Genomic DNA, 114,053 nt, shown 5'->3' with positions numbered 1-114,053 from the left:
CTCGACCGGGGATTATTTGCCTCCAATGTGAAGCACTTCTTTCCAATAGTTGCCTATTGATTGAATTATCCCAACTACTGCCGGTAGTCTGTAACTCTGTCAAACTTCTGGATGAATGCGGGGTACCGTGGCTCAAGCTCAACAGGCCGGTTCGAAAGATCCGGTCCCGCTCTCCGCAACACTGAAACGGCTTGCTCCATTCGTCAAGCCGATCTTCCCCCGGCTCTTTTGCGGTTTCCTCTGCGCGCTCGGCGCCGGAATTGTCGCGCTGGCCATCCCCCAGGTGCTCGCCTGGCTGGTCAATGTCGTCCTGCATCGTGATGGGGCAGCCTCGGAGGTGTGGCTCTCTGTTGGCATCGTTGCCGCATTGGGCCTTGTCGAAGCCCTGCTGATCTTCCTGCGCCGCCAATTCGTGCTGAATCCCGCAGCAGGCCTTGAAGCGCAGATGCGCATCCGCTTCTACAAGCACCTGCAGCGCCTGCCCGTGGCGTTCCACGAACGCTGGGGCTCGGGGCAGCTTCTCTCCCGCTCCATGTCGGATCTCTCCTTGTTGCGCCGCTGGCTCGCGTTCGGCGCGATGATGCTGGTTGTTGAAACCGTCACCGTCATCACCGGGCTGGTGCTGATGTTCACCCATTCATGGATCCTGGGACTGCTCTACCTGCTGGGATCTATCCCGATTGCCATCAAGGCCTACCGTTTCCGCAACGACTACCGGGCCGCCAGCCGCCGCAGCCAGGACCAGGCTGGGGACCTGGCCACCGCGGTGGAAGAATCAGTGCACGGCATCCGCGTCATCAAGGCCTTCGGCCGCGGGCCGCATGTCTACGCGGGCTTCAGCGCCCAGGCAAAGTCCCTGCAGGAAACCGAAATAACCAAGGCCAAGACGCTGGCCAGCTTCCTGCTCACCGTCGTTGCGGTGCCTGAAACCATTCTGGGCATCGGCCTGCTGATCGGCATTGCCCAGGTCGCCAACGGCACGCTGAGCGTCGGCTCGCTGGTGGCCTACTTCGCCATCGCCGCGGTCATCGCCGGCCCCGTCGAGGGCATGGGAATGCTGCTGGGCATGACACTGAGCACCAAAACTGCGCTGGACCGCCACTTCGAGGTCATGGATTCAATCAATGACATCGATTCCCCCGCGCAGCCCCGGGTCCCTGCAGAACGCGATGGCAGCGTGAAGCTGGAGCATGTGCGCTTCGCCTACCCGGATACCGCCGGTACCCACCGGCCGATCCTGGCCGACATCAATCTGGAGATCCGTCCCGGGGAAACCATGGCCCTTGTCGGCATCACCGGTTCGGGCAAGTCCACCTTGCTGAACCTGGTTCCGCGCCTGCATGAAGCGACCTCCGGCGAGGTGCTCATCCACGGACAGGACGTCAAGGACTGGGACCTCCAGGAACTGCGAACCGAGATCGCCGTGGCTTTCGAGGACACCACCTTATTCTCCACCTCCATCCGCGGCAACGTGCTGCTCGGCGCCCCGGAAAACCTGGATGAGCAGCAGCGCGAAGCCCTGCTCGCCGAAGCCCTGGACGTCGCCCAGGCGCAGTTTGCCTACGCGTTGCCCGAAGGGGTAGACACCTTGATCGGCGAGGAAGGCCTGTCGCTATCGGGCGGGCAGCGCCAGCGCATCGCCTTGGCCCGCGCCATCGCAGCGCGCCCGAGCGTGCTGGTCCTCGACGATCCGCTGTCCGCCCTGGATGTGCGCACCGAGGAACTGGTCACCGAGAGGCTGCGCGAAGTCCTGGCCGGAACCACCACGCTGATCGTGGCCCACCGGCCCTCGACCGTGATGCTCGCCGACCGCGTGGCGCTGCTGCGCGATGGCCGCATCGACGCGGTGGGAAGCCACGCCCACCTGTTGAGCACCAATGAGCATTACCGATTCGTCATCGCCAGCCTGGATGACGAAGACCAGCCAGCCACCGTGGAGGTCTCCCGATGAGCAAGCCACTGGGCGTCGCCAATGAAGACGCCATCGAGCTCTCTGCCGCCGAACGCAAGGTCGTGCGGCAACGTTCCTTCCGGCTGCTGGCCTCGCTGGCCGTGCCGCAGAAGAAGCTTTTCGTCCTCACCGTGGTGCTGGTGCTGTTCTCCAACGCGGCACGCGTGCTGCTTCCGGTGCTGATCGCCTTCTCGATCGACTGGACCCTGCCGCAGGTGCGCGAAGGCAACTGGGGTGCCCTGGGGATGACCGGGGCCGGATACATCGTGTGCGCCGTGCTCAGCGGCGTGCTGCTCTCCTGGTACATCACCAGCGCGGCGAAGATCTCCCAGGCGATGCTCCTGGATCTGCGCCAGCAGGTCTTCCGCCATACCCAGCGGCTGAGCCTCGAATTCCACGAGAACTACACCTCCGGGCGGATCATTTCCCGGCAGACCTCCGATCTGGAAACGCTGCGCGAGCTGCTCGATCAAGGCGTCTCGGAACTGGCCTCCTCCTGCGTGTTCGTGGTCTTCACCCTGGTCTCGATTTTCTTCCTCGACTGGCGCAGCGGCCTGGTGGTCTGCGTGGCCGTCCTTCCGGTAGCGATCCTCTTCTTCTGGTACCAGCGCCGCTCCGAGCTGCTCTACCGCGAATCCCGCGTGGTCTCGGCCAAGGTCATCTCCACCTTCGTGGAAACCATGACCGGCATCCGCGCGGTCAAGGCCTTCCGCCGCGAGGAAGCCAACGACGCGAACTACTCGGATCTCGCGGAGCAGTACCGGGTGAACTCGGTGCGTTCCTTCAACCTCTTCGGCGTCCTGCAGCCGGGACTGGTCCTGATCGGCAACCTGACGGTGGCGGCATTGCTCGCCTACGGCGGATTCCGCATCATCGACGGCACCATGCAGGTCGGTGCGATGGTGGCCATCCTGCTGGCCTCCAAGCGCCTGTTCCAGCCAGTCGAGCAGATCGCCATGTTCTATTCCTCGCTGCAGTCGGCCACCGCCGCCCTGGAGAAGGTTTCGGGGCTGCTGGAGGAAGAACCGACGGTGCGCGAGCCTGCGGCCCCTCGCACCATCCGCAAGGTGGCCGGCGAGCTGGTCTTCAAGGATGCGGTCTTCGGCTACGGCGAGGGCCCGGTGATCATGGAGGAATTCGACCTGCGGATCCCGGCGGGCCAAACGGTGGCCGTGGTAGGCCAGACCGGTGCCGGCAAGTCCACGCTGGCCAAGCTCATTGCCCGCTTCTACGACCTGCGTTCGGGCACCTTGGAACTGGATTCGGTGCCGATCAACGAGCTGTCGAACAAGGAACTGCGCCAGCACGTGGTGATGGTCACCCAGGAGGCGTTCCTCTTCTCCGGATCGGTGGCCGAGAACATCGCGCTGGGCCGGCCGGGCGCCTCGCCGGAGGATATCGAGTACGCCGCCCGTGCGGTCGGCGCCCACGAGTTCATCTTGGATCTGCCTGAGGGCTACGGCACCGACGTGAACAAGCGAGGCGGACGGGTCTCGGCCGGCCAGCGCCAGCTGATTTCCTTTGCCCGCGCCTTCCTTGCCGATCCTGCGGTGCTGATCCTTGATGAGGCCACCAGCTCCCTGGATATCCCTTCGGAACGGGCAGTGCAGCGCGGACTGCAAACCCTGCTGGGCAACCGCACCGCGCTGATCATCGCGCACCGCCTGTCCACCGTGCAGATCGCGGACCGCGTGCTGGTGGTCCACGATGGCAAGATCACCGAGGACGGCACCCCAGCGCAGCTGATTGCCGATGAGGGGCGCTTCGCGGCCCTGCACAAGGCGTGGAAGGACTCGCTGGTCTGATCCCGTCCAGGACAGCGCAAAGCCCTCCGCAGATCACTTCGATCAGCGGAGGGCTTTGCCGTGCGTGGTTGTTCTTCGCCTGCGCCTAGGCGCTGAAGACCTGGCCGGTGAGCCGTTCGTAGGCCTCGATGTAGCGGGCACGGGTCTTCTCGATGATTCCGGCTGGCAGCTGAGGCGGTTCTTCGCCCGAGTTCTTGTCCCAACCCGATTCGGCGGAGGTCAGCCAGTCGCGGACGAACTGCTTGTCGAAGCTGGCCTGCGCCTGGCCCGGCTTGTAGGATTCGGCATCCCAGAAACGCGAGGAATCCGGGGTCAGCACCTCATCGCCCAGGGTGATCTCGCCGGTGGCCGGATCAGCTCCGAACTCCACCTTGGTATCGGCCAGGATGATGCCGCGCGCGCGGGCGATCTGCTCGGCCTGCTCGTACAGGGCCACGGTCTTCTCCCGCAGCGCCTCGGAAACTTCGGCGCCAACGCGTTCCACGGTCTGCTCGAAGGAGATGTTCTCGTCGTGCTCCCCCACCTCGGCCTTGGCCGATGGGGTGAACAGCGCCGGTTCCAGGCGCGAGCCATCCACCAGTCCTGCCGGCAGTGGCAGCTCGCACACGGTCTGCGAGGCCTTGTACTCGGCCAGGCCCGATCCGGTCAGGTATCCGCGGGCGATGCACTCGATCGGGTACATCTCCAGCTTCTTGCACACCATCGCGCGTCCGGCCACCTCGGCTGGAACATCGGTGGAGATGACATGGTTGGCGAAGTCGCCCAGCTGCTCGAACCACCAGAGGCTGAGCTGGGTCAGCACCTTGCCCTTGTCCGGGATTTCGCTGGCCAGCACGAAGTCGTAGGCGCTGATGCGGTCGGAGGCCACCACGAGGACACGGTCGGTGCCTTCGAAGCTGGCGCCCGCAGGCACGTACAGGTCGCGTACCTTGCCCGAGTAGTAATGGTCCCAACCTTCTAGGTCGAGCACTTCAGTCTGGAATCCTGCCATGAGTTCTGTAGTCCTCTACTTGCTTTCGTTGGCGATGGCGATTTCGCCGCGTTCGGCCTTCAACGCAATGTCGGTGCGCGACTGGGCACCGTCCCAGCTGATCTCGGCAACCCCGGCGTACGCTGCGGCGCGGGCCGCGGCGAGGCCATCGCCCAGGCCCACCACGGCCAGTACGCGGCCACCGGAAACAATGATGTTCCCTTCAGCATCCGCGGAAGTTCCGGCATGCATCACGTGCACGCCGTCAATTCCGTTGGCTGCCTCCAGCCCGGAGATCACCGCTCCCTTGACCGGGGTGTCCGGGTAGTTCTCGGCGGCGATGACCACATCAACTGCGGTCTGCGCGGACCAGGTCAGCTGCTCGGCATCATCGAGCCGGCCCTTGGCGGCAGCCAGCAGCACACCGCCCAGCGGAGTCTTCAGCCGGGCAAGGACAGCCTGGGTTTCCGGGTCGCCGAAGCGGGCATTGAACTCGATGACGCGGATGCCGCGCTTGGTGATCGCCAAGCCGCAGTACAGCACGCCGGTGAATGGGGTGCCGCGCTTTTCCATTTCGCGCAGGGTCGGGTAGGCGACGCGGTCCATGACCTCGTCGACGAAGCTCTCCGGCAGCCATTCCAGCGGCGAGTAGGCACCCATGCCACCGGTGTTCGGGCCTTCGTCGTTTTCGAAGATGCGCTTGAAGTCCTGTGCCGGGGCCAGCGGAACAGCATGCTTGCCATCGCAGATGACAAACAGGGAAACTTCTGGGCCATCGAGGAATTCTTCGATCACTACGGTTCCGCCGGCGGCAAAACAGGCTTCTGCGTGCGCCAGCGCTTCGTCGCGATCGCCGGTGACCACGACGCCCTTGCCGGCGGCCAGGCCATCGTCCTTGACCACGTACGGCGCACCGAAGTCATCCAGCGCGCTGGCGGCTTCCTCGCGGTTGGTGGCCACATGGGCCATGGCGGTGGGAACCTCAGCGGCAGCCATGACGTTCTTGGCAAAAGCCTTGGACGCTTCGAGCTGCGCGGCAGCCTGGGTCGGGCCGAAGACCGGGATCTGCGCTGCGATCAGCGCATCGGAAACACCGGAAGCCAGCGGCGCTTCGGGGCCGACGACCACCAGATCGCTGCCCAGTTCCCGGGCGAGCGCGACGACTGCGGCAGGATCCTGCGCATCGATCGCGTGGGTAGTGACGTCCTGTGCGATACCGGCGTTGCCGGGGGCGCAATGAACTTCGTTGACGTAGGGGTCTGCACTCAGTGCACGGACAATTGCATGCTCACGGCCGCCTGGGCCAATAACCAGTACCTTCACCCGGTCGAGTTTACCGGAGATCCAGCGGGTCAACCGCGTCTATGACGCGCAGGCATTAGCCGCAGGCCCCGTCCATCTGGCCGCCCGCCTGGCACCGGGCCGAGGGGCGAATTCGGCGCCAGCAAGCCCAAAGCGCCCCCTGGAAGTCTTCGGCACAGCATCATGCCGGCATCCAACCGGCGCTGCGTTGGCTGAACTAGAGTTGGCATGGCTGGATTTCTCGGTTTTCCAGATCCACAGTAGATGCCCAGCGCACGCAAATATGACGTTTCTCCGTCATTGAGAGAAAGTGGAATCGACCCATGGCAATCAAACGGCGCGTTGATGAAACCGCTGGCCGAGCGGCCCTGCGCGAATGGTCCGGAACCACGCAGGGACAAGGAAAAATAGCCCGCCCGGTGCTCGCCACCGCGGTGCGCTTTTCGCTGGAGGAGCTGGCCTCCCGCGCCGAGGGCAACTCGGTCGAGGTACGCGTTCCGCCCTTCGGTGTGACTCAGTGCATAGCGGGTCCCCGGCACACCCGCGGAACACCTCCGAATGTAGTCGAAATGCCTGCTGAGCTCTGGCTTTCCCTTGCTACTGGGCGTATCGGCTGGGCCGAGGCCTTGCAGACTGGGCAATTGCATGCTTCGGGACTTAGGGCAGACTTGTCAGCGCACCTACCACTTATTGAGTACCCTTAAGGGTATGGAGCAACACCCCGCTACCCCGTCTTCTGCCGATCAGAGTGTTGAAGTGCATATTCACTCGTCGCCCAAGTTCTGGCCGTTCATTTTGACTTTCGCGGTCCTTGGCGCGCTAGCCGGTCTCATCATTGGCCTGCTTGGCGAACCATCGCAGGATTACACCCGCACCTCGGCGTCCGGATTCTTCGCCATATTCGGTGCAGGCCTGGGCGTAGGCATCGGCGCATTGGCGTATGTGATTGTTGATCGCGTGACCTCACGCAAAACCACCAAGCATCTGGCAGTTCCTCTGGCCGAGGACACTGACTCCAGCGGACTACAAGGCTAGGCAGCTTTTCTCCTGAATTAGAAGAGCAGGCGGCCGCGCACCTGGCCGCCACCCACCACATTTTTGGTCGGTGTCGACCAACTGGAACATGAGAGAATAACCAACATGGCGCGTGGCGATGGATTCTTAAATCACGACCTGCTTCCAAACGAAAAGGGGCCGCAGGATGAATGCGGCGTTTTTGGCGTTTGGGCTCCTGGCGAAGAGGTCGCAAAACTCACCTATTACGGCCTGTATGCCCTGCAGCACCGCGGACAGGAATCCGCTGGTATTGCCACGAGCGACGGTGCGCGTATCAACGTCTACAAGGACATGGGCCTGGTCTCCCAGGTGTTCGACGAGAATACGCTGAACTCCATGGCCGGCCAGCTGGCTATCGGCCACTGCCGCTACTCGACCACCGGTGCCAGCCACTGGGCCAATGCGCAGCCGACCTTGGGCCCGACCCAGGCCGGTACCGTCGCCCTGGCCCACAACGGCAATCTGACCAACTCCGCTGATCTGGCCGATATGGTCTCCGCCAAGCAGCAGGCCGAAGGCGGCAAGGTCCGCGGCGAACTCGCCCAGGGCAACACCACCGACACCGCCTTGGTCACCGCCTTGCTGGCCGGTTCCGAAGGCCAGTCGCTGGAAGAAACCGCGCTGGAGCTGCTGCCGAAGATCGAAGGCGCCTTCTGCTTCGTCTTCATGAACGAGGACACCCTCTACGCAGCCCGCGACCCGCATGGTGTTCGCCCCCTGGTCCTGGGCCGGCTGGACCGAGGCTGGGTTGTTGCTTCGGAGCAGCCTGCACTGGCTACCGTTGGCGCCTCGTTCATCCGCGAAATCGAACCCGGCGAAATGATCGCCATCGACGAGAACGGCGTGCGTTCCACCCGCTTCGCCGAAGCCACCCCCAAGGGCTGCGTCTTCGAGTACGTCTACCTGGCTCGTCCCGATGCTGCCATTGCCGGCCGCTCGGTCTACGAATCCCGCGTGGAAATGGGCCGCCAGCTGGCCCGCGAGAACAGCGCGGACGCGGACATCGTGATCCCGGTTCCGGAGTCCGGCACCCCGGCCGCCATCGGCTACGCCGAGGAATCGGGCATTCCATTCACCCACGGCTTCGTGAAGAACGCCTACGTGGGCCGTACCTTCATCCAGCCATCGCAGACCCTGCGCCAGCTGGGCATCAAGCTCAAGCTCAATGCGCTGGAAACCGTGCTGCGCGGCAAGCGCGTCGTGGTGGTGGATGATTCGATCGTCCGCGGCAACACCCAGCGCGCGGTGGTGCGCATGCTGCGCGAGGCCGGTGCCGCCGAGGTGCATGTGAAGATCTCCTCGCCTCCGGTCAAGTGGCCTTGCTTCTACGGCATCGACTTCGCCTCGCGTGCCGAGCTGATCGCCAACGGCGCTGCCGTGGCTGAGATCGCGACCTCCATCGGCGCGGACTCCTTGGCCTACATTTCCGAAGACGGCATGATCGAAGCGACCCGCCAGCCGCGCGAGCGCCTGTGCACCGCGTGCTTCACCGGCGAGTACCCGATCGCCTTGCCGAACGAGGAGCGCCGCGGCAAGAACCTGCTGGAGCGCAGCAACCAGGGCGGCTGCGAGCCAGGTCCTGATGCCGAGTTCGAAACCAACAGCTAATCCCCTCCACGATCCCAACCATCTCGTTGCAAAGGGCGCCGGAAATGCGGCGCCCAGAACAGAAAAGGAACCGACTGCCATGAGCGGCAATGATCAGCAGCCAACTTCCATCACCTATGCCGGTGCCGGCGTTGACGTTGAGGCCGGTGACCGTGCCGTTGAGTTGATGAAGGGCGCGATCAAGGCAACCCACACCGCGGGCGTTGTCGGAGGGGTCGGCGGCTTCGCCGGGCTCTTCGATGTATCGTTCCTGACCGGTTACAAGAAGCCGTACTTGGCTACCTCCACCGACGGGGTAGGCACCAAGGTTGCCATCGCCCAGAAGCTGGACATCCACGACACCATCGGCCAGGACCTGGTCGGCATGGTGGTCGACGATATTGTCGTGGTGGGCGCCAAGCCTCTGTTCATGACCGACTACATCGCCACCGGCAAGGTCGTCCCGGAGCGCATCGCGGATATCGTGCGCGGCATCGCGGAAGGCTGCAAGCTGGCCGGCACCGCGCTGGTTGGCGGCGAAACCGCGGAGCACCCGGGCCTGCTGGCCGAGGACGAATACGATGTTGCCGGTGCTGCTACCGGTGTCATCGAAGCTGACCAGCTGCTGGGCCCGGAGCGCGTGCGGGCCGGCGACGTCGTCATCGGCATGGCGTCCTCGGGCATCCACTCCAACGGCTACTCGCTGGTGCGCCGCGTCATCGCCCACGCCAAGTGGGAGCTGGAACGCGAAGTTGCAGAGTTCGGCAAGACCCTGGGCGAGGAACTGCTGGTTCCGACCCGCATCTACACCACCGCTTGCCTGGATCTGGTGGGCGAGCTGAACGACGGCGAGAACTTCGGCGTGCACGGCTTCAGCCACGTCACCGGTGGCGGCCTGGCTGCCAACCTGGCTCGCGTGCTGCCCCAGGGCCTGATGGCCCGTGTGGACCGCTCGACCTGGTCCCTGCCAGCAGTCTTCTCCACCATCGCCCAGCTGGGCAACGTGCCGCAGCCTGACCTTGAGCGCACCCTGAACCTGGGTGTGGGCATGGTTGCTGTTGTTGATCCAGCTGTAGCTGATCGTGCCGTAGAGCTGCTGAACAAGGCTGGCATGGGAGCTTGGGTCATGGGCGGCGTCGAGAATATCGATCCAGCGGCAGTCGATGCCGGACTGGACTACGTCCAGGGAGCCAAGGGCGTTGACGGCGGCGCAGTGCTGCTGACCGGCAACTACGCCAAGTAGTACTCGCAGGATCCGCTTCCTTGCCGATGCGCCGCACTGATCCCAGTGCGGCGCATCGGTTCTTTAACGCCATCGCCATGCGAATGGGGATGCAGGGTTGACCGGAGCCCTCTTGCCCGGCTTCCAGGCGCCAGGCAATGCTGCCGGTGGTGCTGCACCAGTGCGAGCTTCCTGCCGGGCTGAGTGCCCAGAGCAGCATTTGGCACGCTTCATTGGTGTCCCTTGCGGGACGAAATACCGGCCTGCTAGTCCAGTTGCTTCAGGGCGTGCTCCAAAGGCACACGCCAGCGCCAGGTTGCTTTTTGTTCACCGCGGACGTGGCCGTTGGTAATCAGCGCCACCGGCAAATCCCGCTTGACGAAGTTCAACAGGATCTTGTACCCGCTCATCACTGCAAGGGAGGAGCCCAGCACCAAGAGCGATGTGGATTCCGCTTCCAGTGCCGCAATGCGTTCCTTGCGTTCAACCGGAACGTTCTCGCCGAAATACACCACATCAGGCTTCAGGGCCAGCGAGCCGCAGCTCAAGCAGGCCACCATGTTGAACCGGTCAACCAGATACTGGGGCAGCTCCACATCCCCATCGGGGTTCACCGCGCTGGGGTCGATTTCCACGGCTTCCAAATAGCCTTCGTTGGCCGCCTGCAGGCGCAGATCAAAGTCATTGCGGTTCTCGCTGTACCCGCAGTCCAGGCAGCGGACGATCGACAAGTCGCCATGGACCGGAATGACCCGTTTGGATCCGGCCTGCTGGTGCAGCCCGTCAACGTTCTGCGTAATGATTCCACTGATTTTCCCGTGCTCTTCCCACTGCACCAAGCGCTGGTGAATGTGGTTAGGCTCGGCTTTGTCCATATGGCGCCAGCCGACGTAGCCACGGGCCCAATAGCGCTGCCGGGCTTCAGGACGGAATCGGAATTCTTGATAGGTCATCGGCCGGTGGCGCTGCAATGAACCGTTGGGTCCCCGGTAGTCGGGGATTCCGGAATCGGTAGAAACACCGGCTCCGGTGACCACCAGGACCCCGCCAGCGGAAAGCATTTGGCGCACCCCGGCACGCGCTTCAGCTTCCGGGGATTCAGGTGCCTGCTGCTCGACAATGCGCTGCATCGACCGGATGGCCGAATGATGCGCCATCTGGATGGATAGCTCTTCTGGAGTGCTCACGTTCCACCTAACAATTACTGGGCACGACAAAGGCCGCAACGACTAAAAGCTAATTTAGCTTAGTCGCTGCGGCTTGTCGCAAAATGTACTGAAGAGCTGTACCACTCAATGCTTAAGGTGTGGCACTCTGAGCCAAGGACTCCCGGCATCAGAAGACGAGGCTACTCGTCTTCGTCATCTCCCGAGTACTTCTTAGTCAGCTCGTCGTATTCCGAATATTCTTCGTCATACGATGAATCATTACGCTCAGTGTTCTGAGCATGATGATCGGACTGAACGCCCAACTCGCGTTCAAGTGCCGAAAGGTCAGTGGACGGCGAGTAGTACTTGATATCTCGCGCCTGACGCTGTGCTTTAGCCTTTTGACGGCCGCGCCCCATGGCGTGACCCCCTCTTTTCAGTAGAGTCGGGAGGTGGTCCACCTTGAAAAGATGAAGGCCCCCGAATATGTGATCAGTTCTTTCGTAATTAAAGGTTAACACGATTCACCGGCGAGCGCTGAATGCAACACCCTCCGAAACCGCTAGACTGTCGATTAGTCCAACGACTATGTATTGAGCCGGCGAGCGATCGCCCGACCCAACCACGAAGGAGCTCAACAGGTGGTGGAAAACAATCTGCCCGAGCCGCAGGCGGCTTTGCCGCCATTGCAGCCAGAACCGGAGAAGCCCAAGCGTCAAAGTGCCCAATGGGCCTTGATGATTGTCGCCGTTCTCGCACTGGCCGCGGCAGTGGTTTTCGTGGTGTTGAGACTAGTGGATCCCCCTGCTTCGCCAACTGCGAACAACGTGGAGCGCAACGAGAATCCAGGCCTCGACGGCATTGTTGCCACCGAGATGCCTCCAACCCAGTTGGAGCAAGGCGACTGCCTGCGCGGATTCAATTCACCACTGGATCCGCAGACGGTCGTAACCTGTGATTCCTCCCACAATGCCCAACTGATCGGCATCTTCCAGGTCACTGGCGAGGAGTACCCGGGAGCCAACGTGCTGCTCACCCAATCCGAAGACCTGTGCAAATCGGTGTCACTGGATCCTCGTGCAGGGCTGGACTCCACCTGGACCTATCACTTCTCGCGTCCCTCGGAGAGCACCTGGGGCCAGGGCGACCGCACCGTTTCGTGCTTCCTGAGCCTGTCCGAGGGCGACGTCCGCAACTCGTTGCTGCCAGAGGGCGCTACGGATGGAGAATCGGAGAACTCCGAAGAGGAGCCGTCCAAGGCACAGGAGACCACCGACAGCTAAGTCTGCGTTCAGGAAAAATGGCGAGGGCATGAACGGGATTCCATCCGTTCACGCCCTCGCCATTGCCAGGCTCCTAGGCCTTCTTGGCAACTTTGAGCTTGTCGCCAACTTCGTCCAGGGTGACCCCTACAGTATCCCCGTCCTGCACCGTTCCAGCCAGGATCTCCTTGGCCAGCCGGTCTCCGATCTCGCGCTGCACCAGGCGGCGCAGCGGACGAGCGCCGTAGGCAGGATCGTAACCGGTCAGGGCCAGCCAATCGCTGGCGGCCTGATCCACCTCCAGGTTCAAGCGGCGGTCGGCCAAGCGCTGTGCGAGCAGGTCGATCTGCAGCTTGACGATGCTGCCCAGCTCTTCGATGCTCAATGGGTCGAAGAGGATGACCTCATCGAGACGGTTCAAGAACTCCGGCTTGAACGATGCATTGACCACGCTCATCACCGCTGACTTCTTGGCCTCGTCTTCCATGCTCTGGTCCACCAGGAACTGGGAACCCAGATTCGAGGTGAGGATCAGAATGGTATTCCTGAAGTCCACGGTGCGGCCCTGGCCATCGGTCAGCCGCCCGTCATCGAGCACCTGCAGCAGGATATCGAATACTTCCGGATGCGCCTTTTCCACCTCGTCCAGCAGAATCACCGAGTACGGGCGGCGGCGCACAGCTTCGGTCAGCTGCCCGCCCTCTTCATACCCTACGTAGCCCGGAGGGGCACCGACCAGGCGCGAAACCGCATGCTTCTCCGAGTATTCGGACATGTCGATCCGCACCATCGCCCGTGGATCATCGAAGAGGAAGTCAGCCAGGGACTTGGCCAGCTCGGTCTTGCCGACACCGGTAGGACCCAGGAACAGGAAGGATCCGGTAGGCCGGTTCGGGTCGGCAATGCCGGCGCGGGTACGGCGAACGGCGTCAGAGACAGCGGCAATAGCCTGCTTCTGCCCCATCAGGCGCTGCCCGATGATTTCTTCCATATCCAGCAACTTCTGGCTTTCGCCCTGCAGCATGCGCCCGGCCGGAATACCGGTCCACGCCGAGATGACTTCTGCAATGTCATCCGCGGTGACTTCCTCGGCAACCATGGTGTGCGTATCGGCCTTATCGGCTTCGGCAGCTGCCGCCGCATCCAGTTCCTGCTGCAGCGTTGGGATCTCCCCGTAGAGCAGGCGAGAGGCCTGCTCCAGGTCGCCCTCGCGCTGGGCCTTGTCGGCCTGGCTGCGTAATTCGTCGAGCCTGACCTTCAGGTCACCGACGCGGTTCAAGCCAGCCTTCTCGGCTTCCCACTGGGAGTTCAGCGCGTCCAGCTGTTCCTTCTTGTCGGCCATGTCCTTGCGCAGCGCATCCAGGCGTTCCACCGAAGCTGGATCCGTTTCATCGGACAGCGCCAGCTCCTCCATGGTCAGCCGGTCCACCTCGCGGCGCAGCTCATCGATTTCCTCCGGAGCCGAGTCGATCTCCATGCGCAGGCGGCTAGCGGCCTCATCAACCAGGTCGATGGCCTTGTCTGGCAGCTGGCGGCCGGAGATGTACCTGTTGGACAGCGTGGATGCTGCCACCAAGGCGGAGTCCGCAATGGAAACCTTGTGGTGCGCCTCGTAGCGCTCCTTCAACCCACGCAGGATGGCAATGGTGTCATCCACGCTGGGCTCACCGACATACACCTGTGCGAAGCGGCGTTCCAGGGCGGGATCCTTCTCGATGTTCTCGCGGTACTCGTCCAAGGTAGTAGCACCAATCAAGCGCAACTCGCCGCGGGCGAGCATTGGCTTGAGCATGTTCCCCGCGTCCATGGCGCCTTCGGAGGCTCCGGCGCCGACCACGGTGTGGATCTCGTCAATGAAGGTGACAATCTGGCCGTCCGAAGCCTTGATCTCTTCCAATACCGACTTCAGCCGCTCTTCGAATTCGCCACGGTACTTGGCGCCGGCGACCATGGCGCCCAGATCCAGCGAGATCAGGGTCTTGCCACGCAGGGATTCCGGCACGTCGCCCGCGATCATGCGCTGGGCAAGCCCCTCAACTACAGCGGTTTTGCCAACGCCTGGCTCGCCGATCAGCACGGGGTTGTTCTTGGTTCGGCGGGAGAGCACCTGGACCACGCGGCGGATCTCGCGGTCGCGGCCGATGACTGGATCCAGCTTGCCCGAGCGCGCCAGGGCGGTCATGTCGGTGCCGAACTTCTCCAGGGACTGGAAGGTGGCCTCCGGATCCGGATTATCGACCTTGCGGTCGCCGCGGATGGTGGGCAAGGTGCCCACCAGCAGTTCGCGGGTGGCCCCGAATTCGCGCAACGCGTCGCCGGCCTTGGTCTGGTCTGATGCCAAGGCGATAAGCAGGTGCTCGGTGGAGACGTAGGTGTCCCCCATTTCTGCGGAAGCCGCTTGGGCGTTGCTCACAACCTGCAGCAGCTGTCGGGAGTACTGGGCCTGGGCCACTGAACTGCCGGAGCTGGAAGGCAATGCGTTGATGACAGCGCTTGCCTTGATCGAAAGCGCGTCGACATCCAATCCGGCGGTCTTCAGGAGGGCGACTGCGACGGAGTCGCGCTGGTCCAGCAAGGCCTTCAGCAGGTGCGCAGGTTCAATCTGCGGATTGCCTGCGGTTGAAGCGTTCATCCCGGAAGCCGAGAGAGCTTCTTGGCTCTTAGTGGTGAGTTTGGTGTCCACGCGCATCCTTTCTCTAATTGGGTGAACCCATAAACTTGAGTGTACTTAACTCAACTCTACTCGCACTCTTCGTATTCCAGCTAGAGCAAGATTTTCGAAAGATTTTCTATTTCACTTGCCCCAGAGGCAAAATCCCTTGTCACTAACGATTTGCCGACTTAAGATAAGGCATGGTCAACCCGGATTCCAAAGACATTTTTTCACTGACCCACGATGATATGGTCCAAGTTTTCATCGATCAGCACCGGCAGATGCTGCTTTCCTGCACCGGCGGACTGAGTGAAGCCGAAGCCAGATTGAAGTTGGTTGAATCCAAGACCACGCTGCTCGGGCTGGTGAAACATGCGATCTTCGTGGAACGGGTCTGGTTCGGTGAAGCAGCCACCGGCCGGAGCCGTGCAGAGCTGGGCATTGCCTCTTCGCCCAGCAAATCATTCGACTTGGAGGCTTCCGACACCATCGATTCGATTCGGCACGAATATGCCCAAGCCATCGAACTGTCGCATCAAGCAGTCGAAGGCAAAACAGGAGATGACGTCTTCTCAGGCAACCGGCGTGGACCGCTGCCGCTGCGCTGGATCCAGCTGCATATGCTGCGTGAACTGGCACAGCATTGCGGACACGCAGATATCCTGCGTGAACAAATCCTGGCCGCGCGGAAATAGCGTGCCGCCCTCAACCGGTAGACTCCGGGCATGCCATTAGAACTCCACCCGCTTCCCGCTGAAGAATTCCATTCGTGGATGGCACGAAGTACCGCCGAGTACGTATCGGACCTTGTTGCCGCTGGCAGTTCCCAGCACAAGGCGCAGGAAGATGCAGACCGGGCCATGACCCGGGCCTTTCCCACCGGATTGCCAAGTTGCACCAATGCGGTATTCACCCTGGAGCATGGCATTTTCGGCGATGTGGGCTATGTCTGGATCGGCCACGACACCTCAGGCGATCCGGCTTCATGGTGGGTTTGGGACATAGTTGTCGACCCCGGGCACCGCGGCAAGGGGTTCGGACGCCAGGCCATGAATTTGGCCGAAGAATACGCCCGTGCCCACGGCGCACGTACCCTGGGGCTGAATGTGTTCGGATTCAACCAGAGCGCTCGCGGCCTCTATGAATCGCTTGGATATGAAACCACCAGCATCAAGATGCGCAAGTCGCTCTAGCAGCGCCTAGTTCCTGCCCCTAGCCCACGTTGCTCCAAGCGAAGTGCATTCTTCGAATTGCTATTGACGCCTACCCAACTGCACAAAGACAAAGTACATTACAGATCATCATGACATCCACGGACCAAGATTTTTCCAGAAGCACCGCATCGGGATAAGCTGGTAGAACGTAAGGGAGTATTCATAATCGTTGAATCCGTCAATACGCAGGACTTCATGGTCCTGCCGGGTTTTGCGGCCAGCCCCGGGGTCGGTGAAGAGACTTACTCAGATGCGTTCGCGCGCTACTTACGAAAGCAGGAATCCCTATGGGAGTTTCCCCTATGATTTGGGGCATCACGATTGTCGTGATTCTCGCCCTTCTGGCCTTCGACTATTTTTTCCACATCCGCAAGGCCCATGTTCCATCGCTGCGTGAAGCAGCGATCTGGTCCAGCATCTATGTTGGCTTGGCCCTCGTTTTCGGTGTGCTGGTGCTGGTCTTCGGCGGAATCGACATGGGTGCCGAGTACTTTGCCGGCTACATTACCGAGAAGGCCCTGTCGGTCGACAACCTGTTCGTCTTCCTGATTATCATCGCCAGCTTCCGCGTACCCCGCGAAGACCAGCAGAAAGTCCTGCTCTTCGGCATCGTCTTCTCGCTGATCGCACGTACCGCCTTCATCTTTGTCGGCGCGGCGCTGATCAACCAGTTCGCTTGGGTCTTCTACCTGTTCGGCCTGATCCTGCTGTTGACCGCAGGCAACCTGCTGAAGAAGGATGACGAATCCGATGAGGCCAACAACTTCATCATCCGGATCGCCAAGAAGCTATTCCACACTACCGACAACTATGACGGCGACAAGCTGTTCACCAAGATCGATGGCAAGAAGGTCCTGACTCCGATGCTGCTGGTCATGGTGGCCATCGGCGGTACCGATATTCTCTTCGCTCTGGATTCCATCCCTGCGATCTTCGGACTCACCCAGAACGTCTACATCGTGTTCACGGCTACCGCCTTCTCGCTCATGGGACTGCGCCAGCTCTACTTCCTGCTCGACGGATTGCTGGACCGCTTGATCTACCTGTCCTACGGGTTGGCAGCAATCCTGGCATTCATCGGCGTGAAGCTGATCCTGCATGCACTGCACGAGAACAACTTGCCATTCATCAATGATGGTGAGCACGTGATGGTCATTGAAATCAGCACCGGCCTGTCGCTGAGCGTCATTATCGGCGTCCTGGTGCTGACAATTCTCGCTTCGCTGTTCAGCAAGGCAGGCAAGGCCCAGACTGCCATCGGCAACCTGCGCCGCCATGCCAACAGCTACAACGACCTGAGCTACACCTCGGACGCGGTCGAACGCGAACGCATCTACCGCGCCTTGGTGGAGGAAGAAGCGTATGTGAAAACCATGGAAAAGAAGTACCGCGACAAGGCCAAGGACGTGGACAAGATCCGTGTCGAGGTCGCCGAAGCGCACCGCCAGCACGATGAGTACCTCAAGAGCTGATCAGGTTCGTACATAAAGCGAATGGCTGCCAACCCCATCAAGGGTTGGCAGCCATTCGCTGTCTTGGCGCAGCCTAGCGGCGAACACCGCCGATGAAATAGTCCGAAGGCACAATGACCTTGCCCAGAGGCATCAGGGAAACCGGGATCATCTTCAAGTTTGCGATCCCCAGCGGGATGCCGATAATCGAAATGAACATCGGGATCGCGGTTACCACGTGCCCAACGGCAATCCAGATACCAGCAAAAATGATCCAGATGATGTTGCCGAGGGTGGAGAACGCGCCTACCGGGCCGTTGTCGACCACGGTGCGGCCAAACGGCCACAGCGCATAGCCGGCAATGCGGAACGAGGCGATGCCGAATGGAATGGTCACGATCAGCACGCAGCAGATGATGCCTGCCAACACGTAGCCCAAGGCCAGCCACAGGCCGCCGAAAAGCAGCCAAATAATGTTGAGAATACCGCGCACTAAATCAGTCATGGTTATATTCTCTGTCTTTTGCCTGTTTTACTCCATCGGGGATCCCCCCGATTTTCTTCTAGGGGTGTCCAATCCCCTACCGTTCGGCAAGCATCGAAGCAGCTTGCTCGGATAGGATTAATCATCATGAGCGAATCGAGCGAGCAGCAGCGCCCAGCCCACGGCACTGCCCCTAGGAACCCAGACCTTTTCCGTGCCGAGCCGGTATCCTTCGTGCGCCGCGGCAACCGCCTGCAGGGCCGCCGTGCCAGCGCCTGGGAGCGCAATGCCGATCAGTACGTCATTGAGCCGCCCCGCAAGATCGCCGACACTTCGGTTGCCGATGACTTCCAGCTCGATCCTGCCGAGGCTTTCGGACGCACCGCACCGCTGATCGTGGAGATCGGCACCGGCCTGGGCGAATGCATCGCCAACGCCGCCAAGGATGATCCCGAGCGCAACTACCTCGCCGTTGAGGTCTACCGTCCGGGCCTGGCCCAGCTGATGCTGAAGGTCGAGTCTTTCGGCATCGCCAACGTCCGCGCAGTGCAGGCCAATGCCCCAGAGGTTCTGGATGTCATGCTGGACGAGAACAGCGCCGATGAGATCTGGATCTTCTTCTCAGATCCATGGCACAAGCCGCGCCACCATAAGCGTCGCCTGATCAAGGCCTCGTTCCTGGACAAGGTCTCCCGCGTGCTCAAGCCGGGAGGCACCCTGCGCTTGGCCACCGACTGGTCCAACTACGCCGAGCAAATGCGCGAAGTCCTCGAAGCCCATCCGGACTTCGAAAACCAGCATCATGGCAATCTGTCCGGCACTGAGAGCAACCTGACCAAGGTGCGCCGCGAGGGCATGGAAGGCTTCGACCCCGAGCCAGAATTCACCGATGCCCAGGGTGGCTGGGCCCCGCGTTTCGAGCGCCGGATCCTGACCAGCTTCGAAGGCAAGGCGCTCAAGGCTGGTCGTCTGGTCTTCGATCTGGCGTACACCCGCATCGGCTAGTCGCCGAAATAAAGCATTGAAGAGGCCATGGAATCCATAGGATGGATTCCATGGCCTCTTCTTCTGCGCAAAGTCTGCACTACGCCCAAGCTCCGAGAATGGACTATGCCGGGGTGCGGCTAGAACAATTGTCAATGGACCACGCCCCGGATCTGATCCAGCTCGCAGCCAACGGCCAGTTGGATGAAGCGTGGTTTGCCACCACTCCATCGGCCGAATCCATGCGCTTGGATATCCAGCGCCGCTTGGCATTGCAGGAAACTGGCGAGATGGCTCCCTTTGCGATCATCGACCTGTCCACCGGCAAAGCGGTGGGGGCCACGACTTACTTGAATATCGACGCGGCAAATCACCGCGTGGAAATCGGCTCAACGTTCCTGGCCATGCCAGCCCAAGGCACCGGGATCAATCCAGCTGCCAAGTTCATGCTGCTGCGCCGGGCTTTCGAGGAACTGGATTGCTATTCAGTGGCTTTCTGCACGCACTGGCACAATGCCGCTTCACGCGCCGCGATTGCACGGCTCGGCGCCAAGCAGGATGGCGTGCTGCGCAATCACAAATATGATCCAAAGAGCGGCACCCTGCGCGATACGGTGATGTTCTCAATACTCCCGCACGAATGGCCTGCCGTGCGCACCCAATTGGAAGCGCGCTTGGCCCGGCACGGACGGATCTAGCGTCCGATAGCGCGGCGCGCGGTAAACAGCGTCACGGTCGGTTCACGGCGTTCAGGGCGCATGCCCCTAGCCAACGAAACGATGTCGCCTCCAGCGGTGCCCGCAGCGAAGATGCGAGATTGGCCCTGGCGTACGGCGGAAAGTTCTTGGCGAAGCCCATTGACTTCGGTTTGCAGATAGGCGACTTGATCTTGCAGGTCCAGGATACGCTTGATGCCCTCGAGCGAGACGCCTTCCTTGCTCAGGGCCTGCACCTGGCGCAACAGTGATACGTCGCGCTGCGAGTAGCGGCGTTGCTTTCCGCTCTGGCGGCTGGGCGAAACCAAACCAATGCGGTCATACTGGCGCAGCGTCTGCGGATGCATGTCTGCAAGTTGCGCGGCGACGGAAATGACGAAGACAGGTCGCAGGTACTCCCCGTTCACGTTGCTTCTACCACCTTTCTGCAAGGACCTTGGATTCGGTCCCTATTGCCTTCGAGTCTATCTTCCCTGCCCAGCCAATTCGATGACGGGGCAGGGAAGACAGCCTATTGGGTTCAGAGCTTGGCTTTGGCAGCCAAATCCACTCGTGGATCCTCGCCCTCGGTGGCTGATGCGAAGTCCTCCACGGCCTTCTTTGCAGCATCCGAGAGGTTCTGCGGAATCGCGACATCCAGGACGATCAGCAGATCGCCGGTGGCCTTGGAGGTCTTCACGCCGCGGCCCTTCAGACGCAAGGTGCGCCCGGAGTTGGATCCAGCGGGAACCTTCACCGCAACGGAATCCCCGTCCAGGGTCGGTACGTGGATCTTTGCTCCAAGCACCGCTTCAGCGAAGGTCACCGGCACGTGGATGCGGATGTTGTTCTCTTCGCGCTTGAAGAACGGGTGCTCGCTGACCTTGACCTTGACCAGCAGGTCGCCGTTGCCGGCAGCACCAGGCTGGCCCTTGCCGCGCACGCGCACCGACTGGCCATCCTTGATGCCCGCCGGTATGCGCACGTCAATGACCTCGCCATTCTGCTCGCGCAGGCCAATGGTGGTGCCCTTAATTGATCCGGAGAAGGAAATCGTGGTGCTCGCCGTGCGGTCAGCACCCTTGCGCGGTGGTGCGCTCTGGCCGAAGCCGCCGCCACCGAAACCGCCGCCACCACCGAAGAGGTCGGAGAAGTCCGGCTGTCCGCCGCGGCCACGTGGGCCCGCTCCGCCGCCTCCGAAGAGGTTGGAGAAGATGTCCTCGAAGCCGGCTTGCCCGCCGGGGCCGCCCGGTCCGCCACCAGCAGAGAATCGCGCTCCGCCGCCCATGGCGCGGATCGCGTCGTACTGCTCGCGCTCTTCCTTGTCCGAAAGCACCGAGTTGGCTTCGGAGATGTCCTTGAATTTCTTTTCAGCGGCCGCATCACCCTGGTTGGTATCCGGGTGGTACTTGCGCGCAAGCTTGCGGTACGCCTTCTTGATGTCCGCCTCGCTGGCGTCCTTGGAGACGCCCAGAATGGCGTAAAAGTCTTTTTCGATCCAGTCCTGACTTGCCATCAGGGCCCCATCCTTTCAGTGCCAATTCGACACTGCCCACTGTCGAAGACTCGGCAGTGGGCAGTATCGATTGTGCTATTCGTGGCTATTCGCCGGTTGCTACCAGCACCTGAGCTGCACGCAGGATGATGGTTCCCTTGCGGTAACCGGTGCGCAGCACCTGTCCCACGTGGTCGGCTGGAATCTCGTCAACAGCCTGGCGAAGCAGGGCTTCGTGGATGTTCGGGTCGAACTCCACGCCGGCCTCGTTGATGCGCTCCAGGCCATGCTGAGCCAGAATTCCATCCAGCTTGTTGGCGATCGATGCGAACGGGCCGTCGGCGAGGTCGCCGTGGGCTCGTGCCGCATCGATGTCGTCAAGCACCGGAAGCAGGGTGTTGAGCACGGACTGCACGGCGTTTTCACGCGCTACGGCCCGGTCGCGTTCCACGCGCTTGCGGTAGTTGACGTATTCGGCCTGCAGGCGCAGCAGGTCGTTGCGCAGTTCGGTTTCCACCGCACCGGCCTCTTCCGGCTGCGCCGAATCGGCTTCAGCGCCAGCAGCAGCTTCGTTCAGGATCGCCTCGGCCTGACCCAGGGCGTCAGCGGTTGGCTGCTCGTTGGCGGCCTCTGGCTGGTTCTCCGGCTCCTGGCCGGAGTTCTCGTTCTGGTCCTTTGCCTCGGACATATTCCTAAACTCCTTACTTCTTGTCGGCTTCGTCTTCGTCGATGACCTCGGCGTCGACGATGTCTTCATCAGCGTTCGGTGCCTGCTCGCCCTCAGGAGCCTGGGCGCCCTCGGCCTGCGCGTTGGCGTAGATTGCCTCGCCCAGCTTGGTCTGCGATGCCTGCAGCTTCTCGAACGCGGCCTTGACCTCGTCGTCGTTGTCCTGCTTCTCCAGCGCAGCCTTCAGGGCGTCGACGTCAGCCTGGACCTCGGTCTTGACCTCTTCAGGCAGCTTGTCTTCGTTGTCCTTGATCAGCTTGTCTACGGAGTAGGCAGCCTGCTCAGCGGCGTTACGGGTCTCAGCGGCCTCGCGGCGTGCCTTGTCTTCTTCGGCGTGTGCTTCAGCTTCCTGGACCATGCGCTCGATGTCTTCCTTGGACAGCGAGGAACCACCGGTGATGGTCATCGACTGCTCGGTGCCGGTGCCCTTGTCCTTGGCGGATACGTGCACGATGCCGTTGGCGTCGATGTCGAAGGTGACCTCAACCTGCGGGATGCCGCGAGGAGCCGGTGCGATACCGGTCAGCTCGAATGTGCCCAGCGCCTTGTTGTCGCGGGTGAACTCGCGCTCGCCCTGGAAGACCTGGATGGATACCGAAGGCTGGTTGTCCTCGGCGGTGGTAAAGGTCTCCGAACGCTTGGTCGGGATCGCGGTGTTGCGCTCGATCAGCTTGGTCATCACGCCGCCCTTGGTCTCAATACCCAGGGACAGTGGGGTGACGTCGATGAGCAGAACGTCCTTGCGCTCGCCCTTCAGCACGCCTGCCTGCAGCGCTGCGCCCACGGCGACAACCTCATCTGGGTTCACGCCCTTGTTCGCTTCCTTGCCGGCCAGGTCCTTGACCAGTTCGGCAACGGCTGGCATGCGGGTGGAACCGCCAACCAGGATCACGTGGGCGATGTCCGAAACCTTGACGCCTGCCTCGGCGATGACGTCGTTGAATGGCTTGCGGGTGCGCTCCAGCAGGTCCTTGGTCAGGTCCTGGAACTTGGCACGCGAGAGGTGCTCGTCCAGGTGCACTGGGCCTTCCGGGGTCACCGAGAGGTACTGCAGCGAGATGTTGGTGCTGGTAGCCGAGGACAGTTCCTTCTTGGCCTGCTCAGCAGATTCCTTCAGGCGCTGCAGCGCGATCTTGTCCTTGGACAGGTCCGCGCCCTTGGCCTTGGCCTGGGCCAGCAGCCAATCCACGATGCGCTGATCCCAGTCGTCGCCGCCCAGGCGGTTATCGCCTGCGGTGGAGCGGACCTGGATGGTCGAGAAGCCGTCGTCGTCCTTGCCGACTTCCAGCAGGGAAACGTCGAAGGTGCCGCCACCGAGGTCGAAGACCAGGATGAGCTCGTCTTCCTGGCCCTTTTCCAGGCCGTAAGCCAGCGCAGCTGCGGTTGGCTCGTTGACGATGCGCAGGACGTTCAGGCCGGCGATCTCGCCAGCTTCCTTGGTGGCCTGGCGCTCTGCGTCGTTGAAGTATGCAGGAACGGTGATCACCGCGTCGGTGACCTTCTCGCCCAGGTACGACTCAGCGTCGTTCTTCAGCTTCATCAGGGTACGAGCCGAGATTTCCTGAGCAGTGTACTTCTTCTCGTCAACGTCAATGGTCCAGTCGGTACCCATGTGACGCTTGACCGATGCGATGGTGCGGTCGATGTTGTTGACGGCCTGGCGCTTGGCGATATCGCCAACCAGGACTTCGCCGCTCTTCGAGAAAGCAACGATCGACGGGGTAGTGCGGTTGCCTTCCGCGTTTGCGATAACGGTTGGCTCACCACCTTCGAGCACGGAAACTACGGAGTTGGTGGTTCCTAGGTCGATACCTACGGCACGCGACATAATGGCTCTCCTTTGCCTTGGTTGAAAGTACTAACGCTGAGGACATTTATCCTCATTGAGCGTTCTGCACTCAAGTTTACTCAGCCGCTTTCGACTGTCAAATCAACTTGAGCGAAGGCGACTCAACTTTGCGTTCTGCTCATTTCAACTGCCGTGGTGAGAGAATAATTCCCGTCCTGAAATAATTTTTCATTCATCCGCTTTCAACGCTTCCAGCGGGCGGGAAAAGCGGCAGCTAGGAGCCACCTCATGGAAACGAAGCGCAAGTTCCAGGATCTGCCACCGGGCGGAAAGATCGCGGTCGCCTCTGCGGCAATTGCCGAGCTGACCTTGATGGTTGCGGCACTGCGGGATTTGTACAAGCGCCCTGCAGAACAAGTCAAGGGTCCAAAGCCGGCATGGGCAGCGGCCAGCATGATCAATTTCCTTGGCCCCATCGCCTATTTTGCTTTTGGACGCCGCAAGTAATCCCTTGGCATTCCATAGCCACTGGAAAACAAGCCGTCCTCGGTCATTCGAGGACGGCTTGTTCGCTTTCAGCGAGTTCGGGTTAGCCCATCAGGCTAATTCCCCGGGCAGCCAGAACGCCAAACGCGGTGCCCCACAAGATAATCGAGATGATCTGCCAGATGATCACCTTCTGCTTATTGGCGCCGAAGGAGACCAAGGCAGCCGAGGTCACCTGCGAAGGCAGGATGGTCTGCCCCAGAAGGCTCACCCCGGCAATGCCGTATTTATCGAAAGCTCGGCGCAGCTTCTCGAACTTGCGTTCCTTCTTCTCCGAGTCCTTGCCCTTGCGAACCTTGTTCCGCACGGCGTGGGCGCTGTTGACGAACAACAGCATGGAAATCACGTTGCCGATCACGGCGGTGGCGATGGCAGCAACCACCGGAACACCGATGACCACGCCAATGGCCGAACCAAAGTAGGACTCGATCAGCGGAATGGCAGCTAGCAAGGCAACCGCCAAGAATTGCAGTGGCTCCGGGAAGGACGCGGCGAAATTCTGCAGGGATTCAATCATGGCTGGTGCTCCTGAAGCGGTGAAGGTTAATCGGCAGCTCGTTGCTTCAATCCTATGTATCGCCTAGTCGAAACGTGATCAATCAGCGGAGCTAAACTTTTGACGCGCAATTTCCCGGGTTTAACGCAAAACTCCCCCGCATCCATTGGGATGGATGCGAGGGAGTACTCCGCAAGGATTAGTGCCAGCGCCTAGTTGCCACGACCAGCTGGGCTCGATGCGCGACGCGGGCCACGCGAACGGCCACCGGTTGCACCGCCAGCGGCATTGCGGCCGCCGGTTCGCGGTGAGCGCGAAGGGCTCGACGGGCGTTCAGCGTTGGCACCTCGTGCGCCGCGGGCTGGACGGTCGGAGTTCGCACCGCGGGCGCTGCGCGCTGGACGCTCGCCCTGGCTAGCGCCGTCACGTTCCGTACGGCGGCGTTCGCCGCCACGGCCCTGGGCTTCGGCAGCTGGCTTGGCGCCACGCGCCGGGCGCTGGCCGCGGCCACCGCGGCCGGCACCTTCACCGGCAGGCTTGCTCTTGGCAGGATTGCGCTTCTGCTGAACCGGAGCAACGTAGGCAACCGGCTCGGCAACTTCGCCGACGACCTTGGCCACAACCGGAGAATTCAGGTTGACCTTTTCGAAAGGCACCTTCAGTCCGGCCTGCTTCAGCAAAGTCGAAACGTCGCCCTGCTGATCAGGGGTGCAGATGGTCACTACAGTTCCATCCGAACCCGCACGTGCGGTACGGCCGGAGCGGTGGGTGTAGGCCTTGTGCTCTGCTGGTGGATCAACGTGGACAACCAGCTCCACACCATCAACGTGCACGCCACGAGCGGCTACGTCGGTGGCGACAAGAACCTTCGCCTCGCCTGAAGCAAAAGCCGCAAGGTTGCGGTCACGGGCATTCTGCGAGAGGTTACCGTGCAGGTCTACCGCCGGAACGCCAGCCTTGGACAGGGTGAGCGCCATCTTCTTGGCGTGGTGCTTGGTGCGCATGAACATGATGCGACGGGCAGTGCCCTGGGCCAGAACGCGGATCAGGTCCTTCTTATCATCGTTGCCGATGACGAAGACGTGGTGCTCCATGGTGTTCACAGCGGCCTTGGGTGCATCCACCGAGTGAATGGTCGGGTTGCTCAGGTAGCGCTTGACCACCTTGTCCACACCGTTGTCCAAGGTAGCGGAGAACAGCATGTGCTGGATGCCGGTTGGCATGCGGTCCATGATGCGGCGAACTACAGGCAGGAAGCCCATGTCGGCCATGTGGTCGGCTTCATCCAGCACGGAGATTTCCAGCTGGGACAGGTCCACGACCTTCTGCTTGATCAGGTCATCCAGGCGGCCCGGGCAGGCGATGACAATGTCCACGCCCTCGTTCATGGCCTTTTCCTGGCGGCTCTGGGCCACGCCACCGTAGATCACGGTGGTACGCAGGCCTGCGGCCTTTGCCAGCGGGTCAACGGTCTTGGCAATCTGGGTCGCCAGTTCACGGGTTGGAGCCATGATCAGCGCGCGTGGGAAACGGGCCTTGCGACGCTGTGGGCGATCTGCCAGCCGAGCTACCAGGGGCAGCGAGAAGGCCAAAGTCTTGCCGGAGCCGGTCTGGCCGCGGCCCAGGACGTCGCCGCCGGCCAAGGTCGACGGCAAGGTGGCTTCCTGGATCGGGAAAGCGGCTTCGATCCCGCTGGCAACAAGGACTTTCGACAGGTATTCGGGCACGCCGAGGGCGCTAAAAGTTACGGACATATTCAAACTTTCTCTCTGATTCGCACGCCTGCTTCAGGCGTTGGGTTTCGCCGAGCCAGGAGGAAGTCCGCAACATGCAAGGCCAAGGAAGGCCTGCTGCCAAAAGTGGACCGGCGGAGGTTTTCCGGGCGATTCACAGGAGGGAAATCTAAACTGTCGACGCATGCGCCACAGAATTTTCCGGTGACGCACAAGTATCCATACTACAGTGCGAAAGCGGGGCCCGTCTGTGAGCGGCCCCGCTTTGCACTGCCGCCCCGGGAGACGTTCACCACTAGGGCTCCCGGGACAGGCCGCCGCGCTGCCTAGTTCAGCTCGAATTCCTTCTTCGCCAATTTCGAGGGCCACCAGACCTTTGGTCCGATTTCTTCGACCAGCGCCGGCACCAGCAGGCTTCGCACGACGAAGGTATCCAAGAGCACCCCGAAGGCCACGATGAAGCCCAACTGGCCCAGGAACATGATTGGCACCACACCCAGTGCGGCGAAGGTAGCGGCAAGCACCACGCCGGCGGAGGTAATCACGCCGCCGGTGACCTTCAAGCCCACCCGCATGCCCTCACGGGTTCCGCGCTTCAAGGATTCCTCGCGCACACGGGTCATCAAGAAGATGTTGTAGTCAACGCCCAGCGCCACCAGGAAGACAAAGCCGAACAGCGGTACGGATGGATCGGCACCCACGTAGCCGAAGACATTGTTGAAGACCAGCGCACTGACACCCATCGCCGTACCGTAGGACAGCACGGTGGTCAGGATCAGCAGCACCGGAGCCAGAATGGAACGCAGCAGCAGCATCAAGATCAGCAAGATGGCCAGGAGGGTAATCGGAATGATCTTGAACAGATCCGCGATGGCCGTCTCGTTGGTATCGAGCTGGGTCGCAGTGGTGCCGCCGACCAGCGCGTCGGCGTCGACCGCATGCAGCTGCTCGCGCAGCTCGACCACGGTCTGCTTGGCGGCATCCGAGTCGGCCGCATCGGCCAGCGTCACCGACATCAGGTTGCGGCCTTCGACGCTCATTGGCTCGGCCCCGCGGGCGGCCATGGCCGGTCCGCCGTCTTCAGCCTGCAAGTAGGCCGAATCCACGCCGGTGACATCAAGGGCCTTTTCCAGGGCCGTCTGCGCTTCGGCTTCATCGACAATCACCGTGGCCGGGGATCCCGAGCCGCCAGGGAAGTGCTCGCCCAGGGCGATCTGCCCGTCACGCGACTCCGAACCGCCTACCACCAGCTCGCTCTGCGGCACGCCATGGGCCTTGAGCTGGGTCATGCCCAGCGCTCCCACGGCGAGCACCAGAGCGGTGATGATCCAGATCGGGCGCGGATGGCTGGCAACGAACCGCGCAATGCGGCCCCACAGGCCTTCCTTCTCCTGGCCTTGGGCGTCCACGGCCACCGGCTTGGGCGGGAAGGGCCAGTAAGCGGCCCGTCCCAGCAAGCCGAGCACCGCCGGCAGGAACGTCAACGCGGCAACGATCGAGAAGATGATGCCCGAGGCGCCAATGGGTCCCAGTGCCTTATTGGAGTTCAGATCGGAGAACAGCAGGCACAGCAGGCCCACCGTCACGGTGCCGCCCGAAGCGACAATCGGTTCCAGCGAGCCTTTCCATGCGGAAGCCACGGCCTGCCACTTGTCCTGCCCGGCCATGAGCGCTTCCTTGTGCCTGGCCACGAACAGCAGCGAGTAGTCGGTAGCCGCGCCGATGACCAGGATGGACAAGATGCCCTGGGCCTGGCCGTCGAGCCGGATCCAGCCTTCGGATGCCATGAAGTACACCGCGACAATTGCCGCGCACAGCGCGACGACCGAGGTGAGCAGCACCGTGAAGGGAAGCAGGATCGAACGGTAGACCAGCAGCAGGATCACCAGCACAGCTGCCAGGGCCACGCCCAGCAGCACGCCGTCGATGCCGCCGAAGGCCTCGACCAGGTCGGCGCTGAAGCCTGCCGGCCCGGTGACGTAGGCGGTGGTGCCCTCGGGCTTCTCGGCGGCCAGGAGCGCCCGCAGCTCTTCGACTCCGGTATCGGCCTCCACCTCGCCGGAGACCGGAACGATGAATTCAGCGGCCTTGCCGTCCTCGGAGAGGAAGGGCCCGGTGATCTGCCCGTCCAGATGCGTGAAGTCCTTCAGCGCCTCGCCGACCCCTCCAGCAGTTTCCTTGCTGACCTCGCCATCGCTGGTGAGCAGGACCACCGCTGGGATTGCTTCGGTGGAGCGGAATTTGTTCTGCCATTCCAGGGCTTCGGTTGCTTCGGCGGTGGCCGGGAGGAAGGAGGTCTGGTCGTTGGTCTGGACCTCGGAAAGCTTGCCGAAGGTCGGGCCGCCGATTCCGGCTACACCCAGCCAGAGGATGATCAGCAGGGCGTAGATTCCTGCCCTGATGCCGATACCCTTCTTGTCCAATCGCTTCTTGCCCGATGGCTGGTCGGTTTTCGCTACATGCGCCACTGATCCGTCCTCACTCGTGATTGCTGGCGGTGGATCAAAGGGCGATCCGAATGCCATACTACAAGACTTACTTCCATCGTAGAAATACTTCCCAGGCTATTAAATGCTTTTCCGACTAGGATTGCGCCTATGAGCGCAAGAGAACAGCACAATTTGGTCATGCTCCTGCAGGAATTCGGCCAAGCCTCGGACCGCTACGTTGAGTCCACCGGAGCACTTTACGCAACGCACCGCACGGATATGAATGCGCTGTCAATCATCATGAAATACGAGCAGCGCAGCCTTCTGCCTTCCCCGCGCGACCTGAGCCGCGACCTGCAACTGAGTTCTCCGGCTACCACCGCCATGCTCGACCGCCTGGAAAAACTGGGAATGATCGAGCGCCAGCGCTCGGACCGGGATCGCCGTGTCATCCGCATCGCCATGACACCCAAAGCCCGCGGCAAGGGCATGGAAATGTTCATGCCGCTAGGTGCCAAAATGCGGGAAGTGATCAGCCACTACGACGAGCAGCAGCTGCAGGTCATAGCCCGCTTCATGGCAGAAGCCGTCGCCGGCGTGGACAGCGCGCGCGAAGAAGTCGTAACACAGCGAGCAACGAAACCAGCCAAGAGCGCGACGGACACTAGCCTTAAGCAGTGACCCTTTCACTCTGGATATCCCTTCTCAGCGCCTGCATCGTCATCAGCTTCACCCCCGGGGCCGGAGCCATCAATACGATGAGCAATTCGATGCGCCAAGGCTGGCGCGCTTCCATTTGGGGCGTGCTCGGGCAGCAGATCGCCTTGCTGATCCACGTGGTGATCGTTGCCGCCGGAGTCGGGCTGCTCGTGGCCAGCTCGCCGTTGCTATTCGCCATCATCCGCTACGCAGGCGCTGCCTATCTGGTGTACCTCGGTATCCGCATGCTGCTCTCCAAGCCGGAGGTCGCCTCCGACGGAACTAGCACCGGGCATCGCCTGACCCGCTGGTCCATGCTCAACCGGGGCATCCTGGTCAACCTGCTCAATCCGAAGGCCATCGTCTTCTTCCTGGCTTTCACCCCGCAGTTCATCCGCACTGATCAGCCGCTCCTGGCGCAATATGCCATCTTCATCGGCACGGTCATCGTGGTGGACATTGCGGTGATGTTCTTCTTCTTTGCCGGCACGGCCCGCACCTTCCAGCGCTTCACCGCTACTTACCGCGGCGCCAAGTTGCTGAACGTCCTCTTCGGCGTACTGTTCATCCTGGTCGCCGCGCTCCTGCTGCTCATGCACTAGCATTTTCGCCCCGCTCTTGCCGTAGAACTCCTAGCCGTGAACCGATTCCCGGGCCAATTTCCGAATCGTTGCCGATTTGTTGCCGGGAAACGGGCGCGTAGCTATCGATCGAATCGCCTTGTGCCCATAGACTGATGCCATGTTCCGGATAATGATCGTGTGCACGGGAAATATTTGCCGTTCGCCTATGGCCGAGTACATGCTCAAGAATGCGCTCAAGGATGCCGAGGTCTCGCAGGTCGAGGTCATATCGCGAGCCATCACCGACGGTGAAGTCGGGAAGCGCATCGATGAGCGTGCTGCCAGTACTCTGCGCAGCCATGGACTTGATGCATCCGAGCACATTGCTGCCCAGATCGACTCGGACGAAATCGCCAAGATGGATCTCGTACTGGCGATGGACACCGACCACTTCGAGGAACTCGTTCCCGAATTGGCCGAAATCGATCCGAGCGAACGTCCGCAACTGCGGATGTTCCGTTCCTTTGATCCGGGAACCGCGAGCTCCCCGCACGACCAGCAGGGCATCTATGACCCCTGGTACGGTGATGCCGGAGACTTCCGCGAGACCTGGAAACTCATTTCTGCTTCCCTGCCTGCCCTTGTAGATTACGTGCGGAGTAACATCGCCTCTCGTGGAAACCGCTAGACCAACGCTGATTGCCATTGACGGGCGTTCCGGATCCGGCAAAAGCACCTTTGCAACAGACCTAGCGAAATACCTGGAAGCCACCGCCTCCATAGCTATTTTGCGCCTCGAAGAGCTCTACCACGGTTGGGACGGGCTGCACCTGTCCTTCGATCTCTACCACCGGATCCTGCCTCAGCTCGCAGCAGGCAACACGATCACCTACCCCACCTGGGACTGGGCCGCGGGTGCCCTTGGCGCATCCAAGAACTTCACTCCGGCCGAGGTAGTGATCATCGAAGGCGTAGGAGCGATCCATTCCGACGCCCGAGAGTTCCTCGATATCGGGATCTGGCTGGAAGCACCCGAAAGCTTCCGCCGCGATCGGGCGCTGGCACGCGATGGACAGGCCTACCGTCCGTACTGGCAGATGTGGGCCGAACAAGAGGAACGGTACCTGCTGGCCCATCAGCCGCACGCCGCAGCAACCCTGCTCATTGATGCCGCTGGCGACCACGACCCCATCGATATCTGGGCGCGTTCCTGCCGCTACCTGCCGGCCATGATGCGCCAGCTTTGCCTCCGCTCCGACCAGTCCCCCATTGCCCCAGCCTTCCGCCAGAGCTACGAGGCGCCAGCCGATACGGCGTCACTCTTCGAGGAACTGGCCCGGTCCCTTCCGCATGCCGCACTACTGGAATCAACAAGCCATAAGCTCAGCGACCCGTTGGGACGCAACCGCTATTCGTTGATCGCGCTTTCGGCGGCAGAACAGCCCCCGGTACTGAGCGCCACCAGCCACGGCACCACCGTCAGCTTGCCCGGAGCGCAAGTACGGCTGGGCGAGGATTTCTTCTGCGCGCTGGCAGGCCTCTGGCCTGCCGGAACCACCGCTAAAGCCGGCTACCCGCTGCCGGCATGGGTGGGGTACCTCGGTTATGAGCTCAAGCGCGAGCTCGGCGCCGCGGATCTGCAGGCAGTGGTTGAACCCGGGCGGGTGCGCCCCGATGCCCAGTTCTTTGCGCCGGATACCGTGGTGGTCATTGACCATCAAGAAGGCCAGATGCATCTGCACAGCATTAGCGAACCGGCAGCAGCGCTGAGCATCCTGTTGGGCAATCCTCCAGAACTGCGCGCCCACCACCCGTTGCCTATCCCGCAGTTCAGCTGCGCGGATACCGAAGCCGGTTACAAGCAGAAGATACGCCAGGCCCAACGCGAGATCTATGAAGGCAACACCTACGAAGTTTGCCTGACTACCGAACTGACGGCCCATGCCGAACTGTTCGATCCGTTCGAGGCCTACTGCCGGATGCGCCGCTCCAGCCCTGCACCGTTTGCCCACTACCTGCGTTTCACTGATCTGCAAATCGCCAGCATTTCACCGGAACGGTTCCTCGCGCTGTCCAAGGACGGGCAGTTGCGGGCCGAGCCGATCAAGGGCACCCGGCCGCGTGGCGAAAATGAAGAATCAGATCTCGCGTTGAAGCATGATCTGGCCACCCATCCCAAGGACCGGGCCGAGAACATCATGATCGTTGACCTGTTGCGCAACGACCTGTCGCACCATGCGGTTCCCGGGTCGGTGAAGGTTGCCCGGCTGTGCGCGGTGGAAACCTACGCGACAGTGCACCAGATGGTCTCCACCATCGACGCCACGCTATCCTCCCCGCAGCTGGCCGCCGAAGCCCTGCGCGAAGCTTTCCCGCCGGGCTCCATGACCGGTGCACCGAAGCTGTCCACGATGAGCATCTTGGATGAGCTCGAAGAGCACCGTGCCCGCGGCCTGTACTCCGGGGCCGTGGGGTATCTGGGTGCTGATGGTGCCGCCGATTTCTCCGTGGTGATCCGAACCCTGGTGTGCGACCGGCTAGCTGACCAGTCATGGCGGTTGAGCCTGGGCCTTGGCGGGGCAATCACCGCTGATTCGGTGCCCGCTGAAGAGTGGGACGAGGTCATCACCAAATCCCGTGGCGTGCTTCAAGCGCTGGGCGCCAGCTTCCCGCAAGACACTCAAGCCAACTGAATTATTGCAAGGTGGCCGTCAAGCGAGCCACGTTGTCGATCCAGCGTTGCATGCGAGGACGGCGGCGCCACTGCGAGAGGGTGATTTCCGAGGAAATCCCGCGGTAGTGGTTCTGCACCTGATTAACCGCATCGACCATTTCCTTGCCCAGCAGCATCACGGAAATTTCCATGTTCAGGCTGAATGAGCGCATGTCCATATTCGAGGATCCCACCACGGCCACGTCGTTATCCACGGTGAAGCACTTGGTATGCAGCACCATCGGTGCCGGGTAGCGGTGAATGCGCACGCCGGCTTCCAGCAGCTGCTGGTAGTAGGACTGCTGCGCGTGGTGCACCAGGAACTGGTCGCCCTCTTCGCAAACATACAATTCCACTTCTACTCCGCGCTGGGCGGCAGTGGTGATGGCATAGAGCAGCGAATCGTCGGGAACGAAGTAGGGGCTGGTGATTTCCAGGCGTTCGGAGGCAGAATAGATCAGCGTATTGAACAGCCTGAGGTTGTTCTCGGTACCGTATCCGGGGCCGCTGGGCAGCAGCTGCGCCAGGGTGGAACCGGGACGTTCCTCATAGGCCAGCGGGTGGCGGGCCTCGGCCATGTCCATCAGCACTTCCTGGTCGTCGTCCTCCTGCCACCAGTCGGTAGCGAAAGTGACGTCGAGGCTGCGCACCAGCGGACCTTCGACCCGGAGCATCATTTCAACCCATTCGCGGCCCACCTTATGCGAGGACTCGCGCTTGTAGCCGGGTTCAATCAGGTTCTGGCTTCCGGTGAAGGCCACCTCGCCATCAACAACGAGGATCTTGCGGTGGTTGCGCAGATCCGGGCGGCGCCAACGACGGCCAATCAGGTCGATGGGCAGCATCGGGCGCCAGTTGATACCGGATTTCTTCAGCCGCTTCTTGAAATCCTTGTAGCCCTTGACGCGCAAGGTTCCCAGGTGGTCGAAGAGCAACCGGACGTGCACGCCGCGCTCCGCGGCCGCTTCCAGCGCATCGAGTACCGGTCCAACATAATCCGGGTCATCGCCCATGATGTAGAACTGGATGTGCACATAGCGGGTGGCGTTATCGATTTCCTTGCGCATGGCATCGAGCGAAGCCCGGTAATCGGAAATGACCTCTACCTGGTTGCCGCCTTCCAGCGGCATGGCACCAAGATTGCGGTTGAGCATGACTGCCGATTCGACCCATTCCTCCTGGGAATGGAATTCTTCGGGCAGCTGCATGTGGCTCGTGGCCTTCATGATTTCATCGTGCGCACGCCGCTGCTTTTCCAAGCGGCGGCGCGACAGGTGCGGATTGGCGAAAAGCCAGTATGCGACAAGTCCCACAACGGGCAGGAAGAAGATAGCCAATAGCCATGCCATGGCGGTGGTGGGGCGCCGGTTGCCCGGAACGATGCCGATCATGAAGTAGCGAACCGCTAGCTCTATTGCGACCAGCACGCTCCAGAGAACGCCGCCAATCTGCAAGAAGACTTCATTACTTGGCCACACTCGGGCACCCCCTTGGCTACACCCCGCGAATTCGGCATTATCGGCCTCTGATCTGCGATGTACAGGCCAAAATCCTTCGCTTAGCTTATCGAACATTGCCGGACTTGTCTGAATCTCCGCCTGCAGAAATCGCGCAGAAGACACTGGGGTTCGATAATCTGTCTTTATGAGCTCACTTGTATTCTTGGATCCGGCCTATCCGGCTGGTCGTCTTGCAGACATCACTGCACCGCAACTTCTGGTCACAGCACAGGGAGTCACGCGAGGTGATGGCATCTTTGAATCGATGCTCTACACCAACCAGGCCGTACGCAAATTCGAAGCGCACCTGGCACGCTTGGCGACCTCGGCTGAAGTTGCCGACTTGGCCATTCCCGATGCGCGCAGCTGGTTTGCCGCGGTAGATACCGCTGTGGCCGATTTCGATGCCACCGGCGGCGCTGAAGAAGCGGTGGTCAAGCTGGTCGCCGCGCGCGGCGAGCACGACAATGATCCTGCCATTTGCTGGGTCACCGTGACCCCTGCCCCGGCTTTGGGCAGGGAACAGCGTGAAACCGGTGTGGATGTCCTGATGCTGGATCGCGGCTACGACTCGAAGCTGGCCGAACGTGCGCCATGGCTCATGATGGGCGCCAAGACCCTTTCCTATTCGATCAACATGGCCGCCCTGCGCTACGCGCACAAGCACGGCGCCCATGATGTCATTTTCACCTCCGCCGACGGGATCATCCTGGAAGCTCCGACCTCGACCGTGCTGGTAGCCCAGCGCGATGGCGAGACCAAGCGGCTGCTGACCCCGATGCTTGAAACCGGCATCCTGCCAGGCACCACGCAAAGCGCCATTTTCGACGCTGCGGCCCAGGATGGCTGGGAGCTGGGCTACGGCCCGTTGCGCCCGGAAGACCTGTATCAGGCCGATGGCGTGTGGCTGGTTTCCTCCATCCGCCTGCTGACCCCGGTGCGCACCATCGATGCCAAGCCGTTGCGCCTGGACGCTGAGCTCCATGAAGAGCTCAGCGCCCTGAGCGAAGCAATCCGCTAGGACCACACCAAGTTGTAGGTCCCTGCCAGCACGGCCGCAGCCATTGCGGCCGTGCCAAACAGGATCCCCGTGGCCAGCACCATGCCATCACGCCAGGTGAAGGTGGCCGTGCGAATCCATGTGCGCTTGGCCGTGCCGAACCCCTTGGCCTCCATCGTGGTGGCCAACCGTCCGGCGCGGCGAATCGCTTGCACCAGCAAGGCCAGCACCTGACCCAGGGTTGCCTTGATGCGTTGGCCCACGGTGCCGAAGTTCCCGACACCGCGAGCGCGCCGGGCCAGCGTGAGCGTGGTGAATTCTTCCACCATCAACCCGAGCAATCGCATGCCGGCCAAGGCCCCGAGCACAAACCGGTGGGGTACCTTCAGCTGCTGAGACAGCGCCCCGCCCAAATCGCTTGGATTCGTGGTGGCCAGCAGCAAGATGCACGGGATGGCCAGCGCGAAAGCGCGCAGTCCGGTGGCAATGCCCCCGGCCACCGATCCCTCGGTGATGCTGAAGGCGCCGAATTGGGCGTAGACCATGCCGCTATCCTGGCCCACCAAGGCGATGCCCCACGCCGCAAGGATTCCGGCAATCAGCAGTGGCCACGCGCGCTTGAGGAATTTCAGCGGGCTCAGCCCTGCCAGGGGGAAGAACACCACGGTCGCCACGATCACCACCAGCGCCGAAACCCAATCCAAGGTGGTGATCAACGGCAGTGTTGCCGCAGCCACCGCACCGAGCTTGGCCAGCGGATTGATCTTCGCCAACCAGCTATGCCCTACCGGCGCATCAAGCACCGGCCCCTGTCGCGGGATACCAGCTTCCGGGGTGCCGGCAGTGAGCACCAGGTCCCTTGCTTTGAGCACCGAGGCAAAGTGATCGTCGTGGGTCACAGCAATGATCGCGGTGCCCTGCTGCAATTCCTCAACCAGCAGCCCGGCCAGTTCCCTCCACGTGTTCGCATCCTGCCCGAAGGTCGGTTCGTCGAGGATCAGCACCTGGGGGGATGCGGCCAGAACAGTGGCCACGGACAAGCGCCGCTTCTCGCCCCCGGAGAGGGTGAACGGGTTCGCGTCAGCCAAATGCGCCAGGCCCAAGCGTTCCAGCAACGCGTCCACGCGCGCTTGGACCTGGGCCGGCTCGTATTTCGGCGCATCGGCGCTGCTGGCCTGCGCGCGGCTGGGAGCGAAAGCCAGCTCTTCCCGAACGCTCTGGGTCACGAATTGGTGTTCGGGTTCCTGGAACACCGAACCGATCCGCCCAATCAATGCACCGGCCTTCCAGGCAAACGGGGAGTTGCCCAGACCGTCGGCCAGTTGCGCGGTGGCCGCCAAGCCGCCGTCGGCCGGGACGAGCAATCCGCCCAAGGTCAAGGCCAGCGTCGACTTTCCAGCGCCATTCTCGCCGCGAATCACCGTCGCGGTGCCCGCTTGCACATTCACGTCCACCGCTTGGGTGCGCGGTGCCGTGGCGGTGCGGGCGGATACCAGCTGCTGCGCTTCCAGCAGCGTGGCACCGGCACCGTTCGTTGCCCGGGCCACCTGCGGGAAGTAGCCTGGAATCCACAGCCCGGCAGTAGCCAGCTCCTCGCGCACCGTTTCATCGGTGTACAGCTGCTGCGGGTCCAGATCGTGCGCGACTCCCCCTCCGGGCTGCAGCACGATAACCCGGTCCACATGCTGCGCCCAGGCTTCAATCCGGTGTTCCACGACGACCAGCGTGGCACCGGAAAGCCGGGCGGCGTTCAGCACCGCATCGCGCAAGAGCTCAATGCTCTGCGGGTCCACATTGGCAGTCGGTTCATCGAGCAGCATGACGCTGGGTTCCATGGCCAGAATGCCGGCCAAGGCCAACCGCTGTTTCTGTCCGCCGGAAAGTTGCTGGGTGCGGTGCTCGAAGGACAGCGCACCCAGACCCACAGCGTCCAGCACTTCGGGGATCCGCTGGCGGATCAGTTCGGGATCCATTCCGAGGTTCTCGGCGCCAAAGGCCACGTCATCGGCGACCCTGCTTTGCACTACCTGGGTTTCCGGGTCTTGCTGCATCAAGCCCACCGGGTGGCTCCGGATGAAGGCATCGCTGCCATCTATGAGCAGCCGGCCAGCGACCTGATCGTCCTCATCCGCTTCCAGCAACCCGGCCATCGCGTGCAGCAAGGTTGACTTGCCGGCGCCCGATGGACCGACCAGCAGCACCTTCTCACCGGCGTGGATCACAAGGTCCAGTCCCGAGATGGCAGGATTCTTCCTCTCGGAGTGCTGCCAGCCGAACCCCGTTGCGGTGATGGCGGCACCGCGCTGTGTCAGCGAGGCTGCGCCGGAATTGGCAAAGGAACTCATTTTGCGCTTTCCAGGTGCGCACGCCGGCTCGGCAGGGCGCTCAATGCACCGGTCTTCGCCAGTCCACGCGTGGCCAACCAGGACAGCAGCCCTGCGACGACTACGCCGGAAATGCCGGTGGCGATCACGTGGAAGATCTTCATTCCGGCGGTGTACTCAACGTAGTAGGCCAGGATGTAGGCCTCGGAAATGCCGGCGAACAAGCCGGCGAACAAGCCTGCCAGCAGCGCCACGCCCAGGTTCCACTTGCGGTAGCGGAATGCTGCGAAGACCAGCTCTGCACCCAGGCCCTGGACCAGGCCGGAGATCAGTACGGTCAAGCCGTAGTGCGAGCCGAGCAGCGCTTCAACCACAGCGGCCAGCAGCTCGCAGTAGATTGCGGCGCCTGGCTTGCGGATGATCAGTGCGCCGAGCACCGCCGGGAAGAGCCACATGCCGGTGAGCAACGCGGTGGCTGGCGGGAAAGCCGCAAAGGCGAGCGAGAACAGGCCATAGCCGGCACTCCACGCCCAGAAAATGACCCCTGAAGCGACGGCGATCACCGAGGCGACGACGATATCAACTACACGCCAGCCGGTCCGCTGCTTCGAAACTGTTTCGTTCATTGCTGGTCCTCCTGTGGAAAGGAGGGGAGATGGACGGAATGAGGGCATACTGCCGCGCCTATCCGCATCCGAGATGCTCGACTTCCTTCGCCGGTACTAGCCGGGGCAGGTTCGAGGGTCTGCGATCTATCGCACTCTCAGCGTCTTGCGACTTTTTAAAAGTCTGACGCTCCCCTGTCGGAATAATTACTGCTCCCCCACCATACCGCAGGTATGCTGGGCAGAGGAACGATATGTCAAGAGCTTGATCGCGAGGAAAAAATGGATAAAGTGCAGAAACTTGCCACTACCGGTATCACCGTTGGCGCTGGCATGCTCGGCGGCAAGCTGGTTGATTTCCTTTGGTTGAAGGCAACCGGCAGCAAAGCACCACGCAAGGGCACTGAGGAAGCAGCGGAAGCTTCTTTCCGCCGTGCCTTAGGCTTCGCAGTCGTTTCGGCCCTGGTCGCAGCAATCCTGCAGACGGTGGCTGACCGCAGCGCCAACAAGGTTGTTGCCAAGTTCACCAAGTAAGCTTCGGCGTTGAGCCAAAAGCGGGAGCCGCCCAGAGGGGCGGCTCCCGCTTTTTCTCAATCTTGTTCGTCTGGCGATCCGGTCTTGGAAACCGGGGTGGTTCCGGTCGGCGGTGTTCCGTTGACCTTGTTGACCACGTGGCTCAGCTCATCGGAGAACAGGGTTTCCTTGGCAGCGTGCTTGGTCCGGTAGCCGGAACGGCCAATCATGTGGGCCGAAACCGGTGCGGTCAATAGCTGCATTCCCCAGGCCAGCACGAGTACCGGGACCACAGCCCAGCTGCGCAGGTAAATGGCCAGTCCAGCGAAAATCAGCAGGAAGCCGAGTACCTGCGGTTTGGTCGCTGCATGCATGCGGGTGAGCATGTCCGGGAAGGTCAGCAAGCCGATACCTGCGATCAATGACATCAGGCAGCCAAGGATCAGCAGGACGGCAACGAGGACATCGAGGAAGATTTCCATTAGGCGTTCCTCTGATCCGAAACGAAGCGCGAGACGGTCACCGAACCGATGAACCCGAGCATGCAGGCGGCCACGACGAACAGCAAGTAGTCGGTGTGCTTGTGCAGCACCATTTCCAGGCACAGCGCGGCGGAGATGATCAGCAGCATCACGTCCAGGGCCAGCACCCGGTCAAGGATTGACGGCCCCTTGGCAACACGGACCAGGCAGGCGACAGCACCGAGCCCGAGCATGATGCCGCAGATCCAAATGACGATATCCAGCATGTTACCCCTTCCTCGCATCAAAGTTCGGTCCGCATTCGCTCTTGATCGCTTCGTACTCGTCTCGGCTGCCAATAGCCATGATCAGCCGGCGTTCGATGTCCCGGATGCCGGCACGCGCCTTCTCCACGTCCGCAGGCGACTCGATGTCGATGTAGTGCAGGTACAGCGTCGACGAGCTGCGGTCCACGTCGATCACGAAGGAGCCCGGGATCAGCGTGAGCACGTGTCCCACAGTCATCACGATCAGGTCCGAGTCGGTGCGCAGCGGGACCGCAATGACCGCGCTGCGGGTGCGCTTCCCGCGGACCAGCGCCAGCCAGGCCACATGGACGCTGGCCGCGAAGACCTGTCCGAGGAACCAGATGAACAGCTTCAGGCAGTACCAGGCATTGATCCGGCCCGAAAGGACCACCGGCGGCAGCGGGAACAGGTTCACGATCAGCAGCGCGATGATCACGCCGAAGACCATGTTCCCCAGGGAGAAGTCCTGCCAGAGAGCACCCCAGACAAAGAGCAGCAGCAGAAGCAGCGGCCATTCCTGCTTGAGTGTCGCGCGGTGGCGCACACCGGAGGTATCCAGCGCATCGTCAATGCGCTGGTCACGCGGTTCAAAGTTCTTGTTCGGCATCATCCCTCCAATCAGAATGGCAAGATCGAGCTGATATACGGTTCGCGGGCGATCAGTTCCGCAGCCACCCGCTCGCAGAATTCGAAGATCGGCCCGGCAAAGACGGTCAGGGCGATGCCCGCAAGCACCAGCGAACCGGTGGCGTAGCGCATGCCCCACGGCAAGGAGTCGGCTTCCAGCTGCTTGGCCAGTTTCAACCCCAAGCGGGGGTTCTGCGCGCCGCCGGCCAACGTCTCGTCGGCGACCTGCGTCGCTTCGGCCACCAGATCCTGGTTGGGCACCTCGGCATCAGCAGCACGGCGCCAGAACACACGGGCCCACACGCGGATGATCGCCATCAAGGTCAGCAGGCTGGTCAGCAATCCGGCGCCGATCACGACCCAGGTCAGCGGATCGGCATCCTGCGCGGCCGCATGCAATAGCCCGAATTTGCCCAGGAATCCGGAGAACGGCGGGATGCCGCCCAGATTGATGGCCGGGATGAAGAAGAGCAGGGCCAATGCCGGGGAGAGCTTGGCCAGCGAGCCGAGCCGGGTGACATTCGAGCTACCGGCACGGCGTTCGATCAGTCCCGCCACCATGAACAGCGAAGTCTGCACGATGATGTGGTGGCCCACGTAGTAGATGGTCGCGGCGATGGCCAGCGGCCCGCCCACGGCCACGCCGAAGATAAGGTAGCCGATGTGGCTGGTGAGCGTGAAGGAAAGCATGCGCTTGAAGTCCGTCTGCGCCAGCGCACCGAGGATACCGATGACCATGGTCAGCGCGGCCACCACCAGCAGTCCGGCGTTGACCGAGCCGCCCGGGAAGAGCAGGGTTTCGGTGCGGACGATCGCGTAGACGCCCACCTTGGTCAGCAACCCGGCGAACACGGCGGTCACCGGGGCCGGTGCGGTCGGGTAGGAGTCCGGCAGCCACAGGGACAGCGGGAAGACCGCGGCCTTGATGCCGAAAGCGATCAGCAACAGCACATGCAAGATCAGCTGCGGGCCCTGGCCCAGCTCGGGCAGCTTCACCGCAAGGTCAGCCATGTTCACCGTGCCGGTGGCCGCATAGGTCATCGCGATGGCCATCAGGAAGATCACCGAGGAAACCACGGAAACCACCACATAGGTGGTACCGGCGCGGATGCGCTCGGCGGTACCGCCCAAGGTCAGCAGCACGTAGCTGGCGGTGAGCAGGATTTCGAATCCGACGTACAGGTTGAAAAGGTCAGCGGCCAGGAAGGCGTTGGACACTCCGGCTAGCAGGATCAGGTACGCCGGGTGGAATATCGACACCGGTCCGGGCTCGTCCCCGTCGGCCAGGCCCTGGCTGGTGGCGAAGAGCAGCACAGCCAGCGAGACGACGGTGGAGACCAGCAGCATGAAGGCGCTGAACCCGTCGACCATCAGGGCGATGCCGAAGGGCGACTCCCAGCCGCCAATATGGATGGCATAGCTTTCCCCGCCCCATACGGCGGCGAGCATTCCCGCTTCGAGCACCAGGGTCAGGCACAGGATGCCGATGGTGATCAGGCGCTGCAGGCGGACCTGGCGGCGGGCCAGGAAGGCTGCCCCGGCGCCGAAGATCGGCAGCACCACGGCCAAAGGGGCTAGATCCAGGAAATTCACTCTTCCCCCTCGCGCACTGGGCGTCCTTCTTCATCGACGAATTCGGTCGTATCCTCGGCCACTGGCGAGTCTTCTTCCTCGTCGTAGGCGGTCTTCTGGGACACCTTGATATCTTCGGTGTCATCGGTGAGCTCATCAGCGCTGGTCAGGGTCCAGGACCGGTAGATCATCGCCAGCAGGAAGGCGGTCACCGCGAAGGTGATCACAATGGCGGTGAGGATCAGGGCCTGCGGCAGCGGGTCCGAGTACGAGTCGGCCGCCGCATCCGGCTTGAACAACGGCGCCGCGCCCTTGCGCCCGCCGCTGGTGAGGATCAGCAGGTTGATGCCGTTGCCCAACAGCATGATGCCCAGCAGCACCCGGGTCAGGGTGCGTTCGAGCACCAGGTAGAAGCCGGCCGCCAGCAGCACGCCGGTGACTACGAGGAAAGTGATGTTCACGCTCATCGGCCAACTCCAGTCCGGGAGGCCTGGATCTCGTCGTGGCGCTCCACCGGGCTGCGGCCCTCGGAGAGCGAATCAATCTCACTGCCCAAAGAACGCAGCACGTCCTGCACGAGGCCAAGGACCACCAGATACACTCCAATGTCGAAAATCGTTGAGGAAACGAACTTGTGCTCGCCGAAGAACCAGAATTCCAGGGCATAGGTGGTGAAGATGCCATCACCCAGCAGCAGCGGCACGATGCCCGCCAATCCGGCCAGCGCTATGCCGCCGCCGATCAGCATGCCCGGAGCGATGCGCATCGACTCGGAAAGTTCCACGCGGCCGCCGGCCAGGTAGCGGATGGTCAGCGCCAAGCCGGCGATCAGCCCGCCAGCGAAGCCGCCGCCCGGGGTATTGTGCCCGGTCAGCAGCGTGTACACCGACATGATCAGCACCGTGTGGAAAATCAGCCGGGTGACCACTTCAAAGATGATCGAGCGGCGCTCGGCGACCAGGGTGCTGCCAGCCATCAACCAGTCCTGGTTGGAGCTGGAGGCAAAGCGGCGGGCAATGCGCAGCTCGGTTTCCTTGGAGTCCTTGCTGCCCATGGCTTCGGAACCCGCGTCGATGCTGCCCGGTGCCACCTGGTGGGCCCGCACCCGGTTGCCGAAGCTGCGCCCGGCGAAGATCAGCGAAGCCACACCGGTGGCAGCCGCTGCCAGCACGGTGATCTCGCCGAAGGTATCCCACACGCGCAGGTCCACCAGGGCCACGTTGACGATGTTCTTGCCGTAGCCCTCGTAATAGGCCAGATCCGGCCAAGCCAGGGAAATGCGGGCCTCGTTGCGGGCGGCCATCATCGCGATGGCAATGTAGACGACCATCACGGCCAAGGCGATCGACAGGATGGCCCGGCCCCACTTGATCCGGGTCAGGCCCACCCACAGTCGCTTGGGCAGGGCGCGCAAGGCGAGCACGAAGGAAACCAGCACGATGGTTTCCACCAGCAGCTGGGTCAGCGCCAGGTCCGGGGCACCTTGCAGGGCGAAGATCGCGACCATGCCGTAGCCGGTCACCGAAACCATCAGCACCGCCATGAAACGCTTCGGCGCGGTAATGGAGACCACCGCACCGGCGATGATCACCGCACCGATCAGCAGCTGGGCCGGGTGGTCGGCGATGATCCAGTTCGTTGGCCACGGCGTGTAGACGGTCAGCGCGATGGCCAGCGGAATCACCAGCACCACGACCAGGATGACGCCCAGGTAGAAGGAGAGCGAACCACGCTGGGTGCGACCGGTGATCCAGATGGCCACCTTGTCCAGCACGTTCACCGACATGCGGTAGATTTCCTCGGCCGAGGTGACCATGCGGCGCAGCGGTGCGCCGGTGTCGGTTCGGTGACGCAGCCAGAAGAAGCACAGGCCCAGGCCCACCGAAATGGCGCTCAGCCCCAGTGCCGCGTTGAAGCCGGCAAATGGCAGCAGGTGCATTTTGCCCGGTCCGCCCTGCGCGGCCGACCAGTGGATGGCCAGCGGCTCCACCAGCTGCGGGTACAGGCCCAGGAACAGCGTCGCCGCCGAAAGAACCAGCAAGGGCGCCAGGAAGATCAGTGTCGGGGCCTTGCACTGCAATGCAGGCAACTTCTTTTTCTTCACGCCGAAAGCCCCGAAGAAGAAGCGCAGCGAGTAGGCCATGGTCAGCGCCGCACCCATCAGGATGCCGACGAGCGCGGCCATCCCCCAGCCGGTTTCCAGGTGCAGGGCCGATTCGTAGACCGCTTCCTTGGCAACGAAGCCGAACAGCAGCGGCACGCCGGCCATGGACGCCGCGGCGATGCCGGTGGTCGTGGCCAGGATCGGCATGGCACGGCGCAAGCCGCTGAGCTTGCGGATATCGCGGGTACCGGTGTTGTGGTCGATGATGCCCACGCTCAGGAACAGCGTCGCCTTGAACAGGCCGTGGGCCAGCGTCATGGCCAGTGCGGCAAAAGCCGCTTCGGGGGTGCCGAAGCCGAAGACCGCGATGATGAAGCCCAGCTGGGAGACGGTGCCGAAGGCCAGGATCAGCTTCAGGTCGTATTGCTTGAGCGCCCGGTAGCCGCCGATGAGCATGGTGAGAATACCGATGCCTACGGTCATGGGGACCCACAGGGTGGTCTCGGCGAAGCCCGGGGCCAGTCGGGCGATCAGGTAGACGCCGGCCTTGACCATGGCTGCCGCGTGCAGGTACGCGGACACCGGAGTCGGAGCGGCCATCGCGCCGGGCAGCCAGAAGTGGAAAGGCACCAGAGCCGATTTGGAGATCGCCCCGACAATAATCAGCGCCACCGCAACATCGGTGAAGGCCCCCAAGGCCACCAGTTCATCGGCCGATGCCATGATCTCCGAGAGCTGGTAGCTGCCGGCCGCCGCGCCGAGCATCAAGATGCCGGCGAGCATCACCAGTCCGCCAAGGGTCGTGATGATCAGGGCGTTCATGGCTGAACGGCGCGCGGTGATCAGGGCCTGGCTGAAACCGATGAGCAGGTAGGAAAGCACGCTGGTGATTTCCCAGAAGATGAACATGATGATGATGTCATCGGCCGTGACCAAGCCGGTCATGGCTCCGGCGAAAGCGACCATCTTCGCCGCGAAGCTGCCGATCTGCGGATCATCATTCTTGAAATAGCGGGCGCAATAGAACAGCACCAGCGCGCCCACGCCGAGGATCAGGAGCAAGATTGTCGCGGCCAAAGAATCCATGCGGAAATTCAGGGCGATATTCAGCCCGGGAATCCATTCCATTTGAACCGATGGCGGCGCATTTGGCGCACCATTGGCCAGGGAATTATCGGCAGAAAGCACCGCCGGCATGCGGGTCAGCAACCAGATGAATCCCACTGCGGGCACGGCCGCCACAACGTAAAAACCGTTTCGTTTCAAGGCCCGGAATATTAATGGGCATAAAACAGCGGTGGCAAACAGCGCAGTGAGAATTATTAGCACGCTTTTCCTCTGTCGGCTGGTGGTGGGCAGAGTATCCAGAGCACTTCGAAAAGCGCCTGCATCTGTAATTTTATCAGCCGTGGCCTGCCTGCAATCGCACGAATGTGCCCTTTAAGGAATATTCCCTGCATTTTCCGCGACCAGCTGATTTTCCAAGCTAGCCGCTATTCTCCAAAAGGTCGTTCCTATTCATCGCCTGATTACCTGTTGCAGGTACGATGCCAGCATGGGAATCAATCAGGTCGAACCGTCGGCGATTCGTGAAAAGTGGCTTAATAAGTACACCTGGGCGTGGGCCAGCTGGGATTGGGGACAAGCCGCGATCAACGCTGTCATGATCACTTTCGTGTTCACCGTCTATCTCACCAGCGAGCTATTCGGCGACACCGACCATGCGTCGCTGGTCCTCTCGCAGGCACTGGCCATCGGCGGACTGGCCATCGCCCTGCTGGTGCCCGTCACCGGGCTTCGCGCCGATGTTGCCGGGCGGCGCAAGCTGTGGATCGTGGTCAACACCCTGGTTCTCGTCGCCATCTGCGCGGCCTGCTTCTTCGTCTACCCCGACCCTTCCTACCTCTGGTTCGGCGCGATCCTCGTCGCGGCCATGTCGGTCTTCGGCGAATTCGCCGGCGTGAACTACAACGCGGTGCTGAACCAGATTTCCACCAAGGCAACGGTCGGCAAGGTCTCCGGTTTCGGCTGGGGCATGGGCTACGTCGGCGGAATCCTCGCCCTCGCCCTGGTGCTCTTCCTGTTCGTGCAGCCAATCGTGGACTGGCCAGGTGCCAGCACCGAAGAATCGTTGAACTTGCGCTGGGTGGCAGTGTTCTCTGCCGCTTGGTGCTTGCTCTTCGCGCTGCCGCTGTTCTTCGTCATCCCCGAAGCGCCACCGAGCACCTCGAAGAAAATCCCGCTGATGCTTACCTACAAGGTCCTGTTCAACAACATCAGGGAACTGTGGCGCAGCGACCGCAACCTGCTCTTCTTCCTCTGCTCCTCCGCCGTCTTCCGCGACGGGCTGGCCGCCATCTTCACCTTCGGCGGCGTCATTGCCGCGGGCACCTTCGGTTTCGAACTGACCGAAGTGATCATCTTCGCGATCGTCGGCAACGTCGTTGCGGCCCTTGGCGCGGTGCTTGGCGGCCGCATCGATGACGTGGCAGGCCCAAAGGCGGTCATTGTCGGTTCGCTGATCGGCCTGCTGGTTGCCGGCGCCGGAGTCTTCTTCTCCCCCGAAGCCGCGGGCTTCTGGATCTTCGGCCTGCTGCTGTGCTTGTTCGTCGGACCGGCACAGGCAGCTTCCCGCTCCTACCTCTCGCGCTTGATTCCCGAAGGACGCGAAGGAGAGCTCTTCGGGTTGTACGCGACCACCGGTCGCGCCGTGTCCTTCCTGGCACCGGCGTTGTTTGCCGGAGCCATCGCCATCGCTACCCCGCTGGTGGCATCCGGCCAAGCCCAGCGTTACGGCATCCTGGGCATCCTGGTGGTCTTGGCGCTCGGCCTGCTCCTGCTCCTGCCAATCCGGTCGCCCAAAAAGGTCACCGCGTAGCTTCCAGCCGCAAACGGCGCTGGCCCCCAACAAATGTTGGGGGCCAGCGCCGTTTGCGGGATCCTGAGCGGTACTGCCGCTTAGTTCTCGATGATGGTCCGGTGGAAGTTCAGGTGGCTGCGCGAAGCCGTGGGGCCACGCTGGCCCTGGTAGCGATTGCCGTAGGGTCCCGAACCATATGGATGCTCGGTGTCCGACGTCAGCTTGAAGAAGCACAGCTGGCCGATCTTCGATCCCGGCCACAGCTTAATGGGCAAGGTAGCCATGTTGGACAGTTCCAAGGTCACGTGGCCGGAGAACCCCGGATCGATGAACCCCGCGGTGGAGTGGGTCAGCAGGCCAAGGCGGCCCAAGGAGCTCTTGCCTTCCAGCCGCGCGGCCACGCCGTGGCCCAAGGTCACCACTTCGTAGGTCGAGCCGAGCACGAATTCGCCCGGGTGCAGGATGAATGGCTCATCGGGGTCGACCTCGACCAGGCGCGTCAGTTCATCTTGCTCCACCGAAGGATCGATGTGCGCATACTTGTGGTTATCGAAAAGCCGGAAGAACCGGTCAAGTCGAACATCCACGGATGCGGGCTGGACCATCTGCGGGTCAAAGGGCTCTAGCCCAATCTCACCGGACGCTATTTCTCGACGAATGTCACCATCTGAATACAACACGCGTATAAATTTATCCTGACTTTCCCCGGCAGCCGAACTATTAGGCCAATTATGTACAGTGAGTCGAGATCACTGGCCGCATCCTGTTCACCAGCTGGTCGCAGATTTCCCACCAATTACCCAGCGTTTCCAGCTATCGTTAAGGTGGGATTTCCCATCATCGCTCCGCAACTCAAGGGTTTATTCAACATGCGCCTAGCCTCCGCGCTGACTGGCACCGTACTCGCATCGGCATTGCTGCTCTCCGGCACCGCCGCACTCGCTGCGCCGGCCGAGGATCTGCCTGCTGTCCAGAGCTCGCAGCTGTCGAAGGCATCGAGCCCCTTGGCCTTGATCAACCCCACCACGAAGCTTTCGCCGGAGGACTACGTTCCCGGCAAGCTCGTTGGTGTTGCCGGCAGCTCGATGACCCTGCGTCCTGAGGCGGCAGAGGCCGTTGAAGCGTTCATTGCTGATGCGCGCGCTGCCGGCCATTCGATCAAGCTGCTGAGCGCATACCGTTCGTACCAGCGCCAGGCGGTCTTGTTCAACCAGTACCAAGCCAAGTACGGCACCGCTTATGCCGAACGGATTTCTGCGCGCCCCGGAACCAGCGAGCACCAGCTTGGTTTGGCGGCAGACCTGGGCTACACCGATAGCCGCGCCGAATTGAAAGCCGAATTCGGCCAGACCCCGGCTGGCCTGTGGATTGCCGAGCACGCGGCGGAATACGGCCTGATCATCCGCTACCCCCAGGGCAAGGAAGAGATCACCGGCTACAAGTACGAGCCGTGGCATGTGCGCTATGTCGGCGTCGAGCATGCCGAAGCGATGCTTGCTTCCGGAGCGGAAACTTTCGAAGAGTACCACCAGATGCTGGCTGCCTCGATAGCGGAGGCCGAGCAAAGCGAAGCAAAGGCAGCTATCGAGAAAGAACCCGCGAAAGCCAAAGACGAAGAGCCGCAGGAAAAATCCAAGAAGGCGGGCGAAGATGTGGTCGTGGACGAGGACTTGATGGTCCTGCGTTTCCTTCCGCCGTACCGCGACTGGGGCTTCGGCTTCACGCAGTAGTCCGGTCTGGAACAGGCCGCTGCCAGCTCCACTAGAACCGCCGGAACCACGAACATTGTTGCTGCGAGTCGCCATTTCGCGGCTCTGCCCGAATCCGCTGGGCGTTGGGCGGTGCCCGAATCAGGGTGCAGCGGGGCATCCAGTACTAGCGTCCAATATTAACTAGTGCCCGGGACGCGAAGCAGCAAGTTCACACGAAGTAGCCTCGTCAGCACCCTGCCCCTCTGCGCTTCGCGCAAGGGGCTTCCCTTTTGCGGGAGCATCCTGGAATCTGCCCTCCGCACCGCGAGCAATCCCGGGAACGGTTTTCCAGGTTGCGTGGCGCCAGGTGGCATGAAAATGCTCCCCAAAAGTTGCTGGCTTCTACAGTCCAAATTTTGGGGAGCAGTTCATGGCAGGTGGTTCCTGCCCAGAGCGCTGGAGAATTACTTCGCGCGCACCGGAATGCCGGTGAAGGTCGGCTTCAAGGTCTCGGCGAAGAAGTCCTCGCCCTTGTCATCGACAACGATGAAGGCCGGGAAGTCCTCGACCTCGATCTTCCAGATCGCTTCCATGCCCAGTTCCTCGTATTCGAGCACCTCGACCTTCTTGATGCAATCCTGGGCCAGGCGTGCCGCCGGGCCGCCGATGGAACCAAGGTAGAAGCCGCCGTGGGTGTTGCATGCGTCGGTGACCTGCTTGGAGCGGTTGCCCTTCGCCAGCATGACCATCGAGCCGCCGGCAGCCTGGAACTGGTCCACGTAGGAGTCCATGCGGCCTGCGGTGGTTGGGCCGAAGGAACCCGAAGGCATGCCTTCAGGGGTCTTGGCAGGACCTGCGTAGTAGACCGGGTGGTCCTTGAGGTACTGCGGCATTTCCTCGCCAGCATCCAGGCGTTCCTTGACCTTGGCGTGTGCGATATCGCGGGCCACAACCAATGGACCGGACAGCGACAAGCGGGTCTTGACCGGGAACTTGGTCAGCTCGGCCAGGATTTCGCTCATCGGCTTGTTCAGGTCGATCTTGACCACCGAAGAGCCACCGGTGCCGGTGACGCCATCGGTCTCGTCGTCGTGCGCGGCCAGGGCCGGGTGGTCCTCCGCCGGCATGAAGCGGGCTGGATCGGTTTCCAGCTGCTCGACGAACAGTCCCGCTTCGGTGACCTTGGCCAGCATCTGGCGGTCAGCCGAGCAGGATACTGCGATGGCCACCGGCAGCGAGGCGCCGTGGCGAGGCAGGCGCACCACGCGCACATCGTGGCAGAAGTACTTGCCGCCGAACTGCGCGCCAATGCCGAAGTGGCGGGTCAGCTCAAGGACCTTGTCTTCCAGCTCGGTGTCGCGGAAGCCGCGGCCGGTCATCGCGCCTTCGGTCGGCAGCGAATCCAGGTACTTGGCCGAACCGTACTTCGCGGTCTTCAACGCCATCTCGGCCGAGGTGCCGCCGATGACGATGGACAGGTGGTACGGAGGGCACGCGGCGGTGCCCAGCGAACGCAGCTTCTCATCGAGGAACTTCAGCATCGAGTTCTCGTTGAGGATCGCCTTGGTCTCCTGGTACAGGAAGGACTTGTTGGCCGATCCGCCGCCCTTGGCCATGAACAGGAACTTGTAGCTGGTGTCAGCGCCGTCCTTGGTGTTCGCGTAGAGGTCGATCTGCGCCGGGAGGTTGTTGCCGGTGGCCTTCTCTTCCCAGGTGGTGATCGGAGCCAGCTGCGAGTAGCGCAGGTTCAGGCGGGTGTAGGCATTGTAGATGCCGCGCGAGAGCGAGATCTCGTCCTGCTCTTCGGTCAGCACGCGCTGGCCGCGCTTGCCCATGACGATCGCGGTACCGGTGTCCTGGCACATCGGCAGGATGCCGCCGGCGGCGATGTTGGCGTTCTTCAGCAGGTCCAGGGCGACGAACTTGTCGTTCGGGCTGGCATCCTCGTCGTCGAGGATATTGCGCAGCTGCTGCAGGTGGGCCGGGCGAAGGTAGTGCGAGATGTCGTGCAGCGCGGTCTCGGCCAGCTGCTCCAGTGCCTGCGGCGCGACCTTCAGGAAGTTCTTTCCATCCGGGCCGGCGACAACTTCGACACCTTCGGAGGAAATCTTGCGGTACGGGGTGGTATCTTCGCCAATTGGCAGAAGATCCTCGTAACGGAATTCAGGCATGCTCAGTCCTTGATTCAATCGTGTGTGCTCATCTGCCATTTTAGGCCTTTACCCCGAATTAACCGCATTCGGCGTTTGCACCTGGGGGTTTATCGCGACATGCTGTAGTACATGAGCAACGAGAACACCTCCGCCGCCGCTGAAGGCCAAGAACCAGACCAGGTCCCGGATGCGATCATCGAAACGCCAATGGACAAGCAGCGGGCACAGCCCAAGACGCATTTCGAAATGATGCTGCAGGCCGGGCTCAACAAACCTGAGCTGTCCGGCTCGGTCATCGGCGCTTTCATGAGCGCCGAGGTGTATTTCCTCTCCCGTGAAGAGGTCACCGGCGAGAACAAGAATGCCCAGCCGATGATGCTGACCAACCCTTCCGGCGAGGCCGTGGTAGCGGTCTTCACCACCTTGGAGCGCATCCCCTCCTCGTACATCGACATGGCGCCCTACGGCGTGAAGGTCCAGGGCGCCACCGTGGTGCGCGCATTGGAGAACACCGGCTTCGTGGTGAACCCCGGCGACGAGCTCAGCTTCGAGGTCCCGGCCGATGGGGTGGCGATCCTGCGCGAGCAGCTGCTCAACGAGAAGCCCTCCGAATAGGCATTGCGTAACTTTGGCCACGATTTTCCGTGCCGTTTTCCGGTGCGCGGGATTCGTGGGATATGCTTTTGATGCCCGGGCCGTCAATAGGCCGCTCGGTGCACTGCGGGCGTAGCTCAATGGTAGAGCGCTAGCTTCCCAAGCTCGATACGCGGGTTCGATTCCCGTCGCCCGCTCAAGCGAACGCCGGGGCACCAATGGTGCTCCGGCGTTGTTGGTCTGCTGATAGCCAGCGAAGGAGCACGATGACCGGAGTCCTCGAAGGCTTCTCCATCATTTGGGTTGTCATTCTCGTCGGCTACTTGGTGGGCCGCACCGGGGTGCTGGGCGAGCAAGGCCGCCATGTGCTCAGCCGGGTCACCTTCTTCGTGGCCAGCCCCGCCCTGCTGTTCACCACCTTGGCCGAGTCCGATCCGGTTTCCGTGCTCGGGCCGCTGCTCTGGGTTGCCGCCCTGTCCGCGGCGCTGACCGCGGTGCTCTACTACCTGGCGACGGCCCGGATGCTCAAGCGCCCGGCCTCGGAAAGCATCATCGCGGCAATGTCCGCCTCCACGGTGAACTCCGCCAACTTGGGCCTGCCCATCGCGTTGTACGTGCTCAGCGACATGTCCTACGCGGCCCCGATCATCCTCTTCCAGCTGGCCCTCTACCAGCCGATAAATCTGGCGATGCTGGATGCCACCACCTCGCGGCACCGCACCACCCCGATCGCTTTGCTGCTGGCCACCGCGAAGAACCCGATGATCATCGGGTCGCTGCTCGGCTTGGCCGTCGCGCTGACCGGCATCGAATTGCCCTCCATCGTGCTCGAACCGATCGACCTGATCGCCGGCGCCTCGATCCCCGCCATGCTCATGGCTTTCGGCATCTCCTTGGTGGGTTCCAAGCCGCTGGAAAAGAAGTCGGGCCGCCGCGCCGATGTGCTGATCGCCGCCGGGGCCAAGCTGCTGCTCCACCCGTTCCTGGCCTGGGCACTGGCCTACTGGGTATTCAATCTGCGTGGCGAGCTGCTGGTGGCGTCGGTCATCATGGCCGGCCTGCCAACTGCGCAGAACATTTTCGTGACGGCCATGCGCTATGACCACGGGGTGGTAATCGCGAAGGACACGGTCCTGGTCACCACCATCTGCGCGATCCCGTTGATGATGCTGCTGGCGATCGTCCTCGGAATTTAGCGTAACTTCCACCTGCAGGAATAAGCGATCATCACTAGAGTGTTCAGTAGGACAACAGCTTTTATCCACTCCCCTAGCGAGGTCACCATGAAGCGCACCGCACCACTGCTGGCTACTGCCGCAATTATCGCCCTGTCACTGAGCGCCTGCGGCTCGGCAGGCCCATCGACCTCCGCAAGCGAATCCGGTGGCGCCAAGTCCTCGGCGGACACCGGAGCCACCTTGAAGAAGGTCCAGGATTCGGGCGTGCTGACCGTGGGCACCGAAGGCACCTACCGCCCGTTCTCCTACCACGAGGGCAACGAGCTGACCGGCTACGACGTCGAGGTCATCGAAGCCGTCGGCGAGAAGATGGGCGTCGAGGTCAAGTTCCAGGAAACCCAGTGGGACGCGATCTTCGCCGGACTGGATGCCGGGCGTTTTGATGCCATCGCCAACCAGGTCTCGATCAACCCGGAACGCGAAGAGAAGTACCTGTTCACCGAGCCTTACACCGTCTCCACCGGCGTGGTGGTGACCAAGAGCGATAACAGCGAGATCACCTCCTTCGAGACGTTGGAGGGCAAGACCACCGCGCAGTCGCTGACCAGCAACTTCTACGAGACCGCCAAGGCCGCCGGCGCGAACGTCGAGCCGGTGGAAGGCTGGGCCCAGTCGATCACCCTGCTCAAGCAGGGCCGTGTCGATGCCACCGTGAACGACAAGCTGACGTTCCTGGATGCGCAGAAGACCAACCCGGATGACAGCATCAAGATCGCTGCCGAATCCGAGGAGAAGAGCGAATCCGCTGTAGCCCTGCGCAAGGATTCCACTGAACTGGCCCAGGCCATTGACACCGCGCTCGAGGAGCTGCGCGCCGAGGGGGAACTGGCAAAGATCTCCGAGAAGTACTTCGGCGAAGACGTCAGCAAGTAGCAAACACTATAAGTAGACTGGCTCCACACGTAAGAACGCGTGGAGCCAGTCTCATTTGCGCAAAAGGTAGCCCATGGATTCGAAATGGCAGTTATTCCTCGACTCGCTCGGGCCGTTAGCCCTCGGGGCGATCACGGCAACCATTCCGCTGGCCCTGATCAGCATGGCCTTGGGCCTGGTCATCGCCTTGCTGATGGCGCTGATGCGGATCAGCAAGAACCGGGTCATCTCCTCGATTGCCCGGATCTACATCTCCATCATTCGCGGCACGCCGCTGCTGGTGCAGCTGTTCGTCATCTTCTACGGCATGCCTTCGGTGGGCCTGACCATCGACCCGTGGCCTAGTGCCATCATCGCCTTCAGCCTGAACATCGGCGGTTACGCCGCTGAAATCATTCGTGCCGCGATCCTCTCGGTCCCCCAGGGCCAATGGGAAGCCGGCTACACCCTGGGCATGTCGCGCACGCGCACCCTGTACCGGCTGATCTTGCCGCAGGCCACCCGGGTGGCTGTGCCGCCGCTGTCGAACTCCTTCATTTCCCTGGTCAAGGACACCTCGCTGGCCTCCACCATCCTGGTCACCGAAATGTTCCGCAAGGCCCAGGAAATCACGGCCTCCACCTACGAGTTCCTGCTGCTCTATTGCGAGGCCGCAGCCATCTACTGGGTCATCTGCCTGGTACTTTCGGCCCTGCAAAACTCTGTTGAAGGAAGGCTTGAAAAGTATGTCGCCAAGTAATTCCGCCCTGCTCTCCGTCACCGCCCTGCATAAGGCCTTCGGCGAGAACCAGGTGCTCGAAGGCATCGACTTCACCGTGCATTCCGGTGAAGTAGTTGCACTGATTGGCCCGTCGGGCTCTGGCAAGACCACCGCCCTGCGTTGCCTGAACGGCCTGGAAATCGCCGATGCCGGCACCGTCGGATTCGCCGGCGGGCCGGAAGTTTCCTTCAGCGCCGGGATGAAACCCAAGGCCGCACAGATCCTGCGCAAGCGTTCGGCGATGGTGTTCCAGGGACATCACCTGTTCCCCCATCTGACGGTGCTGCAGAACGTGAGCATCGGGCCGATCGAGGTGCAAAAGCGTCCCAAGGACCAGGTCCTGGCGCAGGCGAAGAAGCTGCTGGCCCGCGTGGGCCTTGAAGCCAAGGCCGACGCCTACCCGAACTCCCTGTCCGGCGGCCAGCAGCAGCGCGTGGGCATTGTCCGCGCGCTGATGCAGCAGCCGGATCTGCTGCTCTTCGACGAACCCACCAGCGCACTGGATCCGGAGCTGGTCGGCGAGGTGCTCACGGTCATCAAGGAATTGGCCCAGGAGGGCTGGTCCATGGTGCTGGTGACCCACGAGCTGGCCTTCGCCCGGGATGTGGCCGACACCGTGGTGTTCATGGATGGCGGGGTGGTCGTGGAGACCGGTCCGGCGGCCAAGGTGCTCGGCACGCCTGCCAACCCCCGCACCCAAACTTTCGTCCAGCGTCTGTTGCACCCGTTCTAAAAGCAATAAAGTGAAGCCATGACCCAGGAAACGAATACTTTGCTGACCAGCCTCGTTGAAGGCTACAACTTCGAATCCGATTGCTTGGAGCTCGGGGCTGCACTGATCGGCGGCAAGGCCGAGCCAACCGCGCAGGTCCGCCTGCCGTTGAAAATGCTCAACCGCCACGGCCTGATCGCTGGTGCCACCGGCACCGGCAAGACCGTCACCTTGCAGACCATGGCAGAACAGCTCTCTGTGGCCGGGGTTCCGGTTTTCCTCGCCGATGTCAAAGGCGATCTGAGCGGCCTGGCGCAGCCTGCCGAACCGTCGGAGAAGCTCAGTGCCCGACTGGCCGAGCTCGGCCACGAATTCGTTGCGCGCACCAACCCGGTCGAGTTCCTCAGCCTGGGTGGCAATGGGCAGGGCGTCCCGGTACGCGCCAGCGTGGACGCCTTCGGCCCGATTTTGCTGGCCCGTGTCCTGGAACTGAACGAAACCCAGGAAGAATGCCTGCAGCTGATCTTCCATTACGCCGATTCCAATAAGCTGCCGCTGGATGACCTCAGCGACCTGAAAGCTGTCATCAGCTTCCTGCTCAGCGACGACGGCGCCCCGGCGCTGGCCGCCCTGGGCGGCGTCTCCTCATCCACCGCATCGGTGATCCTGCGCGGCATCACGATCATGCAGACCCAGGGACTGGACCAGTTCTTCGGGCAGCCGGAGTTCGATACCGCGGACTTCTTGCAGGTGCGCGACGGCGCGGGCGTCATCAACATCCTGGAACTGCCCTCGGTCAGCTCCCAGCCAATGCTTTTCTCCACGTTCCTCATGTGGCTCCTGGCCGACATGTTCGAGGACCTGCCAGAAGCCGGGGACCTGGAGAAGCCCAAGCTGGTGTTCTTCCTCGACGAGGCCCACCTGCTCTTCAAGGATGCGACCAAGGCGTTCACCGATGCGATCATCAACACCGTGCGCCTGATACGCTCCAAGGGCGTGGGCCTGTTCTTCATCACCCAGTCCCCGACCGACCTCCCCGATGAGGTGCTCGGCCAGCTGGGTAACCGCATCCAGCATGCGGTGCGCGTGTTCACCGCCAAGGACCAGAGCGCGCTCAAGCAGATCATCAAGACCTTCCCAACCGGTGAGCTGGACCTGCAGGAAGCACTGACCCAGGCCGGTGTCGGCGAGGCTGTGGTCACCGTGCTGGGCGAGAAAGGTGCACCGACCCCGGTAGCGTGGACCAAGATGTCCTCGCCGGGGTCCAACATCGGCCCGGCCTCACCTGAGGTGATGGCCCAGGTCCGTGGCACTTCGACGCTGGCTGCGCAGTACAGCGCCGCAGTGGATCGTGATTCTGCCCGCGAAATGCTCGAGGCCAAAACCCGGGCCGCGGCGCCGGAGCCAGCGACTGCTCCCGAGCCGGCGAAGGAGCCACGACGGGAAAGCGCCCCACGCCAGAGCCAACCGCGCCAAGAAGAGAACCCGATGATGGACATGGCCATGGGCGCCGCCAAGGTGCTTGGCCGCGAGCTGATCCGCGGCTTCTTCGGCAACCGCAAGCGCCGCCGTTAGTAATACCTGGCTCTTCCAGCACGCCGTTTTCGGTCTGGGCCCGGAAACCAGATAGCCTAGCTACTGATGAACACTCGTAATTCCACGCCGATCTCCGCTGCCCGCCTGGCTCTTCGCTGGGCATTGGCTGCAGCGGCTGTCGTCTTTCTGGTCATTGCCGGAACGATCGCCGCCAACCGTACGCTCTTCTCCCCCCAGCACCAGGTGCAGGCACTGCAGCAGCATCTGGCCAGGGGCGAAGGCGCCGAAGCCCTGGGCCTGATGCAGGCCCAGGTCCCGCAGGGCGATGCTGTTGCCCTGGATGGGGACGTGCTCAAGCGCACCCAGGCCGGAATTACGGATTTCTCCACCGACAAGGCCCAGGCGGTAGAGGGCGATGAGCAGTTGCGCACCGTCACCGCGCATTACAAGGCCCACGGCGTGGACAAGGAATCGACCTACACGCTGCGCCATGCCGGCAAATCCTGGCTGCTGTTCGACAAGTGGGCCTTCGAGCCAAGCACGCTGCCCAGCGTGAAGATCAAGGCCAACACCGTCAACGAGGTCACGGTCAACGAGCAGAAGATCCCGTTATCGGCTGGCGTGAGCACCCTTCCGGTGTTCTACCCCTCGATCCTCGACGCGAGCTTCAGCACCAAGAACTTTGCGGCCGACACCCGCGGGATGGTGGTCACCAAGCCTGCCAAGGAGCCGGTGGAGATCGCGCTGAAGACCGAGCCGACCAAGGAATTCATCGCTGCCATCAATGCCAAGGTGAAGAACTACCTCAACGAGTGCGCCAGCGAGCAGGTGCTGATGCCTGCCGGATGCCCGTTCGCCTACAGCACCTCGGCGCGCGTGGACCCGGCAACCATCGACTGGTCCATCGCGAAGTACCCCACCATTGAAGTGAACTACTACAACGGCGCCTGGGTGCTGTCCCCGCTGAAGGCCACCGCCACCTTGACCCTGACCGAGCAGGATCTGCGCACCGGCGCCAAGGCCAAGAAGACCGTCAAGGATGACTACTCCTTCACCGCGCAGCTGACCACCAGCACCACCGAAGTTTCCGTGGTTCCGGTGGCCGGCGGCGAACAGGTGGCCGGCTAGCGTCCGAGCAGTTCGCGGAACTGGCTGCGCAGCGGCACCGCGTTGGTCTTGAACTTCTGCCAGACCACCAGCGCTGCCAAGCTGGCGGCCAGCGACAACCCGGCGCCAATGGTCACGGCGATCTGGATCCCGAACAGTTCAGCGAACCAGCCGATCAGCGGCGAGCCGATGGGCGTACCGCCCATCACCACCATCAGGTACAGCGCCAGCACGCGCGCCCGGTACTCCGGGGGCACCGAGGTCTGCACCATGGTGTTGCAGCTGTTCAAGAAGGTCAGCGACCCCAGTCCCACCGGGATCAGCACCAGCGCGAATGCGATGTAGTTGGGCATCCACGCACTGGCAATCCCGGCGATGCCGAAGAACACGCCGCCGCCGATCAGGAAGCGCCAGCGCGGAGCCGAACGCCGGGCGGCGAACAGCGCCCCGCCAAAGGTGCCCACGGCCATGATCGAGCCCAGGATGCCGTACTCCCCTGCTCCTACCCCGTAGACCTCGGTGGCCATCAGCGCGTTGGTCATCTGGAAGTTCAGCCCGAAGGTGCCGATCACGCCGGCCAGGAAGAAGATCAGCACCAGATCCTTGCGGTTCTTCACGTAGGCCAAGCCCTCGCGCACCTGCCCCTTGGCGCGCGCGACCGGTTTGGAAGGGTTCAGTGCGTCCTTGCGCATGAACGCCAGCGAGAAAATCACCGCGAGGAATGAGGCGCCGTTGAGCAGGAACGCCGGTCCGGTGCCCACCAGCGCGATGACCGCACCGGCCACGCCGGGCCCGGCCAGCCGGGCCAGGTTGAAGTTGGCGCTGTTCAACGCCACCGCGTTGGCCAGGTGGGTGCCGGGAACCACCTCGGAGACGAACGCCTGGCGTGCCGGGGCGTCGAAGGAGGCGCCGATGCCCAGCATCGTGGCCAGCACGTAGACATGCCACAGCTGCGCCGTGCCGGTAACCACCAGCAGGCCCAGGACCAGGGCGCAGACTCCCATGAAGCTCTGCGTGAGGATCAGCAACCGGCGCTTGTCGAAGCGGTCGGCGATCAGTCCGGCATAGGGGCCCAGCAGCAGCACGGGCAGGAACTGCAGGCCGGTGGTGATGCCGGTGGCCACTGCATCATGGTCGGTGAGCTCAGTGAGCACCAGCCAGTCCTGGGCCACGCGCTGCATCCAGGTTCCGATATTGGAGACCAGCGCACCGATCACCCACAACCGGTAATTTGGTACTTCCAGTGCACGGAACATTTTCGACGCCATAGCTACCGCCAGATCCCTCCGGCTCCTCCCGCCCTCCAGTCTAGCCACCCGGGCAGGAAAATGCTGAGGTTTCCTCAGATTCTTGCTGTGGCGCTGCCCCGGCGTTCGCCGCCGGGCACGCAAAAGGCGCACCATCGCTGGTGCGCCTGATGCATGCTTCGGGCCGGGGCTAGTTCACGCCACGCAGGTCAAGGAGCAGTTCATTCTCGCCCTCTGCGTCCAGCACCACCGGGATGCCCCAGTCCTGCTGGTACAGGTGGCAGGCCGCGTGATCGGGAATCTCGCCGCCCGGTTCGCCATCGCAGGCCGCCGCGCGGGCGGTAATGTGCAGCACGCCCTCGGCCACCTCCGGATTCAGTTCCAGGGTGCGGGACAGGCCCACCGAGGTGCCGGCGCCGTCGAGGATCAGTTCCTCCGGGCTGGCCGAGATCTTCAGCTGGGTCGGATCGCCCCAGCGGTCATCGAGCTTCTGCCCCTTGGGTGCGGCGAAGCGGACCAGGATCCCGTGCTTGCCGGCCTGCACCCGGGTCTTGGGGCGCTGGGTCTGGCTGGCGCCCTGGTCGACCACCAGTGCTTCGGCAGGGATCGGGATGCGCACCAGCTGGTGGGAGTTGGTCTCCACGACCAGCAGCACCGGATCGCCGTCCACGGTGGTGTCCACCAGCACGTCGGCCGGTTCCTTCAGGCCCTTGGCCAGGGTGGAGACAGTCTTGGTGGCCGGATCGAAGCGGCGCACCGCGCCATTGTAGGAGTCGGCGATGGCAATCGAGTGGTCCGGCAGCACGGCCACGCCCAGCGGGTGCTGCAGGCGCGCCTGCTGCGCATCGCCATCGCGGAAGCCGAAGTCGAACAGGCCGGTGCCCACCGCGGTGTTCACGCTCTTGGCCTTGCCTTCTTCAACCTCGATCCAGCGCAGGGCGCTGGTTTCCGAGTCGGCGATCCACACGTTTTCGCCATCCAGTGCCAGGCCCGAGGACTGGGCGAACCAGGCCTCATCCGGCGCGCCATCGGTTAGGCCTTCCAGCCCGGTGCCGGCGAAGACCGACACGGCGCCGGTGCGCGGATCGAAGGCGAAGATCTGGTGGGTTCCGGCCATCGCGACGATGACCTGCCCCGATGGGTGGTAGAGCACATCCCATGGGGACGAGAGCGAAATATTCAGCGCATCGGTGCCCAGCTCGGTAGGCTGGACTTCTTGGCGGGCGTTCTCCGAATCCAGCAGGCGCTGCACGCCGTTGCCGGCCAGGGTGCCCACGGCGCCGGTGGCCAGGTTCACCGAGCGCAGGCGGTGGTTGACGGTGTCGGCGACGATCACGTCGTAGCCGACTTCGGCGGCCAGTTCCGCCGGCAAGGCGGCCAGCCCCTGCAGTTCGTTGAACTGCGCGGTGGCAGCGTCCCCGTCGGCATAGCCCTTGACCCCGGCGCCGATGGTGCGCACCACGGTGGACAGGTCGCCGGCCAGTTCGACCAGGCGGTGGTGGCCCGAATCGCCCACCAGGAAGTTGCCGTTGGCTAGGGCGATCGCCTTGCCCGGGAAGCGCAGGTCGCCCTCGCGGGCTGCCGGTGCCACGTACGGACCGTTGCCGCGGTGCAGCGTGCCCTTGGCTTCGTGCTCGGCTACCAGTTCCTCGACCAGCGAGCCCAGGCCCTGGGCGTGGCCCTCGCCGGACAGATGCGCGACGATGTAGCCTTCGGGATCCAATACCACCAGGGTAGGCCAGGCGCGGGCACCGTAGGCCTGCCAGGTGACCAATTCCGGGTCGTCGAGCACCGGGTGGTGGATTTCGTAGCGCTCCACGGCGGCGGCCAGCGCATCCGGATCCGCTTCGTGCTCGAACTTCGGGGAGTGCACGCCGACGGTGACCAGCACGTCCTTGTACTGCTCCTCTAGCGGGCGCAGCTCGTCGAGCACGTGCAGGCAGTTGATGCAGCAGAAGGTCCAGAAGTCCAGGAGCACGATCTTGCCGCGCAATGCGTCCAGATCCAGTTGCTTGCCGCCGGTATTCAGCCAGTTGCGGCCCAGCAGTTCGCTGGCGCGCACCTTGTAATTGGCGCGGACGGATTCGGAAGTGCTCATGGTGATCCTTTCGCTGTCGCCGCGGCTGCGGCAATTCGAACCTCAATTATCTGCCACCGCGGCCCGCTGGGGCTAACGGTGTTAAGCAACATTGAGAAAAGTGTGAAACTCGCTCACGGTCTGCTGGTGTAACCGCAGGCCCAGGGCTTCTATTCCCTGCCGGGGCGGCAAGCTAGGGCAGCTGCGCGAGCACGGTGTCCATGATGCCGGTGGCCACCTGGTTGAAGGCGGCATCCTGCAGCGAGGTCGCCGAGAGGAAGGAGACCATCACCGCATACTCCCCGGTGCTCTTGATCAGCACCAGCGAATCCTGCGCATACTGCCCATCACGGCTGTAGTACAGGGCCGAATCGGCATCCTGCACGCCCGGATCGGAGAATGCCAGGGTCTCGCGGTAGTCCAGCCCGTTGAGCTTCACGCTCTTGCATTCCTCCAGGATGGTGGCCACGTTCGCATTGTGCGCCGCCACCTTCTCCGCCCCGTCGCCGAGCTTGGCCACCTCCACCGACCCGGTGATCGACTGGTTCTCGTTGGTGAAGTCGGTGCGCGCCGCCTCGGTGCCCAGCTGCACCGGCGACCAGTTCAAGTCCTCGATCGGAGCCGAGCATTGGGACGGCAGGACCACCAGGTCCTTGAGCGTATCGGTAGGCGGCGTGGCCAGGGATTCGAGGTCCTCGCCCTGGATCTTGGCGCTGGAGGGGAAGCCGAGCTCGGCGGCCATCACTGCGCCGGCCGTGGTGGCCACCTGCGCGGTGGTCATTTCTTCCGGCTGGGCAGGCTCTTGCGGCTCTTGCGATGCGCTGGGCGTCGCGGTGCCCTGCACGGCGATCTTGTGCGTTTCGTCCTGCGGCATTTCGGATTGCGCGGAGCAGGCGCTTGCGGCCAGCAGCGCGCACACCGCCAGGGAGGCGGCGAGGATTTTCTTGGTGCTAGGCACGTGGGTCCCTTCGGTCGGCTTGCTTGAAGCGGGCGAACATTTCGTTGTAGGCAGCCAGCTCGGCGTCGTTGTCGCGCTCGGCCTGGCGGTCGTAGCGCTTGGTGTCCTTCTTGTCCTGGCGCAGCCACGAGATGACCACGAAAATGGCCAGGACCAGGGTCGGCACTTCGCCGATCGCCCACATCGCCCCGGCACCCACCACCTGGTCTTCCAGTGCGGTGCCGCCCCAGGTGCGGCCCATGTTCCCGAAGTAGTCCGGGGCCAGCAGGGTTTCGGTGCTCATCAGCGCCACCCCGAAGAAAGCGTGGAAGGCGACGGTGGCCAGCAGCACCACCAGGCGCATCGGGTACGGGTAGCGCTTGGGGACCGGGTCGGCGTCCACCAGCGACAGCGCGAACAGGTATCCGGTGAGCAGGAAGTGCAGGTTCATCAGCTCGTGGCCCGCGTGGTAGCGCATGGCCGGTTCCAGCAACGGGGTGAAGTAGAAGACGACGATCGAGCCGGCGAAGTTCACCGCAGCGAAAATCGGGTGGGTGATGACCTTCGAGTAGCGCGAGTGCACCAGGTAGAGGATCCATTCGCGCGGGCCGCGGGTGCCGTCGACGCGCGATCCCAGCACCTTGAGCAGCAGCGTGACCGGGGTGCCCAGGACCAGGAAGATCGGCACGATCATGGTCAGCGACATGTGGTCGACCATGTGGGTGGAGAACTGGATCTTGCCGTACACGGCCACCGCGCCGCTGGTCACGTAGAACAGCGCGAAAAGGCCCACGATCCAGCTGGCCAGGCGCAGCACGCTGGGCTTGTCGCCGCGGCGGGCCAGCTTGATGAAGGCCCACAGGTACACGGCCAGGCCGAACAGGCACACGGCCACCCAGATCCAGTCCATGCGCCAGGTGGTGAACCACGCGGCGGTATCCGGGGCCGGCGGCAGATCGTAGCCGGTGAGCAGGCGGGCCGGGGTCGCTTGCACCGGAGGCTCATCGGAAGTCGGCGGAGCGGTGCGCGCCAGCACGGTCGCCACCGACATCACCGCAGCCATCAGGATGACCTCGCCGGCCACGACCTGCCAGGCCGCGCGCAGCGCCGTGAACTTGCCCTCCAGCAGCCGCGGGATCACCATGCGCCGGTGCCACAGGCCCAGTGCGCCCAGCCCCAGGGTGATCAGGATCTTCACGATCACCAGGATGCCGTACGGGGTCAGCCACTGGTCCCAGCCGGTGATGCGGATCACCGCCGAAGCCAGGCCCGAGCCGATCATCAGGAACACCGCGAAGGTGGCCAGCGCGGAATAGCGCTTGAGCACCACCCCGGCCAGCACCTGCCCGCGTTTGCGTCCCGGCGCTTCGCCGGCCAGCGTCGGAGCGAGCAGGGCCAGCACCATGATGCCGCCAAACCAGAGCACCACGGCCAGCAGGTGCAGGCCGATGGAGTTCACCGCGGCGAAGTGGTCGTCTCCCCCGGCCGCGTGGCCGATGAAGGCCAGCGGCAGGATGCCGAACAGCGAGAAGAATGCGCTGAGCCCCACCGTGGTCCTGGAGCGCGCGGCCAGGGCCAGCGAACTGGTGATCGCTGCGATCACCACCATCCAGGCCCAGGCCCGCCCGCTGGTGATCGACAGGATGTAGTCCAGGATCGCGGCCGAATACTGCGGATCCAGGCTCATCGGGATGCCGGCCAAATCCCAGAAGGTCAGCAGCATGACGGTGGCCGCGGACAGGGTCCACACCACCGCGGCCCCGGCGGCGATATTCATCGTGCGGGCGAACGCCGGATGGGCTTGGCCTTCGGCATCGCCGGTCACCTTGGCGGCCCGCGGGATGATCGCCGCACCGAAAACCAGCGCGGCGATGCTCAGCGACATCGAGGCATGGTGGATGGCCCGGGAGATGGGCAGCGACCAGCGCACGAAAGCCCCGGGATCGGCCAAATCCGCCGGCCGGGCGATCCCGGTGAACAACACCGCCGCCAGGAAGGCCACCGCCGCAGCGAGGATTCCGGGCAGGATGAAGCGGGTGACTGAAACCGTGCGCTGTGCTGTATCCATAACCTTCTCATCATCTCATTTTTCGCCCGGCCGGTCACCGCGCGGCAGCCCGCTTTGGGCGCATCTCACACCTGGCCCAGCAACGCCTCCCCCAGGTAGCCGCCTTCGCGCACCCCGGGAAGGATCGCGTACAGGCCCGATCCCACCGGCTTCAGCCAGGTGTTCAGCGCATCTGCGGCCGCCAGCCGGTGCTGCACCGGGATGAAGCTGGTGGCCGGGTCGCGCTGGTAGCTGGCGAACAGCAACCCGGAAGCCGCCCCGTCGAAGTTGTAGCCCCGCCGGTGCATGGTTTCGTCCGCGCTGGCCGGCTTGGCCAGCGCCACGTGGGCGTTGGCCGCGATCGCCGGCAGCCCCAGCTCATTGGCCGCGGCCAGGTCCACCGGATCATCCACGCTGGCGCCCGACAGCGGCGCGCCGTCGGACTGCCGGCGGCCCAGTGCATGGTCCCGTCCGGCGCCGTCCACCTCGTCCCAGCCGTCCAGGTCCATCTCGAACCTGCGCAGCGCCAGGGTGGTCCCGTTCTCGATCCAACCCGGCTGGCCGAACACCGCGCTCTCGCGCAGTTCTCCGCCGGGGTTGTTGATCCCGTCGAGCTGGCCGAACAGGTTGCGGAACCCGCGCCCGCCGGGGTTGATGAACCCGGTCTGGGCGAAGCGCCTGGCGCCCAGCCCGCGCAGGTTCTTGGACACCGCCCGCACCGCATGGTGCAGCACGGTCTGCTCCTGCGCGCAGAACTGGATCAGCAGATCGCACTGCCCGTACTGCTCATCGAGCTGGTCCCCGGCGAAGCGCGGCAGCGTGCCGATCTGCCCGCGCCCGGCCACATCCAGCAGGCTCTGGCCCAGCCCCACGGTCAGCGTCAGCTCGCCTCCGGGCTGCGCCATTTCCGGTTCGGTGTCGGCCAGCACCCCGCGGCCACTGGCCAGCCGGGCCGCATCATCGGTGATCATCTGCAGCACCGCGCGCAGCTGCTCCTTCTTGGAGCCCTCTCGCCAGTGCAGATCCCACCCGGCGAAGACCGCGTGGGCCTGCTGGCCGTCGAGAATCCCCGACTGGTACTTCCCGTAGAACGGGCGGTACCCCTGCGGGTTGGCGGTGGCCGCTGGGGCTGGAGCGCTCAGCTTTCCGGTGCCGAACCCGGTGAGCATTCCGCCCAGCGCGGCGGCCGCGGTGGTGCCCAGCAGCAGCCGGCGGTCGACGCTAGTGCCCGGCATGCGCATCCCCGGCATGCTCGTCGTAGCTTTCGTTGGCCCCGTCGAAGTTGCGGATCGGGAAGTCCACCTCGGTGCTCGACCCGTCGGCGAATTCCAGCTTCAGCCTCGCCGTCTGGGCCGCCACCAGCGATTCCTGCAGGTCCATGAACATCAGGTGGTGGCCGCCCGGTGCCAGCACCGCGTCCTTGCCGGGTTCGATCACCAGATCCCCTTCGAGCTGCGCCATCGTCATCCCGTCGCCGGTGCCGCGCATTTCGTGGATCTGGATCTGATCGCCCTGGGCATTGCTGATCTTGCGCAGCGCAATCGGGGTGCCAGAATTATTGTGCAGGATGCCGAAGGCCGCGCTCATGCCCGACTCGGCGGCCTTGGCCCAGGTTTCGCTGGTGGCCAGCGCTTCGGCTTGCCCGGCGGTTTTCTGTTCGGCGGCCGGTGCGGGCTGCTGCCCGTCGGCGCTCTGCGCGCAGCCGGTGAGCAGCAGTCCAAGGCCCAGGGCCAGTGCAGTGGTTTTGCGGAAATTCATGTTCTCAAGCTTTCGGGTTCGGTGTGCAGGCGCGCCAAAGGCAGCGGTGGCCTCGGGCGCACCGGAAGGGTGGGGGCTACTTGGACTGGCGCATGAACTTGGCCAGCACGCCCAGCGCGCCGCCAAGGATGACTACGCCGATGATGACCCAGACCACCGGGCTCATCGAGCTGCCCAGGTCCTGGACCGGGTTAGCGCCTGGATCCAGGTCGGCGGACCCTGCGGAGTCGCTAGGCGCCGCTGGCGCGCTCGAGCTGACCAGGGTGGGGGCGGCCTGTGGCGCGTCGACGCTGAAGCCGATCTTGTTCTCGATCGGGTGGCCGTCAGACGAGACCACGCGGTAGGCCAGCTGGTACTCGCCGTTGCCCAGCTCCTTGGCCGGGGTGACGGTGACCTTGGTGCCCTTGGTCTTGGCCTCGGTGTCGATCTTTTCCCCATCGAGGGTCAGCGAGACCACCGTGGAGTCCACGCCGGATAGGCTCTGGAGCACGCCGGAGAATTCGAGGGTGATGTCCTCGGGCACTTCCTGGATGGTGGCCCCGGCCTCCGGGGTAGAGCCGATCAACTGGTCGTGCGCGTTGGCGGCACCGATCGAGCCGGCGAAAGCCAGCAAGGAGAATGCCAGTACTGCGACTAGTCGGGTGATGTTCTTGGTTACTACGCTCATGATGTTCCTTCCAAGCCCCTTGCGGGGCGCTTCAATTCTTTACTCAGGCAGCAAGAATGAAGCAGGGCGGACCGCGGCGCTCCGGCAGTCTTCCCAATTGCGCCAGCTTGAGTTGGAAACGCAAGGGGAAGTAGGCACGAAGCGGCCGGGCAGCAGGTACCTGCACGCGAATGCGCGAGAGGATCCGCCGGGCCGTTGAAAGGGTGAGCCAGCCGGCCATGGCCTTGAGCAGGCGTTCACCGCCGTAGAGCACCAGTACGCTGGCGATCGCGGCCAGCACGTGGGCGTAGAGCATCGATTCGGTATGCACGTTGGCGTACTGCGCGGTGATGTCCTGCGCCAGCGCTGGATTGCGCCCCGCATGGTGCGCGTGTTCCAGACCGGAAATGTCGCCGCCCTGGTGGCTCATCACCGACAAGCTCAGGTGGTAGAGCCCCTGGCTGAGCAGCACGACCAGGCTGGTCGCCCACAGGGAGAACTTCCGGCCCACCAGCACGACGCCGATAGCCGCAGAGACGCAGGTAATGAGCACCATGGCCACCACCGATAGCGCTGTAGGCGCACTGTGGGCGTGCGCGGCAAAGGCTGTCCAGGTGCACACGCTTGCCGCCAACCAGCCGCGGATAACGCGGGTTGCGGGTTTCTGTGACACGATGGGCAGCCATTCTTCGCGGAGTTCTACGATCGAAGCTGATTCTACGCGAAGTAGAAGAGCGCCTCAAACGGTGCTCCGATAAAGCAGAAGGCCCGACCCTGCCTCCTGGATTTCTCCGGAGCGGGTCGGGCCTTGCGCAAAGCTCTAGCGGAAGCTTACTTCTTGGCTACAGCAGCCTTCAGCTTCGACCCAGCGGTCAGCTTGACCGAGTGGCCAGCAGGAATCTGGATTGCTTCACCGGTCTGTGGGTTGCGGCCGGTGCGAGCTGCACGATCGGTGCGCTCTACAGCCAACCAACCTGGGATCGACACCTTCTCACCCTTGGAAATCTGGTCGACGAAAACCTCGAAGACTGCATCCAGAACACCATTAACGGCAACCTGGGAGTTTTCGGTCTTCGCTGCAACAGCAGCAACAAGTTCGCTACGGTTCATAGCCAATGTATGGTCCTCCTGGACTAGTGATCCAAAGCCCTCTTCCGGGCCCCGAACGCCGCACGGTCGCACGGTCTTACCAGTGAGAACATATCAAACGTTTCGCCCCAGAACTGCGGAAAACAGGCGGAAAACCGGGATTTTTTCAACTAATTGCAGATTTCTTGGCTCAACGGCAGCATTTTTGGGTTCAATGAAGGCTTTTGCAACGTTCCTTAACGCCGCAAGGCCCGCCAATCCGGGAACGGACAGCGGGCCTTGCGCAAAGCTCTAGCGGAAGCTTACTTCTTGGCTACAGCAGCCTTCAGCTTCGACCCAGCGGTCAGCTTGACCGAGTGGCCAGCAGGAATCTGGATTGCTTCACCGGTCTGTGGGTTGCGGCCGGTGCGAGCTGCACGATCGGTGCGCTCTACAGCCAACCAACCTGGGATCGACACCTTCTCACCCTTGGAAATCTGGTCGACGAAAACCTCGAAGACTGCATCCAGAACACCATTAACGGCAACCTGGGAGTTTTCGGTCTTCGCTGCAACAGCAGCAACAAGTTCGCTACGGTTCATAGCCAATGTATGGTCCTCCTGGACTAGTGATCCAAAGCCCTCTTCCGGGCCCCGAACGCCGCACGGTCGCACGGACTTATCAAGAGTTGAACTTACCAGCTGAAAGCGACAAAAAGTGCATCATCTTGCGGATTCTGCTGAATTTTCGCCAAATCAAGGGTGTGAAAGTTCACCCGGGACCTACAGCGCGAACGGATCGAGGCCTTCGTTTGCCTCCACGAAAAGTTCCCAGGCTTTGCTTTGCAGCTCCTTGCCGCGGGTCGCTTTCGCCGGGCTGGCCAGTGCCGTTGGACCCTTCGTGAGGTATTTCGGCCCCAAATAGCTGCCTCGGGGCGCGTCTTCGAGTTCCGGCGCCAATGCCGCTTCGACCAATGCCACCGCACCTTCATGTTTGCCCTGCGCGAAACTGGACTGCAATTGGCCAATCAGCCGCTTGGCAAAGTCCGGTTCGTTGATGTTGGGCACCTGCGGGGTCAGCCCGGAAAGCGAATACCCCGGGTGGATGGCCAGCGCGCGAGCCGGCAGTTCCAGCTGGCGCAGCCGGTGGTCCAGGGCCAAGGTGAAGGCTTGCACTGCCGCCTTGGACTGCGCATAGGCACGGTATGGATGGTAGTCGCGGGTCAAGGCCAGGTTTTGCGGATCGGTAGCCAGCATCCGGGTGGACATCGATCCCAGCCCGATGAACCGCAGCGGCTGGGCGAAGCGTTCGGCCAGCTCGCCGACTAGCCGCGCATGCCCGATGAAATTCGTGCTCATGGTCAGCTCATGGCCCAGCAGGCCCTCGACGCGGCTCTGCGGCGCCCGGATGACCCCTGCATTGGCGATCAGCGCATCCAATGGCCGATTGCGCAGTTCAGCTGCCAGTCCCATTGCGGATTCCATGCGCGAGGAGTCGAACTGCATGAATTCCACGCTAGCCGCCGGTACGCGCAGCCGGATCTGCTCCATGGCATGCTCCGCACGGCTCTGGTTGCGGCAGGCCAGGATGACTTGCGCACCGGCTCGCGCCAAGCCGAGGCTCGCGAAGAAGCCAAGGCCGCTATTCGCGCCGGTCACCACAACGGTCTTGCCTTGGCCCAGCGGCGCCCACCGCTGCCGGTTCGCGTAGATGTCAGTTGCGGGTCTCGGATAGCGCGTCGCTGGCTTCATGGAATACACGCTACTACAGGGATAATGCTCGATTGCGGGTGGGACATGGCCGCTTATAGCGATCTCCAGCCACCTCGCAGCCGCTTGCTGGGCACTGAATCCTTGGCGAGGCGCCCGAACCCGAAGGGAATGATTTTATCTTCCCAGCTCCCCCATCAATTGCTTCGGAAAGTCCCAGTGCCGTTGCCGGGCTCAGGCGCACGGTGGGATCATTGGAAGATGGAGCACAGCGAGGATGCCGCACTGAATGCGGCCCGGTACAAGATGAAGCAGGACAGCGAGCCGTTGCCGGTGGACGAGTATGCGCAGGCCACCGGGATGGCTCCCGTCGAGAAGCAGAAGACGCCGCTGCAGCTGCATGCCGAGGACGAGGCATGGGAAGTGGCCAACTCCGTGCTCGATGAGGCTTTCGCCCGCGGGGACTTCGACAATCTTGCCCTCTCGGGCCAGAAGATCGACCATATCACCAGCAATGACGATCCCGACTGGTGGCTGAAGTCCATGATGCGCCGCGAGCAGCTTACCGGGCTGGGCCCACCAGCGCTGACCTTGCGGGTGGAAGATGAGCAGATGGAGCAGACCTTGGACCGCTTGCCCTCCGAGCGGGCCGTGCGTGAGCATATCGAGGATTTCAATGCCCGCATTATCGAGGCGCGGCGGCAGCTGCTTGGCGGCCCGCCGGTGATCACCGCTTTGCGCGATTCCACCGCAGAGGTGCTTGGTTGGCAGGAACGCCGGGCGGCAGAACCTGCACCGGTGGCAGAGAAAGCACCGGTGAAACGCCGGTGGTGGCGGCGTTAAAAGGCGAAGCCGCCTTCCCGAAAGGGAAGGCGGCTTGCTAAGTCAAAAGACTTGCAGGTCTTACCAGGAAGACTTGGTGATGCCCGGAAGCTCACCACGGTGCGCCATGTCGCGGAAGCGAACACGGGAGATACCGAACTTCTGGAAGGTGCCGCGTGGGCGACCGTCGATTGCGTCGCGGTTGCGAACGCGAATCGGGGAAGCATCGCGTGGAAGCTTCTGCAGGCCTACGCGTGCAGCTTCGCGAGCTTCGTCGGTTGCGTTTGGATCAACCAGGGTCTTCTTCAATTCGAGACGCTTTGCAGCGTAACGCTCGACAATGACCTTGCGCTGTTCGTTCTTTGCGATCTTGGACTTCTTGGCCATGTCTTAGCGCTCCTCTCGGAATTCAACGTGCTTACGGACGACTGGGTCGTACTTCTTCATGACCATGCGGTCAGGGTTGTTACGACGGTTCTTACGGGTTACGTAAGTGAAACCGGTTCCAGCGGTGGACTTCAGCTTGATGATCGGACGTACGTCCTTATCCTTCTTTGCCATTTTTAGAGCTTCACACCCTTCGCAATCAGGTCAGCAATTACAGCGTCGATACCGCGAGCATCGATGACCTTGATGCCCTTGACCGACAGGGTCAGGGTCACCTTACGGCGCAGGGAAGGCACGTAGTAGGTCTTCTTCTGGATGTTCGGATCGAAACGACGCTTGTTGCGACGGTGCGAGTGGGAGATGCTATGTCCGAAGGCCGGAGTAGTACCGGTTACCTGGCAAACAGCTGCCATGATCACTCCTCAGTTAGTTAGTAGTAAAATTCGGCGGTACTCGCGCACAGTGCCCATACCAAAATATCGACACCGCTTCTGCGTTATGAGTCCCGCCAACCAGTGAAACACCGTTAATACTGCACACTAGGAAGGTAACCAGGCTGGGTGAGAACCAACCGAAGAGCCTTAAAGTATGTAAGTCGGTGAACTTCGCAACCGGTCGAGCAATTTCCCCGTACTCAGTCGGCCACGATATTCGGTATTACGGGCAACGCGCAGTTGTTCTGCTGTTAGACGGCATAACAACACACGCGATTAACGCCTGATTAGCTTATCGAGAATTCCTCAGTGTTCCAAATCGAGGTTTTCCGAATTCAGGATCCAATGATCCGCATCAAGCGAAGTTGTAATTTTGCGTGCGATCCGCGTGAGATCGTTAACGTCCTTGTCATCAAGGGTATCGAAGAGAAGTCCGCGCACCGAGGCAACGTGGTGAGGCGCCATCTGCTGCACGGCTTCCCATCCGGCCTGCGTTAATGAGGCGATTTTCACACGGGCATCTTCTGCGGACTGCTCGCGGGTAACCCAGCCGCGCTTCTCCAGCTTCTTGACCACATGCGACAGTCGCGAAAGCGAAGCACTGGTGTGCGAAGCCAGCGTCGTCATGGTCAGCTGATGGTCCTTGGCCTCGGAGAGCATGGCGAGCATGTGGTAGTCGAAAAGCGTGATGCCTTCCAGGCCCTGCAGATCGGAATCCAAGGCCGCCGGAAGCAAAGTCATGACAGCATGCAGTCCAAGCCAGGCGTCGCGTTCAGGCCCGGAGAGCCAAACTGGCTTATCGCTCATGAAGTTTCCAATCGTTCATAGACCTGCACCTACAGGCCAGCAAGGTATCAACCTGTAGACCATATATTGTAAAGCTAAGTATTTACTATATGTCAGATGCCCGCATTTCGGCTCTCTGCCAATATTTCGTTCCGCCAGCCACCCTAATGGCCTTTGGGCGCGGCTGCATCCTGCAGGCAATGGTCCTGCAAATCACCGCAAGAGCAGCAAGCGGCCGGAGGCCTAGCGCCAGTCCAACAACGTGCAGGTCCCAGAGGGTGCAAGGAGCGAGCTGGGTACCGCTCACGCTAGTGACGATCCCTGCTTTTTGACCAGCTGGCAAGCCAAAGGCCCGCGCTGAAGAGCGCGGGCCTTTGGAACCTAGGAATTCTCCAGCTGTTTCTTCTTCCGGTAGCTGATCACCTGTCCGATGACCACCACGAGCAGGGCAAGGATGAACATCGCCGAACCAATGACATTCGCCTGGGCCGGGATGCCGCGGGTAGCTGCCACATAGATGAACTTCGGGAAGGTCTGGAAGGTGCCGGAGTTGAAATTCGTGATGATGAAATCATCAAAACTCATCGCGAAGGACAACAGCGCGGCGGCCACAATGCCTGGCAGCAGCAGCGGGAACGTCACCTTCCAGAAGGCCGCCCGCGGCGAGGCGTAGAGATCGGCGGCCGCTTCTTCCAATCGCGGATCCAGCGAGGAGACACGAGCCCTGACGGTGACGATCACGAAGGACATGCAGAACACAATGTGGGCGATCACGATGGTGGCGTAGCCCAGTTCCCAACCGAGGTTCAGGAACTGTGCCAGCAGAGAAGCGCCGAGCACGACCTCCGGAGTAGCCAACGGCAAAATGATCAGCACATCGGTGAGCTTGCGGAACCGGAACTTGTAGCGGACCAGGCCGATGGCGATCAGCGTGCCCAAGGCGGTGGCGGCAATCGTGGCCACCGTGCCGACCTGCAGCGAGTGCGCCAGCGATTCGCAGACCGCCGGAGCGCCGCAGGGGTTCTGCCAGTTCTCCAGGGTGAAGCCGCGCCAGTCCAGGTTGGTGCGGCCGGCATCGTTGAAGGAGAACACGAAGATGTACGCGATCGGGACCAGGAGGTAGATGAAAGCCAGCCCGCCGACAGCGGGGATGAACCAGCGTCCGATTTTCTGCTTCATGCTACATCAGCTCCTTGGTCCCGAAGCGGCGGATATAGATCGTGACCAGGATCAGGATCGAGACCATCAGCACGAAGCTCAACGCCGAGGCGCCCGGGTAATCGATGACCTTGAAGAATCTGGAATCGATGATCTGGCCGATCATCGTAGTATTGCGGTTATTGCCCAGCAGGGCCGCGTTCACGTAGTCGCCGGCGGCCGGGATGAACGTCAGCAGGGTGCCGGCGAAGACGCCCGGGGCGCTCATCGGCAGCGTCACCTTGAAGAAGGAGGTCACCGGGCTGGCATACAGATCCCCCGAGGCCTCGAGCAGGCGGGTGTCCAGCCGGCCCAGGTTAGCGTAGATCGGCAGCACCATGAACGGCAGGAAGTTATAGGTCAGGCCCGCGACGACCGCGAACGGCGTGGCAGTCAGGTGCCCGTCGGCTGGCAGGATCGCCAGGAATTTCAGCGTTTGGGCGATGAACCCCTCATCGGCCAGTATCTGCTTCCAGGCCTGGGTGCGCAGAATGAAGCTGGAGAAGAACGGGGCGATCAGCAGCACCAGCAAGATGCCCTGCAGCAGCGTCTTCTCGCGCAAGCGGACTGCCACCAGGTAGGCCATCGGGAAGCCGATGAGCAAGGCCAGGACGGTGGCGATCAGCGCGAACCCGAAGGAGCGCAGCAGCTCGGGCCAGTAGGCGGCGAGCACCGTGGCGTAGTTGCCGATTTCGAAACCCGGCACGAATTCGCCGATTTCCCCGCCCTCGGGTTTCACGTACAGGCTCATTGCCAGCAGGACTACCACCGGAAGCGCGAAGAACAGGGCGAGCACCAGCATGCCCGGGGCGATCAGGTAGACGCCGGTGCGGCCCTTGCGCCGCTCCGCCCGGATCTCCTCGGGGCTGCGCAGGTCGACGATGCCCTTCTTGGTCATGACCGTCATGGCTGGTCAACTCCGGCATCCTCGTGCTCGGCACCGGCCAGTCCGAAGGAATGCTGCGCTTCCCAGGACAGGTACACGGTGTCGCCTTCGGCAGCAGGCTGCTGGCCGCGATTCTGCGCGAAGGTCCCGAGCGTGCCGATCCCGTCCACCTCGACCAGGTACTCGGTGGTGGTGCCGGTGAAGGACACGTCGACCACGGTGCCGGACAAGCGGTTCTCTCCCGCATAGCCATCGCGCGAGATCGTGATCTTCTCCGGGCGCACCCCGACGACCACCTCCCCTGAGGCCTGCACGGCGCGGTCGGCCGGCAGCAAGATGGCTTGGCCGTTGACCATGACGCTGAGCATGCCGGCGTCATTGCCGGTGACCGTGCCGCGCATCAGGTTCGACTTGCCCAGGAAGTTCGCGACGAACGCGGTCTTGGGCAATTCGTAGAGTTCGCGCGGCGGGCCCATCTGCTCGATCCGTCCGCCGTTCATCACGGCGACCACGTCGGCCATGGTCATGGCCTCTTCCTGGTCGTGGGTGACGTGGATGAAGGTCAGGCCGACTTCGGTCTGGATGTTCTTCAGCTCCAGCTGCATTTGGCGGCGCAGCTTCATGTCAAGTGCCCCGAGGGGCTCATCGAGCAGCAGCACCTGCGGGCGATTGACCAGCGCCCGGGCCAGGGCCACGCGCTGCTGCTGCCCGCCGGAGAGCTGGATCGGCTTGCGATTGGCAAGGTGCCCGAGCTCCACCAGGTCCAGCCCGGCCCTGGCTTTCTCCATCGCCTGCTTGTCCTTCTTGCGCTTGAGCCCGAAGGCCACGTTTTCCAGCACGCTCATGTGCGGGAACAGCGCATAGGACTGGAACACGGTGTTCACCGGACGCTGGTGGCTGGCCAGCGCGGTCACTTCCTGGCCGCCGATCGAGATGCTGCCCTCGCTGGGGGCCTCAAGGCCCGCGATCATGCGCAGGGTGGTCGACTTGCCGCAACCGGAGGGTCCGAGCAGGGCGAAGAAGGTGCCCGAAGGGACCACCAAATCCAGGTCCTTGACCGCCACGAAGCTGGAAAAGCGCTTGGTGATGCCCGAGAGGTGCAGATCCGCGCCGGTGGCAGTGGTTTCGGTACGCGTTGCCAAGGTTGTCATGCCCCTATCACTTCCTGGAACTGGTTGTGGAAATCGGTTTCTGCTGCCGGTACAGCACGTGCGGAGGTTGCCCGGTTGACGACGTCCCTGGCACGGGCCGGGCCCGAACCGTGGCCCTTGGGCAGGCGCTGGCAGTTGATGGCTCGTTGGCGAGTCATGGTGTTCCCCGCTTTCTAGGCGCCGATTGCACTCTGGAATTCAGAGTTCAACGCGGTCTCTTCATCCGCTTCCAGCGAGCGGAAGACATGTGCCTTTGCCAGATCCTCATCGGTCGGGAAGATCAGCGGGTTGCCGACCAGGTCAGGGTCGATCTTTTCCATTTCTTCCTGGGCGCCGACCACCGGGCAGATGAAGTTCACGTAGGCTGCGACCTGCGCGGCCACGGCTGGGTCGTAGTAGAAGTCCATGAGCTTCTCGGAGTTGGCCTTGCGTGGCGAGGCCACCGGGACCATCAGGTTGTCGCTCCACAGGGTGCCGCCGGCCTCGGGGATCACGAACTCCCACTGGTCATCGTTCTCGAAGTTCATCTGCACGATATCGCCGGACCAGACGATGCCGGCGATCGCATCGCCCGAGACGAAGTCCTCCTTGTAGGAGTTGCCCTTGACCTGGCGGATCTGGCCATTGCCGATGTTCTCGCGCAGCACGTCGGCAGCGGCGCCGAATTCGCTTTCGCCCCATTGGCCGGCGATGTCCACGCCGTTGTGCAGCATCAGCAGGCCGATGGTGTCGCGCATTTCATCGAGCACGGTGATACGGCCCTTGAGCTTTGGATCCCAGAGGTCCTCGACGGATTTCAGGCCCTTGGGGAATGCCTTCTTATTCCAGGCGATGCCGGCGTAGCCGGACTGCCAGGTCAGCGAGTGCTTGCGTCCCGGGTCGAAGTCCACGTCCTTCAGGTTGGGCAGCAGGTTGGCCGAGTTGGGGATGTTCGCCAGGTCCAGCTCCTGGGCGTAGCCCTGGCGGATCATGCGGCCGGCCATCCAGTCGGTCATCGTGATGACGTCCTGGCCGATGTCCTGGCCTGCCTTGAGCTGGCCCTGCACCTTGCCGTAGTAGGTGTCGTTGCCGTCGATATCCTCGCGGTAGTTCACCTTGATGCCGGTCTGCTTGGTGAACGCATCCAGTGTCGGGTAGGTCTTCTTCTCGTCGTCGTAATCCAGGTACAGGGTCCAGTTGGCCCAGTTCACGGTGGGGTCGTTTGCGGAAATGTCCTCGATCGACGGTGCGGCTTTGGTGCTGCTTCCTCCCGTGCCGCAGGCTGCGAGCAGCCCGGTCAGGCCCAATGCGCCGGTCGCGGAAAGCACGCTGCGGCGGGAGTAGCTGCGCTGGCTCACGGCCTGGACCAGTGCGCGGACTTGGGGGTCTTGCGGAAGTCGGCGTTGCGAGTGCGACATGGCTGGAATCCTAACGACGAATGTGATCGGCCACACATGAAAGTGTTGTCGTTCATCCTGCCAGCAATGCACAAGTCCAACAAGACCCGAACGCAAGTTTCCTTGTAAAAATTACGTTACGAAAACTGAAAACTTTCAAAAATACCCCTTTCGCAACTGAATCAGTGACGGTAGGGTCTGTGGAAAGTCCCTTAGACCTAGGAGGTCGATATGACGCTGCCCTCGCATACGGCACAGGCCATTGATGAAATTTCCAAGGAGATCATCGAGCAGCTGCAGGAAGATGGCCGGCGCTCCTATGCCGCCATCGGCAAGGCAGTGGGCCTGAGCGAAGCGGCTGTGCGCCAGCGCGTGCAGAAGCTGGTCGAGAGCCGCGTCGTGCAAATCGTCGCAGTCACCAACCCGCTGGAATTGGGATTCACCCGCCAGGCCATGATCGGCGTCGTCGCCGCCAGCGACATCAGCGGCACCGCCGACCGGATCGCCGAACTTCCGGAAGTCGACTACTGCGTGGTCACCGCCGGCAGCTCGGACATCCTCGCGGAGGTCATCTGCTCGAACGATGAGGACCTGCTGCGCGTGATCGGAACGATCCGCGGGCTCGAAGGCGTGGTCAGCACCAATACGTACACCTACCTTTCACTCAAAAAACAGGAATACAACTGGGGAACACGATGAACACACCACGTGGTACCGATCGCCAGCAAGCCGCTCGCGATCACCTTTGGATGCACATGGCCCGGCACTCCGGAATTTCCAACGGCGCGCATGTTCCGATCATCTCGCGCGGCGAGGGGCACAAGATCTACGACGATGCCGGGCGCGAATACATCGACGGCTTGGCCGGGCTGTTCGTGGTCAACGCGGGGCACGGGCGCGCCGAATTGGCCGAAGCCATGGCCAAGCAGGCCGAGAAGCTGGCCTTCATGCCGCTGTGGTCCTACGCCCACGAACCGGCGATCGACCTGGCTGAGCGCCTGGCCAGCTATGCACCGGGCGACTTGAACCGCGTCTTCTTCACCACCGGCGGCGGCGAGGCGGTCGAATCCGCCTTCAAGCTGGCCAAGCAGCATTTCAAGATGAAGGGCAAGCCGGGCAAAACCAAGGTCATTTCGCGCGCCCTGGCCTACCACGGCACCCCTCAGGGAGCCTTGGCCATCACCTCGCTGCCGGATATGAAGACCCCGTTCGAGCCCTTGGTCCCCGGCACCTTCCGCGTGCCGAACACCAACTTCTACCGCGCACCGCAGATGTTCGCGGACAACGAGAAGGACTTCGGGCTGTGGGCCGCGGAGCGCATCCGCGAAGCCATCGAATTCGAAGGCGCCGACACCGTGGCGGCGGTCTTCCTGGAACCGGTGCAGAACTCCGGCGGCTGCTTCCCGCCACCACCGGGGTACTTCGACCGGGTCCGCGAGATCTGTGACGAATACGACGTGCTGCTGGTTTCCGACGAAACCATCTGCGCGTTCGGCCGCATCGGCTCGATGTTCGCCTGCAACGACTTCGGCTACGTCCCGGACATCATCACCTCGGCAAAGGCGCTGACCAGTGGCTATGTCCCGCTGGGCGTGATGGTCGTTTCCGACAAGCTGTTCGAGCCTTTCACCAAGGGCGATACCACCTTCTACCACGGCTACACCTTTGGCGGGCATCCGGTGGCAGCCGCGGTGGCGATGGCGAACCTGGACATCTTCGAGCGGGAAGGATTGAACGAGAACGTCAAGAACAATGCCCACGCGTTCAAATCCACGCTGTCCAAGCTCACCGATCTGGACATCGTTGGCGATGTGCGCGGCGCCGGCTACTTCTACGGGATCGAGCTGGTCAAGGACAAGGCGACCAAGGAGACCTTCAGCGACGCGGAGTCCGAACGCCTGCTGCGCGGGTACCTCTCCCCGGCCCTGTGGGAGGCGGGACTGTATTGCCGCGCCGACGATCGCGGCGACCCGGTCATCCAGCTGGCTCCGCCCATCACGATCGGGCAGCCGGAGTTCGACCAGATCGAATCCATCCTGCGCACCGTGCTGAAGGAAGCGGCCAGCAAGATCTAGCGCCACGAAGGCTCGCAGGCATCGCCTGCGAGCCTTTTCGCAAGTCAGAGCGTGTTACTTCACGAAGCTGCACGCAATTGGTGCTTTGTGGCATAGGCCACTAGTCTGAGGTCATTAGACGATCAAGATCGCCTTTTGGAAGATTACAGGAACCTCATGACTTTGGAACCGACCAGAATCAGGTTGGCACGCGAACGTGCAGCGCTGAGCCGGTCCGCCTTGGCCGCCTCGCTGGGTATTTGCGAGCGCGAACTCGCCCATGCTCCCGAGGATCTTTCCCTTGCGCTGGCCGATGCGCTGGGCTGCGCGCCGCAGTTCTTCCGGCTTCCCGCGGCCCAGGGCATCGACACCGAGCGGATCTTCTTCCGCTCCCCGCGCCGCACCAGCACCGCGCAGAAAGTCGCCGCGGCCGCGCTGGGCCGCAACGGCGTGGAACTCTACAACCTGATCACGCGGAACTTCCGGCTCCCGCACACCGGGATCCCCGAGCTGTGCGGCTTCACCCCGGAAGATGCCGCCGCGCATCTGCGCACCGAATGGGATCTGGGATGCGGCGCGTTGCCCGATCTGCTGCATCTGCTCGAAGCCCGCGGGGTGCGGGTGCTGAGCCTGCCGGCCTCGCTCGAAGCGGTCAAGACCTTCAGCTTCTGGGAAGACGGGCAGGCCTTCATCTTCCTGGCCGCCGGCAGCCGCAATGCACAGCGCCTGGCGATGGCCCACGAGCTGGGGCATCTGCTGATGCACTCCTCGCTGGGCGAGAACCGCGAGCAGGTGGCCGCCGCGGAACGCGAAGCCGACGAATTCGCGGCACGCTTGCTCCTGCCCTCCCTGTCCCTGCAGGTTCGGGTCTCCGATTCCCTGCAGATCCCGCAGCTGCTGGCACTCGAAGAGCAGTTCGGTGCACCGGCCCAGGTGATCCTCGCGCATTCGCGTGCCCGCGGCTTGCTGGGCGAAGGCGCCTACCAGTGGTTGTCCCAGGAGCTGGCGCTGGAACCGGCCCAGGAGCACCAGCAGCTGGTCTCCCGGGTCTTCTCCCTGGTCTTCCCCTCCCTGCAGCGCGACCATCGGGCCAGCACCGCACGGATCGCCCGCGAATTAGGGCAAACCGCATCGCAGATCCATGAGCTGACCTTCGGGCAGGCGTTCGTGCTGCTCGAAGGAGAGAACCTGCACGACGCCGGCCAGGCGACCCGCGGCCACCTGCACGCGCTCTAGCAACCCCGGGGTTTGGCAGCTACGCTGGTGCCACCAGGCGATGGCGCCGCGGCCGATCGCCGAGCCAAAGGGGATCGCCATGCAAATCAACGCCGACAAATCCAGGCAAGTCGCCGAGGAGTCCCGCGAGCAGTTCGACCGGCCCAGCTTCGCCAAGGGCCTGTACATGGGGGCCGTGGACTTCTCCCTGATCGAACCATTGCCCAGCGCCCTGCATCCAGAACGCGGACAGGAATTCCTGCCGCAGCTCGAAGCGGTCCTCGATGGCATCGACCCGGAGCGCATCGAAGCCCAGGCGCGCATCCCCGGCGAATATATTGCCCAGCTGCGCCGCATCGGCGCCTTCGGCATGAAGATCCCGGTCGAATACGGCGGACTGGGGCTGAGCCTGCTGGACTACGGCCGGGCGCTGATGCGCGTCGGCGTGGTTTCCCCGGCCATCGGCGCGCTGCTCTCGGCCCACCAGTCCATCGGCGTCCCCGAACCGGTGAAGGCCTTCGGCACCGAGGAGCAAAAACGCGAGTACCTGCCGCGCTGCGCGGCAGGAGCCATCAGCGCCTTCCTGCTCACCGAGAACGATGTCGGTTCCGACCCTGCACGGTTGGGCACCGAAGCCCGGCTCAGTCACGACGGCAGCCACTACATCCTGGATGGCGCGAAGCTGTGGACCACCAACGGGGTGGTCGCCGAGCTGCTCGTGGTGATGGCCGCGGTGCAGCCGCATGAGGCCCTCGGCCAAGAGCCTGCAGGTCGCGGCGGAATCACCGCCTTCATCGTCGAGGCCGATACCGCGGGCATCACCGTCGAGAACCGCAACCAGTTCATGGGCCTGCGCGGAATCGAGAACGGGGTGACCCGGTTCCGCTCGGTGCGCGTGCCGGCGGCCAACCGCCTGGGCAAGGAAGGCTCGGGGCTGAAGATCGCGCTGAGCACCCTGAACACCGGGCGCTTGTCCATCCCGGCCATGTGCGCCGGGGCCGGCAAATGGTCCACGAAGATCGCCCGTGAATGGTCCGCGGCCCGCGTGCAGTGGGGCCACCCGGTCGGCAAGCACCAAGCCGTCGCCGGCAAGCTCGCCTGCATCGCGGCCAGCAGCTATGCGCTGGAAGCGGTGTTCGAGGTGTCCGCCCGGCTGGCCGATGCCGGCATGAAGGATATTCGCATCGAGGCGGCCCTGGCCAAGCTCTGGGCTTCGGAGGCTGCCTGCACGATCGCCGATGAGCTGCTGCAGATCCGCGGCGGGCGCGGATTCGAGACCGCGCAGTCGCAGGCAGCGCGCGGCGAGCGGGCGGTGCCGGTCGAACAGATGCTGCGCGACCTGCGGATCAACCGCATCTTCGAAGGCTCCACCGAAATCATGCACCTGCTGATTGCCCGCGAGGCCGTGGATGCGCACCTGCAGGCGGCCGGGGACCTGGCGCGTGCCGGGTCGAGCATCCAGGACAAGGCCCGAGCGGCGGTGGATGCCTCGGGGTTCTATGCCCGGTGGCTGCCCAAGCTTGCGATGGGCGCAGGCTCGCTTCCGAACTCCTATGCCGAGCACGGCCCATTGGCCAAGCACCTGCGCTATGTGGAGCGGACCTCGCGGCGGCTGGCACGCCAGACGTTCGCCGGGATGGCGCGCTGGCAGGCCGGCCTGGAAAAGCAGCAGGTCTTCCTGGGCCATATCGTGGATATCGGCGCGGAGCTGTTCGCCATGTCCGCGGTGATCGCCAAGACCACTGCGCTGCCGCAGTCCCCGGCTGGCCAGCGCAACTCGGCGCAGGATCTTGCCCTGGCCTTCTGCGAACAGGCCGCGCAACGCTGCGAGGAGCATTTCGGCAGGCTCTGGAAAAACACCACCCGTACCGATGGACGGATCGCCGCGGACCTGCTGGACGGGAAGTTCCAGTGGCTGGAGGCAGGGGTCCGCGATGTCTCCGAAGGCACCGGAGAGTGGATCGCCCAGTGGTCCGATGGAGTTCGCAAAGACGTGCGGTGGCCCTACCCGGAGGATGCCTAGGGCTCCACGATCTCGATGTCCAGTTCCCCGGCACGCCACTTCGCGGTCATGCGCTCGGCGAGGGCATCGGCCGCCAGGGCTTCCTGCGGGGTCATCCAGTAGGTGTTCACCCGGAGTTTCTGCTGCGGGTCGAGTTCCTTGGACAGCAGGGCCATCGGCCGGCATCCAGGGATCTTCACCGCGTGGAACAACCCGCAATGCCTGCCGATATGGTGGATCATGCATCCCAAGGCCGCGGACTCGATGTCCGTGTTGCCGCCCTTTTCCCACGCGTCGAGATGATCCAGTTCGCATCGTTCGGCGGGCATGCTGCATCCCGGATACAGGCACCCTCGATAGGCCGCCCGGATGGCGCGGCCCTGCGCCTTGCTATACAGCCGCTGGGTGCGGCCCAGATCCAGGGGCAGGCTCTGGCCGTTCAGTACCAGCGGATAGATTCCGGCCGTGCACAATGCCGCTCTGGTTTCGCCCGGGGATAGCTGGATCCCGGTGGAAGTGACCGCGAATTCCTTGCCGTCGCGTCTCATCTTCTCGTAATCCAGGATGATGCTCACCTGCGGTACCGCCAACCCGGGTTGTTTCCCTGGCGAACCGCTCTGGTTGCGGTCGGTCATCAGCAAGGCCAGGAATCCTACGAGCCGGCGTCGTTCTGGCTTGAGCTCCTCGAACTGGGTGGCGGCCGGGCCGGCAGGTTCCTCGGGCTCTTCAGGTTCTTCGGGTTCGTCAGGTTCCTCGGGTTCTCCAGGTTCGTCAGGTTTGTCAGGTTTGTCAGGTTCTTCGGGTTCTTCAGGTTCGGCGGATCCCTCGGGTGCCGATCCGGCAGGTTCCCCGTCTTTGGCCCAGTCGGGCATCGATTCCTCGTCATCCCAGCCGCTGCCTTGGGCACCGGTGAACTGCGCCTCGGCGTGCGCCAGGGCTTCGCGGTTCCCGGCCACGGTGGCCGGGTTGTCCAGCGCGTTGAAATACGCTTCGATCATCGCCGCATGGGCGGGCAGGACGCGCAGGACGTATTCGACCAGGCCCTGGCGCATGCCCTTCTTGAAGATCCCGATCCCATCCAGCAGGGCCTGCAACGGGCGCTGGCCGGACTTCACCTGCGCCACCAGTGCGTTGATGTGCCTGCGGGCGGCCTTGGGTTCGCTGCGGATGAAGGCGGCCGATTCGGCTTGCAGCTGGTCCTTCTTGGCCTGCCCGGCCTGGCCTTCGCCGAAGTCCTTGCGGGCCGAATGCAGTTTCAGCGCGGCCGAGGACACCAGCCGGGGATCCACGTCGGGGTCGGCGAATTGCCCGGCCAGTTCCGGCAACCAGGCGGGCAGCGGTTGCCCTGCCTCGTCGACACCGCCCAGCAAGCAATCCACCAGGGCCAGCCGGTCGCGGACCGTGCTGCGCGGGATGTCCAGCCAGCCGTGCAGCAGCCCGGCCGTGTTCTTGAAATGCGTGCGGGCAGTGGTGGTGCGCCCGGCGGCCGCCTGGAATGCGGCGAGGCTCGGGTGCTCGCCTGCCTCGGTGACGGCCTGGAAGGATTCCTGGTCGAGCTTGTGGGCACCGGTGCGGCGCAGCGCATGGGCGGCGTGCAGCTGGGTGCGGCTCTGGCGGCGGGCGAGCTTGTCAGCAAGCTGCGCAAAGCAGGCCGCGTGGCCGGGGCTCAATGGCCCGCCGGCAAGGACCGCGGTGGCCGATGCGATGAGTTCTTCCGCGTCGGCCAGGTCCTTTAGCGCCTGTGCCTGCTCTGTGCTCATGCCCCCATGATGCCTGCGGCGTCCTGCGGGGTTTTCTCACCGGGAGCCAAGTGTGGATAGCTCAGCCGTGCATGCGGTACCAGAGCAGCGCCACCTGCAGCGAGGCGCGGGATTCGGCGGAGTCCAGCTGCACCCCGAGCTTGGCTTCGAGCTTGGCCAGCCGGGAGTAGAGGGTGGGCCGCGAGAGGTAGCCGGCCTTGGCCAGCGCGGTTTTGTTCCCGCCGTGGGCCAGGTAGAGATCGAGCAGGTCAAGGGCGGCCAGGTCGAGCGGGTTGAGCAGGCCGGAGAGCTCGGCCAGCGCGAAGGTGCGCAGCTTCGGGTCGCTGCCCATGGCCGAGAGCACCCCGCGCAGGCGCAGGTCGGCGAAGCGGTAGTAGGGCTGGGCGCGGGTGGGCAGGTGCGGGACGATCTGCGCGACCTGCGCGGCTTCCTCCAGCCCGGCGATGCTGGTGGCCAGGGTGCCTTCGGGCCCCACGCCGATGGCCACCGGCGCGGTGAGCTGCTCGGCCAGCCGGCGAGTGAAGCCCTGCAGGGTGGAGTCCAGCAGCTCGCGGGCGCGCAGCGGCAGAATCAGCCCCAGGTACCCGGGCTTGAGCGAGCCGGCCAGGATGCCCAGGTGCAGGGTGTCGGCCAGCTGGTCGAGCACTTCGAGCAGGGCGCGGTCGGCCAGCTGGGTTTCGGTCGGCGTGCCGGAACCGGCCAGGGAGATGACCACCGGGACATAGTAGGGGGCGGCGGCCAGGCCCAGGGCCTGGGTGCGGATGGCGATGTCCTTGTCGCTGTAGCTGTGCCCGGCCTGCAGTTCGTGCAGCGTGGAGGTGCGCGCCTGGTAGAGCAGCTCGCGCTGGTCGCGCCCGGACAGGCGGGCGATGGTCAGCGCCTGGCCGGCCCGTTCCAGCACCAGGGCCGCGCGGTCGTCGTCATCCAGAACAGCCGGGACGATCAGCCGTCCCCAGCGGCTGCGGACCGCGCCGACCGGGGTCTGCAGCCAGTTCTCGGTGCCGGTGGCGCGTCCGGTGTGCTCCAGGAACCCGACGAAGCGCGAGCGGGTGATCCAGTGTTCCAGTTGCGCGCCGGCTTCGGCGAGCACGTGGTGGCGGACATCTTCCAGGACCACGGGGGCCGAGAGCAGCTGCGCGGTGCGGTCCACGATCTGCGCTTCGTCGGCCTCGGTCAGCGAGAGCCCGGTGTAGATTTCGTGCACCGTGCGGGAGAACTGGACGGCCTCGAGCTGCTCGGCAACGAGTTTCTGGTGGATGACCTCGGTGATGGACACGAAGCGGGTGGTGGTGCGCAGGGCGATGACCGGCAGGCCCAGGTCGGCGACGTCCAGCGGTGCGCCGGAAAGGTCCTCGATGATGACCCCGACGGCCCCGGCCTCGCGCAGCGCGGTGATGAAGGCGCGCACGTCGCTCACGTTGCGCAGGGTCGTGAGGATCAGCTCGCGGCCCAGCAGCAGGTCGATGTTCTCGGTGGATTCGGTCACGTGCACCCAGCGAAGCGGCGCGTCCATCCCTGTTCCGCAGAGCACCTGGGGGTCAGCGGCCTGGACCACTGGCAGGTGCAGTACCTCGTCTACCGTCAGCATTTTTACACTCCGTCAGCACTAGTGCTTAAATCATGGCACAGTGATGGTGTTGTCCCTCACATCCATGACCCATGATGAAGGCAGGCACCCAACTTCGAAAGGCCGATACGATGACCGCAACGCTGACCGGCACCCTGCAGCACTGGATCAACAACGCCAATTACTCCGCCGATGACCGCACCGGCAAGATCTACAACCCCGCCACCGGCGAGGTCACCCGCCAGGTTGCGCTGGCCTCCAAGGCCACCACCGAGCATGCGATCGCCGCAGCCGCTGAGGCCTTCCCGAAGTGGCGCGACACCTCGCTGGCCCGCCGCACCGCGATCATGTTCAACTTCCGCCAGCTGCTGGCCGAGCGCAAGGGCGAGCTGGCCGCGATCATCACCGCCGAGCACGGCAAGGTGCTGGACGACGCGCTGGGCGAAGTGGCCCGCGGCCTGGAAGTCGTCGAGCTGTGCTGCAACGCGCCCTACCTGCTCAAGGGCGAGTTCTCGCAGAACGCCTCCACCGGCATCGACGTGCAGTCCATGCGCCAGCCGGTCGGCATCTCGGCCATCATCTCCCCCTTCAACTTCCCGGCCATGGTGCCGCTGTGGTTCTTCCCGGTAGCGATCGCCGCCGGCAACGCGGTGGTGCTCAAGCCATCGGAGAAGGACCCGTCGGCCGCCAACTGGCTGGCCGAGCTGTTCACCGAGGCCGGCCTGCCCGAGGGCGTGCTGAACGTGGTGCACGGCGACAAGGAGGCGGTGGACACCCTGCTGACCGATCCGCGCGTGAACTCCGTGTCCTTCGTGGGTTCCACCCCGATCGCGCAGTACGTCTACTCCACCGGCACCGCGCACAACAAGCGGGTGCAGGCCTTTGGCGGCGCGAAGAACCACATGCTGGTGCTTCCGGATGCCGACCTGGACCTGGCCGCCGACATGGCGGTCAACGCAGGCTTCGGCGCGGCCGGCGAGCGCTGCATGGCGATCTCCGTGGTCGTCGCGATCGACACCATTGCCGATGAGCTGGTGGCCAAGATCGCCGAACGCGCCAAGACGCTGCGCGTGGGCGATGGCACCCGCGGCTGCGACATGGGCCCGCTGATCACCGGCGAGCACAAGGCGAAGGTGTCCGGATACATCGAGGCTGGCATCGCCGCCGGCGCGGACCTGGTGCTCGATGGCCGCACCGGCACCGTGGATGCCGATGGCGAAGGCTTCTTCCTGCACCCGACGATGTTCGATCAGGTCGGCACGGACATGTCCATCTACACCGAGGAGATCTTCGGCCCGGTGCTCTCGGTAGTCCGCGTGGACACCTTCAACGAGGGCATCGAGCTGATCAACTCCTCGCCGTACGGCAATGGCACCGCGATCTTCACCAACGACGGCGGCGCGGCCCGCCGCTTCGAGGACGAGATCCAGGTGGGCATGGTCGGGGTCAACGTGCCGATCCCTGTACCGGTGGGCTACCACTCCTTCGGCGGCTGGAAGGCCTCGCTGTTCGGCGACCAGCACGCCTACGGCCCGGAGGGCTTCAAGTTCTTCACCCGCAACAAGGTGATCACCAAACGCTGGCTCGACCCGAGCCACGGCGGTATCAACCTCGGCTTCCCGCAGAATGACTGATACCCATGACTGAACCACTGACACAGCCACTGACGCAGGGCGTTTCCGCAGCGGATATCGCCGCTGGCCAGCACGCCTACGAGCTGGACCGCAAGCACGTCTTCCACTCCTGGCAGGCCCAGGGGCCGTTCGCCCCGATGACCATCCTGAAGGCCGGAGGCTCCTGGGTATGGGACGGCGAGGGCAACGCGCTGATCGACCTCTCCAGCCAGCTGGTGAACACGAACATCGGGCACCAGCACCCGAAGGTGATCGCCGCGATCCAGGAGCAGGCCGGCAAGCTGGCCACCATCGCCCCGCAGCATGTGAATGACGCGCGCTCTGAGGCGGCCCGGCTGATCGCCAAGCACACCCCCGGGCAGCTGGACAAGATCTTCTTCACCAATGGCGGTGCCGATGCGGTGGAGCATGCGGTGCGCATGGCGCGGCTGCATACCGGCAAGCACAAGGTGCTCTCCGCGTACCGCTCCTACCACGGCGGCACCCACCTGGCGGTGAACCTCACCGGGGATCCGCGGCGCTTCGCCTCGGACCACGGAACCGATGGGGTGGTGCGCTTCTTCCCGGCCTACCCGTACCGCTCCTACTTCAATTCGAGCACCCCCGAAGAGGAAACGCAGCGGGCGCTCAAGCACCTGGAAGACACGATCCTGCTAGAAGGCCCCGGCACCATTGCCGCGATCATCCTGGAGAGCATTCCGGGTACCGCCGGCATCTACCTGCCGCCCCCGGGGTATCTGCAGGGCGTGCGCGAACTGACTAAGAAGCACGGCATCGTGTACATCGCCGATGAGGTGATGGCCGGCTTCGGGCGCAGCGGGAAGTGGTTCGCGGTGGACCATGCCGGCGTGGTGCCGGACCTGCTGACCTTTGCCAAGGGCGTGAATTCCGGCTATGTGCCGCTGGGCGGGGTGGCGATCAGCCCGGAAATCTTCGAGACCTTCCGCGAGCGGGTCTACCCGGGCGGGTTGACCTATTCGGGCCACCCGCTGGCCTGCGCGGCGGCGGTAGCCACCATCACCGCGATGGAGGACGAGGCCATGGTGGAGAACGCCCAGCGCTTGGGCGAGGAAATCATCGGGCCGCGCCTGGCGCAGTTCGCCGCCGAGCACCCGAGCGTGGGCGAGGTGCGCGGAACCGGCGTGTTCTGGGCGATCGAGCTGGTGAAGAACCGGGAAACCCGCGAGCCGCTGGCCGCCTATGGAGGCAGCAGCCCGGAGATGAACCAGGTGGTTGCCGCCGCGAAGGCCGCAGGGCTGCTGCCCTTCGCGAACTTCAACCGGCTGCATGTGGTGCCGGCGATGAATATCGAGGACGACGTGCTGATCGAAGCACTGGATCGCCTCGAGCAGGCGTTGGCCGTCGCCGACACGTTCGTTCAATAGCACCGATCTGGCAGGACAGCTCAGCTGTCCTGCCAGTTCTGCATTCAAAGGAGATCGAGATGACTACCGTGGCGACCAGTCCAGTGCTATGCGCCCATCCCCGGGCCTCGCTCGATGAGCAGGACCGCAAGCAGGCCAGCGTGGACCGCTCCGGCTATGTGCCCCCGACCTTTGCCGACGGGGTGATCTTCGCGCAGGACATCGATGATGTGGTGCTGGCGATGCAGTTGGCCCACAAGCATGGCGCCACGATCATCCCGCGCGGGGCCGGCACCGGGCTGGCGGCAGGGGCCAGCGCCGAGGCCGGGCAGATCGTGCTCGACTTGTCCCGGATGGACAAGATCCTGGAAATCGATCCGGTGGAAGCCACCGCGGTGGTGCAGCCCGGCGTGCTCAATGCGGCGGTGAACCAGGCCGCCGGCGAGCACGGGTTGTTCTACGCCCCGGATCCTGCCAGTACCGCGATCTGCTCGATCGGCGGCAATATTGCGACGAATGCCGGCGGCATGTGGTGCGCCAAGTACGGGGTGACCCGCGAGTCGGTGCTCAGCTTGCTGGTGGTGCTGCCCGACGGGCAGCTGCTGCGTACCGGGCGGCGGACCATCAAGGGCGTGGCCGGCTATGACATGAATGCGCTGATGATCGGTTCGGAAGGCACCTTGGGCATTGTGGTTGAAGCACTGCTGCGCCTGCGCCCGAAGCCCAAGCACACCTCCACCTTGGTCGCCTACTTCCCCGATGAGGATACCGCGGCAAAGGCCGCCTCGGCGGTGATCGCCGAACGGCTGGCCCCCTCGGTGCTGGAGCTGATGTGCGGCAAGACCCTGAAGGCAGTGGATGCGGCGCTCGGAACGGATCACGAAGCGCGCGGCGGCGCGTTGCTGCTCGCGCAGACCGACGGCTACGGCGCGCAGCTGGAAATGCAGGCCTTGCAGGATGCGATCGCCCCGCTGGCCGCGCACATCGAGATCGCCACGGACCAGGAGCAAGCACAGGCGCTGATCGAAGCCCGGCGCCAGGCGATCCCGAGCATGGAGCTGCTGGGCACGGCCTCGATCTGCGATATCGGCGTGCCGCGCAATCGCTTGGCCGAAGCCTTCGCCGGCCTGCAGCGCATCGAGGATGAACGCGGAGTATCGATCTTCACTATCGCCCATGCCGCCGATGGCAACCTGCATCCGATCATCGTGGTGCCTGAAGGCCAATCCATCACCAGCGGCGCACCGAAGGCCGCGCTGGGAGACATGTTCCACCTCGCCAAGTCCCTGGGCGGCACGCTCACCGGCGAGCACGGCATCGGTTTGCTCAAGCAGGATTGGCTGGCCCAAGAGCTGGGCGAAACCTCGCTTGCGCTGCAGCGACGGGTGCGCGCGTTGTTCGATCCACAGGGCATCTTGAACCCGGGCAAGGCGATTTAACCCTAGAAGTCATCCGCTGACATGGGTAGGGTAAATACATGGATGAGTATCTACCGGTGGACTTCAGCCTTCCTCTCGTGTCGCTGGCGGCTTCTGTGATCTTCTTGCTGATCGGGTTGCCCTTGATCATCCACGCCCTGATCCGACGCAAGGGCTTCACGCGCCTGCGTGACGGGGAGCAGACTTATGCGCGACGCGCATCCATCCGCACCGAGTTCATTTCTGCCGGTATTGCTGTGGTGGCAACGGCCATCTGCCTGGTCATGGGCATCACCGGCTACAACACCGCGATGAGCAACCTCGTGGCGAACGTCCAGAAGGAATATTCGCCGACCGAGTTGGAGATCAAGTACTGGAACGGGTCGTGGGCAACAGCAGATATCGCCTTTGCCGATGGCACCAGCTACGTGGATGCCCAGATCTCAATGCAGTCTGCCTACCGTCCACTAGTTGAACCGAAGATGACGCTGGATTAGCTGGCAGAGAACTGTCGCCATGATCCAACTCCAGTATGAAATACTGGCCACAGCATATTTTCACGCCGATATCCTGTGGAGGGAAAAGACAATGACCGGAAGTGGTGCGCCAGCAGGCGATCCGTTCCAGCCGCATCTTGAATGGGGTCTGAAAACCTCGTTCGTGAGCTATATTTCTTCCCTCGCCGACGGACGCATTGAAGCTGCCAACGGGGTATGGCAGGCAGGCAACGCGTTGGCGTTCCCCGTCTCCCCCGCTGCAGAGGTACCGGAAAACGAAATCTGGTTCAACGGGCGTGTGTCCTTCTCCGGGCACGGCGGCATGATGAAGCTGGATCTCTTTGAACCGCGCATCGTGAACCATGACGAGAACATCAGCCTCACGATCGACGAAGCCGGCGAACGCGTTGCCATTGCCGAGCTCACCGAAACCAGCGTTTCGAACGCTTTCGGCCTGGTCAAGACCCGCTTCTCGGCGGTGCTCACCGAGGCAGGTTCGAAACTGTTCAACGGCCAGTACCCTGCCGGCCAGCAGATGGAAGAAGTCGAGGTCGTGCTGCGCGGTTAGCAGCTCACCAGCAACAGGGCCCGGCACGAAAGTGCCGGGCCATTGCTGTATCTATCACCCGTGTTCAGTTGCCGGGGCTGATTTTCTCCCTTTAGCAAGGTAGGTTCGGTTCATGTCTAGAACTTTCCTGTCGAAGATCAGAATCCTGACTGCGCTGAGTATTGCGATGATGGCTTTGTCTTTCGTCATGGCTCATTCGTGGTTATTGCAGATCCTCACGCTGGGTCTAGGCGCTTCGGCACTAATATCGGTCTTCGCCCGTATATGCCAAATAAGGCGCACAAGTGCCGACAACCAGTCACTTCTGCTTCCCTCGCTCGCCATCACCGCGGCAGGTGCATTCATCTTCCGGTTCTTCATCTTGTGGGCGACATCCAGGCCTGCAAGGTACGCCGACTACATGCCCGAGAACGGTGTACCGATCACGAATGGAATTGCATTGAACACGCAATTCTTCCAGTTGCTATCCATGGGATTGATCGTGCTCTTACCGATCTCGTTCTTCGTCCTGCTGATGGTATTTTTTCGTGGAAAGAACATCATAAGCCAAGTGAGTACCGCCAACTAGGGCGCGTACTGATATTCGGGGCTTCAGGATTCCCGGGAGAATTCTGAGGCACGCAATACCTGCTCTTCACTTAGTGCCTGGCCGGTGTACTTCTGAAACTGCGCCGCGGCCTGCAGGGCGATGACTTCTGCCCCGGTAATCACCTGCTTGCCAGCAGTTCGTGTTGCGCGGATCAATGGTGTTTCACTTGGGAAAGCCACCACGTCGAAGACGGTTCGTGTGGCTTCAATCTGCTGGGTGCTAAACGCGTGCTCCTCAGACTGGGCTCCGTCCATGCCCAGCGGCGTTACGTTCACAAGAATCTCGTGTCCTGGAGCCGGGTCAGCACTGGTAAATCGGTAACCGTATTTGTCAGCTAAGGCTTGGCCGGAAACTTCGTTACGTGCCAGCACCGTCAGGTCGTTGAATCCGGCTTCGCGGAAGGCGGCCACGACGGCCTTGGCCATTCCTCCGGAGCCTCGGACAAGCACGGAACTTTCAGGATCCAGCTGGTGGCGTTCGATGAGCGTCGCGATCGCCTCGAAGTCGGTATTTGAAGCAACCAGTCGCCCGTTGGTATTCACGATGGTGTTCACCGAGTCGATTGCCTTGGCCGAAGGCTCAATCTCATCGACCATGTTCATCACGTCTTCCTTGAACGGCATGGATACCGAACAGCCACGAATGCCCAAGGCCCGGACACCAGCGATGGCACCAGCGAGGTCTTCGGTCGAGAAGGCCTTGTAGATGAAGTTCAGCCCGAGTTCTTCATACAGGTAATTATGGAACCGGGTGCCGATATTAGATGGTCGACCAGATAACGAAATGCATAGGGTCATGTCCTTGTTCAAAATAGGCACGCGTTGCTCTCCAAATACTGTCGTCGGTTCACTTCCCAATATACGTGGCGATACGCGGCGGATCCTTTCATGAACCGGCAATGGCGACTAGCGTCTTGGCCTATGAGCAACGAACTTGATGACGGCCCGTTCTTCCACGGCACGAAAGCCGAACTGCAGCCAGGAGAAGTCTTGACTGCCGGATTCCCGTCGAATTATCGTCCGGAAATCATCATGAACCACATCTACTTCACCGCATTTGCCGATGGCGCGGGGTTGGCCGCCGAAATTGCGGCCCTGGAGGGGACCGCCCATGTCTATGAAGTGGAACCGACCGGGGCGTATGAAAATGACCCGAATGTCACCGACAAGAAATTCCCGGGCAATCCCACGCGTTCCTACCGCAGTGCGCATCCTGTACGGGTGATCCGTGAAGTCCACGATTGGACCCGGCTGTCGCCCGAAGCCTTGCAAAGCTGGCGTGAACGCATCGCAAGGATTGCCGATGACCCCACTGCCGAGATCATCAACTAGCCTTCGCACGCAAATAGGCGGTGCCCGATGCCTGGATAGGCACCGGGCACCGCCGGGGAATGCTGGAGAACGCAGTCTCCGTCAGCCCTTGATGATCTGCGGCTGGGCCAGGGACTTCAAGCCGTCAATACCGAATTCCAGGCCGTAGCCGGACTGCTTGGCGCCGCCAAATGGAATGCGCGGGTCGATGGTGCCGTGCGAGTTGATCCACACGGTGCCTGCCTGGATCTGCGCCGCGACTTCCAGTGCCTTCTCGCGGTTGCTGCTCCATACCGAGGCTCCGAGCCCGACTTCCAGGGCATTGGCGTGCTTGACCGCTTCGGCCGTGTCCTTGACCTTGATGATCGGCAGGGCCGGGCCGAATTGCTCCTCGACCACCAGCGGGTTGCCCGGGTCGATGTCGGCAATGAGCGTGGCCGGGTAGAAGTAGCCGGCCGCGTTTTCATCGGGGTTGGCACCGAGCAGCACCTTGGCACCGGAATCCACGGCATCCTTGACCAGGGAAGCGACGATGTCGAACTGGGCCTTGTTCTGCAGCGGGCCGAGCACGTTGTTCTCGTCGAGGCCGATACCCATGGGCATCTGCGCGGCGACGCCGGCCAGTGCATCGCACACCGCGTCGTAGATCGATTCGGGCACGTACAGGCGCTTGAGCGCGGCACAGGTCTGGCCGGTGTTGATGAAGGCACCCCAGAACAGGTCTTCGGCGATGGCCTGCGGATCGGCGTCTTCGAGCACGATGCCGGCGTCGTTGCCGCCCAGTTCCATGGTCAGGCGCTTCACGGTATCGGCCGAGGAGCGGATGATGGCCTTGCCGGTGCGGGTGGAGCCGGTGAACATGATCTTGGCGATATCCGGATGGCCCGAGAGCCTCTCGCCGACCTCGCGTCCGCCAGCCACGATCTTCAGCACGTCTGCTGGCAGCACTTCGTTGAGCACGTGGACCAGGGCCAGGACCGAGAGCGGGGTGTATTCGCTGGGCTTCATCACCACGGTGTTGCCCATGCGCAAGCTCGGGGCCAGCTGCCAGATGGAGATCATCATCGGCCAGTTCCACGGGCCGATGGCGCCCACTACGCCCAGTGCGCGGAAGTGCTTGGCTGCATAGGTTTCGCCGTCGTCCACGACCACTTCCGGCTCGATTTCGTAAGCGGTGGCGGCGCGCAGCCAGGCGGCTGCTCCCCCGACCTCGAAGCGCGCATTCGGCCCGTTCAGCGGCTTGCCCTGCTCACGGGACAGCAACTCGGCGAGCGCTTCCGCATTGGCTTCGATATTGTCCGCGGCCGCATTGAGCACGCGGTTGCGCTCTTCGTGGCCCAAGGCATCCCAGGCCGGCTGGGCGGACTTTGCGGCGGCAACGGCCGCGTCGAGATCGGCGGCAGTCTGCTCGGCAACACGGCCAACCAGTTCACCGGTTGCCGGGTCCAGGATTTCGGTGCCACCGGTTGCGGGCTGGATCGCATCCAGCAGTTCTTGGGCGTTTGCGTAAGCCATCTTTGAGCTCCTTGGTACTGAGTTGTTAGGTGACGGGAAGTTTTTCGGCCATCGGTGCACGCCGTTTGGACGAGCGGATGACCAGTGCCAGCACCCATGCGATGAGGCCAGGCAGGATCACGATGCCTTGCAGCACATAACCGAGCATTCCCGGTTCTGCCATGCCAAGCAAGATTTCGAAGTTGATGACGATTTGGGCGAAGACATAGACCAGGGCGATGCCCGAGACCAGCGGAGCGATCACCCGGGTTATCAGGGATTCTCCGCTGCGGTTCGCCTTGAAGTATCCGATGACGGCAAAAGAGGTCAGTGCCATGAGCAGCACCAGCCCGTAGGCCGCCGAGTTGGTCATCCAGGTGAACATCGTGAACACGACATACATCGGATCCTTGCCATGCGAGATCACCGCGAAGACGGCGATAACCGCCAGTCCGAGGGTGGACTGCGCCAGCGAGCCTGCAACGGGGGCGTGGGTGGTGCGCGAAGTTGCGGCAAGGAACTTCGGCAGCGCCCCGCCGCGGCCCATGGAGTAGAAGTAGCGGGCAATGACGTTGTGGAAGGCCAGCAGCGCGGCGAACAGGCTGGTGATGAACAGGATGTTGGCCAGATCGACGAACCAGGCTGGCGCGTTGGCGCCGAAGAACGCGAAAATCAGGTCGGGGCCGAATTGTGCCGAAGCGCCGATGACGTTCGAGGCGCCTTCGCCGACAGCTACGGCGAAGGCCGAAAACGCGTAGAAGCAGGCGATGATGACGACCGCGATCATCGTGGCACGCCGGGCGGTGCGTGCTGGATCCTTGACCTCTTCGTTGTAGATGGTTCCGGATTCGAAGCCCATGAAAGCGGCGATGGTGAAGGCCATGACGGCGCCCATGCCCGGTGCGATGGCGTCAGCCATGTTGAAGGATGCGGCCGGCTGCGGCGCTTCGGGAGCCAGCACGAAGGCCATGATGTTGTAGATGATGACCACGAGGAATTCTGCGGCCACGACGATGCCCAGGATCTTGACGGAGAAGTCGACCCGGTTCATGCCCAGGAAGCCGACAACTGCCCACGCGGCCAGGGCCATGGCCCACCATGGGATGGCGGTGCCGAAGGAGGCATTGGCAAAGGATGCCGCGGCGAATCCGAACATGCCGTAGATGCCGATCTGCATGAGGTTGTAGCTGACCAGGGCGACCATTGCCGCTCCCACGCCCAATGCCCGTCCCAGCCCCTGGGCAATGTATGCGTAGAAGGCGCCGGCGTTCGGGATGTAGCGGCTCATCGCGGTGTAGCCGATGCTGAAAATCAGCAGGATGGCACCGACCATGAGGAAGGACAGCGGCACGGATTCCATGCCGGTCACCGCGTAGTTGGTAGTCACGCCGCCAGCCACGGCGGTGAGCGGTGCGCTGGCGGCAATGATCATCACGACCAGAGCCGGCACCGTGAGTGTGCGTTGTTCGAGTCCCATTCGATCCCCCATTTGCCGAGTGCTTGGATATCAGCATCGCCCAAGTGCTCGGGCTTGTCCTTGGCATTGAGTGCAGGACCATTGGCTCCGCGTGCACAAGAGTGTCCTGCGCCTCAGCCGGCGCAGCGGTATTTGCCCGGGGTGGAACCGAATTCCTTGGAGAACATGCGGCTGAATCCGGCCGCATCGGCAATCCCGACCCGGGACCCGATGGCTTGGACGGGCAGTTCGGCCAGCAGCGGGTCGCGCAGCAGGCGCGCGGCCTCGCGCATCCGCAGATGGCGGATCAGGGCGGCCACACTGAGCGGCTGGTTTTCGAAAAGCGCGTGCAGGCTGCGCACGGACATGAAGTGGGCGGCAGCGATGCGTGCAGGTCCCAGGTCGGGATCATCCAGGTGTGCGCCGATGTAGCTGGTGGCCAATTCGCGCTGCCGCTCCTTGGCATCGCCATGGCACTCGGCGCCAAGCGCCCCGCCCAGGGCAGTTGCCAGCAGGTCCACGGTATTGCGCGCCAGCTGGTAGCCGCCGAATTCATCCCATTGGGACAGATTGGCGCCAAGATGGCGCAGCAGCGGGGCGACGGTTCCCGATAGCGGGTGGGTTTGCCTCAGGGCGACGGCGGTGAGCTGGCCGACCTGTTGCTGGGACAGGCGGAAAAGACCATGGGGAACCAATGCGACGAGCACCGACGCCGGCTTTTCAAAGGCCAGGGTGTAGGGGCGCTGCGTGTCATAGATCGCCAGGTCCCCTGGGGCCAGCAGGGTCTCGCGACCGTCTTGGATCAGCAGCCCGTAGCCATCGAGCTGGTAGGAGACCTTGTAGAAATCCCCGTCGCCGCTGGAGGTGAGGTTCTCGGTTCGTTGCACTGCGTGGGGTTTGGCATGTATGCGCATCAAACCGATATCGCCGAGCATATTGGCACCCAGTGTGGCGGTGAAATGGCCGCTGGAAATCTGCTCGCTTTGCAGCCTGACGAAGGCGTCGGAAATGAGCCGCGACCACGCGGTGAACGAATCGACGTGCTGAAGTTGGTACATGCTTGCCTCCCCATTGAAGCCCATCAACTGTGTCGGGCATCACGAATGAGAGTACGCCGAGCGAGGCGAAAAGTCACTATTTTCTTCGCGCGGAGAATATCCGCCTAGCTCTGGGGGTGCAGGCGGCGCAAGGCATCCAGGCGGTATTGCAGCTGCGCTTCGAGCGACTCGGCGGTGTTGACAGCTTCATCGAGCACGCTGCTGGCCTGAGCGCCCATCAGGAAATTGATCATCGAGTCGCGGGCAACACGCGCCGCGGGATGCTCCGGACCCAGCAGCTGCCCAAGCCACTGGTCGATGAGCTCGCGCCACCGGTCCATGGTTTGCGCATTGACCGCAGCCAGCGCACGGTCCCCGAGGGCCAGATGCCAGAAGTGCACAGCAATGCGGGCTTCATTGCGCCGCAGCTCATCAAGCGGGAGCACTTCGCGCGAGAACGCCTCCAGCGCACCCAGCCCGGCTTGCCCCTGGCACATGCGGGCGATGCGCCGGTCGGTAGCCTCGGCCACGTAGCGGAACGTGGCAACCAGCAGCGAATCGCGCGTCGGGAAGTAGGGCTTGAAGGCGCCATTCGAATAGCCGGCTGCGGCCGCCAAGTCACGCAGATTCAGCTTCTCGATGCCTTCGCGGGCAATGAATCGCCAAGTGACTTCGACAATCTCCCGGCGACGCTGATCATGGTCCACGATTTTCGGCATGATTCAAGATTAGCGAAAAACAATTTATTTCAGGCAAGGGCTTGCGTCACATTGGCCCCGTCCGTATTCTCTACAACTAGAGAATAATAAATGCCGCAGATCACACTTCAGTGCCGAAGGAGCCACTCCCATGCCAATCACCACCACCACGGATTTCACCCTGCTCAGCGAAGCAGAGATTGCCACCGCCAAGGAATTGCTGGTCAGCCACCAGCTTTTCACCGAGAACACCCGCATCGCCTACATGGGCCTGGAAGATCCACGCGCTGACCGCCCCGGACGTTTTGTCCGCGTCATGCTCATGGACAAGCTGGCCAACTCACCCAAGGACGTCGTCCTGGACTTGGGCGCGCAGGCCGTGCACTCCCGAATCGACCTGGATCCGGCCAAGGTGGGGCAGATGCCCGTGCTGCTGGAGGAATTCGAAATGGTGGAGGCCATCCTGGTTGCCGATCCGCAGTGGGCGGCCGCTCTGGCCAAGCGCAATCTGACGCCAGAACAGGTGCGCGTTGCCCCGCTCTCCGCAGGTGTCTACGAGGACGAGTACCCGCAAGAAGCCGGGCGCCGCATCCTGCGCGGCCTGGCCTTCCGCCAGGATTTCGCCGAAGACTCCGCCTGGGCCCATCCCGTTGATGGACTGGTGGTTTACATTGACACCATCGCCGGAAAGATCGACCAGCTGCTGGACCTGGAAGTCATCCCTGTGCCCGAAACCCACGGCAACTACACGGATCCGGAACTCACTGGCCCGGTGCGCACCACCCAGAAGCCCATCGAGATCACCCAGCCTGAGGGCGCCAGCTTCACGGTCAGCGCAGGCAACCACGTCGAGTGGGAGAAATGGTCGCTGGATATCGGTTTCGACATGCGCGAAGGGCTGGTGCTCTACAACATCGCCTTCAACGATCGGGGCACCGAACGCCGCATCCTGGATCGTGCGTCCATCGCGGAAATGGTAGTCCCCTACGGGGACCCTTCCCCGGTGCGCAGCTGGCAGAACTACTTCGACACCGGCGAGTACCTGATCGGGCGCCTGGCCAACTCGCTGGAGCTGGGCTGCGACTGCCTGGGCGAAATCCACTACATCTCCCCTGTGGTCACCGACGCCGATGGCAATGCGCAGAAGATCACCAACGGCATCTGCATGCACGAGGAAGACGCCTCGATCCTCTCCAAGCACGCCGATGACTGGTCAGGCGTGAAGTACACGCGCCGCAACCGCCGCCTGGTGATCAGCTTCTTCACTACCGTGGGCAACTACGACTACGGCTTCTACTGGTACCTGTACCTGGACGGCACCATCGAATTCGAGGCCAAGGCCACCGGCATCGTGTTCACCTCGGCCATGCTCGACGAGCGCTACTCCTCGGAAATGGCGCCTGGCCTGGGCGCGCCCTTCCACCAGCACATCTTCGGCGCCCGGCTGGACTTCGCCCTGGACGGCGGACCCAGCCGCGTCATCGAAGAAGAAGCCGTGCGCCTGCCCATCAGCAAGGAGAACCCCCGGGGCAACGCCTTCACCCGCAGCCACACGGTGCTGGCTACCGAGAAGCAGGCAGTACGCGATAGCAATCCGACCGCCGGCCGCACTTGGGTGGTGACCAACCCGGATTCGAAGAACTACCTCGGCAAGCCGGTGGGCTACAAGCTGATGTCCCAGGGACTGCCGACCCTGCTGGCCGCCGAAGGATCCTCCATCCATCGTCGCGCAGAATTCGCCTCCAAGGCCCTGTGGGTGACCAAGCGGGAGGACGGCCACCGCTATCCAACCGGTGACTTCGTGAACCAGAACCCGGGCGTTGACGGCATTGGCTCGTGGATCGAGGACGACAAGAACATCGACGGCGAGCAGATCAGCCTGTGGCACACCTTCGCGTTGACCCACTTCCCGCGGACCGAGGACTGGCCGATGATGCCTGTGGACACCGTTGGCTTCACCATCCGTCCCGAGGGCTTCTTCGACCGCTCCCCTGTCCTTGATGTTCCAGCCCCGGTCCAGCACGGCTGCTGCGCCACCAAGGAATCAGACGGTTGCTGTGGCAGCGGCGACTAGCCACGCGGCCAGGGTGCCGGCCGGACACATTGCCCTGGGAGCCGCTTCGCTGGGCCTGGCCGCAACCCACCTGCTGGTTCTGGCACTGATGCCGCACTCCTTGTGGTGGAACCTGGCATTGCTTGCCATGACCTTGTGGTGCATCAAATGCTCCTGGTGCGTGCTGCGCGGCGGTTCTCCCCTGCGCCTGCTGGTGATGAGCGCGCTCATGGGCACCTCCCATGTGGCGATGGTGATCGGCATGCCGTGGTTTGGCGGCCATCACGCGTCCCACGCTGCGCACGGCGCCCAGCATGCACCGGTGATGCTGGGAGTTGCGGCCGCCGAATTCCTCCTGATGTTCGGCGCGGCTTGGCTCAGCCGCCATTTCCCGGGACGGGCGCATCAATTCACTAGCGGCAAACCGGTCGCGGTTCCCGCATGACCAGGCCCGGTCTTCGAAGCAGTGCTTTGCTGTTTCGAAGGCCGGGTTTCGGCTTGGCTTCGGGACCTTGACAACCCCGAGCGGCGCAGGCTTAGATGAGTAATGAATCACATTCAATTTGTATTCATCTTTCCGAGAAGAGGGATAGCCTTGGCCGCCGATTGGCACTCAACTGGCATCCCCGGTGCCCAGCAGACGGCAAAGCCGCACGGACCACTGGTCGTTCCCCTGCCTCGATAGCGCCTGCCGAACCCGCTACCTTCGAGGAAAGAACCAATGAACAGCACCAATGACCTGACTTTTGACAGGCATGAAGCCGAAGTCTCGCCCACCCTGATCTCCCGAGCATTGGCCGGCGCCAAGCGCACCAGCTACTGGCTGGATCATGAGCACCGCCCCGCACCCCACCCGGCGCTGCATGGCTCGCTCACCACCGACTTGCTGATTATCGGCGGCGGCTACACCGGATTGTGGACCGCGCTCCAAGCCAAGGAGCAGAACCCCGGCCGAAGGGTCGTACTGATCGAGGGCCAGCGCTTGGGCTGGGCTGCTTCCGGGCGCAATGGCGGCTTCTGCGAAGCCTCCCTGGTCCATGGCGAGGCCAACGGAGAAAACCATCTGCCCAAGGAAAATGCGCTGCTTGCGGAGCTCGGCAGGAAGAACCTCGACGAGTTCGAAGCGACGGTGCGCCGCTATGCAATGGACGTGGACTTCGTCCGCGAGGGCGCGCTCAGCGTGGCCACCGAACAGCATCAGATTGCGTGGGTGGCCGAGGAAGCTGAGGCACCGGGTGTCGACTACCTCGATGCCGGCGCGGTAAGGCAACTGGTCAATTCGCCAGACTTCTTGGCCGGCGCCCGTGACCATGACTCAACCGCGCTGGTCCACCCCGCCAAGCTGGTCTGGGAACTTGCCCGCGTCTGCAGCGAGCTAGGCGTCGAGTTCTACGAGCATACCCACGCCGTGGAGATGAACAATGCCGGCACGCAGGTCCAGGTGCTGACCGCCGACGGGCAGATCACCGCCAAGCATGTGGCCCTGGCAACCAATGTTTTCCCGTCTCTGCTCAAGCGCCACCGCTCCCGAATTGTGCCGGTATACGACTACGCGCTGATGACTGAGCCGCTCACTGCGCAGCAGCGCGCGGCCATCGGCTGGGAGAACATGGTGGGCTTGGCCGACCTGAACAACCGGTTCCACTATGCCCGCCCAACCATCGACGCCGAAGGGAACTTCCGCATTCTCTACGGCGGCTACGACGCGGTCTACCACTTCGGGGGCAAGGTCCGCTCCAGCTACGACACCAACCAGCAGACCTTCGAGAAGCTCGCCGCGCATTTCTTCGGCAGCTTCCCGGACCTCTCACAGGTGAAGTTCTCTCATGCGTGGGGTGGCGCCATTGATACCTGCTCCCGCTTCTTCTCCTTCTTCGATCTGGCCTACGGCGGCAAGGTCGCCTACTGTGCAGGCTTCACCGGCCTCGGTGTCGGCGCTACCCGTTTCGGTGCAAGGGTCATGCTGGATCTGCTCTCGGGCCAGAAGACCGAGCTGACCGAATTGGAACTGGTGCGTACCAAGCCGATCCCATTCCCGCCGGAACCTGCCGCATGGGTGGGCGTGAACCTGATGACAAGCCAGCTGGTCAAGGCCGATCGCAATCGAGGCGAGCGCTCGGCCTTCTTGAAGCTGATGGATAAGATCGGAATGGGGTTCGATTCCTGATGCCTGGAAGAATACTTCAAGCCGGCATCGTCCAAGCCGATGCCCTTGAGGTCAAGCATGTTGCCATCGGCGACGAGCAGGTGGTCGCCGGTCAGGCATCCGCAACCGCAGGCTACCGCGAGCTGGGCACCCTCGGGGATGCAGAAATCGGCGTCTGGGAGATGTCCCGCGGCGCCATGCAGGATATTGAAGCGGACGAGTACTTCGTGGTGCTTGCCGGGTGCGCGACGGTGCAGATTCTGGAAACCGAAGGTTTCGGTGCCCAAGAACTGGTGCTGGTTCCAGGCAGCGTTGTCCGGCTCCATGCGGGCATGAGAACCCGTTGGATCGTCACCGAAACCCTGCGCAAGATCTATTTCACCCTCTGAATCCCCCTAGGAGAATTCACATGGCCTACTACGATAGTTCCCTTGGACACCAGTTCATCAATGGCCAGCAGGTCCGCGGGCACGGCCCGGTGCTGGAGCGCGCGAATCCAGCCACCGGAAAGAAGCTGCTGGACGTGGATACCGCGACCGGCGAGCAGGTTGACCAGGCGGTGCAGGCGGCCGCCGGCGCCTTCAAGACCTGGTCCCGGCTGACCCCGGGCGAACGGGCCGACCACCTGCTGGCATTCGCTCGCGAACTGGAAAAGCATGCCGATGAAATCGCCGCCCTGGAAACCGCTCAGACCGGCAAGAGCATCCGCATGTCGACCCAATTCGATGTGCCCGGTTCCATCGACAACGTGAATTTCTTTGCTGGCGCTGCACGCAATTTGCAGGGATTGGCCGCCGGGGACTACGCGGGCAACACCACCTCGATGGTTCGCCGTGAAGCTATCGGCGTGATCGGTTCGATCAGCCCGTGGAACTACCCGCTGCAGATGGCTGCGTGGAAGGTCCTGCCAGCGATTGCCGCCGGCAATACGATTGTGCTCAAGCCCAGCGAGCTGACCCCGGGCACCTCGGTGCTCTTTGCCCGGGCCGCCAAGGATGCCGGGTTGCCGGACGGCGTGATCAACATTGTCGTTGGCGACGGGCCCAGCGTTGGCTCGCCCTTGGTGCGCCACAAGCTGGTGAAGATGACTTCGTTCACCGGCTCTACCGCCGTGGGCCTGAAGATCATGTCCATGGCGGCCGAGACCGGTACCCGGGTTCATCTTGAACTCGGCGGCAAGGCGCCGATGGTGGTCTTCGATGATGCCGATATCGAAGCTGCCGCACATGGTGCGGTGGCCGGCTCGACGATCAATTCCGGACAGGATTGCACCGCCGCCACGCGCGCGTACGTGCATTCCTCGGTCTTCGAGAAGTTCACCAGCAAGGTGGCCGAACTGATGGAGGCCATGGTGGTGGGAGATCCGACCGATCCCGATACCGACATGGGTTCGATGATCAGCGAAGCCCACCTGCAGAAGGTTTCCTCGATGGTTGAGCGTGCCAAGGATGCCGGAGCAACGGTGCTTGCCGGTGGCAAGCAGCTTCCGGGCGATGGCTGGTTCTACCGTCCTACCCTGGTGGTGGGAGCTGCGCAGGATTCAGAGATCGTGCAGCAGGAAGTCTTCGGCCCGGTCCTGGTGGCGTTGGCGTTCGATACCGATGACGAAGCCATCGAATTGGCCAACGACACCCCGTATGGCCTGGCGGCGAGCGCATGGACCAAGAACGTTGACCGCGCGATGCGTGCCAGCGCCGAAATCCAGGCCGGTTGCGTGTGGATCAACGAGCATATCCTGATCGTTTCCGATATGCCGCATGGAGGCTACAAGGCTTCGGGGATGGGCAAGGACATGAGCCAGTATTCCTTCGATGAGTACACCAATGTCAAGCATGTGATGATCTCCCATGATCCCGCGGCCCATCGCGAATGGCAGGATACGGTCTTCAAGCAGCGCTAGGCCCAGAAGGCTAGAGGCTCGAAAGCAGCTGGCTCAGCTTCTTCGTAGCCACCCCGGGTTCTGTGGTGGCAAAGAAGTACTGTGCCAGCTGTTTTTGCGCCCCGGCAACCGAGGATGCGGCAAGATCCGCAACCCGCTGCGCCAGTCCGTTGGCGTTGCCCAGCCGCTGGTCCAATGGCAACCCTGAATGGAGCTTGCTTTGGGGGTCTCCGGCCAGCAGCAGCGGGATGTTGAGCGCTACCGCGTCATAGGCCATCGCCGAGGTGTCGCAGATGGCCACATCCGCCCACACCAAGGACTGCGCCGCGTCGCTGAGCGCATCCACGGTGGCAGCGTAGTTGCTTTTCAGGCTTACCACGGCCTTTTTTGCCTCTGCGGACACATCACCGGTCTTCGGATGAGGACGGAAACGTACTTCGAAACGCTCATCGTTGCTCAGCTGGGCTAGAATTCTCTCGCCCAAAGTAGCCACCGAGGAGTACGCCATGGCTTGCGAGTCGCCCTCCCAAGTCGGTGCGTAGAGAACCCGGATCTTCTCCGAAGGGCCGGGCAATTCCAGTTCATCGAGCTGCGGGCGTCCGATCTGCACCAGATGCGATGGGTCGAAACGGGAGATGTTCTCGGTGATGCGCTCTACCGCGGCAGCACCAGCCACGCAGGCGAAATCGTAGGCTTTGAGCTGGTTGGAGACCATGGAGGCCTTTTCGCTCTCACCGTGGTTCAAGTGAATATGCGCCGGTCCGTTGAAGCGCAGCATCGTGAAGTTCCGCTGGGCGTTGTTCACGTAGTTGATGGATTTGGTATTCCACTCGCTCAGCTTATTCTCGATCTGCTCCATGGAACGCGAGAACAATATCGGCAGGTTCGACTCTGCCAGCGCGTGTCGTGCACTTAGTGCGTCCATGAGCACCACGCCGACGTTGAGACCCTGGGCAGCCAGTCGCTCGAAGGTACCCAGCCAGACTCCGAGCTGGTAGAACTGCCCGGGCCCCTCGGCGAAGAAAAGCACATGGTCGGCTTGCTCGATTCCCCGGTCCGAGTGAGCGATCTCCGCTCGAACAGACCGCTCCGCAATGAGGGAGCGTGCTTTACCTGTCGCTTGCGTTATCTGGGAAGAGAACAATGCCATGCATTTAGTTTACGTAGGTTTAGCCGTTGATTGCGGAAGCCAAGTCGGAAATGTTGGATTCCATCCATTCGAGGTAGCTGGAATCATCCTGAATGGTTTCTGCAAAGTCGACTACAGGTACCTGTCCCCGCTCAGCGTTCTTCTTCAGCGCCTTGGTTTCGCTGCCTTCGGTCTGCACGTTGTAGGCAAGCATGTCAGCGTCGCCAGCAACGAGCTTGCCTTCAGCCTTCTTCATGGTCATCGGCGCAATGCCCTCGCCCTCTTCGATGGCTTCGCTCAGCCCTTCAGGAGTGGTGTTCTCCATGCCGGCTGCTTCCAGCAAGTGGAATGGAACCGGCTCGGTCATCATGAAGCTCTTGCCATCCAGCTTGGCGGTTTCGAGCTGGGCTTCGAGTTTCCCGATCCCTTCGTTGAAGGCTGCTGCGTTCTGCTTGTACTGATCCGCGTTGGCGGTATCGGCCTTGGCGAAGGACTCGGCCAGTGCATCAGCAAGTTCACCCATGGAATCCAGGTCGTACCAGATGTGCTCGTTGTAGCCCGCGTGGTCGTGGCCCTCATGGCCGCCCTCTTCAGCGTGCTGCGCATGCTCCTCGGCGCTTTCGCCCTCATGGCCGCCCTCATCAGCGTGCTGCGCATGCTCCTCAGCGCTTTCGCCCTCATGGCCGCCCTCATCAGCGTGCTGCGCATGCTCCTCAGCGCTTTCGCCCTCATGCCCGGCCTCTTCGGATTCCGCAGCTACCGGCGAGGAGTCCACAGCGTGCATGAGCGTGATCTCTCCAGACTTGCCTTCCGGTAGCGAAGAAACGAGAGAGTCCATGAATTGGTCATATCCGCCACCATTGGCAAGGACCAGGTCCGCGCTGGATATCGCAAGCTTGTCGCGTGCGGTTGGCTCATAGGAGTGCGGATCCTGTGCGGCCGAAGTGATGATCTCGCTGACCTCCACGCTATCTCCACCAATGGCACGGGCGATCTGTCCGTAGACGTTCGTCGTGGCCACTACGCTGATCCCTGCAGATTCCGCGTCCTTCGATTCGCTTCCCGTGGCGCTACCGCATCCGGCAAGGATCAGTCCGGCAGCGGGCAGGGCGACGGCAGCTGCGAGCAGCGAGCGGTAGTTCTTCATGGTGGTCTCCATCTAAATCGGATCGCTATTGAGAACTATTCTACATTACATATGAGAATGGTTCGCACCTAGGAGTCGGAGGTTACACTCTGCAAAGCCCGCTTGCCGTGGGCACCACCGGTGCCGGTAGCTTTCACCACCATCACTGCAATGGCGGTGGTTACCGGGATCGCCAATACCAATCCGATGGAACCAATCAGGATTCGGATGACCTCTTCAGCCATGGCGCCGGAGCCGAGGGTGACCCCGAAACTCTGGTTGCTCAGCGCCGCAATGGCCAGCACCGGCAGGGCCGCACCGGCGTAGGCGAAGGCGATGGTGTATACGGTCGAAGCGATATGGTCCCGGCCGATGCGCATGCCGCGGAAGAACAGTTCCCTGGCCGAGGCCTTGGGCGTGCTCTCTGCCAGTTCCCAGACGGTTGCCGACTGGGTAATTGTCACGTCATTGAGCACACCCATGCCGCCAACCAGCACGCCGCAGATCAGCAAGCCGGGCAGGGAAATTTGCGGGGCCACCGTCGATAGGGTGATTGCCGATTCATCGTTGGCTCCAGTCAAAGCGGCCGCATCGGTCAACCAAAGCACCATCGCCGCGGTCACCGCCAGGCCAAAGAGCGTTCCCAGCAGCGCTGTGGATGTTTTCGCGTTCAGACCATGGGCGAAATACAACGCGACAAACATGATGGCGGTAGAACCGGTGAGTCCCACCAGGACCGGATTGCCGCCTTCAAGCAAGGCCGGAACCATGAAGATGATCATGAAGGCGATGCCACCGACCAAGCCGATCATCGCCCGCGTGCCGCGCCATCCGGCGACCAGCACCACGACCACGCCATAGGCGATGGCCAGCAGTGCCATGGGCAAAGTGCGCACGAAGTCAACGAATACGTACGGGCTGCCGCTGGTGGTGTCCACCGCGGAGAGATCAAGGTATCGAATGCTGTCGCCCGCGCGCGCATCACGTGATTGCAGCATTTCCGGTGGGATTTCCAATTGGATCTCCGCGCCTCCGGATTCGGGCATCACGTAGGTGACTTGGCATTCGAGAACCTTGCCACCAACTTCTTCCAACCCTTGGGAAGACGGGCAGTCCTGGACTGTGCTGCGCGTGACAGTGCCCACTTCCATCGTTGCGCCACCGGTAGTGTCCATGGCTCCATTCAGGGCAAACTTGTCGTAGTTGCCTTGCGGCCACAACAAGATGACCATGACCAGGGCCAGGGCGCCGATAGGCGCAAGCAGCGCCCATAAGATGATCGAGGCACGCCGCCGGCGCCGGGGATCCTGCAAAATCGGTTCGTCATGGTGATGATGGCCCACGTGGTGCTGCTCCAAATCAAAGAAGGCGAATCGTTCTTTCCCAGTGTAAGAGCTAGCCCATTGGAGTTTGCCTTGGATGCCGACCGCGTTGCGAAGAGCTGGTCCTGGATATTCAAAAGGATGACCCGATAAATCCTCCGTAAGGTTCATACCTTCAAACACTGCGGAACGGGAGAATTGAGCCATGAGCTTGCCAATGAACCAGCCACCCTTGCCGCAAGGCGCCGAGGTTGAGATGAACTATTCGTTCCATCGCCTAATGAGACGCAGTGAGAACTACCGCTGGTGGAGGCCGCTGGCGTTCACCGGCATCGGCATTGGCTTCTACGGCGCGGCATTGCTCATCGCCATACTGGCGATGTTCATTGCACTGATCATGAACCCGCTGACGTGGGCTGCGGAGAATCCAGATGAGGCTCCCGATCAGTTCCTCATGGATCCAACCCTGAACATGGCCACGGCGACGGACTTCTCGATGACCATGGTCTCCCTGATCATCATGATCCCGGCGGTCTACCTCGCCTACTTGCTCATCGGACCCAAGCCTGTCGGCTTGCTGATATCGGTCGCCGGCAAATTGCGCTGGCGCTGGTTCGGCCTGGTGTTGGGTGCCAGCGCCATCTTGTTCGCAGTGTATTTCGGGCTGAGTTTCGGGTTGGGCGCCTTGGGCATTGGCGAGTCCGAACCCGTGCCGGCGAGCAGCCTGCCGGCCGATCCGCTGTTCTATGCCCTGCTGGTGATCCTCTTGACGCCCTTCCAGTGCGCAGCTGAAGAGCTTGTTTTCCGTGGCGCGTTCATGCAGGTCATCGGCAGCTGGCTGAAGCATCCACTGTTCGCCATCCTGCTTCCAGTTCCCTTCTTCACCATCGGCCATCTCTACGATGTCTGGGGGCTTCTCGATGTGGCGGCGTTCGCTATCGCGGCAGGCTATCTGACCTGGCGCACCGGTGGGCTTGAAGCAGCGATGGCGATGCACATCATCAACAACACCTTCTTGTTCCTGCTCGGTGCAATGGGCGTAGTTGATCTGAACGCCACGGAATCCAACCCGGTCTCGCTGGTCTTCTCGGTGTGCTTCATGGCCCTATTGACCTTCGTGCTGGTGAAGCTGGCAGACAGGCAAGGCATTGCGCGTACGGCAGGCCCGATTCCAGCAGCAGAGCGCCGTCCGATGCTGCAGCCTTGGCAGATGAACCAGCCACCGGTTCACCCTAGCCAGGCCTACTGGGCTCCTCCGGCCTACCAGCCTGGACAGCAGCAGAACTCCGATCACGGTTCAGATGTTTCCCCACCGGCTCCCCCGGCAGCCGGCCCGTCAGATCGCTAGGCACCAGATAGCTGGAACGCAAAAAACGATCCGCGCAGGATTTCCTGTGCGGATCGTTTCTTTTAATGAACTGTTCAGGATTTGGCCCAGCGCAGCAAGGCTGCGATTCCTGCACCGCCAGGAATCACCGAATCCGGTACATAGCGAATGCTGGCATCGGTCAGCGCAGTGGCCCGCAGGAGCACTTCTGGCGCCGGCCATTCCCCGACGACCAACTCTGCATGGTCATCTCCGTCCTGATGGGCAATCCATGGTTCGGCGCTCAAGGCGCGAAGGGTATGCTCGCTTTGGTACTGTCCAACCAGCACCATTTCGGCTTGCGCCGATTGGAGCGCAGTGACAACTTCATCGAGACCGACAGCAAGCTGCGCTTTGCCGTTGCCGGACTGCGCAGCGATCTTCGATTCCAATTCAGCCAGGGACTTGGCTTTCACTTCCTCTACAAGCTTGGTGATTTGGGCATCGACTTGCTTGGTGTCCGCACCCCCGGTGCGCGTATGCGAGTCGATGACTTCTACATAGTCCTTGAGCGCCACGGGTACTGCCCCGAGCACTAGTTCACGAGCCTTGATGTCGCCCGAAAGAATGATCAGGCGGACGTAGTTCTCGTTGGACATTTCACTGATCAGCTCGGCAACTTCGTCAGCGTTTCGACGAGCCATCTCATCGGCGGCGGCCTGCGCCTTGGGCTGGTCGTATTCCCCGGGCACCTTGCGTGCATGGTGGATTTCCTCGGGCAACCCGACGATGCCACGGCTGCCCAGGCGTTCAGGTGACGCCGTATTGTAGAGGTGCACCTCGCCTCCGTCCTTGCTGACTTCAGCTACGAGGTAGGAGAACGATCCGCCACGGGCGCGGGCCAGCGCCGTGAAGTTCGGGAACGGACCCACATCAACCGATGAAGTTTGGACCTTGAGGCCTGGGATGACTTCGTTCAGGACGATTTCGCCGTCATGAACAGCTACGAACCGTGCTACTGGTGCTCGCAGTCCCTGGGCTGGCTCCAGTGCGCCGATCAGTGCTTGGACATCGCTGGGCTGCGCCTGCTGGCTCTTGAGCAGCTTGGCTACCTCGTCCGGAAGCCGGTCTGCTGCTTCCTGGGCGGCAGTGGTTCCCAACGATGCATCCACGAGAGCTGTGCTCCACGAGCCGTTTCTCCGATAGAGCGAAGCGTCGATTCCATTAGAATCCGCGCGTAGTGCCATGCTGACTCCCTTCCGCACGCGACCCTTGGCCGCGGTGCGACTAGATCCGTGGCACTAACCTAACATCACTATTCAGTGGCTGGAAGAGGTAACCAGAAACTATGTCGTTGTTTGGATGAAATCAGCATGGCAACTTGCGTTTACCAGCGGCCGCGCCAGTATTGGGCGGGGAATGCCATCGGTGCACCCAATTCCTGCGCCGAACGGTTAGCCCACTGCGGATCGCCCAGGGCAGCGCGCCCAACGCAGACGCCGTCCGCTTGCCCGGTCACGACGATCTGCTCTGCCTGCATCGGCTCGGTGATGACGCCGACCGCGGTAACGAAGGCATCCTGGGGCAGCGCTTCCTTCACTGCCTGAGCCAACGGCACTTGGTAGCCCGGACCAGACGGTCCGTTGAACTTGCCAATTCCTGCACTGGAGAGGTCGAAGTGGCGCACACCGTAGCCGTAGAGTTCCTTGGCGATCCGAACGGTGTCAGCAATGCTCCATCCATCGTCCACCCAGTCTTCTCCGGAGAAGCGAATGCCCAGGGCCTTGTTTTCCGGCCACACGGCAGCCACAGCCTCGATGACTTCACGCAGGTATCGAGTGCGATTCTCGAAGCTGCCACCGTATTCGTCGGTGCGCTTATTGGTCAGCGGCGACAGGAATTGGTGCACCAGGTAGCCGTGCGCGGCATGGATCTGGATCAGGTCGAATCCGGCCGCGTCGGCACGCTTAGCCGCATCAGCCCAGTCCTGCACCGATGCCTGGATCTGTTCCACGCTCATCGCGGTAGCTGGCTTCAGCCCGTAGAGCTCGCTGGGCGAGGAAGTGAAGGTTTCCCAGCCGCCATCTTCCGCGCTGATGCTGCCGGATTTTCCAGCTTCTTCAAGATCCTTGAGCCAGCCATAGGTCGATGCCTTGGCTCCGGCGTGCGCCAGCTGCACGCCGGCGGCTGCCCCATGGGCGCGGATGTATTGGGCAATCGGTTTCCAGGCTTCGGCCTGCTCGTCATTCCACAGGCCGGTATCGCGATCCGAGATCCTGCCTTCAGCTGCCACCGCAGTTGCTTCGGCGATCACCAAGGAGTATCCGCCATGGGCCATGGAACCCAGGTGAGCCAAGTGCCAGGTCGTTGGAACGCCGTCGCGTTTTTCCACGGAATACTGGCACATCGGCGGAAGCACGACGCGGTTGCGAAGCTTCAGGCCTGCTCCGCTTCTGGCCGGGACGGTAAATTCAGTAAAGAGCTTGCTATGAGGCATACCTGTTACGACGCTGGGGTGCGCGAATTTATTCCGCGCACCCCAGTGCAGCTGCAGGCTATCCAAGAATCAGCACGGCCACCGACAGGTAGACGATCAGCCCGGCGGCATCCACGAAGGTTGAAATGAAGGGGTTGGAAAATACCGCAGGATCAACCTTGAAGAATTTACCGATGATCGGCATCACCCCGCCGACAGCGGCAGCAATGCTGCACAGTGCCACCAGGCTGATGCCTATCACCAATCCGATGCGCAGTTCGAAAATGCTCCCGGCCACCACCAGCGCTATGGCGCCCAGGCACAGTCCCAGGACCGCTCCGATTCGCACCTCGCGCATCAGCACCCGCCAGAAGTCGCTTCCCCGCACATCACCCATGGCCAGCGCACGGGTGACAGTGGTCGCCGCCTGGTTGCCGGTGTTCCCGCCAATGCCCACGATCAAGGGGATGAACAAGCTAAGCACCACCATCGACTCCAGTGTCTGCTCGAAACTGGACAGCACCTTGACCGTCAAGGTGGCGCCGATAGCCAGGACCAGCAGCCAGATGACGCGCGCCTTCACCAGGTGGCGCAATGGCGTCCCCAGGTAAGGGCGGAAGAGCGGATCCGTTCCGGAGCCGTACGCGGAGCGGCGCTCTTCGGCATCCTCTAGGATCGCGATCGCCATGGGCAAGGTCAGCACTCCCAGCAGGCGATCTTCCCGATCAAGCACCGGGAGCATCCCTGCCTTCCGATCCACCACCACCCGTGCCGCGCTCGTCTCCGGCTCGCAGGCCTGGACGACCGGGCTCTGGGTGCACAGTTCTCCGATCGTTGTCCCGGCCGGCTCGGTGAGCAACTCGCTGAGCTTGATGGTGCCAAGCAGCCGGCGTTCATCATCGATCACCAGGATGTGCTGCGCGTTCTCGCAGTTCCCGAGGCGTGCGCTGATGCGTTCCAGGGTTTCGGCCACAGACAGCTGCGGGTGGGTCGAGATGAAATCCGGGGACATCGCCCTGCCGGCGCTTGATTCCGGATAGCCCAGCAGGATTCCGGTTTCCTGGCGCGTGGCCGTCGGCAGCCCTGCCAGCAGTTTCGTGGCCACCATCGCTGGCAGTTCATCGAGCAGCGCTACCCGTCCCGCGGCGGGGAGTTGGGCGAAGGCATCGATGACGGTCTGCGACTGCAGCGCCCGCACCAGGTCGGCTTGCACCGGGGCGTCGAGTTCCTGGAAGACCAGTACCGCGGTCTGCTTGTCAAGCAGCCGGTAGGCCAGGGCAGCCTCCGTGGCATCCAGTGCTTCGAGGTGCTCAATGGTCTGGGCGATGTGCAGACCGCCCAGCAGCCCTGCCGCGAGCTGGAATTCTGCGTGATTGAGATGGGAGCGCAAGGCTCGCGAAATAGTAGAGAAGTCTACCTTTTCTGGAGAAAACATGATTTTGGTCCAAATGGTTCATTTGGCGCGTGAATACAAGCCTGCCAGCAACTTCTCACCGCTTGACCACCCCATGAATACAGGGAGATAAATCAGTCAGTATTTGCGTGCAGGACCAGGCGCCGGTGACATGTACAAGAGTCACGAACTCGTTGGGATCCCATGGCGGGATGCTGCCAGATTCGGCTGATTCGGCTACGAGCGTCCGGGTGAGTTCGTGTGCATAGATCGACTAGAACTGTCTTCCACGACACTCACCTCCTCGAAACTGGTTTGCGCTAGCGCGCATCAGGCCTAGTCCCAGTTCTATCAGCTATGGCTGGGAATTGCCGGACTTGGGGGCCAAGATCACATTTAAACAGTTCGGGAGGTCTGCAGTGCAGGCCTCCCGAACTGGGTCATGCGTTACTGGGAAATCAGCATTCCACCACGTTGACGGCCAGGCCGCCCATCGCAGTTTCCTTGTACTTGTCGCTCATGTCCTTGCCGGTTTCGCGCATGGTGATAATGACTTCATCCAAGGTGACGTGGTGTTCGCCGTCGCCCATCAGCGCCATCTTCGCCGCGTTCACTGCCTTGGAAGCAGCGATGGCGTTGCGTTCGATGCAAGGGATCTGGACCAGTCCGCCGATCGGGTCGCAGGTCAGGCCAAGGTTGTGTTCCATGGCGATTTCCGCTGCGTTCTCTACCTGCGCTGGGGTGCCGCCAAGAATTTCGGCCAGGCCGCCAGCAGCCATCGATGATGCCGAACCGACTTCGCCCTGGCAGCCGACTTCGGCGCCGGAGATCGATGCCTGCTCCTTGTACAGCACGCCGACGGCACCAGCGGTGAGCAGGAAGCGTACGACAGCGTCGTGCTTTTCCTCCTCATTCCAGTACTTTGCGCCCGGTGCGTAGTGGGTGGCGTAGAACAGCACGGCTGGGATGATGCCCGCTGCGCCGTTGGTCGGAGCGGTGACCACGCGTCCGCCGGAGGCGTTCTCCTCATTGACGGCCAGCGCAACGAGGTTGATCCATTCCTGCCAGTAGACCGGATCCCGGTCCTTGTCTTCCTTGCGCAGGCGTTCATGCCATTCCGGCGCACGGCGGCGAACTTTCAAGCCGCCGGGCAGCACGCCGGTGCGTTCCAGCGCGGAATCCTTGCAGTCTTCCATCACTTCGTAGATGTGGACCAGGCCGTTGCGGATCTCGTCGCGGGACCGGTAAGCCATTTCGTTGGCCATCATGATGTCGGCAATGGACAGGCCGGTTTCCTTCACATGTTCCAGCAGCTTGGCTGCCGTGGTGAAGGGATAGGGCTGCTTGTTCAGCTTCTCTTCGAGGTTCTTCTCGATGCGGTCTTCGGCGCCTTCGCGCACGATGAAGCCGCCGCCTACGGAGAAGAAGGTCTCGTTGGCGATTTCGTTGCCGTCAGCGTCGAGGGCAATGAACTTCACGCCGTTGGTGTGGCGTGGCAGTACGGTGAGCGGATGCTGGATCATGTCTTCGACCTTGTAGTTCAGGTCCTTGCGCTGATCAAGCTGTTCGGCCAGGTGGAGGATTCCAGTGGCTTCCATGTCCGCCAGACGGTCATCGACCTGTGATGGCAGCACGGTTTCAGGTTCGAAGCCTTCAAGCCCCAGCATGATGGCAGTGAAGGTGCCGTGGCCGCGTCCGGTAGCGGCCAGGGATCCGTAGACATCAACACGGATATTTTCCAGTGCGTCCAGTTGGCCTTCTCGGATTACTTGGGCAATGAATGCGTGTGCTGCACGCATTGGTCCCACGGTATGGCTGGAAGACGGTCCGATGCCAACCGAGAAAAGATCGAATACGCTAACCGCCATAGCGGGTCACATCCTTAGAACTTGGGTAATCCGAGAGCTTCTGCCCCGGATCTGTGGAGTGTGGTTCCAGAGGCTTGCGGCCACCGCACGTACCGTGCAGCGCCTGGACCTCTGGATGTTGAAAGACCGCGGGCCCGAAAAGCGAGTATTTCCACCTTCCGGGCCCACATCCTAATCAGATGATGCTACTCGGAAACCTTAGCCAGTTCCGGGTACAGCGGGTGGGCCGCGGCAAGCTTCAGAACACGATCCTTCAGCTCCGGCAACACCGCCGTATTACCCTCAGCACCAGCAATCAACGTCTGTGCAATGATCTCCGCAACCTCAGCGAACGCAGCCTCCGAGAAACCACGGGTAGCCAACGCCGGAGTACCAATACGCAACCCCGAAGTCACCATCGGCGGACGAGGATCAAACGGCACCGAATTGCGGTTCACCGTGATCTCCACCTGAGCCAAAAGATCCTCACCCTGCTGCCCATCCAACTCGCTATTACGCAAGTCAACGAGCACCATGTGAACATCCGTGCCACCAGTCAAAACGCTGATGCCCTTGGCCACAACATCTTCCTGGGTCAAGCGCTCAGCCAAAATCCGCGCACCAGCCAAGGTCCGCTCCTGGCGCTCCTTGAACTCCGGCGAAGCAGCAATCTT

104 protein-coding genes, 1 tRNA gene, 1 pseudogene and 1 riboswitch are annotated in these 114,053 nt (G+C 62.6%); of the genes and pseudogenes, 47 read left to right on the top strand and 59 right to left on the bottom strand.

What is annotated here, in order from left to right; all coding sequences use genetic code 11:
• Positions 1-127 precede the first annotated feature (127 nt).
• Positions 128-1,951 (top strand): ABC transporter ATP-binding protein, encoded by a 1,824-nt coding sequence (locus ACIOJF_RS00530; protein WP_133833570.1) that lies wholly within the window; start codon positions 128-130, stop codon positions 1,949-1,951.
• Complete coding sequence (locus ACIOJF_RS00525; protein ID WP_402741081.1) at positions 1,948-3,756, top strand: ABC transporter ATP-binding protein; 1,809 nt, start codon at positions 1,948-1,950, stop codon at positions 3,754-3,756. The genes ACIOJF_RS00530 and ACIOJF_RS00525 overlap by 4 nt, the downstream gene beginning before the upstream one ends.
• Before the next feature lie 85 nt (positions 3,757-3,841).
• Here the strand turns inward: ACIOJF_RS00525 and ACIOJF_RS00520 are convergent, their stop codons facing one another.
• Entirely contained in the window at positions 3,842-4,747 is a 906-nt protein-coding gene (locus tag ACIOJF_RS00520) for a phosphoribosylaminoimidazolesuccinocarboxamide synthase (RefSeq protein WP_332498200.1), read from the bottom strand.
• 15 nt (positions 4,748-4,762) lie between these two features.
• Positions 4,763-6,049, bottom strand: coding sequence for a phosphoribosylamine--glycine ligase (gene purD / locus ACIOJF_RS00515; RefSeq protein ID WP_402741080.1), 1,287 nt, complete (start codon positions 6,047-6,049; stop codon positions 4,763-4,765).
• Positions 6,050-6,351: 302 nt separating this feature from the next.
• Here purD and ACIOJF_RS00510 point away from each other — a divergent pair, with 302 nt between their 5' ends.
• The 4 genes from ACIOJF_RS00510 to purM all read left to right on the top strand — a co-directional run bounded on the left by ACIOJF_RS00510 (position 6,352) and on the right by purM (position 9,914).
• Complete coding sequence (locus tag ACIOJF_RS00510) at positions 6,352-6,732, top strand: sterol carrier family protein (RefSeq protein WP_105656988.1); 381 nt, start codon at positions 6,352-6,354, stop codon at positions 6,730-6,732.
• Positions 6,733-6,736: 4 nt separating this feature from the next.
• Complete coding sequence (locus tag ACIOJF_RS00505) at positions 6,737-7,063, top strand: hypothetical protein (RefSeq protein ID WP_105656989.1); 327 nt, start codon at positions 6,737-6,739, stop codon at positions 7,061-7,063.
• 105 nt (positions 7,064-7,168) lie between these two features.
• Positions 7,169-8,692: an amidophosphoribosyltransferase gene (gene purF, locus ACIOJF_RS00500; RefSeq protein WP_105656990.1), complete on the top strand. Its 1,524-nt coding sequence runs from the start codon at positions 7,169-7,171 to the stop codon at positions 8,690-8,692.
• A gap of 79 nt (positions 8,693-8,771) precedes the next feature.
• Entirely contained in the window at positions 8,772-9,914 is a 1,143-nt protein-coding gene (purM, locus tag ACIOJF_RS00495; RefSeq protein WP_105656991.1) for a phosphoribosylformylglycinamidine cyclo-ligase, read from the top strand.
• 245 nt (positions 9,915-10,159) lie between these two features.
• Here purM and ACIOJF_RS00490 read toward each other — a convergent pair whose 3' ends face one another.
• The gene (locus ACIOJF_RS00490) at positions 10,160-11,050 is read right to left on the bottom strand and encodes a Sir2 family NAD-dependent protein deacetylase (RefSeq protein ID WP_105657085.1); all 891 of its coding nucleotides are present in this window, start codon (positions 11,048-11,050) and stop codon (positions 10,160-10,162) included.
• A gap of 191 nt (positions 11,051-11,241) precedes the next feature.
• The gene (locus ACIOJF_RS00485; protein WP_105657086.1) at positions 11,242-11,460 is read right to left on the bottom strand and encodes a DUF3073 domain-containing protein; all 219 of its coding nucleotides are present in this window, start codon (positions 11,458-11,460) and stop codon (positions 11,242-11,244) included.
• A gap of 222 nt (positions 11,461-11,682) precedes the next feature.
• Between ACIOJF_RS00485 and ACIOJF_RS00480 the strand changes: the two genes are divergently transcribed.
• Entirely contained in the window at positions 11,683-12,324 is a 642-nt protein-coding gene (locus tag ACIOJF_RS00480) for a septum formation family protein (RefSeq protein ID WP_105656992.1), read from the top strand.
• Between the two features lie 73 nt (positions 12,325-12,397).
• On the opposite strand, the gene clpB is transcribed toward ACIOJF_RS00480, so the two are convergent.
• A complete protein-coding gene (gene clpB / locus ACIOJF_RS00475) occupies positions 12,398-14,986 on the bottom strand; it encodes an ATP-dependent chaperone ClpB (RefSeq protein ID WP_402741079.1) in 2,589 nt (862 codons plus the stop codon).
• A gap of 170 nt (positions 14,987-15,156) precedes the next feature.
• Here clpB and ACIOJF_RS00470 point away from each other — a divergent pair, with 170 nt between their 5' ends.
• The 3 genes from ACIOJF_RS00470 to ACIOJF_RS00460 all read left to right on the top strand — a co-directional run bounded on the left by ACIOJF_RS00470 (position 15,157) and on the right by ACIOJF_RS00460 (position 17,642).
• Positions 15,157-15,651 (top strand): DinB family protein, encoded by a 495-nt coding sequence (locus tag ACIOJF_RS00470; RefSeq protein ID WP_105656993.1) that lies wholly within the window; start codon positions 15,157-15,159, stop codon positions 15,649-15,651.
• A gap of 30 nt (positions 15,652-15,681) precedes the next feature.
• Entirely contained in the window at positions 15,682-16,149 is a 468-nt protein-coding gene (locus tag ACIOJF_RS00465) for an N-acetyltransferase (RefSeq protein ID WP_105656994.1), read from the top strand.
• Between the two features lie 308 nt (positions 16,150-16,457).
• Positions 16,458-17,642, top strand: coding sequence for a TerC family protein (locus tag ACIOJF_RS00460; RefSeq protein WP_105656995.1), 1,185 nt, complete (start codon positions 16,458-16,460; stop codon positions 17,640-17,642).
• A gap of 73 nt (positions 17,643-17,715) precedes the next feature.
• Here ACIOJF_RS00460 and ACIOJF_RS00455 read toward each other — a convergent pair whose 3' ends face one another.
• Complete coding sequence (locus ACIOJF_RS00455) at positions 17,716-18,126, bottom strand: YccF domain-containing protein (RefSeq protein WP_105656996.1); 411 nt, start codon at positions 18,124-18,126, stop codon at positions 17,716-17,718.
• Positions 18,127-18,252: 126 nt separating this feature from the next.
• On the opposite strand from ACIOJF_RS00455, the gene trmB reads away from it, so the two are divergent.
• Both trmB and ACIOJF_RS00445 read left to right on the top strand, forming a co-directional pair.
• The gene (gene trmB, locus ACIOJF_RS00450; protein ID WP_105656997.1) at positions 18,253-19,110 is read left to right on the top strand and encodes a tRNA (guanosine(46)-N7)-methyltransferase TrmB; all 858 of its coding nucleotides are present in this window, start codon (positions 18,253-18,255) and stop codon (positions 19,108-19,110) included.
• Between the two features lie 50 nt (positions 19,111-19,160).
• Positions 19,161-19,787, top strand: coding sequence for a GNAT family N-acetyltransferase (locus ACIOJF_RS00445; RefSeq protein WP_105657088.1), 627 nt, complete (start codon positions 19,161-19,163; stop codon positions 19,785-19,787).
• Here the strand turns inward: ACIOJF_RS00445 and ACIOJF_RS00440 are convergent.
• The 4 genes from ACIOJF_RS00440 to dnaK all read right to left on the bottom strand — a co-directional run bounded on the left by ACIOJF_RS00440 (position 19,784) and on the right by dnaK (position 23,834).
• Positions 19,784-20,212 carry a heat shock protein transcriptional repressor HspR gene (locus tag ACIOJF_RS00440; protein WP_105656998.1) on the bottom strand — a complete coding sequence of 143 codons (429 nt, stop codon included), beginning with the start codon at positions 20,210-20,212 and terminating at the stop codon, positions 19,784-19,786. The genes ACIOJF_RS00445 and ACIOJF_RS00440 overlap by 4 nt on opposite strands.
• Positions 20,213-20,325: 113 nt before the next feature.
• Complete coding sequence (locus ACIOJF_RS00435) at positions 20,326-21,300, bottom strand: DnaJ C-terminal domain-containing protein (protein ID WP_105656999.1); 975 nt, start codon at positions 21,298-21,300, stop codon at positions 20,326-20,328.
• Positions 21,301-21,385: 85 nt separating this feature from the next.
• Positions 21,386-21,967 (bottom strand): nucleotide exchange factor GrpE, encoded by a 582-nt coding sequence (locus ACIOJF_RS00430; RefSeq protein WP_105657000.1) that lies wholly within the window; start codon positions 21,965-21,967, stop codon positions 21,386-21,388.
• Positions 21,968-21,980: 13 nt separating this feature from the next.
• Positions 21,981-23,834 carry a molecular chaperone DnaK gene (dnaK, locus tag ACIOJF_RS00425; RefSeq protein ID WP_105657001.1) on the bottom strand — a complete coding sequence of 618 codons (1,854 nt, stop codon included), beginning with the start codon at positions 23,832-23,834 and terminating at the stop codon, positions 21,981-21,983.
• 249 nt (positions 23,835-24,083) lie between these two features.
• Between dnaK and ACIOJF_RS00420 the strand changes: the two genes are divergently transcribed.
• On the top strand, positions 24,084-24,302 hold the full coding sequence (locus ACIOJF_RS00420; protein ID WP_105657002.1) for a PLD nuclease N-terminal domain-containing protein: 219 nt from the start codon (positions 24,084-24,086) through the stop codon (positions 24,300-24,302).
• 82 nt (positions 24,303-24,384) lie between these two features.
• Here the strand turns inward: ACIOJF_RS00420 and ACIOJF_RS00415 are convergent, their stop codons facing one another.
• The 3 genes from ACIOJF_RS00415 to ACIOJF_RS00405 all read right to left on the bottom strand — a co-directional run bounded on the left by ACIOJF_RS00415 (position 24,385) and on the right by ACIOJF_RS00405 (position 29,038).
• Positions 24,385-24,858: a small multi-drug export protein gene (locus ACIOJF_RS00415; RefSeq protein WP_105657003.1), complete on the bottom strand. Its 474-nt coding sequence runs from the start codon at positions 24,856-24,858 to the stop codon at positions 24,385-24,387.
• Between the two features lie 191 nt (positions 24,859-25,049).
• On the bottom strand, positions 25,050-26,591 hold the full coding sequence (locus ACIOJF_RS00410; protein WP_105657004.1) for a DEAD/DEAH box helicase: 1,542 nt from the start codon (positions 26,589-26,591) through the stop codon (positions 25,050-25,052).
• A gap of 305 nt (positions 26,592-26,896) precedes the next feature.
• Entirely contained in the window at positions 26,897-29,038 is a 2,142-nt protein-coding gene (locus ACIOJF_RS00405; RefSeq protein ID WP_105657089.1) for an MMPL family transporter, read from the bottom strand.
• 129 nt (positions 29,039-29,167) lie between these two features.
• On the opposite strand from ACIOJF_RS00405, the gene ACIOJF_RS00400 reads away from it, so the two are divergent.
• From ACIOJF_RS00400 to ACIOJF_RS00385, 4 genes are all read left to right on the top strand, one after another.
• Complete coding sequence (locus tag ACIOJF_RS00400) at positions 29,168-29,680, top strand: MarR family winged helix-turn-helix transcriptional regulator (RefSeq protein WP_105657005.1); 513 nt, start codon at positions 29,168-29,170, stop codon at positions 29,678-29,680.
• Positions 29,677-30,300, top strand: coding sequence for a LysE family transporter (locus ACIOJF_RS00395; RefSeq protein ID WP_105657006.1), 624 nt, complete (start codon positions 29,677-29,679; stop codon positions 30,298-30,300). The genes ACIOJF_RS00400 and ACIOJF_RS00395 overlap by 4 nt, the downstream gene beginning before the upstream one ends.
• Positions 30,301-30,439: 139 nt before the next feature.
• A complete protein-coding gene (locus tag ACIOJF_RS00390; RefSeq protein WP_105657007.1) occupies positions 30,440-30,949 on the top strand; it encodes a low molecular weight protein-tyrosine-phosphatase in 510 nt (169 codons plus the stop codon).
• Positions 30,936-32,954, top strand: coding sequence for a chorismate-binding protein (locus ACIOJF_RS00385; RefSeq protein WP_105662529.1), 2,019 nt, complete (start codon positions 30,936-30,938; stop codon positions 32,952-32,954). Before ACIOJF_RS00390 ends, ACIOJF_RS00385 begins: the two co-directional genes overlap by 14 nt.
• Before the next feature lies 1 nt (position 32,955).
• Here ACIOJF_RS00385 and cls read toward each other — a convergent pair whose 3' ends face one another.
• On the bottom strand, positions 32,956-34,452 hold the full coding sequence (gene cls, locus ACIOJF_RS00380) for a cardiolipin synthase (RefSeq protein WP_286134130.1): 1,497 nt from the start codon (positions 34,450-34,452) through the stop codon (positions 32,956-32,958).
• Between the two features lie 166 nt (positions 34,453-34,618).
• On the opposite strand from cls, the gene ACIOJF_RS00375 reads away from it, so the two are divergent.
• Positions 34,619-35,494 (top strand): aminodeoxychorismate lyase, encoded by an 876-nt coding sequence (locus ACIOJF_RS00375; RefSeq protein ID WP_105657010.1) that lies wholly within the window; start codon positions 34,619-34,621, stop codon positions 35,492-35,494.
• Here the strand turns inward: ACIOJF_RS00375 and ACIOJF_RS00370 are convergent.
• Positions 35,491-37,818, bottom strand: a complete 2,328-nt coding sequence (locus ACIOJF_RS00370; RefSeq protein WP_402741078.1) for an ATP-binding cassette domain-containing protein — start codon at positions 37,816-37,818, stop codon at positions 35,491-35,493. The two genes, ACIOJF_RS00375 and ACIOJF_RS00370, sit on opposite strands and share 4 nt — an antisense overlap.
• Positions 37,815-38,423, bottom strand: coding sequence for an ECF transporter S component (locus ACIOJF_RS00365; RefSeq protein ID WP_105657012.1), 609 nt, complete (start codon positions 38,421-38,423; stop codon positions 37,815-37,817). Before ACIOJF_RS00365 ends, ACIOJF_RS00370 begins: the two co-directional genes overlap by 4 nt.
• 65 nt (positions 38,424-38,488) lie before the next feature.
• A riboswitch (TPP riboswitch) is annotated at positions 38,489-38,609 on the bottom strand.
• Positions 38,610-38,693: 84 nt separating this feature from the next.
• Between ACIOJF_RS00365 and ACIOJF_RS00360 the strand changes: the two genes are divergently transcribed.
• A complete protein-coding gene (locus ACIOJF_RS00360) occupies positions 38,694-38,936 on the top strand; it encodes a DUF4235 domain-containing protein (protein ID WP_105657090.1) in 243 nt (80 codons plus the stop codon).
• A gap of 56 nt (positions 38,937-38,992) precedes the next feature.
• Here ACIOJF_RS00360 and mnhG read toward each other — a convergent pair whose 3' ends face one another.
• Genes mnhG through ACIOJF_RS00330 form a run of 6 tightly spaced genes read right to left on the bottom strand, consistent with a single transcriptional unit; the run spans position 38,993 to position 45,316 of the window.
• Entirely contained in the window at positions 38,993-39,397 is a 405-nt protein-coding gene (mnhG, locus tag ACIOJF_RS00355; protein WP_105657013.1) for a monovalent cation/H(+) antiporter subunit G, read from the bottom strand.
• Positions 39,397-39,663, bottom strand: coding sequence for a monovalent cation/H+ antiporter complex subunit F (locus tag ACIOJF_RS00350; RefSeq protein ID WP_105657014.1), 267 nt, complete (start codon positions 39,661-39,663; stop codon positions 39,397-39,399). The genes mnhG and ACIOJF_RS00350 overlap by 1 nt, the downstream gene beginning before the upstream one ends.
• Before the next feature lies 1 nt (position 39,664).
• Positions 39,665-40,294 carry a Na+/H+ antiporter subunit E gene (locus ACIOJF_RS00345; protein WP_105657015.1) on the bottom strand — a complete coding sequence of 210 codons (630 nt, stop codon included), beginning with the start codon at positions 40,292-40,294 and terminating at the stop codon, positions 39,665-39,667.
• An 8-nt stretch (positions 40,295-40,302) separates the two neighbouring features.
• A complete protein-coding gene (locus ACIOJF_RS00340) occupies positions 40,303-41,904 on the bottom strand; it encodes a Na+/H+ antiporter subunit D (protein WP_105657016.1) in 1,602 nt (533 codons plus the stop codon).
• Entirely contained in the window at positions 41,901-42,350 is a 450-nt protein-coding gene (locus ACIOJF_RS00335; protein ID WP_105657017.1) for a Na(+)/H(+) antiporter subunit C, read from the bottom strand. Before ACIOJF_RS00335 ends, ACIOJF_RS00340 begins: the two co-directional genes overlap by 4 nt.
• Entirely contained in the window at positions 42,347-45,316 is a 2,970-nt protein-coding gene (locus ACIOJF_RS00330; protein WP_105657018.1) for a Na+/H+ antiporter subunit A, read from the bottom strand. Before ACIOJF_RS00330 ends, ACIOJF_RS00335 begins: the two co-directional genes overlap by 4 nt.
• A gap of 226 nt (positions 45,317-45,542) precedes the next feature.
• On the opposite strand from ACIOJF_RS00330, the gene ACIOJF_RS00325 reads away from it, so the two are divergent.
• Positions 45,543-46,865: an MFS transporter gene (locus tag ACIOJF_RS00325; protein WP_105657019.1), complete on the top strand. Its 1,323-nt coding sequence runs from the start codon at positions 45,543-45,545 to the stop codon at positions 46,863-46,865.
• 80 nt (positions 46,866-46,945) lie between these two features.
• Here the strand turns inward: ACIOJF_RS00325 and dcd are convergent, their stop codons facing one another.
• Complete coding sequence (dcd, locus tag ACIOJF_RS00320; RefSeq protein ID WP_013349886.1) at positions 46,946-47,527, bottom strand: dCTP deaminase; 582 nt, start codon at positions 47,525-47,527, stop codon at positions 46,946-46,948.
• Between the two features lie 189 nt (positions 47,528-47,716).
• Between dcd and ACIOJF_RS00315 the strand changes: the two genes are divergently transcribed.
• Entirely contained in the window at positions 47,717-48,577 is an 861-nt protein-coding gene (locus ACIOJF_RS00315) for a M15 family metallopeptidase (RefSeq protein ID WP_181148811.1), read from the top strand.
• 425 nt (positions 48,578-49,002) lie between these two features.
• Here ACIOJF_RS00315 and ACIOJF_RS00310 read toward each other — a convergent pair whose 3' ends face one another.
• Positions 49,003-50,709 carry a fumarate hydratase gene (locus tag ACIOJF_RS00310; protein ID WP_105662528.1) on the bottom strand — a complete coding sequence of 569 codons (1,707 nt, stop codon included), beginning with the start codon at positions 50,707-50,709 and terminating at the stop codon, positions 49,003-49,005.
• 111 nt (positions 50,710-50,820) lie between these two features.
• Between ACIOJF_RS00310 and ACIOJF_RS00305 the strand changes: the two genes are divergently transcribed.
• From ACIOJF_RS00305 to ACIOJF_RS00270, 8 genes are all read left to right on the top strand, one after another.
• Positions 50,821-51,306 (top strand): SseB family protein, encoded by a 486-nt coding sequence (locus tag ACIOJF_RS00305; protein WP_105662527.1) that lies wholly within the window; start codon positions 50,821-50,823, stop codon positions 51,304-51,306.
• A 105-nt stretch (positions 51,307-51,411) separates the two neighbouring features.
• Positions 51,412-51,482 (top strand) — tRNA-Gly (locus tag ACIOJF_RS00300).
• A gap of 69 nt (positions 51,483-51,551) precedes the next feature.
• On the top strand, positions 51,552-52,481 hold the full coding sequence (locus tag ACIOJF_RS00295) for an AEC family transporter (RefSeq protein ID WP_105657023.1): 930 nt from the start codon (positions 51,552-51,554) through the stop codon (positions 52,479-52,481).
• Between the two features lie 87 nt (positions 52,482-52,568).
• Positions 52,569-53,396 (top strand): amino acid ABC transporter substrate-binding protein, encoded by an 828-nt coding sequence (locus tag ACIOJF_RS00290; protein ID WP_105657024.1) that lies wholly within the window; start codon positions 52,569-52,571, stop codon positions 53,394-53,396.
• Positions 53,397-53,469: 73 nt separating this feature from the next.
• On the top strand, positions 53,470-54,135 hold the full coding sequence (locus ACIOJF_RS00285; RefSeq protein WP_105657025.1) for an amino acid ABC transporter permease: 666 nt from the start codon (positions 53,470-53,472) through the stop codon (positions 54,133-54,135).
• Positions 54,122-54,889 carry an amino acid ABC transporter ATP-binding protein gene (locus tag ACIOJF_RS00280; protein ID WP_105657026.1) on the top strand — a complete coding sequence of 256 codons (768 nt, stop codon included), beginning with the start codon at positions 54,122-54,124 and terminating at the stop codon, positions 54,887-54,889. Before ACIOJF_RS00285 ends, ACIOJF_RS00280 begins: the two co-directional genes overlap by 14 nt.
• 18 nt (positions 54,890-54,907) lie before the next feature.
• A complete protein-coding gene (locus ACIOJF_RS00275; protein WP_105657027.1) occupies positions 54,908-56,443 on the top strand; it encodes a helicase HerA-like domain-containing protein in 1,536 nt (511 codons plus the stop codon).
• A 66-nt stretch (positions 56,444-56,509) separates the two neighbouring features.
• A complete protein-coding gene (locus ACIOJF_RS00270; RefSeq protein ID WP_105657028.1) occupies positions 56,510-57,532 on the top strand; it encodes a hypothetical protein in 1,023 nt (340 codons plus the stop codon).
• Here the strand turns inward: ACIOJF_RS00270 and ACIOJF_RS00265 are convergent.
• The 11 genes from ACIOJF_RS00265 to ACIOJF_RS00215 form a co-directional block, all read right to left on the bottom strand.
• Positions 57,529-58,767, bottom strand: a complete 1,239-nt coding sequence (locus ACIOJF_RS00265) for an MFS transporter (RefSeq protein WP_105657029.1) — start codon at positions 58,765-58,767, stop codon at positions 57,529-57,531. The genes ACIOJF_RS00270 and ACIOJF_RS00265 overlap by 4 nt on opposite strands.
• 181 nt (positions 58,768-58,948) lie before the next feature.
• Positions 58,949-60,856, bottom strand: a complete 1,908-nt coding sequence (locus ACIOJF_RS00260) for an NHL domain-containing thioredoxin family protein (RefSeq protein WP_105657030.1) — start codon at positions 60,854-60,856, stop codon at positions 58,949-58,951.
• A 172-nt stretch (positions 60,857-61,028) separates the two neighbouring features.
• Entirely contained in the window at positions 61,029-61,793 is a 765-nt protein-coding gene (locus ACIOJF_RS00255) for a hypothetical protein (protein ID WP_105657031.1), read from the bottom strand.
• Entirely contained in the window at positions 61,786-63,840 is a 2,055-nt protein-coding gene (locus ACIOJF_RS00250) for a cytochrome c oxidase assembly protein (RefSeq protein WP_105657032.1), read from the bottom strand. The genes ACIOJF_RS00255 and ACIOJF_RS00250 overlap by 8 nt, the downstream gene beginning before the upstream one ends.
• Positions 63,841-63,905: 65 nt before the next feature.
• Positions 63,906-65,054 (bottom strand): Dyp-type peroxidase, encoded by a 1,149-nt coding sequence (locus ACIOJF_RS00245; protein ID WP_181148812.1) that lies wholly within the window; start codon positions 65,052-65,054, stop codon positions 63,906-63,908.
• Positions 65,041-65,577, bottom strand: coding sequence for a copper chaperone PCu(A)C (locus tag ACIOJF_RS00240; protein WP_105657034.1), 537 nt, complete (start codon positions 65,575-65,577; stop codon positions 65,041-65,043). The genes ACIOJF_RS00245 and ACIOJF_RS00240 overlap by 14 nt, the downstream gene beginning before the upstream one ends.
• Positions 65,578-65,653: 76 nt before the next feature.
• Positions 65,654-66,244, bottom strand: coding sequence for a copper resistance CopC family protein (locus ACIOJF_RS00235; protein ID WP_105657035.1), 591 nt, complete (start codon positions 66,242-66,244; stop codon positions 65,654-65,656).
• 43 nt (positions 66,245-66,287) lie between these two features.
• On the bottom strand, positions 66,288-66,896 hold the full coding sequence (locus tag ACIOJF_RS00230; RefSeq protein WP_133833541.1) for a hypothetical protein: 609 nt from the start codon (positions 66,894-66,896) through the stop codon (positions 66,288-66,290).
• A 158-nt stretch (positions 66,897-67,054) separates the two neighbouring features.
• Complete coding sequence (locus ACIOJF_RS00225; RefSeq protein ID WP_013349906.1) at positions 67,055-67,339, bottom strand: HU family DNA-binding protein; 285 nt, start codon at positions 67,337-67,339, stop codon at positions 67,055-67,057.
• Positions 67,340-67,614: 275 nt separating this feature from the next.
• Positions 67,615-67,899, bottom strand: coding sequence for an HU family DNA-binding protein (locus ACIOJF_RS00220; protein ID WP_013349906.1), 285 nt, complete (start codon positions 67,897-67,899; stop codon positions 67,615-67,617).
• Positions 67,900-68,073: 174 nt separating this feature from the next.
• Positions 68,074-69,042, bottom strand: coding sequence for an SDR family NAD(P)-dependent oxidoreductase (locus ACIOJF_RS00215; RefSeq protein WP_105657037.1), 969 nt, complete (start codon positions 69,040-69,042; stop codon positions 68,074-68,076).
• 219 nt (positions 69,043-69,261) lie between these two features.
• Between ACIOJF_RS00215 and ACIOJF_RS00210 the strand changes: the two genes are divergently transcribed.
• Positions 69,262-69,843, top strand: coding sequence for a DUF1992 domain-containing protein (locus ACIOJF_RS00210; RefSeq protein WP_166650710.1), 582 nt, complete (start codon positions 69,262-69,264; stop codon positions 69,841-69,843).
• Between the two features lie 60 nt (positions 69,844-69,903).
• Here the strand turns inward: ACIOJF_RS00210 and rpsN are convergent, their stop codons facing one another.
• The 9 genes from rpsN to ACIOJF_RS00165 form a co-directional block, all read right to left on the bottom strand.
• Positions 69,904-70,209: a 30S ribosomal protein S14 gene (rpsN, locus tag ACIOJF_RS00205; protein WP_013349909.1), complete on the bottom strand. Its 306-nt coding sequence runs from the start codon at positions 70,207-70,209 to the stop codon at positions 69,904-69,906.
• Positions 70,210-70,212: 3 nt separating this feature from the next.
• Positions 70,213-70,383, bottom strand: a complete 171-nt coding sequence (gene rpmG, locus ACIOJF_RS00200) for a 50S ribosomal protein L33 (protein ID WP_013349910.1) — start codon at positions 70,381-70,383, stop codon at positions 70,213-70,215.
• A gap of 2 nt (positions 70,384-70,385) precedes the next feature.
• Positions 70,386-70,622 carry a 50S ribosomal protein L28 gene (rpmB, locus tag ACIOJF_RS00195; RefSeq protein ID WP_013349911.1) on the bottom strand — a complete coding sequence of 79 codons (237 nt, stop codon included), beginning with the start codon at positions 70,620-70,622 and terminating at the stop codon, positions 70,386-70,388.
• Between the two features lie 327 nt (positions 70,623-70,949).
• Complete coding sequence (locus ACIOJF_RS00190) at positions 70,950-71,450, bottom strand: MarR family winged helix-turn-helix transcriptional regulator (protein WP_105657039.1); 501 nt, start codon at positions 71,448-71,450, stop codon at positions 70,950-70,952.
• Between the two features lie 360 nt (positions 71,451-71,810).
• Positions 71,811-72,608, bottom strand: coding sequence for an ABC transporter permease (locus tag ACIOJF_RS00185; protein ID WP_105657040.1), 798 nt, complete (start codon positions 72,606-72,608; stop codon positions 71,811-71,813).
• Position 72,609: 1 nt separating this feature from the next.
• A complete protein-coding gene (locus ACIOJF_RS00180) occupies positions 72,610-73,533 on the bottom strand; it encodes an ABC transporter permease (protein WP_332730597.1) in 924 nt (307 codons plus the stop codon).
• Complete coding sequence (locus ACIOJF_RS00175) at positions 73,530-74,663, bottom strand: ABC transporter ATP-binding protein (RefSeq protein ID WP_402741077.1); 1,134 nt, start codon at positions 74,661-74,663, stop codon at positions 73,530-73,532. The genes ACIOJF_RS00180 and ACIOJF_RS00175 overlap by 4 nt, the downstream gene beginning before the upstream one ends.
• The gene (locus tag ACIOJF_RS00170) at positions 74,660-74,821 is read right to left on the bottom strand and encodes a hypothetical protein (RefSeq protein ID WP_166650709.1); all 162 of its coding nucleotides are present in this window, start codon (positions 74,819-74,821) and stop codon (positions 74,660-74,662) included. The genes ACIOJF_RS00175 and ACIOJF_RS00170 overlap by 4 nt, the downstream gene beginning before the upstream one ends.
• A gap of 15 nt (positions 74,822-74,836) precedes the next feature.
• Positions 74,837-76,060 (bottom strand): PotD/PotF family extracellular solute-binding protein, encoded by a 1,224-nt coding sequence (locus tag ACIOJF_RS00165; protein WP_402734685.1) that lies wholly within the window; start codon positions 76,058-76,060, stop codon positions 74,837-74,839.
• A 210-nt stretch (positions 76,061-76,270) separates the two neighbouring features.
• Here ACIOJF_RS00165 and ACIOJF_RS00160 point away from each other — a divergent pair, with 210 nt between their 5' ends.
• The 4 genes from ACIOJF_RS00160 (at position 76,271) to ACIOJF_RS00145 (ending at position 81,331) form a co-directional block, all read left to right on the top strand.
• Positions 76,271-76,738, top strand: coding sequence for an Lrp/AsnC family transcriptional regulator (locus ACIOJF_RS00160; protein WP_105657044.1), 468 nt, complete (start codon positions 76,271-76,273; stop codon positions 76,736-76,738).
• Positions 76,735-78,114, top strand: coding sequence for an aspartate aminotransferase family protein (locus ACIOJF_RS00155; protein ID WP_402741076.1), 1,380 nt, complete (start codon positions 76,735-76,737; stop codon positions 78,112-78,114). The genes ACIOJF_RS00160 and ACIOJF_RS00155 overlap by 4 nt, the downstream gene beginning before the upstream one ends.
• Before the next feature lie 156 nt (positions 78,115-78,270).
• Positions 78,271-79,329 carry an ImmA/IrrE family metallo-endopeptidase gene (locus tag ACIOJF_RS00150; protein ID WP_105657046.1) on the top strand — a complete coding sequence of 353 codons (1,059 nt, stop codon included), beginning with the start codon at positions 78,271-78,273 and terminating at the stop codon, positions 79,327-79,329.
• A 79-nt stretch (positions 79,330-79,408) separates the two neighbouring features.
• On the top strand, positions 79,409-81,331 hold the full coding sequence (locus ACIOJF_RS00145; protein WP_353615989.1) for an acyl-CoA dehydrogenase family protein: 1,923 nt from the start codon (positions 79,409-79,411) through the stop codon (positions 81,329-81,331).
• Here ACIOJF_RS00145 and ACIOJF_RS00140 read toward each other — a convergent pair.
• Together ACIOJF_RS00140 and ACIOJF_RS00135 are read right to left on the bottom strand one after the other, a co-directional pair.
• Complete coding sequence (locus tag ACIOJF_RS00140; protein WP_105657048.1) at positions 81,328-83,070, bottom strand: HNH endonuclease signature motif containing protein; 1,743 nt, start codon at positions 83,068-83,070, stop codon at positions 81,328-81,330. The genes ACIOJF_RS00145 and ACIOJF_RS00140 overlap by 4 nt on opposite strands.
• A gap of 61 nt (positions 83,071-83,131) precedes the next feature.
• Positions 83,132-84,658 carry a PucR family transcriptional regulator gene (locus ACIOJF_RS00135; protein WP_402741075.1) on the bottom strand — a complete coding sequence of 509 codons (1,527 nt, stop codon included), beginning with the start codon at positions 84,656-84,658 and terminating at the stop codon, positions 83,132-83,134.
• A 110-nt stretch (positions 84,659-84,768) separates the two neighbouring features.
• Here ACIOJF_RS00135 and ACIOJF_RS00130 point away from each other — a divergent pair, with 110 nt between their 5' ends.
• The 6 genes from ACIOJF_RS00130 (at position 84,769) to ACIOJF_RS00105 (ending at position 90,686) form a co-directional block, all read left to right on the top strand.
• Positions 84,769-86,271: a CoA-acylating methylmalonate-semialdehyde dehydrogenase gene (locus ACIOJF_RS00130; RefSeq protein WP_402741074.1), complete on the top strand. Its 1,503-nt coding sequence runs from the start codon at positions 84,769-84,771 to the stop codon at positions 86,269-86,271.
• Between the two features lie 5 nt (positions 86,272-86,276).
• Positions 86,277-87,656 carry an aspartate aminotransferase family protein gene (locus ACIOJF_RS00125; protein ID WP_402741073.1) on the top strand — a complete coding sequence of 460 codons (1,380 nt, stop codon included), beginning with the start codon at positions 86,277-86,279 and terminating at the stop codon, positions 87,654-87,656.
• A gap of 59 nt (positions 87,657-87,715) precedes the next feature.
• A complete protein-coding gene (locus tag ACIOJF_RS00120; protein ID WP_402741072.1) occupies positions 87,716-89,074 on the top strand; it encodes an FAD-binding oxidoreductase in 1,359 nt (452 codons plus the stop codon).
• Between the two features lie 38 nt (positions 89,075-89,112).
• Positions 89,113-89,550: a hypothetical protein gene (locus tag ACIOJF_RS00115; RefSeq protein ID WP_105662522.1), complete on the top strand. Its 438-nt coding sequence runs from the start codon at positions 89,113-89,115 to the stop codon at positions 89,548-89,550.
• 19 nt (positions 89,551-89,569) lie between these two features.
• Positions 89,570-90,118, top strand: a complete 549-nt coding sequence (locus ACIOJF_RS00110; RefSeq protein ID WP_105657053.1) for an HtaA domain-containing protein — start codon at positions 89,570-89,572, stop codon at positions 90,116-90,118.
• 112 nt (positions 90,119-90,230) lie between these two features.
• Complete coding sequence (locus ACIOJF_RS00105; protein ID WP_105657054.1) at positions 90,231-90,686, top strand: hypothetical protein; 456 nt, start codon at positions 90,231-90,233, stop codon at positions 90,684-90,686.
• A 23-nt stretch (positions 90,687-90,709) separates the two neighbouring features.
• Here ACIOJF_RS00105 and ACIOJF_RS00100 read toward each other — a convergent pair whose 3' ends face one another.
• Complete coding sequence (locus ACIOJF_RS00100; RefSeq protein WP_105657055.1) at positions 90,710-91,525, bottom strand: shikimate 5-dehydrogenase; 816 nt, start codon at positions 91,523-91,525, stop codon at positions 90,710-90,712.
• 102 nt (positions 91,526-91,627) lie between these two features.
• On the opposite strand from ACIOJF_RS00100, the gene arr reads away from it, so the two are divergent.
• Positions 91,628-92,038, top strand: a complete 411-nt coding sequence (gene arr, locus ACIOJF_RS00095) for an NAD(+)--rifampin ADP-ribosyltransferase (RefSeq protein WP_402741071.1) — start codon at positions 91,628-91,630, stop codon at positions 92,036-92,038.
• A gap of 81 nt (positions 92,039-92,119) precedes the next feature.
• On the opposite strand, the gene ACIOJF_RS00090 is transcribed toward arr, so the two are convergent.
• The 4 genes from ACIOJF_RS00090 to ACIOJF_RS00075 all read right to left on the bottom strand — a co-directional run bounded on the left by ACIOJF_RS00090 (position 92,120) and on the right by ACIOJF_RS00075 (position 96,723).
• Positions 92,120-93,532 (bottom strand): aldehyde dehydrogenase family protein, encoded by a 1,413-nt coding sequence (locus tag ACIOJF_RS00090; protein WP_402741070.1) that lies wholly within the window; start codon positions 93,530-93,532, stop codon positions 92,120-92,122.
• Between the two features lie 25 nt (positions 93,533-93,557).
• Positions 93,558-94,988 carry an APC family permease gene (locus ACIOJF_RS00085; protein ID WP_402741069.1) on the bottom strand — a complete coding sequence of 477 codons (1,431 nt, stop codon included), beginning with the start codon at positions 94,986-94,988 and terminating at the stop codon, positions 93,558-93,560.
• 113 nt (positions 94,989-95,101) lie between these two features.
• Positions 95,102-96,025, bottom strand: coding sequence for a helix-turn-helix domain-containing protein (locus ACIOJF_RS00080; protein ID WP_332503671.1), 924 nt, complete (start codon positions 96,023-96,025; stop codon positions 95,102-95,104).
• A gap of 104 nt (positions 96,026-96,129) precedes the next feature.
• The gene (locus tag ACIOJF_RS00075) at positions 96,130-96,723 is read right to left on the bottom strand and encodes a TetR/AcrR family transcriptional regulator (RefSeq protein WP_105657060.1); all 594 of its coding nucleotides are present in this window, start codon (positions 96,721-96,723) and stop codon (positions 96,130-96,132) included.
• Positions 96,724-96,853: 130 nt separating this feature from the next.
• On the opposite strand from ACIOJF_RS00075, the gene ACIOJF_RS00070 reads away from it, so the two are divergent.
• The 5 genes from ACIOJF_RS00070 to ACIOJF_RS00050 all read left to right on the top strand — a co-directional run bounded on the left by ACIOJF_RS00070 (position 96,854) and on the right by ACIOJF_RS00050 (position 102,801).
• Entirely contained in the window at positions 96,854-98,776 is a 1,923-nt protein-coding gene (locus ACIOJF_RS00070; RefSeq protein WP_105657061.1) for a primary-amine oxidase, read from the top strand.
• Entirely contained in the window at positions 98,760-99,200 is a 441-nt protein-coding gene (locus ACIOJF_RS00065) for a hypothetical protein (protein WP_105657062.1), read from the top strand. The genes ACIOJF_RS00070 and ACIOJF_RS00065 overlap by 17 nt, the downstream gene beginning before the upstream one ends.
• A 276-nt stretch (positions 99,201-99,476) precedes the next feature.
• Positions 99,477-100,922: an FAD-binding oxidoreductase gene (locus ACIOJF_RS00060; protein ID WP_105657063.1), complete on the top strand. Its 1,446-nt coding sequence runs from the start codon at positions 99,477-99,479 to the stop codon at positions 100,920-100,922.
• Positions 100,922-101,290, top strand: coding sequence for a cupin domain-containing protein (locus ACIOJF_RS00055; RefSeq protein ID WP_105657064.1), 369 nt, complete (start codon positions 100,922-100,924; stop codon positions 101,288-101,290). The genes ACIOJF_RS00060 and ACIOJF_RS00055 overlap by 1 nt, the downstream gene beginning before the upstream one ends.
• A 20-nt stretch (positions 101,291-101,310) precedes the next feature.
• Complete coding sequence (locus ACIOJF_RS00050; protein ID WP_105657065.1) at positions 101,311-102,801, top strand: gamma-aminobutyraldehyde dehydrogenase; 1,491 nt, start codon at positions 101,311-101,313, stop codon at positions 102,799-102,801.
• Positions 102,802-102,811: 10 nt separating this feature from the next.
• Here ACIOJF_RS00050 and ACIOJF_RS00045 read toward each other — a convergent pair whose 3' ends face one another.
• From ACIOJF_RS00045 to ACIOJF_RS00035, 3 genes are all read right to left on the bottom strand, one after another.
• The gene (locus tag ACIOJF_RS00045) at positions 102,812-103,930 is read right to left on the bottom strand and encodes a CDP-glycerol glycerophosphotransferase family protein (RefSeq protein WP_146112246.1); all 1,119 of its coding nucleotides are present in this window, start codon (positions 103,928-103,930) and stop codon (positions 102,812-102,814) included.
• A 19-nt stretch (positions 103,931-103,949) separates the two neighbouring features.
• Positions 103,950-105,056, bottom strand: coding sequence for a metal ABC transporter solute-binding protein, Zn/Mn family (locus tag ACIOJF_RS00040; RefSeq protein ID WP_105657067.1), 1,107 nt, complete (start codon positions 105,054-105,056; stop codon positions 103,950-103,952).
• Between the two features lie 68 nt (positions 105,057-105,124).
• Positions 105,125-106,378, bottom strand: a complete 1,254-nt coding sequence (locus tag ACIOJF_RS00035; protein WP_105657068.1) for a YibE/F family protein — start codon at positions 106,376-106,378, stop codon at positions 105,125-105,127.
• A gap of 259 nt (positions 106,379-106,637) precedes the next feature.
• Here ACIOJF_RS00035 and ACIOJF_RS00030 point away from each other — a divergent pair, with 259 nt between their 5' ends.
• Positions 106,638-107,705 carry a CPBP family intramembrane glutamic endopeptidase gene (locus ACIOJF_RS00030; protein ID WP_166650705.1) on the top strand — a complete coding sequence of 356 codons (1,068 nt, stop codon included), beginning with the start codon at positions 106,638-106,640 and terminating at the stop codon, positions 107,703-107,705.
• A 74-nt stretch (positions 107,706-107,779) separates the two neighbouring features.
• On the opposite strand, the gene ACIOJF_RS00025 is transcribed toward ACIOJF_RS00030, so the two are convergent.
• The 5 genes and pseudogenes from ACIOJF_RS00025 to ACIOJF_RS00005 form a co-directional block, all read right to left on the bottom strand.
• A complete protein-coding gene (locus ACIOJF_RS00025) occupies positions 107,780-108,910 on the bottom strand; it encodes a hypothetical protein (protein WP_286134138.1) in 1,131 nt (376 codons plus the stop codon).
• A 140-nt stretch (positions 108,911-109,050) separates the two neighbouring features.
• On the bottom strand, positions 109,051-110,160 hold the full coding sequence (locus ACIOJF_RS00020; RefSeq protein ID WP_105657071.1) for an oxidoreductase: 1,110 nt from the start codon (positions 110,158-110,160) through the stop codon (positions 109,051-109,053).
• A gap of 58 nt (positions 110,161-110,218) precedes the next feature.
• A complete protein-coding gene (mgtE, locus tag ACIOJF_RS00015; protein WP_105662516.1) occupies positions 110,219-111,574 on the bottom strand; it encodes a magnesium transporter in 1,356 nt (451 codons plus the stop codon).
• Positions 111,575-111,990: 416 nt separating this feature from the next.
• Entirely contained in the window at positions 111,991-113,400 is a 1,410-nt protein-coding gene (locus ACIOJF_RS00010) for an L-serine ammonia-lyase (protein WP_105657073.1), read from the bottom strand.
• Between the two features lie 185 nt (positions 113,401-113,585).
• Positions 113,586-114,053: pseudogene (locus tag ACIOJF_RS00005) on the bottom strand (serine hydroxymethyltransferase); the annotation flags it as partial.

The sequence above is a fragment of the Glutamicibacter sp. NPDC087831 genome, from assembly GCF_044742845.1.
Classification (GTDB): domain Bacteria; phylum Actinomycetota; class Actinomycetes; order Actinomycetales; family Micrococcaceae; genus Glutamicibacter.
This window is presented reverse-complemented; position numbering and strand designations above follow the sequence as displayed.

Coding starts and splice junctions, on each gene's coding strand:
- ACIOJF_RS00525 (WP_402741081.1), top strand. CDS start 1,948: ATGAGCAAGCCACTGGGCGTCGCCAATGAAGACGCCATCGAGCTCTCT.
- ACIOJF_RS00520 (WP_332498200.1), bottom strand. CDS start 4,747: ATGGCAGGATTCCAGACTGAAGTGCTCGACCTAGAAGGTTGGGACCAT.
- ACIOJF_RS00510 (WP_105656988.1), top strand. CDS start 6,352: ATGGCAATCAAACGGCGCGTTGATGAAACCGCTGGCCGAGCGGCCCTG.
- ACIOJF_RS00505 (WP_105656989.1), top strand. CDS start 6,737: ATGGAGCAACACCCCGCTACCCCGTCTTCTGCCGATCAGAGTGTTGAA.
- purF (WP_105656990.1), top strand. CDS start 7,169: ATGGCGCGTGGCGATGGATTCTTAAATCACGACCTGCTTCCAAACGAA.
- purM (WP_105656991.1), top strand. CDS start 8,772: ATGAGCGGCAATGATCAGCAGCCAACTTCCATCACCTATGCCGGTGCC.
- ACIOJF_RS00490 (WP_105657085.1), bottom strand. CDS start 11,050: ATGGCGCATCATTCGGCCATCCGGTCGATGCAGCGCATTGTCGAGCAG.
- ACIOJF_RS00485 (WP_105657086.1), bottom strand. CDS start 11,460: ATGGGGCGCGGCCGTCAAAAGGCTAAAGCACAGCGTCAGGCGCGAGAT.
- ACIOJF_RS00470 (WP_105656993.1), top strand. CDS start 15,157: ATGGTCAACCCGGATTCCAAAGACATTTTTTCACTGACCCACGATGAT.
- ACIOJF_RS00465 (WP_105656994.1), top strand. CDS start 15,682: ATGCCATTAGAACTCCACCCGCTTCCCGCTGAAGAATTCCATTCGTGG.
- ACIOJF_RS00460 (WP_105656995.1), top strand. CDS start 16,458: ATGGGAGTTTCCCCTATGATTTGGGGCATCACGATTGTCGTGATTCTC.
- ACIOJF_RS00455 (WP_105656996.1), bottom strand. CDS start 18,126: ATGACTGATTTAGTGCGCGGTATTCTCAACATTATTTGGCTGCTTTTC.
- trmB (WP_105656997.1), top strand. CDS start 18,253: ATGAGCGAATCGAGCGAGCAGCAGCGCCCAGCCCACGGCACTGCCCCT.
- ACIOJF_RS00445 (WP_105657088.1), top strand. CDS start 19,161: ATGGCCTCTTCTTCTGCGCAAAGTCTGCACTACGCCCAAGCTCCGAGA.
- ACIOJF_RS00435 (WP_105656999.1), bottom strand. CDS start 21,300: ATGGCAAGTCAGGACTGGATCGAAAAAGACTTTTACGCCATTCTGGGC.
- ACIOJF_RS00430 (WP_105657000.1), bottom strand. CDS start 21,967: ATGTCCGAGGCAAAGGACCAGAACGAGAACTCCGGCCAGGAGCCGGAG.
- dnaK (WP_105657001.1), bottom strand. CDS start 23,834: ATGTCGCGTGCCGTAGGTATCGACCTAGGAACCACCAACTCCGTAGTT.
- ACIOJF_RS00420 (WP_105657002.1), top strand. CDS start 24,084: ATGGAAACGAAGCGCAAGTTCCAGGATCTGCCACCGGGCGGAAAGATC.
- ACIOJF_RS00415 (WP_105657003.1), bottom strand. CDS start 24,858: ATGATTGAATCCCTGCAGAATTTCGCCGCGTCCTTCCCGGAGCCACTG.
- ACIOJF_RS00410 (WP_105657004.1), bottom strand. CDS start 26,591: ATGTCCGTAACTTTTAGCGCCCTCGGCGTGCCCGAATACCTGTCGAAA.
- ACIOJF_RS00400 (WP_105657005.1), top strand. CDS start 29,168: ATGAGCGCAAGAGAACAGCACAATTTGGTCATGCTCCTGCAGGAATTC.
- ACIOJF_RS00390 (WP_105657007.1), top strand. CDS start 30,440: ATGTTCCGGATAATGATCGTGTGCACGGGAAATATTTGCCGTTCGCCT.
- ACIOJF_RS00375 (WP_105657010.1), top strand. CDS start 34,619: ATGAGCTCACTTGTATTCTTGGATCCGGCCTATCCGGCTGGTCGTCTT.
- ACIOJF_RS00370 (WP_402741078.1), bottom strand. CDS start 37,818: ATGAGTTCCTTTGCCAATTCCGGCGCAGCCTCGCTGACACAGCGCGGT.
- ACIOJF_RS00365 (WP_105657012.1), bottom strand. CDS start 38,423: ATGAACGAAACAGTTTCGAAGCAGCGGACCGGCTGGCGTGTAGTTGAT.
- mnhG (WP_105657013.1), bottom strand. CDS start 39,397: ATGGAAATCTTCCTCGATGTCCTCGTTGCCGTCCTGCTGATCCTTGGC.
- ACIOJF_RS00350 (WP_105657014.1), bottom strand. CDS start 39,663: ATGCTGGATATCGTCATTTGGATCTGCGGCATCATGCTCGGGCTCGGT.
- ACIOJF_RS00345 (WP_105657015.1), bottom strand. CDS start 40,294: ATGATGCCGAACAAGAACTTTGAACCGCGTGACCAGCGCATTGACGAT.
- ACIOJF_RS00335 (WP_105657017.1), bottom strand. CDS start 42,350: ATGAGCGTGAACATCACTTTCCTCGTAGTCACCGGCGTGCTGCTGGCG.
- ACIOJF_RS00325 (WP_105657019.1), top strand. CDS start 45,543: ATGGGAATCAATCAGGTCGAACCGTCGGCGATTCGTGAAAAGTGGCTT.
- ACIOJF_RS00315 (WP_181148811.1), top strand. CDS start 47,717: ATGCGCCTAGCCTCCGCGCTGACTGGCACCGTACTCGCATCGGCATTG.
- ACIOJF_RS00310 (WP_105662528.1), bottom strand. CDS start 50,709: ATGCCTGAATTCCGTTACGAGGATCTTCTGCCAATTGGCGAAGATACC.
- ACIOJF_RS00305 (WP_105662527.1), top strand. CDS start 50,821: ATGAGCAACGAGAACACCTCCGCCGCCGCTGAAGGCCAAGAACCAGAC.
- ACIOJF_RS00295 (WP_105657023.1), top strand. CDS start 51,552: ATGACCGGAGTCCTCGAAGGCTTCTCCATCATTTGGGTTGTCATTCTC.
- ACIOJF_RS00290 (WP_105657024.1), top strand. CDS start 52,569: ATGAAGCGCACCGCACCACTGCTGGCTACTGCCGCAATTATCGCCCTG.
- ACIOJF_RS00285 (WP_105657025.1), top strand. CDS start 53,470: ATGGATTCGAAATGGCAGTTATTCCTCGACTCGCTCGGGCCGTTAGCC.
- ACIOJF_RS00280 (WP_105657026.1), top strand. CDS start 54,122: ATGTCGCCAAGTAATTCCGCCCTGCTCTCCGTCACCGCCCTGCATAAG.
- ACIOJF_RS00275 (WP_105657027.1), top strand. CDS start 54,908: ATGACCCAGGAAACGAATACTTTGCTGACCAGCCTCGTTGAAGGCTAC.
- ACIOJF_RS00270 (WP_105657028.1), top strand. CDS start 56,510: ATGAACACTCGTAATTCCACGCCGATCTCCGCTGCCCGCCTGGCTCTT.
- ACIOJF_RS00265 (WP_105657029.1), bottom strand. CDS start 58,767: ATGTTCCGTGCACTGGAAGTACCAAATTACCGGTTGTGGGTGATCGGT.
- ACIOJF_RS00260 (WP_105657030.1), bottom strand. CDS start 60,856: ATGAGCACTTCCGAATCCGTCCGCGCCAATTACAAGGTGCGCGCCAGC.
- ACIOJF_RS00250 (WP_105657032.1), bottom strand. CDS start 63,840: ATGGATACAGCACAGCGCACGGTTTCAGTCACCCGCTTCATCCTGCCC.
- ACIOJF_RS00245 (WP_181148812.1), bottom strand. CDS start 65,054: ATGCCGGGCACTAGCGTCGACCGCCGGCTGCTGCTGGGCACCACCGCG.
- ACIOJF_RS00240 (WP_105657034.1), bottom strand. CDS start 65,577: ATGAATTTCCGCAAAACCACTGCACTGGCCCTGGGCCTTGGACTGCTG.
- ACIOJF_RS00235 (WP_105657035.1), bottom strand. CDS start 66,244: ATGAGCGTAGTAACCAAGAACATCACCCGACTAGTCGCAGTACTGGCA.
- ACIOJF_RS00215 (WP_105657037.1), bottom strand. CDS start 69,042: ATGAAGCCAGCGACGCGCTATCCGAGACCCGCAACTGACATCTACGCG.
- ACIOJF_RS00210 (WP_166650710.1), top strand. CDS start 69,262: ATGGAGCACAGCGAGGATGCCGCACTGAATGCGGCCCGGTACAAGATG.
- rpsN (WP_013349909.1), bottom strand. CDS start 70,209: ATGGCCAAGAAGTCCAAGATCGCAAAGAACGAACAGCGCAAGGTCATT.
- rpmG (WP_013349910.1), bottom strand. CDS start 70,383: ATGGCAAAGAAGGATAAGGACGTACGTCCGATCATCAAGCTGAAGTCC.
- rpmB (WP_013349911.1), bottom strand. CDS start 70,622: ATGGCAGCTGTTTGCCAGGTAACCGGTACTACTCCGGCCTTCGGACAT.
- ACIOJF_RS00190 (WP_105657039.1), bottom strand. CDS start 71,450: ATGAGCGATAAGCCAGTTTGGCTCTCCGGGCCTGAACGCGACGCCTGG.
- ACIOJF_RS00185 (WP_105657040.1), bottom strand. CDS start 72,608: ATGAAGCAGAAAATCGGACGCTGGTTCATCCCCGCTGTCGGCGGGCTG.
- ACIOJF_RS00180 (WP_332730597.1), bottom strand. CDS start 73,533: ATGACGGTCATGACCAAGAAGGGCATCGTCGACCTGCGCAGCCCCGAG.
- ACIOJF_RS00175 (WP_402741077.1), bottom strand. CDS start 74,663: ATGACAACCTTGGCAACGCGTACCGAAACCACTGCCACCGGCGCGGAT.
- ACIOJF_RS00170 (WP_166650709.1), bottom strand. CDS start 74,821: ATGACTCGCCAACGAGCCATCAACTGCCAGCGCCTGCCCAAGGGCCAC.
- ACIOJF_RS00165 (WP_402734685.1), bottom strand. CDS start 76,060: ATGTCGCACTCGCAACGCCGACTTCCGCAAGACCCCCAAGTCCGCGCA.
- ACIOJF_RS00160 (WP_105657044.1), top strand. CDS start 76,271: ATGACGCTGCCCTCGCATACGGCACAGGCCATTGATGAAATTTCCAAG.
- ACIOJF_RS00155 (WP_402741076.1), top strand. CDS start 76,735: ATGAACACACCACGTGGTACCGATCGCCAGCAAGCCGCTCGCGATCAC.
- ACIOJF_RS00150 (WP_105657046.1), top strand. CDS start 78,271: ATGACTTTGGAACCGACCAGAATCAGGTTGGCACGCGAACGTGCAGCG.
- ACIOJF_RS00145 (WP_353615989.1), top strand. CDS start 79,409: ATGCAAATCAACGCCGACAAATCCAGGCAAGTCGCCGAGGAGTCCCGC.
- ACIOJF_RS00140 (WP_105657048.1), bottom strand. CDS start 83,070: ATGAGCACAGAGCAGGCACAGGCGCTAAAGGACCTGGCCGACGCGGAA.
- ACIOJF_RS00135 (WP_402741075.1), bottom strand. CDS start 84,658: ATGCTGACGGTAGACGAGGTACTGCACCTGCCAGTGGTCCAGGCCGCT.
- ACIOJF_RS00130 (WP_402741074.1), top strand. CDS start 84,769: ATGACCGCAACGCTGACCGGCACCCTGCAGCACTGGATCAACAACGCC.
- ACIOJF_RS00125 (WP_402741073.1), top strand. CDS start 86,277: ATGACTGAACCACTGACACAGCCACTGACGCAGGGCGTTTCCGCAGCG.
- ACIOJF_RS00120 (WP_402741072.1), top strand. CDS start 87,716: ATGACTACCGTGGCGACCAGTCCAGTGCTATGCGCCCATCCCCGGGCC.
- ACIOJF_RS00115 (WP_105662522.1), top strand. CDS start 89,113: ATGGATGAGTATCTACCGGTGGACTTCAGCCTTCCTCTCGTGTCGCTG.
- ACIOJF_RS00110 (WP_105657053.1), top strand. CDS start 89,570: ATGATCCAACTCCAGTATGAAATACTGGCCACAGCATATTTTCACGCC.
- ACIOJF_RS00105 (WP_105657054.1), top strand. CDS start 90,231: ATGTCTAGAACTTTCCTGTCGAAGATCAGAATCCTGACTGCGCTGAGT.
- arr (WP_402741071.1), top strand. CDS start 91,628: ATGAGCAACGAACTTGATGACGGCCCGTTCTTCCACGGCACGAAAGCC.
- ACIOJF_RS00090 (WP_402741070.1), bottom strand. CDS start 93,532: ATGGCTTACGCAAACGCCCAAGAACTGCTGGATGCGATCCAGCCCGCA.
- ACIOJF_RS00085 (WP_402741069.1), bottom strand. CDS start 94,988: ATGGGACTCGAACAACGCACACTCACGGTGCCGGCTCTGGTCGTGATG.
- ACIOJF_RS00080 (WP_332503671.1), bottom strand. CDS start 96,025: ATGTACCAACTTCAGCACGTCGATTCGTTCACCGCGTGGTCGCGGCTC.
- ACIOJF_RS00075 (WP_105657060.1), bottom strand. CDS start 96,723: ATGCCGAAAATCGTGGACCATGATCAGCGTCGCCGGGAGATTGTCGAA.
- ACIOJF_RS00070 (WP_105657061.1), top strand. CDS start 96,854: ATGCCAATCACCACCACCACGGATTTCACCCTGCTCAGCGAAGCAGAG.
- ACIOJF_RS00060 (WP_105657063.1), top strand. CDS start 99,477: ATGAACAGCACCAATGACCTGACTTTTGACAGGCATGAAGCCGAAGTC.
- ACIOJF_RS00055 (WP_105657064.1), top strand. CDS start 100,922: ATGCCTGGAAGAATACTTCAAGCCGGCATCGTCCAAGCCGATGCCCTT.
- ACIOJF_RS00050 (WP_105657065.1), top strand. CDS start 101,311: ATGGCCTACTACGATAGTTCCCTTGGACACCAGTTCATCAATGGCCAG.
- ACIOJF_RS00045 (WP_146112246.1), bottom strand. CDS start 103,930: ATGGCATTGTTCTCTTCCCAGATAACGCAAGCGACAGGTAAAGCACGC.
- ACIOJF_RS00040 (WP_105657067.1), bottom strand. CDS start 105,056: ATGAAGAACTACCGCTCGCTGCTCGCAGCTGCCGTCGCCCTGCCCGCT.
- ACIOJF_RS00030 (WP_166650705.1), top strand. CDS start 106,638: ATGAGACGCAGTGAGAACTACCGCTGGTGGAGGCCGCTGGCGTTCACC.
- ACIOJF_RS00025 (WP_286134138.1), bottom strand. CDS start 108,910: ATGGCACTACGCGCGGATTCTAATGGAATCGACGCTTCGCTCTATCGG.
- ACIOJF_RS00020 (WP_105657071.1), bottom strand. CDS start 110,160: ATGCCTCATAGCAAGCTCTTTACTGAATTTACCGTCCCGGCCAGAAGC.
- mgtE (WP_105662516.1), bottom strand. CDS start 111,574: ATGTTTTCTCCAGAAAAGGTAGACTTCTCTACTATTTCGCGAGCCTTG.
- ACIOJF_RS00010 (WP_105657073.1), bottom strand. CDS start 113,400: ATGGCGGTTAGCGTATTCGATCTTTTCTCGGTTGGCATCGGACCGTCT.